This window comes from Kribbella sp. NPDC051137 (genome assembly GCF_040682535.1).
Classification (GTDB): Bacteria; Actinomycetota; Actinomycetes; order Propionibacteriales; family Kribbellaceae; genus Kribbella; species Kribbella karoonensis.
This window is the reverse complement of the sequence record NZ_JBFBBI010000002.1, coordinates 112,684-228,026: the sequence shown is the minus strand read 5'-3', so window position 1 is coordinate 228,026 and position 115,343 is coordinate 112,684. Positions and strand designations below refer to the sequence as shown.

The 115,343-nt window shown below is 68.9% G+C and carries 89 protein-coding genes (2 of these 89 only partly in view); 26 read left to right on the top strand and 63 right to left on the bottom strand.

Features of this window, described 5'->3' with window-relative positions; genetic code table 11:
• From AB0M51_RS08450 to AB0M51_RS08440, 3 genes are all read left to right on the top strand, one after another.
• Positions 1-683, top strand: the 3' portion of a protein-coding gene (locus tag AB0M51_RS08450) for an MFS transporter (protein ID WP_344188419.1). It extends 571 nt beyond the left edge of the window; the window shows 683 of its 1,254 coding nt (coding positions 572-1,254); its start codon lies beyond the left edge, outside the window; its stop codon occupies positions 681-683.
• A 5-nt stretch (positions 684-688) separates the two neighbouring features.
• The gene (locus tag AB0M51_RS08445; protein WP_344188420.1) at positions 689-1,033 is read left to right on the top strand and encodes a DUF488 family protein; all 345 of its coding nucleotides are present in this window, start codon (positions 689-691) and stop codon (positions 1,031-1,033) included.
• Between the two features lie 89 nt (positions 1,034-1,122).
• A complete protein-coding gene (locus AB0M51_RS08440; RefSeq protein WP_344188421.1) occupies positions 1,123-2,691 on the top strand; it encodes a Na+/H+ antiporter in 1,569 nt (522 codons plus the stop codon).
• Here AB0M51_RS08440 and AB0M51_RS08435 read toward each other — a convergent pair.
• The 6 genes from AB0M51_RS08435 to AB0M51_RS08410 are packed head-to-tail and all read right to left on the bottom strand — an operon-like array spanning position 2,688 to position 8,956.
• Positions 2,688-3,491: a family 1 encapsulin nanocompartment shell protein gene (locus AB0M51_RS08435; RefSeq protein ID WP_344188422.1), complete on the bottom strand. Its 804-nt coding sequence runs from the start codon at positions 3,489-3,491 to the stop codon at positions 2,688-2,690. The genes AB0M51_RS08440 and AB0M51_RS08435 overlap by 4 nt on opposite strands.
• A complete protein-coding gene (locus tag AB0M51_RS08430) occupies positions 3,488-4,450 on the bottom strand; it encodes a Dyp-type peroxidase (protein ID WP_344188423.1) in 963 nt (320 codons plus the stop codon). The genes AB0M51_RS08435 and AB0M51_RS08430 overlap by 4 nt, the downstream gene beginning before the upstream one ends.
• Positions 4,451-4,454: 4 nt before the next feature.
• Entirely contained in the window at positions 4,455-5,276 is an 822-nt protein-coding gene (locus AB0M51_RS08425; protein WP_344188424.1) for an aldo/keto reductase, read from the bottom strand.
• Between the two features lie 21 nt (positions 5,277-5,297).
• The gene (locus AB0M51_RS08420; protein WP_344188426.1) at positions 5,298-6,593 is read right to left on the bottom strand and encodes a glycoside hydrolase family 32 protein; all 1,296 of its coding nucleotides are present in this window, start codon (positions 6,591-6,593) and stop codon (positions 5,298-5,300) included.
• Positions 6,594-6,604: 11 nt separating this feature from the next.
• A complete protein-coding gene (locus AB0M51_RS08415) occupies positions 6,605-8,629 on the bottom strand; it encodes a protein meaA (RefSeq protein WP_344188427.1) in 2,025 nt (674 codons plus the stop codon).
• Between the two features lie 18 nt (positions 8,630-8,647).
• Complete coding sequence (locus AB0M51_RS08410) at positions 8,648-8,956, bottom strand: STAS domain-containing protein (RefSeq protein ID WP_344188428.1); 309 nt, start codon at positions 8,954-8,956, stop codon at positions 8,648-8,650.
• A 133-nt stretch (positions 8,957-9,089) separates the two neighbouring features.
• On the opposite strand from AB0M51_RS08410, the gene AB0M51_RS08405 reads away from it, so the two are divergent.
• Positions 9,090-9,416 carry a hypothetical protein gene (locus AB0M51_RS08405; protein WP_344188429.1) on the top strand — a complete coding sequence of 109 codons (327 nt, stop codon included), beginning with the start codon at positions 9,090-9,092 and terminating at the stop codon, positions 9,414-9,416.
• Positions 9,417-9,464: 48 nt separating this feature from the next.
• Positions 9,465-11,117 carry a signal peptide peptidase SppA gene (gene sppA, locus AB0M51_RS08400; protein ID WP_344188430.1) on the top strand — a complete coding sequence of 551 codons (1,653 nt, stop codon included), beginning with the start codon at positions 9,465-9,467 and terminating at the stop codon, positions 11,115-11,117.
• Positions 11,118-11,267: 150 nt separating this feature from the next.
• On the opposite strand, the gene AB0M51_RS08395 is transcribed toward sppA, so the two are convergent.
• The gene (locus AB0M51_RS08395) at positions 11,268-12,236 is read right to left on the bottom strand and encodes a DUF5937 family protein (protein WP_344188431.1); all 969 of its coding nucleotides are present in this window, start codon (positions 12,234-12,236) and stop codon (positions 11,268-11,270) included.
• 56 nt (positions 12,237-12,292) lie between these two features.
• Between AB0M51_RS08395 and AB0M51_RS08390 the strand changes: the two genes are divergently transcribed.
• Positions 12,293-13,537, top strand: coding sequence for an MFS transporter (locus AB0M51_RS08390; protein WP_363748647.1), 1,245 nt, complete (start codon positions 12,293-12,295; stop codon positions 13,535-13,537).
• Here AB0M51_RS08390 and AB0M51_RS08385 read toward each other — a convergent pair.
• Positions 13,534-14,115 (bottom strand): cob(I)yrinic acid a,c-diamide adenosyltransferase, encoded by a 582-nt coding sequence (locus AB0M51_RS08385; protein ID WP_344188434.1) that lies wholly within the window; start codon positions 14,113-14,115, stop codon positions 13,534-13,536. The two genes, AB0M51_RS08390 and AB0M51_RS08385, sit on opposite strands and share 4 nt — an antisense overlap.
• Positions 14,116-14,164: 49 nt before the next feature.
• Between AB0M51_RS08385 and murA the strand changes: the two genes are divergently transcribed.
• The gene (murA, locus tag AB0M51_RS08380; RefSeq protein ID WP_344188435.1) at positions 14,165-15,451 is read left to right on the top strand and encodes a UDP-N-acetylglucosamine 1-carboxyvinyltransferase; all 1,287 of its coding nucleotides are present in this window, start codon (positions 14,165-14,167) and stop codon (positions 15,449-15,451) included.
• Between the two features lie 93 nt (positions 15,452-15,544).
• Entirely contained in the window at positions 15,545-16,753 is a 1,209-nt protein-coding gene (gene fabV / locus AB0M51_RS08375) for an enoyl-[acyl-carrier-protein] reductase FabV (RefSeq protein ID WP_344188436.1), read from the top strand.
• Here the strand turns inward: fabV and AB0M51_RS08370 are convergent.
• Positions 16,740-19,241 carry a DUF3516 domain-containing protein gene (locus AB0M51_RS08370; protein WP_344188437.1) on the bottom strand — a complete coding sequence of 834 codons (2,502 nt, stop codon included), beginning with the start codon at positions 19,239-19,241 and terminating at the stop codon, positions 16,740-16,742. The genes fabV and AB0M51_RS08370 overlap by 14 nt on opposite strands.
• Positions 19,242-19,243: 2 nt before the next feature.
• The gene (locus AB0M51_RS08365) at positions 19,244-20,065 is read right to left on the bottom strand and encodes an ATP-grasp domain-containing protein (RefSeq protein WP_344188438.1); all 822 of its coding nucleotides are present in this window, start codon (positions 20,063-20,065) and stop codon (positions 19,244-19,246) included.
• A 201-nt stretch (positions 20,066-20,266) separates the two neighbouring features.
• Between AB0M51_RS08365 and AB0M51_RS08360 the strand changes: the two genes are divergently transcribed.
• Entirely contained in the window at positions 20,267-21,493 is a 1,227-nt protein-coding gene (locus tag AB0M51_RS08360; protein WP_344188439.1) for an SGNH/GDSL hydrolase family protein, read from the top strand.
• Positions 21,494-21,650: 157 nt separating this feature from the next.
• Here AB0M51_RS08360 and AB0M51_RS08355 read toward each other — a convergent pair whose 3' ends face one another.
• The 14 genes from AB0M51_RS08355 to AB0M51_RS08290 form a co-directional block, all read right to left on the bottom strand.
• Complete coding sequence (locus AB0M51_RS08355; protein WP_344188440.1) at positions 21,651-23,258, bottom strand: hypothetical protein; 1,608 nt, start codon at positions 23,256-23,258, stop codon at positions 21,651-21,653.
• A complete protein-coding gene (locus tag AB0M51_RS08350; RefSeq protein WP_344188441.1) occupies positions 23,255-24,154 on the bottom strand; it encodes a carbohydrate ABC transporter permease in 900 nt (299 codons plus the stop codon). The genes AB0M51_RS08355 and AB0M51_RS08350 overlap by 4 nt, the downstream gene beginning before the upstream one ends.
• Positions 24,151-25,167, bottom strand: coding sequence for an ABC transporter permease subunit (locus AB0M51_RS08345; RefSeq protein ID WP_344188442.1), 1,017 nt, complete (start codon positions 25,165-25,167; stop codon positions 24,151-24,153). The genes AB0M51_RS08350 and AB0M51_RS08345 overlap by 4 nt, the downstream gene beginning before the upstream one ends.
• A gap of 120 nt (positions 25,168-25,287) precedes the next feature.
• Positions 25,288-26,226, bottom strand: a complete 939-nt coding sequence (locus AB0M51_RS08340) for an MBL fold metallo-hydrolase (RefSeq protein ID WP_344188444.1) — start codon at positions 26,224-26,226, stop codon at positions 25,288-25,290.
• 5 nt (positions 26,227-26,231) lie between these two features.
• The gene (locus tag AB0M51_RS08335; protein ID WP_344188445.1) at positions 26,232-27,002 is read right to left on the bottom strand and encodes an enoyl-CoA hydratase/isomerase family protein; all 771 of its coding nucleotides are present in this window, start codon (positions 27,000-27,002) and stop codon (positions 26,232-26,234) included.
• A complete protein-coding gene (locus tag AB0M51_RS08330) occupies positions 26,999-28,186 on the bottom strand; it encodes a CoA transferase (RefSeq protein ID WP_344188446.1) in 1,188 nt (395 codons plus the stop codon). The genes AB0M51_RS08335 and AB0M51_RS08330 overlap by 4 nt, the downstream gene beginning before the upstream one ends.
• Positions 28,183-28,932, bottom strand: a complete 750-nt coding sequence (locus AB0M51_RS08325) for an SDR family oxidoreductase (RefSeq protein ID WP_344188447.1) — start codon at positions 28,930-28,932, stop codon at positions 28,183-28,185. The genes AB0M51_RS08330 and AB0M51_RS08325 overlap by 4 nt, the downstream gene beginning before the upstream one ends.
• A 6-nt stretch (positions 28,933-28,938) precedes the next feature.
• Positions 28,939-30,780, bottom strand: coding sequence for a right-handed parallel beta-helix repeat-containing protein (locus AB0M51_RS08320; RefSeq protein ID WP_344188448.1), 1,842 nt, complete (start codon positions 30,778-30,780; stop codon positions 28,939-28,941).
• Between the two features lie 5 nt (positions 30,781-30,785).
• Positions 30,786-32,648 carry a right-handed parallel beta-helix repeat-containing protein gene (locus tag AB0M51_RS08315; protein WP_344188449.1) on the bottom strand — a complete coding sequence of 621 codons (1,863 nt, stop codon included), beginning with the start codon at positions 32,646-32,648 and terminating at the stop codon, positions 30,786-30,788.
• A 22-nt stretch (positions 32,649-32,670) separates the two neighbouring features.
• On the bottom strand, positions 32,671-33,459 hold the full coding sequence (locus AB0M51_RS08310) for a hypothetical protein (RefSeq protein WP_344188450.1): 789 nt from the start codon (positions 33,457-33,459) through the stop codon (positions 32,671-32,673).
• A gap of 8 nt (positions 33,460-33,467) precedes the next feature.
• Complete coding sequence (locus AB0M51_RS08305) at positions 33,468-35,381, bottom strand: hypothetical protein (RefSeq protein ID WP_344188451.1); 1,914 nt, start codon at positions 35,379-35,381, stop codon at positions 33,468-33,470.
• Complete coding sequence (locus AB0M51_RS08300; protein ID WP_344188452.1) at positions 35,378-36,232, bottom strand: carbohydrate ABC transporter permease; 855 nt, start codon at positions 36,230-36,232, stop codon at positions 35,378-35,380. Before AB0M51_RS08300 ends, AB0M51_RS08305 begins: the two co-directional genes overlap by 4 nt.
• A gap of 20 nt (positions 36,233-36,252) precedes the next feature.
• Positions 36,253-37,122 carry a sugar ABC transporter permease gene (locus AB0M51_RS08295; RefSeq protein ID WP_344188453.1) on the bottom strand — a complete coding sequence of 290 codons (870 nt, stop codon included), beginning with the start codon at positions 37,120-37,122 and terminating at the stop codon, positions 36,253-36,255.
• Entirely contained in the window at positions 37,119-38,402 is a 1,284-nt protein-coding gene (locus tag AB0M51_RS08290) for an extracellular solute-binding protein (RefSeq protein WP_344188454.1), read from the bottom strand. Before AB0M51_RS08290 ends, AB0M51_RS08295 begins: the two co-directional genes overlap by 4 nt.
• A 175-nt stretch (positions 38,403-38,577) precedes the next feature.
• On the opposite strand from AB0M51_RS08290, the gene AB0M51_RS08285 reads away from it, so the two are divergent.
• The 5 genes from AB0M51_RS08285 to AB0M51_RS08265 are packed head-to-tail and all read left to right on the top strand — an operon-like array spanning position 38,578 to position 46,126.
• The gene (locus AB0M51_RS08285; RefSeq protein ID WP_344188455.1) at positions 38,578-39,687 is read left to right on the top strand and encodes an FCD domain-containing protein; all 1,110 of its coding nucleotides are present in this window, start codon (positions 38,578-38,580) and stop codon (positions 39,685-39,687) included.
• Entirely contained in the window at positions 39,680-40,492 is an 813-nt protein-coding gene (locus tag AB0M51_RS08280; RefSeq protein ID WP_344188456.1) for an amidohydrolase family protein, read from the top strand. The genes AB0M51_RS08285 and AB0M51_RS08280 overlap by 8 nt, the downstream gene beginning before the upstream one ends.
• The gene (locus AB0M51_RS08275) at positions 40,489-42,918 is read left to right on the top strand and encodes a glycoside hydrolase family 95 protein (RefSeq protein ID WP_344188457.1); all 2,430 of its coding nucleotides are present in this window, start codon (positions 40,489-40,491) and stop codon (positions 42,916-42,918) included. Before AB0M51_RS08280 ends, AB0M51_RS08275 begins: the two co-directional genes overlap by 4 nt.
• On the top strand, positions 42,915-45,647 hold the full coding sequence (locus AB0M51_RS08270; protein WP_344188459.1) for a hypothetical protein: 2,733 nt from the start codon (positions 42,915-42,917) through the stop codon (positions 45,645-45,647). Before AB0M51_RS08275 ends, AB0M51_RS08270 begins: the two co-directional genes overlap by 4 nt.
• A 2-nt stretch (positions 45,648-45,649) precedes the next feature.
• Positions 45,650-46,126: an HIT family protein gene (locus AB0M51_RS08265; protein ID WP_344188460.1), complete on the top strand. Its 477-nt coding sequence runs from the start codon at positions 45,650-45,652 to the stop codon at positions 46,124-46,126.
• Here AB0M51_RS08265 and AB0M51_RS08260 read toward each other — a convergent pair.
• From AB0M51_RS08260 to AB0M51_RS08235, 6 genes are all read right to left on the bottom strand, one after another.
• The gene (locus AB0M51_RS08260; RefSeq protein ID WP_363748636.1) at positions 46,092-46,982 is read right to left on the bottom strand and encodes an aminoglycoside adenylyltransferase domain-containing protein; all 891 of its coding nucleotides are present in this window, start codon (positions 46,980-46,982) and stop codon (positions 46,092-46,094) included. The genes AB0M51_RS08265 and AB0M51_RS08260 overlap by 35 nt on opposite strands.
• Before the next feature lie 947 nt (positions 46,983-47,929).
• Complete coding sequence (locus tag AB0M51_RS08255; RefSeq protein ID WP_363748634.1) at positions 47,930-50,059, bottom strand: DUF222 domain-containing protein; 2,130 nt, start codon at positions 50,057-50,059, stop codon at positions 47,930-47,932.
• A 64-nt stretch (positions 50,060-50,123) separates the two neighbouring features.
• Complete coding sequence (locus tag AB0M51_RS08250) at positions 50,124-53,018, bottom strand: glycoside hydrolase family 2 TIM barrel-domain containing protein (RefSeq protein WP_363748632.1); 2,895 nt, start codon at positions 53,016-53,018, stop codon at positions 50,124-50,126.
• Positions 53,015-55,003 carry a beta-galactosidase gene (locus AB0M51_RS08245; protein ID WP_363748630.1) on the bottom strand — a complete coding sequence of 663 codons (1,989 nt, stop codon included), beginning with the start codon at positions 55,001-55,003 and terminating at the stop codon, positions 53,015-53,017. The genes AB0M51_RS08250 and AB0M51_RS08245 overlap by 4 nt, the downstream gene beginning before the upstream one ends.
• Before the next feature lie 54 nt (positions 55,004-55,057).
• A complete protein-coding gene (locus tag AB0M51_RS08240; protein WP_344201730.1) occupies positions 55,058-56,062 on the bottom strand; it encodes a LacI family DNA-binding transcriptional regulator in 1,005 nt (334 codons plus the stop codon).
• A gap of 9 nt (positions 56,063-56,071) precedes the next feature.
• Entirely contained in the window at positions 56,072-57,463 is a 1,392-nt protein-coding gene (locus tag AB0M51_RS08235; RefSeq protein ID WP_363748628.1) for a glycoside hydrolase family 28 protein, read from the bottom strand.
• Between the two features lie 147 nt (positions 57,464-57,610).
• Here AB0M51_RS08235 and AB0M51_RS08230 point away from each other — a divergent pair, with 147 nt between their 5' ends.
• The 3 genes from AB0M51_RS08230 to AB0M51_RS08220 are packed head-to-tail and all read left to right on the top strand — an operon-like array spanning position 57,611 to position 61,796.
• Positions 57,611-59,023: a glycoside hydrolase family 28 protein gene (locus tag AB0M51_RS08230; protein WP_363748626.1), complete on the top strand. Its 1,413-nt coding sequence runs from the start codon at positions 57,611-57,613 to the stop codon at positions 59,021-59,023.
• An 11-nt stretch (positions 59,024-59,034) separates the two neighbouring features.
• Entirely contained in the window at positions 59,035-60,504 is a 1,470-nt protein-coding gene (locus AB0M51_RS08225; RefSeq protein WP_344201741.1) for a glycoside hydrolase family 28 protein, read from the top strand.
• Positions 60,501-61,796, top strand: a complete 1,296-nt coding sequence (locus AB0M51_RS08220; RefSeq protein WP_363748624.1) for a glycoside hydrolase family 28 protein — start codon at positions 60,501-60,503, stop codon at positions 61,794-61,796. Before AB0M51_RS08225 ends, AB0M51_RS08220 begins: the two co-directional genes overlap by 4 nt.
• On the opposite strand, the gene AB0M51_RS08215 is transcribed toward AB0M51_RS08220, so the two are convergent.
• Together AB0M51_RS08215 and AB0M51_RS08210 are read right to left on the bottom strand one after the other, a co-directional pair.
• Positions 61,793-63,037 carry a hypothetical protein gene (locus tag AB0M51_RS08215; protein ID WP_344201745.1) on the bottom strand — a complete coding sequence of 415 codons (1,245 nt, stop codon included), beginning with the start codon at positions 63,035-63,037 and terminating at the stop codon, positions 61,793-61,795. The genes AB0M51_RS08220 and AB0M51_RS08215 overlap by 4 nt on opposite strands.
• Positions 63,038-63,043: 6 nt before the next feature.
• Complete coding sequence (locus AB0M51_RS08210) at positions 63,044-65,473, bottom strand: pectinesterase family protein (protein WP_344201747.1); 2,430 nt, start codon at positions 65,471-65,473, stop codon at positions 63,044-63,046.
• Between the two features lie 182 nt (positions 65,474-65,655).
• On the opposite strand from AB0M51_RS08210, the gene AB0M51_RS08205 reads away from it, so the two are divergent.
• On the top strand, positions 65,656-66,660 hold the full coding sequence (locus AB0M51_RS08205) for a LacI family DNA-binding transcriptional regulator (RefSeq protein ID WP_363748621.1): 1,005 nt from the start codon (positions 65,656-65,658) through the stop codon (positions 66,658-66,660).
• A gap of 16 nt (positions 66,661-66,676) precedes the next feature.
• Here the strand turns inward: AB0M51_RS08205 and AB0M51_RS08200 are convergent, their stop codons facing one another.
• Positions 66,677-69,400, bottom strand: coding sequence for a glycoside hydrolase family 78 protein (locus AB0M51_RS08200; RefSeq protein ID WP_344201753.1), 2,724 nt, complete (start codon positions 69,398-69,400; stop codon positions 66,677-66,679).
• Entirely contained in the window at positions 69,397-71,109 is a 1,713-nt protein-coding gene (locus AB0M51_RS08195) for a hypothetical protein (RefSeq protein ID WP_344201755.1), read from the bottom strand. Before AB0M51_RS08195 ends, AB0M51_RS08200 begins: the two co-directional genes overlap by 4 nt.
• 124 nt (positions 71,110-71,233) lie before the next feature.
• Between AB0M51_RS08195 and AB0M51_RS08190 the strand changes: the two genes are divergently transcribed.
• Positions 71,234-72,526, top strand: coding sequence for a RuBisCO large subunit C-terminal-like domain-containing protein (locus tag AB0M51_RS08190; protein WP_344201758.1), 1,293 nt, complete (start codon positions 71,234-71,236; stop codon positions 72,524-72,526).
• A complete protein-coding gene (locus tag AB0M51_RS08185; protein WP_344201761.1) occupies positions 72,519-73,829 on the top strand; it encodes a four-carbon acid sugar kinase family protein in 1,311 nt (436 codons plus the stop codon). The genes AB0M51_RS08190 and AB0M51_RS08185 overlap by 8 nt, the downstream gene beginning before the upstream one ends.
• On the opposite strand, the gene AB0M51_RS08180 is transcribed toward AB0M51_RS08185, so the two are convergent.
• The 12 genes from AB0M51_RS08180 to AB0M51_RS08125 are packed head-to-tail and all read right to left on the bottom strand — an operon-like array spanning position 73,801 to position 90,706.
• A complete protein-coding gene (locus AB0M51_RS08180) occupies positions 73,801-74,910 on the bottom strand; it encodes a glycoside hydrolase family 28 protein (protein WP_344201763.1) in 1,110 nt (369 codons plus the stop codon). The genes AB0M51_RS08185 and AB0M51_RS08180 overlap by 29 nt on opposite strands.
• Positions 74,895-76,958 carry a hypothetical protein gene (locus AB0M51_RS08175; protein WP_344201766.1) on the bottom strand — a complete coding sequence of 688 codons (2,064 nt, stop codon included), beginning with the start codon at positions 76,956-76,958 and terminating at the stop codon, positions 74,895-74,897. The genes AB0M51_RS08180 and AB0M51_RS08175 overlap by 16 nt, the downstream gene beginning before the upstream one ends.
• Positions 76,958-78,091, bottom strand: a complete 1,134-nt coding sequence (locus tag AB0M51_RS08170) for a DUF5605 domain-containing protein (protein ID WP_344201770.1) — start codon at positions 78,089-78,091, stop codon at positions 76,958-76,960. The genes AB0M51_RS08175 and AB0M51_RS08170 overlap by 1 nt, the downstream gene beginning before the upstream one ends.
• Positions 78,088-79,485 carry a DUF5060 domain-containing protein gene (locus AB0M51_RS08165; protein ID WP_344201772.1) on the bottom strand — a complete coding sequence of 466 codons (1,398 nt, stop codon included), beginning with the start codon at positions 79,483-79,485 and terminating at the stop codon, positions 78,088-78,090. The genes AB0M51_RS08170 and AB0M51_RS08165 overlap by 4 nt, the downstream gene beginning before the upstream one ends.
• Positions 79,482-80,570 (bottom strand): sialidase family protein, encoded by a 1,089-nt coding sequence (locus tag AB0M51_RS08160; RefSeq protein ID WP_344201775.1) that lies wholly within the window; start codon positions 80,568-80,570, stop codon positions 79,482-79,484. Before AB0M51_RS08160 ends, AB0M51_RS08165 begins: the two co-directional genes overlap by 4 nt.
• Positions 80,570-82,147 (bottom strand): extracellular solute-binding protein, encoded by a 1,578-nt coding sequence (locus AB0M51_RS08155; protein ID WP_344201778.1) that lies wholly within the window; start codon positions 82,145-82,147, stop codon positions 80,570-80,572. Before AB0M51_RS08155 ends, AB0M51_RS08160 begins: the two co-directional genes overlap by 1 nt.
• Before the next feature lie 13 nt (positions 82,148-82,160).
• The gene (locus AB0M51_RS08150; protein ID WP_344201781.1) at positions 82,161-83,177 is read right to left on the bottom strand and encodes an oligopeptide/dipeptide ABC transporter ATP-binding protein; all 1,017 of its coding nucleotides are present in this window, start codon (positions 83,175-83,177) and stop codon (positions 82,161-82,163) included.
• Positions 83,174-84,181, bottom strand: coding sequence for an ABC transporter ATP-binding protein (locus AB0M51_RS08145; RefSeq protein ID WP_363748616.1), 1,008 nt, complete (start codon positions 84,179-84,181; stop codon positions 83,174-83,176). Before AB0M51_RS08145 ends, AB0M51_RS08150 begins: the two co-directional genes overlap by 4 nt.
• 10 nt (positions 84,182-84,191) lie before the next feature.
• On the bottom strand, positions 84,192-85,316 hold the full coding sequence (locus AB0M51_RS08140; protein WP_344201787.1) for an ABC transporter permease: 1,125 nt from the start codon (positions 85,314-85,316) through the stop codon (positions 84,192-84,194).
• Between the two features lie 2 nt (positions 85,317-85,318).
• Positions 85,319-86,317, bottom strand: coding sequence for an ABC transporter permease (locus AB0M51_RS08135; protein ID WP_344201790.1), 999 nt, complete (start codon positions 86,315-86,317; stop codon positions 85,319-85,321).
• Between the two features lie 3 nt (positions 86,318-86,320).
• Entirely contained in the window at positions 86,321-88,291 is a 1,971-nt protein-coding gene (locus tag AB0M51_RS08130; RefSeq protein ID WP_344201793.1) for an ABC transporter substrate-binding protein, read from the bottom strand.
• 30 nt (positions 88,292-88,321) lie between these two features.
• Positions 88,322-90,706 (bottom strand): Ig-like domain-containing protein, encoded by a 2,385-nt coding sequence (locus AB0M51_RS08125; protein WP_344201796.1) that lies wholly within the window; start codon positions 90,704-90,706, stop codon positions 88,322-88,324.
• A 208-nt stretch (positions 90,707-90,914) separates the two neighbouring features.
• Between AB0M51_RS08125 and AB0M51_RS08120 the strand changes: the two genes are divergently transcribed.
• Entirely contained in the window at positions 90,915-92,672 is a 1,758-nt protein-coding gene (locus tag AB0M51_RS08120) for a beta-L-arabinofuranosidase domain-containing protein (RefSeq protein ID WP_344201799.1), read from the top strand.
• On the opposite strand, the gene AB0M51_RS08115 is transcribed toward AB0M51_RS08120, so the two are convergent.
• The 3 genes from AB0M51_RS08115 to AB0M51_RS08105 form a co-directional block, all read right to left on the bottom strand.
• On the bottom strand, positions 92,656-94,698 hold the full coding sequence (locus AB0M51_RS08115; protein WP_344201801.1) for a DUF6351 family protein: 2,043 nt from the start codon (positions 94,696-94,698) through the stop codon (positions 92,656-92,658). The two genes, AB0M51_RS08120 and AB0M51_RS08115, sit on opposite strands and share 17 nt — an antisense overlap.
• A 162-nt stretch (positions 94,699-94,860) precedes the next feature.
• Entirely contained in the window at positions 94,861-96,402 is a 1,542-nt protein-coding gene (locus AB0M51_RS08110) for an FAD-dependent oxidoreductase (protein WP_344201804.1), read from the bottom strand.
• A gap of 3 nt (positions 96,403-96,405) precedes the next feature.
• The gene (locus AB0M51_RS08105; RefSeq protein ID WP_344201807.1) at positions 96,406-97,431 is read right to left on the bottom strand and encodes a LacI family DNA-binding transcriptional regulator; all 1,026 of its coding nucleotides are present in this window, start codon (positions 97,429-97,431) and stop codon (positions 96,406-96,408) included.
• Between the two features lie 412 nt (positions 97,432-97,843).
• Between AB0M51_RS08105 and AB0M51_RS08100 the strand changes: the two genes are divergently transcribed.
• Complete coding sequence (locus tag AB0M51_RS08100) at positions 97,844-98,821, top strand: alpha/beta hydrolase family protein (RefSeq protein ID WP_344201810.1); 978 nt, start codon at positions 97,844-97,846, stop codon at positions 98,819-98,821.
• Here the strand turns inward: AB0M51_RS08100 and AB0M51_RS08095 are convergent.
• The 13 genes from AB0M51_RS08095 to AB0M51_RS08035 form a co-directional block, all read right to left on the bottom strand.
• A complete protein-coding gene (locus AB0M51_RS08095) occupies positions 98,812-99,243 on the bottom strand; it encodes a DUF2550 domain-containing protein (RefSeq protein ID WP_344201813.1) in 432 nt (143 codons plus the stop codon). The two genes, AB0M51_RS08100 and AB0M51_RS08095, sit on opposite strands and share 10 nt — an antisense overlap.
• A gap of 101 nt (positions 99,244-99,344) precedes the next feature.
• Entirely contained in the window at positions 99,345-99,749 is a 405-nt protein-coding gene (locus AB0M51_RS08090) for a F0F1 ATP synthase subunit epsilon (protein ID WP_344201816.1), read from the bottom strand.
• A 1-nt stretch (position 99,750) separates the two neighbouring features.
• The gene (atpD, locus tag AB0M51_RS08085) at positions 99,751-101,205 is read right to left on the bottom strand and encodes a F0F1 ATP synthase subunit beta (protein ID WP_344201819.1); all 1,455 of its coding nucleotides are present in this window, start codon (positions 101,203-101,205) and stop codon (positions 99,751-99,753) included.
• A 5-nt stretch (positions 101,206-101,210) separates the two neighbouring features.
• Positions 101,211-102,122: a F0F1 ATP synthase subunit gamma gene (locus AB0M51_RS08080; RefSeq protein ID WP_344201821.1), complete on the bottom strand. Its 912-nt coding sequence runs from the start codon at positions 102,120-102,122 to the stop codon at positions 101,211-101,213.
• Between the two features lie 6 nt (positions 102,123-102,128).
• The gene (gene atpA / locus AB0M51_RS08075) at positions 102,129-103,766 is read right to left on the bottom strand and encodes a F0F1 ATP synthase subunit alpha (protein WP_344201823.1); all 1,638 of its coding nucleotides are present in this window, start codon (positions 103,764-103,766) and stop codon (positions 102,129-102,131) included.
• Positions 103,767-103,856: 90 nt separating this feature from the next.
• Entirely contained in the window at positions 103,857-104,654 is a 798-nt protein-coding gene (locus tag AB0M51_RS08070) for a F0F1 ATP synthase subunit delta (protein ID WP_344201825.1), read from the bottom strand.
• The gene (locus tag AB0M51_RS08065; RefSeq protein WP_344201828.1) at positions 104,654-105,214 is read right to left on the bottom strand and encodes a F0F1 ATP synthase subunit B; all 561 of its coding nucleotides are present in this window, start codon (positions 105,212-105,214) and stop codon (positions 104,654-104,656) included. The genes AB0M51_RS08070 and AB0M51_RS08065 overlap by 1 nt, the downstream gene beginning before the upstream one ends.
• Before the next feature lie 32 nt (positions 105,215-105,246).
• A complete protein-coding gene (gene atpE / locus AB0M51_RS08060; RefSeq protein ID WP_344201830.1) occupies positions 105,247-105,474 on the bottom strand; it encodes an ATP synthase F0 subunit C in 228 nt (75 codons plus the stop codon).
• A 76-nt stretch (positions 105,475-105,550) separates the two neighbouring features.
• A complete protein-coding gene (gene atpB / locus AB0M51_RS08055; protein WP_344201832.1) occupies positions 105,551-106,333 on the bottom strand; it encodes a F0F1 ATP synthase subunit A in 783 nt (260 codons plus the stop codon).
• 130 nt (positions 106,334-106,463) lie between these two features.
• Positions 106,464-106,676, bottom strand: a complete 213-nt coding sequence (locus AB0M51_RS08050; protein ID WP_344201835.1) for a hypothetical protein — start codon at positions 106,674-106,676, stop codon at positions 106,464-106,466.
• Between the two features lie 90 nt (positions 106,677-106,766).
• Positions 106,767-107,231, bottom strand: coding sequence for a hypothetical protein (locus AB0M51_RS08045; RefSeq protein ID WP_344201838.1), 465 nt, complete (start codon positions 107,229-107,231; stop codon positions 106,767-106,769).
• A gap of 204 nt (positions 107,232-107,435) precedes the next feature.
• A complete protein-coding gene (locus tag AB0M51_RS08040) occupies positions 107,436-108,554 on the bottom strand; it encodes an MraY family glycosyltransferase (RefSeq protein ID WP_344201840.1) in 1,119 nt (372 codons plus the stop codon).
• Complete coding sequence (locus AB0M51_RS08035) at positions 108,554-109,465, bottom strand: L-threonylcarbamoyladenylate synthase (protein WP_344201843.1); 912 nt, start codon at positions 109,463-109,465, stop codon at positions 108,554-108,556. The genes AB0M51_RS08040 and AB0M51_RS08035 overlap by 1 nt, the downstream gene beginning before the upstream one ends.
• Positions 109,466-109,584: 119 nt before the next feature.
• Between AB0M51_RS08035 and AB0M51_RS08030 the strand changes: the two genes are divergently transcribed.
• From AB0M51_RS08030 to AB0M51_RS08015, 4 genes are all read left to right on the top strand, one after another.
• Complete coding sequence (locus AB0M51_RS08030; protein ID WP_344201846.1) at positions 109,585-110,610, top strand: adenosine deaminase; 1,026 nt, start codon at positions 109,585-109,587, stop codon at positions 110,608-110,610.
• Positions 110,611-110,627: 17 nt separating this feature from the next.
• The gene (locus AB0M51_RS08025) at positions 110,628-113,420 is read left to right on the top strand and encodes a BTAD domain-containing putative transcriptional regulator (RefSeq protein ID WP_344201849.1); all 2,793 of its coding nucleotides are present in this window, start codon (positions 110,628-110,630) and stop codon (positions 113,418-113,420) included.
• A 169-nt stretch (positions 113,421-113,589) separates the two neighbouring features.
• Entirely contained in the window at positions 113,590-114,357 is a 768-nt protein-coding gene (locus AB0M51_RS08020; protein ID WP_344201851.1) for a hypothetical protein, read from the top strand.
• The gene (locus tag AB0M51_RS08015; protein ID WP_363748604.1) at positions 114,354-115,244 is read left to right on the top strand and encodes an endonuclease/exonuclease/phosphatase family protein; all 891 of its coding nucleotides are present in this window, start codon (positions 114,354-114,356) and stop codon (positions 115,242-115,244) included. The genes AB0M51_RS08020 and AB0M51_RS08015 overlap by 4 nt, the downstream gene beginning before the upstream one ends.
• A 33-nt stretch (positions 115,245-115,277) precedes the next feature.
• Here the strand turns inward: AB0M51_RS08015 and prmC are convergent, their stop codons facing one another.
• On the bottom strand, positions 115,278-115,343 hold the 3' portion of the coding sequence (prmC, locus tag AB0M51_RS08010) for a peptide chain release factor N(5)-glutamine methyltransferase (protein WP_344201856.1). The gene runs 789 nt beyond the window's last position; the window shows 66 of its 855 coding nt (coding positions 790-855); its start codon lies off the right edge, out of view; it ends in the stop codon at positions 115,278-115,280.

Genomic DNA, 115,343 nt, shown 5'->3' with positions numbered 1-115,343 from the left:
GCGTCTCGCTGGTCGCGTTGTTGCCGTTGCGCGCGTTCGGCCAGGTGGTCGGCGGACACACCGAGTCCGCGGTCCGGATGGTCACCAGCGGGCTCCGCGAGATCGCCCGGAACCGGCTGGCGTCGACGGTCCTGCTGGTCACATTGGCCGCGAACACGATGCTCTGGCCGGTGGCGCAGTCGTTCATGCCGGTGTTCGCGCAGGAGTCCCTCGGGCTGGACGCGGCCGGCCTCGGCTGGCTGCTCACCTGCGCCGGCGTCGGCGGCCTGGCCGGGTCGCTGGTGATCGCCTGGCTGGGCGACTTCCGGTTCAAGGGCGGCCTGTTCGTGGTCGGTACGGCGCTGTGGGGCGCGCTGTGGGCGCTGTTCGCGCTCTCGCACAACGTGATGGTGTCGTTCGTACTGATGACCGCGATCGGGGTGATGAGCGCGGCCTTCGGCGTACTGCAGACGACGCTGCTCCTGATGACCACACCCGAGCCACTGCACGGGCGCGCTCTCGGCGTCCAGGAGCTGGCCATCGGCATCATGCCCGTCGCCTCGCTGGCGCTGGGCGCGTTCGCCGAGCACTACGGCGTCAACGTCACCACGTTCGTCAGTGCCGTGCTCCTGGTCACCGCCCTGGCCGGCCTCGCTCTCTGGACCCCGTCCCTCCTCCGCTACAGCGGCAAGCAACTACCGTGACAGGTATGACGGTGCAGGTACGGCGGATCTACGACGAGGCCGAGGCAAGCGACGGCGTACGGGTGCTGGTGGACCGCCTGTGGCCCCGTGGCGTCAGCAAGGCACGCGCCAAGCTGGACGAGTGGTGCAAGGACGTAGCGCCGTCCAACGAACTGCGCGAGTGGTACGGGCACGATCCCGAGCGGTACGACGAGTTCGCACGGCGGTACGAGGCCGAACTGAAGGCCCCGGAGCGAGCTGCGGCGTATGCCCAACTGAAGGAGCTCTCAAAGGGCACTCTGACGCTGCTGACGGCCACCAAGGAAGTGGAGATCAGCCAAGCCGCCGTGCTGGCCGGGTTACTCGACTAACTTCGCTGTGCGCACGGACAAACCGGGACGTGAGGGCGGGACCGCAGGGATAGGTTGCCGGTAACGTCGGCGCGTCCCCGGGAGGTCCCGTGGCCGAACAGGTGTGGTTCGTACTCGCGATGGCCGCGGTCGTGGTGCTCGCCCGCGGCGCCGGCTCCCGGTTCCGCGTACCGCCGTCGATCCTGCTGACGCTGATCGGCCTGGTGTACGCCGTACTGCCCGGGCCGAAACTCACGCTGGACCCGCACGTGGTGCTGCTGCTGGTGCTGCCTCCGCTGCTCTACAGTACGGCGCGGCGGTCGAGTCTCCCGGCGATCCGGGCGAACCTGCGCCCGATCGTCAGCCTCTCGGTGCTGCTCGTCCTCCTGACGGCGTTCGTGGTCGGCGCGCTCGTCAGCCTCGTCGTACCAGGCATGCCGCTGGCGGTCGGGCTGGTCCTCGGTGCGGCGGTCGCGCCGCCGGACCCGGTCGCGGCACTGTCGATCGGCCGTCGGGCGGGGTTGCCGCCGCGGTTGATCGTGCTGATCGAGGGCGAGGGTCTGCTGAACGACGCGACGGCGCTCACTACGTATCAACTGGCGCTGGCGGCCGCGGTCGGCACCGGGTTCTCGTGGGCAGCCGCGTCCGGACGGTTCGTGCTGGCGATCGCCGGCGGGCTCGCGGTCGGCGGGCTGGTCGCGTGGACGATCCGGAGAGCGCGGCCGTGGTTGCGCGACCCGTTGATCGCCAACGCGGTGTCGCTTGCCGCGCCGTTCGTCGCGTACCTGCTCGCCGAGGAGATCCACTCCTCCGGCGTCCTGGCAGTTGTGATCGCGGGCCTGATGATCGGGTACGACGCCGGCCGCGACGAGACGGGCGCGTCCCGGCTACAGACGGTGGCGGTGTGGGAGCTGGTCGAGTTCCTGCTGGAGGGGTTCATCTTCCTGCTGATCGGCCAGCAGCTGCCAGGCATGCTCAACAATCAGGTCATAGCAGCCGCTGCAGTAACGGTCGGAGCGGTATTACTGGTCCGACCGTTGTGGCTGGTGCTCACGCAGCTCGTACCGGTCGGTCTGCACGCACGACTCGGCATCACGCCGTCCGAACCACTGCACTCGCGTGAGGTCGTCGCCATGAGCTGGGCGGGGAGCCGCGGTGTCATCACCCTGGCCGCGCTCGTCGCCGTACCCCTGCATGCATTCCCGCAGCGTGACCTGCTGGTCTTCTGTGGGTACGTCGTCGTCCTGGTGACGCTGGTGGGCCAAGGCCTGACGTTTGCCCCACTGCTCCGGTGGCTGAAGCTAGGCGTCAACGCCACGGAGGTGGAGCAGCTGAACAACGAGGCCCGCCTGGCCAGTGTCGAGGCAGGCCTGGACACGGTGGACCGGCTCCTGGAAGCGAAGCGCATCGGCACCGAGCTGGCCGCCGTACTGCGAGCCAACCTGGCCGCCCGGGCCGACCGGTACGAGGCCCGCAGCGCTGCACTGCTCCAGTCGGGCGACGGCGACATCACTTGGCCGCAGGACTACCGTGCCGCGGTCGAGGCGCGTCGGGCGATCGTCAACGCCCAGCGCGCCGAGCTTGTCCGGTGGCGTGACGCAGGCCGGCTACCGGACGCCAGCCTGCGCAAGCTCCGCCGCGAACTGGACCACGAGGAACGGACCCTGCTGGATCTCTAGGGACGCAGTACGACGCTTGACTCTGCCGTGAGGGCCAGGAACGTCAGGGACTCCTGCAGGTAGAGCTGGACGCTGTCGGTGTCGTGGGACAGGTAGCCGATGGACAGGTCCTGCCCGAGGTGCAACTCGTAGTCGCCGCCTCGCGTGGAGACCAGCAGCGCGCCCTCGAGCGCGGGAGCCCAGATGATCTCGCCGTCCCCGATCAGCCGGGACAGGTGATCCCGGATCGGGTAACCGTGGTCGGTCGTCTCTGCGACAGCCGTATAGGCGTCGGCGGACAGCAGCAGGCTGTACGGGCCGGCCACACCGGCCAACCGCAGCGCACGCAACGCCTGCGCCACGGTGTCCGGGAGATCCTTCGCCTCACCGGGCAGCGCCAGTACGTCGTTCGAGGTGCTCGGGGCGAGTCCGACGATCCCGGCGGCGTCGGAGCCGTGGAAGACCAGGTGGTCCTCGGCGTACGCGATCTGCTTCGCGGCGTCCTTGACCGGCTGCCAGTCCGAGTCCTTGGCGCCGCGTTCCACGTCGTCCACGGCCTGGCGGGTCACGGTGAACGGGACGCGCAACTCGATGATCGGCTGCGACAGTCTACGGAGTGCTTGAACCCCGGAACCGGGCGCTTCGACCAGTTCGGTGTGGCCGGTGCCGACCGAGGACAGCCCGGGACCGGCGGGGCCGACCAGGTCGACCACGCGGCGCCCGGCGATGTCCCGGGTGAAGGTCCGGCGGGCCTCCTCCTCGATCTCACCCCAGGCGGCGTCCGAGACCGGGGCCAGCTCGCGGTGCAGGTTGTTCGTCATCTGGAACTCCTTTTCAGGCTGCCGATGCCCAGCGAACCGTCGGTGCCGGCGGACGTGGGATTGTCGAGGAAGTCCGCGGTCGGGACGAAGAACAGGCTGCCGGTGACCGCGGTCGAGAAGTCCAGGATCCGGTCGTGGTTCCCGGGCGGTTCACCGACGAACATCCGGTGCAGCATCCGCTCGATCACCGCCGGCGTCCCGGCGTACCCGATGAAGTACGTGCCGAACTCGCCCGAGCCCGGCGACCCGAACGCCATGTTCTCCCGGACGATCTGGCGTTCGGTGCCGTCCCGGTCGACGATCGTGGTCACCGCGACGTGCGAGTTCACGGGCTGGTCGGTCAGCTCGATGTCGCTGAGCTTCGAGCGGCCGACCACCCGCTCCTGCTCGGCGACCGGCAACGCCTGCCAGGCGTCGAGGTCGTGCAGGTACTTCTGGACGACCACGTAGCTGCCCCCGGCGTACGCCGGATCCGCGTCGCCGATGGCGAGCGCCGCTGCGGCCTTGTCACCGGCCGGGTTCTCGGTACCGTCGACGAAGCCGAGCAGGTCACGCTCGTCGAAGTACTTGAACCCCTGGACCTCGTCCAGCACCCGTACATGCCCCGCGAGTCGCCGCATCAGCTGGCGCTCCAGCTCGAAGCACAGGTCCAGGCGCCGGCCGCGGAGGTGGAAGAGCAGGTCGCCGTGCGTCGCCGGAGCCGTGTGCCGCGCGCCGGACAACCCGCGAAAAGGGTGCAGGTCCCGCGGTGCCCGGGTCCGGTAGAGCCGGGGCCACAGCGACGCGCCGATGCCGACGACGCAGCTCAGCTGGTCACCGGGGGCGCGGAAACCGACCGCACGGGTGAGGCCGGCGACATCCGCCAGCAGGTCCCGCACGGCCGCCTCGGATCCGGGACGTACGTCGGCGACCAGGAAGATCGCCGCCTTCGCGGGCTCCCGCAGTACGTCCTGAATCATTGGTTCAGGACCACCACTTGCCGCTGTGCGACAGCGCGTCGGAGGTACGGCCGGTGGTGTCAAGGCCGTCCAGGGCGGCCATCGCCTCGTCGTCGAGCTCGAAGTCGAAGATGCCCGCGTTCTCGACGATCCGGTCCTGGTGGATGGACTTCGGGATCACCGACAGGCCCTTCTGGATCGCCCACCGGATCAGCACCTGCGCCGGAGTGTGACCGGTGGCCGCGGCGAGCCGGGCGACGACCGGGTCGTCCAGGTGCCGGCCGGTGCCGAGCGGGCTGTACGCCTGGACGACGACGTTCGCCGCCTCACACGCGTCGACGAGCCCCGCGCGGTACTCGAACGGGCTGAACTGGACCTGGTTCGCGACCGGCTGGATGCGGGCCACCTTGCCCAGCTCGGCCAGCTCGGCGGCGCTGAAGTTCGAGATGCCGATGCCCTTGGTGAGGCCGGCGTCGACCGCGGCCTCCATCGCCGGCCACGCCCACGTCGGCCCGCCCTGTGGCCAGTGGATCAGGTACAGGTCGAGGTAGTCGGTGCCGAGCCGCTCCAGGCTCTTCTCCGCCTCGACCCGCGCGTCCTTCCCGCCCGGGTAGAACTTGGTGGTCAGGAAGATCTCCTCGCGCGGTACGCCGCTCTCCCGGATCGCCTTCCCGACGCTGGCCTCGTTGCGGTACGCCTGCGCGGTGTCGATCAGCCGGTAGCCGGCCTCCAGCGCCCACCGCACGGCACGCTCGCACTCGAGCCCGTCGTTCACCTGCCAGACCCCGAGCCCGAACACCGGGAGCTCGGTTCCGTTGGACAGCCTGCGTGTGCTGGTCAAGGTCATGTACTCCTTCTACCAGCCGGATCAGCGATCCGGCCACATCGACGCGAGACTGTGCAGGGTCGCCGCGACCTGGACCGGCGCGGTCGCGGTCAGTACCAGCCCGCTGCCGGCCGGCAGGTAGCAGCGCGAGATCGACACCTCACCGTCGTTCGCGAACACCTCGACGGAGGTCCGGTCGATCAGCACGCGGACGGTCCGCAGCCTGCCCGAGACCTCCTGGGACGCCACGGTGGTGCCGGTCAGCTCCGTCGTCGTACCGGAGACGTCCACGGTCAGGGTCGCCCCGGACGGGATCTCGACGTCGAGGTGCAGGTCAGCCTCGACCGGCCCGTCGGCAAGAACCCGGTCGGCGCCCGGCTTCACGATGCCGGACCAGTGCGTGCTGCCGGCGTACAACGTGGTCAGCTCGCGGACCGGGGTCCGGAACAGGCGCGGCTTCCCGTCGACCGTGCGCAGGGTCAGCTCGCACGGGATCGTGACCTGCTGGTTGAACGGCATCCCGGGATAGCGGCCGTCCCGCATCCACGCGGCCTGGATCCGGCGGCCGTCGCCGGTCTCGGTGTTGTTCCAGGTCTGGGTGGCGTAGAAGTTCGGTCCGGCGTCCGACAGCAACTGCCCGGACTCCTCGGTGTACGCCGTACCGTCGAACGTGCCGACGGAGTACTTCCCGTCACCGCGCACCAGCACCCACTTCGGGTCTCCGTCGTCGAGCGGGAGCTCGAAGAAGTCCGGGCACTCGAAGCTGTCCGGTACGACGTTGCCCGTGCGGGTCCAGTGCAGCAGGTCAGGCGACGTGAGCAGGTGGTACTGCTGGTCGCCGTACAGCAGCATCACCCAGTGGTCGTCGTACCGGAACACCTTCGGGTCGCGCTCGGGCATCCTCATGATCGGGTTGCCCTCGTAGTGCTGCCAGGTGCGGCCCTTGTCGAGGCTGAACGACAGGCACTGGCTCAGGTTGTCGTTGCGCGACCAGAACGCGACCATTGCCGGTCTGTCCGGGTCCGGCGACAGGCCGGAGGTGTTCCCGTAGTCGATCACCACCGAGCCGGACTGCACCCCGGTGTTGAGCGCTTCCTCCCAGAACGCGGGCGGTAGCTCGGTCCAGTGCACGAGGTCGTCGCTGACCGCGTGGATCCAGCACCTGTTCCACCGTTGGGCGAACAGGTGGTACTCACCCTCGTAGTACACGAGCCCGTTGAGGTCGTTGAGCCAGCCTTCCTGGCGTTTCCCGGGCTCCAGGATTTCCGGTCCGAACTGCCGTGCGGTGAAGTGCTGCCGCGGTCGCCACGTCTCGCCGTACAACGGCTGGTCGGTCACAGCCGTCAATGCTAGAGCTTGTTGGCCTGCCTGATCACGTCGACCACGTCGGCCATCATCCCGGTCAGGTCGTAGTCCTTCGGTGTGTAGATCGCGGCGACGCCGGCCTTGCGGAGCGCGGCGGCGTCGGCCTCGGGCACGATCCCGCCCACGACGACCGGGACGTCCTCGAGACCGGCCTCGTGGAGACCCTCGACGACCTGCGGTACGAGTTCCATGTGCGAGCCGGACAGGATCGACAGGCCGACGCAGTGCACGTCCTCGGCGACCGCGGCGGCGACGATCTGCTCCGGCGTCAGGCGGATGCCCTGGTAGATCACCTCGAACCCGACGTCCCGGGCGCGGACCGCGACCTGCTCGGCGCCGTTCGAGTGCCCGTCGAGGCCGGGCTTGCCGACCAGGAGGCGCAGCCGGCCGCCGAGGTCGGCCGACGTCGCCGCGACCTTCTCCCGGACCGCGGCGATCTCCGCACCGCCCCCGGACACCCCGACCGACCCGGAGACCCCGGTCGGCGCGCGGTACTCGCCGTACATCTCCCGCAGGACGCCGGCCCACTCGCCGGTCGTCACGCCGGCGCGCGCGCACTCGAGCGTGACCGGCATCAGGTTGTCCGTCGACTTCGCCGCCGCACGCAGCTTGGTCAGCGCGGCCTCGACGGCTGACGTGTCGCGGTCGGCGCGCCATGTCCGCAGCGACTCCAGCGCCGCGGACTCGGCGGCCGGATCGACGGTCTGGATCGCGGTGTCCAGGTCGGCGGTCAGCGGCGACGGCTCGGTGTTCTCGAACTTGTTCACGCCGACGACGACCTGCTCACCGGACTCGATCCGCTGCCGGCGTTCGGCGTGCGACGCGACCAGCGCCTGCTTCAGGTAGCCGCTCTCGACCGCGGCGACCGCGCCACCCATCGCCTGCACCCGGTCGATCTCCTCCTGCGCACCGGCGACCAGCTCGTCGACCTTCGCCTCGATCACGTGCGAGCCGTCGAAGATGTCGTCGTACTCGAGCAGGTCGGACTCGTACGCCAGTACTTGCTGCATCCGCAACGACCACTGCTGGTCCCACGGGCGCGGCAGCCCGAGCGCCTCGTTCCAGGCCGGCAACTGCACGGCCCGGGCGCGGGCGTTCTTGGACAGCGTCACGCCGAGCATCTCGAGGACGATCCGCTGCACGTTGTTCTCCGGCTGCGCCTCGGTCAGGCCGAGCGAGTTCACCTGTACGCCGTACCGCAGCCGCCGGGCCTTCGGGTCGGTGACGCCGTACCGGTTCAGCGTCAGCTCGTCCCACAGCCGGACGAACGCGCGCATCTTGCACGTCTCCTCGACGAACCGCACACCCGCGTTCACGAAGAACGAGATCCGCTGTACGACGTCCCCGAACCGCTCCGGTGGCACCTGCCCGCCGTCGCGGACCCGGTCCAGCACGGCGATCGCGGTCGACAGCGCGAACGCCAGCTCCTGGACGGGCGTGGCGCCGGCCTCCTGCAGGTGGTAGCTGCAGATGTTGATCGGGTTCCACTTCGGCATGTTCGCGACCGTGTAGGCGATCACGTCGGTGGTCAGCCGCAGCGAGGCGTCCGGCGGGAAGGCGTACGTGCCGCGGGACAGGTACTCCTTGACGATGTCGTTCTGCGTCGTACCGGTCAGCTCGTCCGGCAGCGCACCCTGTTCCTGTGCGGCGACCTGGTACAGCGCGAGCAGCCACATCGCGGTCGCGTTGATCGTCATCGACGTGTTCATCTGCGCCAGCGGGATCTGGTCGAACAACGCCCGGACGTCACCGAGGTGCGCGACCGGTACGCCGACCTTCCCGACCTCGCCCTTCGCCAGCGCGTGGTCCGCGTCGTACCCGGTCTGCGTCGGCAGGTCGAAGGCCACCGACAGCCCGGTCTGCCCCTTCGCGAGGTTCCGCCGGAACAGCGCGTTGGACTCGGCCGCGGAGGAGTGGCCCGCGTACGTCCGCATCACCCAGGGTCGATCCATGTACCCGAGAGTAGGACTGTGTTCCCTTGTGAGTCGCCCCCTCGTGACTGGCGTCACGAGGGGGCTACATCACAGTCAGGCGCTCATCGGTAAAGGAGTGCGTTCCACGTTCAGGACCCGGTGCAGGCGGGTGACGGCGAGGATTCTGATCACCGACGGCATCGGGTGCCAGAGGACCAGTTGGCGGCCGAGGATCTGGGTACGGCGGTGGGTGGCGACCAGCAGGCCGAGGCCGGTCGCGTCGACCGCATCGACCTCCTCGAGGTCGACGATCACGTCGCCGGTGGAGGTGTCGATCAGATGGTTGAGGGTTTGACGGACGTCACCTACGGATCGGACGTCCAGGATTCCGGTCAGATGCACCACGTTGTCAGGCTCGAGCATGTGCGTGCCCTCCGCTCTTCCGGCGGCCCCCGAGTTCCATCGGCCGCGTGACAGCGCTTGTGTTCGTAAAGACTCCCCGAAGACACAGAAGGTTGCCAACCCCTCACGATCTTTTGATTCGCGAGACAATGTGATGGTGTTCGCCGAGGATTACTTCCTGTTCCCGGTGGTGGCCGTCGCCCTGGCCGGCGTGATGGTGCTGCTGTGCCGCTGGGCGTTCTCGAAGGCGAAAGGCGGGTCGCTGGTCCGGCGGGTCGACCAGACGCCCGCGGACCCGGACACGTTCGGCCTGCTCACCGCCATCCGCACGGTCCCGTCGTACAACGAGGCCCGGATCCTGGTCGCCCGCCTGAAGACCTTCGGCATCAAGGCGACCGCGGCCCGCACCACCGACGGCTGGACCGTCTACGTCTGGCCCCACGACGAACCCGCCGCCCGCGGCCTCCTCGACGCCTCCTGATCATCCGATAACCGGACGGCACGCGCCGGTCCGGCTAGGGTCGGGGGTATGGGGACTTTGCTTGAGCTGGACCTGACCCGCGGTGTGCTCGAGACGCCGCCTGCTTCGCCGGTGACCGCGTTTCGGATGCGGCATCTGCCGACGCTGCGTGAGTTGGTTGCGGCGTTGCGGAAGGGTGCCCGCGACGACGGGGTCGTCGGGGTGATCGCGCACCTCGGCGGCCACCGGCTGTCGCTCGCGCAGGTGCAGGAGCTGCGCGAGGCGGTGGCCGACTTCCGTACGTCGGGGAAGCCGGCCGTCGCGTGGACCGAGTCGTTCGGCGAGTCCGGCCAGGGCACCGTCCCGTACTACCTGGCCACGGCGTTCGACGAGATCTGGCTGCAGCCGTCCGGCGACCTGGCGATCACCGGTGTCTCGGTGCGGGCGGTCTTCATCCGCAGCGCCCTGGACAAGGCGGGTGTGATCCCCCAGTTCGGCAAGCGGCGCGAGTACAAGACGGCCGCGGACACGTTCACCGAGCGCGAGATGACCGGCCCGGCCCGGGAGATGGCGTCGCGGCTGGCTGAGTCGGCGTACGAGCAGATCGTCGAGGGCATCGCCGTACGGCGCAGGCTGGACACGACACGGGTGCGGGAGCTCGTCGACAGCGCGCCCCTGCATGGACAGGCCGGCCTGGACGCCGGGCTGGTCGATCGACTCGGCTACCGGTCGGACGTGTACGACGAGCTCGAGAAGCAACTGCAGTACGACGACAGGCTGCTGGCGGAGAGGTACATCCGCCGTGGCCCGCGGACGCTGGACGAAGTACGCAAGACCCTCCCCTGGCCGCAGAAGCCATTGGTGGCGGTAGTACGCGTAACGGGAGGCATCTCCGTCGGCCGCAACTCCAACAGCCCCATGGGCGGCCCTGGTTCCGGCTCAGACACCATAGGCGCCGCACTGCGCGCCGTTGCGGCCAACGAACACGTGAAGGCAGTAGTGCTGCGCGTCGACAGCCCAGGCGGCTCGTACGTCGCCTCTGACGCCATCCGCAACGAGGTACTGAGGCTGCGCTCCACCGGACGCCCTGTGATCGCGTCGATGGGCAGTGTCGCCGCATCCGGCGGGTACTTCGTGGCGATGCCGGCTGACGTCATCGTGGCGCAGCCGGGCACCATCACCGGGTCTATCGGCGTACTGACCGGCAAGGGCGTCGTACGGGACGCCCTAGGCCGTATCGGGATCTCACAGCAGGCCGTGTCCGAAGGCGCGAACGCCCAGATGTACTCGGCGCAGGAAGAGTTCACCGATGAACAGTGGGCGCGGCTGGAGGAAACACTCGACCGCATCTACAAGGACTTCGTCGGAAAGGCTGCCCAGGACCGGGGGCTCCCGGAGGAGCGGCTGGAGTCGCTGGCCCGCGGTCGGGTCTGGACCGGTGCGGACGCCCACAGCCACAAGCTCGTCGACGAACTGGGCGGTTTCCAGCACGCCCTGACGCTGGCGTGCAACCGGGCCGGTCTGGACCGCGACGAGATCGCCGTGACCGCCGTACCGCACCGCAACCTGCTGAGTCAGCTGAAGGCGCCCACGACGACCGATGATCTGGCTGTCACGGCAGCACCGCTGACACTCGATGGTCTGACCACCGGCCTCTACAGCGCGCTGGGCCTCCCGCCGGCGGGCGTACTGCGGATGCCGTTCAACTGGGAGATCGGCTAGGGCGTGTCTGACAATTCCGCGCCGTAGCGAGGAGGTGCTCGGTGCGGTAGCTCGGCGCGCGGGGGCGAAGGTCTCGATGCGGAGCATCGTGGCCTTTGCCCCCGCGCGGCGAGATGCCGTGCCGAGTGCCCCGCAGTAGGCGGGGAATTGTCAGACACGCCCTGAGCCACGGACGAGGCTGTCGCCGAGGTCCGAGCGGTGGTAGAGGACCGAGCGTCCGTGCCGGGCGGACGCGAGCAGACCGGCCGCGCGGAGTGCCCGTAGGTGCTGGTTGACCGCGGTCGGTGTGACCCCCAGACGCCGCGCGAGATCGGTCGACGACGCGGGCGTCTCGAGCAGTCCCATCAACCCCGCACGCCCCCGGCCGATGAGCCCGGCGAGGGCATCCGCCGACGGGCTGGTCTCGGTCTCCCAGAGCGTCGCCAGCCCACGCGCCGGGTACATGATCTGCGGCGGCTCCGCTGCCGAGATCGGCGCCGTCGCGCGCCGGCTGAACAGCGACGGGGCGAGCGTCAGCCCGCGTCCGGCGGTCGAGGTGCGGTAGGCCAGGTTGGCACGCAGCCGCACCGAGACAACCGCACCGTCGAGGCGGACGTGCGGGTCGAGGTCGGCGAACATCGCCGCGAGCCCGGCCTGCGCCATCACCCGGCCGCGGTGCACCACATCGGCCTCGAGGACGCTCCGCATCCGCGGCCAGTACGGCGCGAAGCAGGCTTCCCAGTAAGCGCGCAACGCCGCCAGCACCCGGTCGAGCACTTTCTCCGGCCGGCCACGCAGTACGGGCGGCAGCTCGGCCGGGTGCACGGCTACCAAGTCGGCGCGGACGACGGCGGCAGGAGTGCCGGTGAGCGCCGCGAACTCGGCGTCGATCCTGCCGAGCGGGGTGTACGGGCGCGGAGTGAGGAAGTCCGGGGACCACAAGGCCTCGTTCGTCAGGGCTCGCAGCAGGTCCAGCGGAAGCTCGGCCCGGGCGGCCTCGGTGGCTCGTAGCCACGGCAGCTGCAGCGGGAACCGGCCCGGATCCCGCAGGGTCCGCAGCGACAGCACCAGCTCGTTCAGCGGCGAGATCGCGAAGCGAACCTCGCCGAGGTCGTTCTCGGCAAGCTCGTACTCGATCATGAAGCAATACGCTACATCAGTAGTGCCGCCCGCACGCCGGATGCGACAACTGCCAGGTGCCCGAACTGCTTCGTGATCCCGTCGAACGTGCGCTCGCCGCCGCCATCGCCGCGCTCTCGCTGTCCCGGGGGATGTTCTTCGCGGTCAGCGCGCTGTACTTCACCCGCGGAGTCGGCCTGTCCCCCGCCGCCGTCGGCATCGGCCTGACGGCGGCAGGTGCGGTCGGCGTGCTGGCGTCGTACGCCGGCGGCCGCCTGAGCGACCGGTACGGCGCCGACCGGCTGCAACAGTGGGCTCTCGCGGCGAACGGTCTCGCACTGCTGGGCTATGCCTTGGCTCGCGACATGGTCAGCTTCGTCCTGGTTGCCGCCTGCGTCTCGGCCTCCCGCGGCCTGCAAAGCACCGCCCAGATGACGTTGCTCGCCCGGTGGTACGTCGGTCCCGAACGGGTCACAGTCCGCGCCCGGCTGCGCGTGGTGATGAACGTCGGCATCGGCGTCGGCACCCTGCTCGCGGGACTGGCCCTGGTCGCCGACACGGCAACGGCGTACCGGCTGACCGTCGTACTCGTCGGCACCATCACGCTGCTCGCCACCGTCCCGCTCGTGGGTCTGCGCCGGCGAGTGCCGGAACTGGCTGGCCGGATGGACGCTTCCGCCGGCACCGAGGCACGTCGCGGACCATCGCCGCTCCGGGATCGGACGTACGTCGTCACGACGATCCTCAACGCCCTACTGGCGATCCATTTCGCGCTGACGACGGTAGGGATCCCGCTGTGGGTCGCCGACCACACGAACGCGCCGACCGTCGTCGTGTCGGCGCTCCTCGTCGTCAACACCGGATACGTCGCGCTCTTCCAGGTCCGCGCGTCCCGAGGTACCCAGGACCTTCGCACCGCCGGACGTTCCGTACACCGAGCCGGCCTGCTGCTGTTCCTGGCCTGCCTACTGCTCGCCCTTGCCGGACATCTCGGCGCCGCCGCGGCTACCGCCGTACTGTTGCTCGCCGCGCTCGCTTCCTCGGCCGCCGAGACGCGGGGCGAGGCCGGGAGCTGGGGGATGGCGTTCGAGCTGGCCGATCCCGCGCGGGCCGGTGCGTACCAGGGACTCAGCCAGACCGGCGTCGCGCTGTCGCTGATGCTCGGCCCGGCGGTGGTCACGACGACCGCCGTCGACCACGGGACGCCGGGCTGGATCCTGCTCGGTGCCCTGTTCACCGCCGCCGGCGTAGCGAGCGCGGCGGTCGTGAACCGCGCCGCCGCCCGCCGCGGACAGTCGTCCGAGGCGGTCACCGCAAGTTAGTCGCGTTCGCCGCCGGGCACCCAGAGGACGTCGCCGCCGGAGGAGAGGTTGGCGACGCGGCCGAGGATGAAGAGCAGGTCGGACAGGCGGTTCAGGTAGGTGATCGCGAGCAGGTTGACCGACGGCCCGTGCGCCTCAACAGCGACCCAGCCGGCCCGCTCGGCACGACGTACGACCGTACGGGCGACGTTCAGGTACGCCGCGCCCTCGGTGCCGCCGGGCAGGATGAACGAGCGGAGCTTGGTCAAACGATTGTTGTACTCGTCGCACCACCCTTCGAGGCGGTCGACGTACTCCTGGGTGATCCGCAACGGCGGGTACTCCGGATCCGGCGTGATCGGGTTGCACAGGTCCGCGCCGACGTCGAACAGGTCGTTCTGGATCCGGGTCAGCAGCACCACGATCGCGCTGTTCAGGTGACCGGCGGCGATCGCCACCCCGATCGCCGAGTTCGCCTCGTCGACCTCGCCGTACGCCGCCAGCCGCGGATCGGTCTTCGAGGTCGTGGAGTTGTCGCCGAGGCGGGTCTCGCCGGCGTCACCGGTACGGGTGTAGATCCGCGTCAAGTTCACAGCCATGCCAGGACTCTACGCAAACCCCTGGACTCTCAAACGCTACAGTCGACCGGTGGAACGGTTTCGGATCGCGGGTGAGGCACGGCTCGACGGCGCTGTCGAGGTGGCCGGAGCGAAGAACAGTGTGCTCAAGCTGATGGCGGCGGCGTTGCTCGCCGAAGGTACGACGACGCTGCGGCAGGTGCCGGGCATCCTGGACGTCACGTTCATGGCCCAGCTGCTGGACACGCTCGGCTGCTCGGTGAAGGTGGACGCGGACGCCGGGATCGCGACGATCGCGGTGCCGGGCACCGTCGGGCACCAGTGCGACTACGAGCTGGTCCGCAAGCTGCGGGCCTCGATCTCGGTGCTCGGACCGCTGCTGGGCCGCTGCGGGCAGGCGGAGGTGGCGCTGCCGGGCGGCGACAACATCGGCTCCCGCGGGCTGAACATGCACGTCGCCGGGCTGGAGTCGATGGGCGCGAAGGTGCACATCGAGCACGGGTTCGTGATCGCCGAGGCGCCGCAGGGGCTGCACGGCGCCGAGGTGTGGCTGGACTTCCCGAGCGTCGGGGCGACCGAGACGATCATGATGGCGGCGGTGCTCGCGAAGGGCACCACGATCATCGAGAACGCCGCCCGCGAGCCGGAGATCCAGGACATCGCCGCGATGCTGGTCGAGATGGGCGCGCAGATCGACGGCGCCGGCTCACCGCGGATCGAGATCACCGGCGTCGACGGCCTGCTGAACCCGGTCGACCACGTGGTGGTCCCGGACCGGATCGTGTCCGGCAGCTGGGCGTTCGCGGCCGCGATCACCAAGGGCGACGTGACCGTGACCAACGGCCATGCGGAGCACCTCGAACTGCCGCTCGACAAGCTGCACAGGGCGGGCGCCGAGATCACCGTGCTGAACCCGGGCTTCCGGGTCCGGATGCACGACCGTCCGAAGCCGGTGGACGTGGTCACGCTGCCGTATCCCGGGTTCGCGACCGACCTGCAGGCGTTCGTGATCGCGCTGAACGCCCTGAGTGACGGTGCCGCGATGGTGACCGAGAACCTGTTCGAGGGCCGGTTCACGTTCGCGCAGGAGCTCACCCGGCTGGGCGCGCAGATCCAGACCGACGGGCACCACGCGGTGGTCCGCGGCGTGCCGCGGCTGTCCGGTGCGCCGGTGGTCGCCTCCGACATCCGGGCCGGCGCCGCGCTGGTGCTGGCCGGGCTGGCCGCCGAGGGCGAGACACTGGTCTCGGCCGCCCACCACGTGCATCGCGGCTACACCGACTTCGCCGGCAACCTCCGCCGCCTCGGCGCCGACGTCGTCGTCGAACCTGACGATGCGGAGATGTACTGGGGCTGAACCCTCCACTGCCGGCTTGTTTCACCGCTGACGGGTTGCAGCACGCCAGCCGTCACACAACCCGGCCGCGGGTCACGGGTTAGGGTCTTCCGCATGAGTGCGCGTGTGGTGAAGCCGGTCGGGCGGGGTTTTCTGTTCCTGGACTCGCATCCGGCGGGGTGTGCCCGGGTGGTGCGGGACATGGCGGCCGAGGTCGCTGGGCCCACAGGTGGCGAGCCGGCGGAGCGGCGTACGGCGCTGGTGATCGGGTCGAGCTCGGGGTACGGGCTCGCGACCACGATCGCGGGGCTCGCCCGCTACGGGATCGACGGGGTCGGCGTCTGCTTCGAGAAGGCGGCCACCGCCCGTCGTACGGCGACCGCCGGGTGGTACCGGACCGCGGAGACCGCCGCGCTGGCCGCGGAGCTCGGCCGCTCGTGGAGCTTCGTCAACGCGGACGCCTTCGCCGACACCACCAAGGACGAGGTGCTCGACCTGGTCGCGGCGAAGCTCGGCAGGATCGACCACCTGATTTACAGCGTCGCCGCGCCGCGCCGTACCGACCCTCGCACCGGCGAGACGTACCAGTCGGTGCTGAAGGCGATCGGCTCCCCGCACAGCACGAAGAGCCTGGCCTTCGAGGACGGCGAGCCGGTGCTGCAGGAGGCCGTCCCGATCGAGGTCGCGAACGACGACGAGATCGCCCAGACCGTGAAGGTGATGGGCGGCGAGGACTGGACCCGCTGGGTCGCCGCGCTGCAGGAACGCGACCTGCTCAACTCCGGGTTCAACACCGTCGCACTCACCTACATCGGCTCGGAGCTCACCGGCCCGCTCTACCGCCAGGGTTCGATCGGCGCCGCGAAGGCCGACCTCGAGCAGACCGCGCTGAAGCTGGCGGCCGACGGCGTGACCGCGATGACCTCGGTGAACGGCGCCGCCGTGACCCAGGCGTCGTCGGCGATCCCGGGGATCGGACTGTACGTCAGCCTGCTGCACAACGTTCTCGGCGCTGCGGATGTCGCGCCGGACTGGCAGACCCCGATCGAGCAGTCGGCCGCACTCTGGGGCCAGCTCACCGGCGCTGTCCCGCTGGACCTCGACGAGGCCGGCCGCATCCGCCTCGACCGGTGGGAGCTCGCCCACGAGGTGCAGGAAGCCGTCCGTGCCAGCTGGCAGTCCGCGACCAGGGACAATCTCACCAAGCTCGCGGACACCGACTGGTTCTTCGCCGAGGTCCGCCGGCTGTACGGGTTCGACGTACAGGACGTGGACTACGACGCGGAGACCGAGGTCGACGTCGCGTGGCCTACAGGGGTTTGAACGAGACCATCTCCAGGACCAGCTCGGCCGCCTCGTCGGACGCGGCCAGGTCGACGGACGCGGTGATCCGCCAGTCGTGGTTGCCTTCCGGGTCGTCGATGATCTGCTGGACCTCCCAGTAGCCCGGGTGTTCCTCGACCAGGAACAGCGCGGGACCGCGGGCTTCCGGGCCGGTGCCGACGACCTCGTGTTCGGCGTAGTACGCCGTACCGGCCTCGGCCCAGCGGCCCGCGTCCCAGCCGGCTTCGCCGTCGAGTTGACCCAGCTCGGCCCAGCGGTGCAGGGCGAGCAGCTCGACGCGGCGGAACATCGCGTTCCGGACGAGTACCCGGAAGGCCCTGGTATTCAAGGTGATCCGGCGCGGCCCGGCCGGCACGACCTCGACCTGCGTCTCGTCGGCGGGGTTGGTCAGTTCCTCCCACTCGTCGAGCAGGCTGGAGTCGGTCTGCCGGACGACCTCGCCGAGCCACTCGATCAGGTCGGCCAGGTCCTCGTCGACCTTGTCCGGCGGGACGGTCTGCCGCAACGCCTTGTACGCGTCGCTCAGATACCGCAGTACGACGCCCTCCGAGCGCGCCAGCCCGTAGTACCCGATGAACTCGCCGAACGTCATCGCCCGCTCGAACATGTCCCGGACGACGGCCTTCGGTGACAGCCCGGTGTCCGCGATCCACGGATGCGTCTGCCGGTACATCTCGAACGTTGCCTCGAGCAACTCCTGGAGCGGCTTCGGCCAGCTGACGTCCTCGAGCAGCTCCATCCGTTCGTCGTACTCGATGCCCTGGGCCTTCATCGCGTTCACGGCCTCGCCCTTGGCGTGGTGCTCCTGCGCCCAGAGCACCGCGCGCGGGTCCTCCAGCGTCGCCTCGATGATCGAGACCACGTCGAGCGCGTACGACGGATCCGCCGGGTCGAGCAGGTCGAGGGCGGCCAGCGCGAACGTGGACAGCGGCTGGTTGAGGCTGAAGTCCTTCTGCAGGTCGACGGTCAGCCGGAGGATACGGCCGTTCTCGTCGGGCTCGTCGAGGCGTTCGACGACACCCGCGGTGACCAGCGTGCGGTAGATCTGGATCGCGCGCCGGATCAGCCGGACCTGCGACCGGGAGTCCTCGTGGTTGTCGCGGAGCAGCTGCCGCATGCTCTCGAACGCGTTGCCGTCGCGGGCGATCACGTTCAGCAGCATCGCGTGGCTGACCCGCATCCGGGACTGCAGCACCTCCGGTTCGGCCGCGACCAGCCGGTCGAACGTGTCCTCGCCCCAGGTCACGAACCCTTCCGGCGGCTTCTTCCGCTGCACCTTGCGCTGCTTCTTCGGGTCGTCGCCGGCCTTCGCGAGGGCCTTCACGTTCTCGACGACGTGGTCCGGGGCCTGGACGACGACGGTGCCGGACGTGTCGTACCCGGCCCGCCCGGCGCGGCCCGCGATCTGGTGGAACTCGCGCGCCTTGAGGATCCGCTGGCGGCGTCCGTCGTACTTGCTGAGCGCTGTGAGTACGACGGTCCGGATCGGGACGTTGATGCCGACGCCGAGGGTGTCGGTGCCGCAGATCACCTTGAGCAGACCGGCCTGCGCGAGCTGCTCGACGAGCCGCCGGTACTTCGGGAGCATGCCGGCGTGGTGGACCCCGATGCCGTGCTTCACGAGCCGCTGCAGGGTCCGGCCGAAGCCCTTGCTGAACCGGAAGTTGCCGATCAGCTCATTGAGCTTCTCCTTCTCCTCCTTCGTGGAGACGTTGATGCTCATCAGGGCCTGCGCGCGTTCGAGGGCGGCCGCCTGGGTGAAGTGCACGACGTACACCGGGGCCTGGTGTGTGGTGAGCAGCTCTTCGAGGGTCTCGTGCAGCGCGGTCGTGACGTACTTGTAGATCAGCGGGACCGGGCGTTCGCCGGACGCGACGATCGCGGTCGGGCGGCCGGTGCGCCGGGACAGGTCGATCTTGAAACGCTCGACGTCGCCGAGGGTCGCGGACATCAGGACGAACTGCGCCTTCGGCAGCTCCAGCAGCGGGACCTGCCACGCCCAGCCGCGGTCCGGCTCCGAGTAGAAGTGGAACTCGTCCATCACGACCTGGCCGATGTCCGCCTCGGCGCCTTCGCGGAGCGCGATGTTCGCGAGCACCTCGGCCGTACAGCAGATGATCGGGGCCGACGCGTTGACGGCGGCGTCACCGGTCAGCATGCCGACCTTGTCCGCGCCGAAGATGTCGCACAACGCGAAGAACTTCTCCGAGACCAGGGCCTTGATCGGCGCGGTGTAGAAGGTCCGCTGCCCGTTCGCGAGCGCGGCGAAGTGCGCGCCGGTGGCAACCAGGCTCTTCCCGGACCCGGTCGGCGTCGACAGGATCACGTTCGACCCGGTCATGACCTCGATCAACGCCTCTTCCTGAGCCGGGTACAACGAGATCCCCTGCTCCCCCACCCACCCCTGAAAGGCGTCGAACAGGTCGTCAGGCTCGGTGGTCCCCGGAAGTTTCTCAGTAAGCGTCATCACTACCTATTGTCCCTGAACAGACAATCCACCAACGCCGCCGGGTCCCACGTCCCCGGCCAGTCGCTCACCTGTCCGTCCCCGACCTCCACCACCCGCAGAACCCCGTCCGCTCGCCACACCACATCCACCGTCACGAACGGCAGGTCCAGGGCCAGCTCGGGGAAGCTCGACCCTTCGGGCAGGTCGTTCGGCGTGTCCGGGTGTGGCGTGACGAGCACACACCGCCCGTCGACCCACCAGGTCCGCGCCTCGGCGCCGACGAAGTCCTCGAACCGCCGCAGCACGTACCCGCCGGTGAAGGAGTCCTCCCGCAGCTCGCGGAATCTCCGCGCCACCCGCTCGACGCCTTCCCGATCAGCCAGCTCCGGAATGTAGGCCGCCTCGTCCCAGTAGTGCTTCATCGACTTGACGTAGTCCCGCAGTACTGCGGGACCCGTCCCCAGCCGCTCCGCGGCAGTCACCAGTTGCGGTACGTCGTCCCCGTCGGTCCACGTCGACGCGGGCGTGAGCTCGCGGACCACGTCGTACCAGCCGGGCAACTCGTGCGCGGCGCGGTAGGCGGCGGGCGACGTCCGAAGAAGCACGTCGCGCGCGGCGAGCGCCTGCGCGAACCCGTCGTACTCCGCCGCCGACATCATCCAGCCGCGGTACACCGCGTCCTCCGCCGGCGGTACACCGGCGACCGCCCGCTCCGGATCGCCGATCGCGTCGTGGTCGATCCGGGCGACCGGGATGCCGCGGTCCCGGGCCGCCGTGGCCTGACCGGCGAAGTGCGGGTCGACGCGCCGTGGGTTCAACGGGTCGGACGGTACGAGCAACATGCCGTCGATGGTCGCAGAATCTGCAGCTCGACACGGCGTATATCCCTGGACCCCGCTCCTCGCGCCGGGCGACCCGCGGCAGTGGCCTGATACGTCCTGTCGAGCGGGAGACGCACCGTTCGGCTCGCGGACGCGACCGTTCGGCGACAGAATCTTTGCAAACGATTGCATGCGTAAGTATTCGGAGGTGACTTGATGCGCATGACGATGACATGGCGCCGGATGGGCGCGAGTTTGCTGGTGACAGCGATGGGTGCGGCGGGTCTGGTGAGCGCCGCGACCACGGACGATCCGGGCGATCAGGGCGCGGCCGACGTGCTGGTGACCACGTGGGGCGCGGCCGACGACATCGCCGGCGGGACGCTGACCGACATGACCGTGCGGAACGTGCTGCGGACCAGCGTCGGCGGGAACGATCTGCGGATCCGGATCTCGAACGCGAACGGGGACCAGCCGCTGGTGACCGACTCGGCGTACGTCGGCCGGCAGGCGACCGGAGCGAGCGTGGTGCCCGGGTCGAGCCGGCGGTTGACGTTCGGAGGCAGTACGACGGTGACGATCCCGCCGGGCGCGATGGCGATCAGCGACCCGCTCCCCGGGACGGTGCCCGCGCTGACGAGTCTGACGGTCAGCCTGCACGTGGTCGGGACGACAGGCGTGATCACCGCACACAACCGGGCGATGCAGCACAGCTACAAGTCGACCTCGGGCGACCACGCCGCCGACGAGACGAGTACGGCGTACCAGACCGAATCCGCGGCCTGGTACTTCGTGAACGCCGCGATCGTCGACGCCCCGGAGCAGGTCCAGACCGTGGCCACGCTCGGCGACTCGATCACGTCGTCGGTCGGTACGACGATCGACACAAACCGGCGCTGGCCGGACATCCTGGCCGACCGGTACGCGGAACTGCCGGAACCGCGCCGGCTGGCGATCTCCAACGAGGGCATCTCGGGCAACCGCGTCCTCGGCGGTGTCGCGAAGGCAGGCAGCGCCGGGGCGAGTGCGCTGGCGCGACTCGACAAGGACGTGCTGACCAAGCCCGGCGTACGGACCGTGCTGCTGCTGGAGGGCATCAACGATATCTACGCCGGCGCCACCACCGACCAACTGATCGCGGGCTACCGCCAGCTGATCGCCCGGGTGCACGCGTCCGGGCGGTGCATCGTCGGTGGGACCCTCACGCCGATGGGCAGCTCGTTCGTCTACAGCCCGGAGAAGGAGGCGGTCCGCCAGGCCGTCAACACGTTCATCCGCACCAGCGGCGAGTTCGACGGCGTAGCCGACTTCGACGCGGCCACCCGAGACCCGGCCGACCCGAGCCGCCTGGCCCCGGCGTACGACGGCGGCGACGGCCTCCACCCCAACGACGCCGGAAACGCCGCTATGGGTAATGCTCCCAACCTGGATTCTCTTCGGTGCATGTAACAGCACGCCCGCCCGTCGCCCTGGCGGGCGACGGGCGGGCGGATGGAAGAGGCGCCGAGACGGGTGACCGGGTTGCCGGGTGGTCTGGTGGTGGCTTCCGCTCGTCCTCCGCGCTGCTGCTGCCGGCGCACTACCTGAAGGCTCTCCCCGGTTCAGCTCACTTCTCGCCCCTGATCGCCAGTGCCTGTTCGAGTTCGTTGCGGATGGCGTCGGCGCCGGACTTGCGGTAGTCGGCGACCGCTTTGTCCCAGGAGCTGAGGTCGGCTCGGCCCAGTTGGATGTCCTTGGTGAGCGAGTCCATCCGGGTGTCGAGAATCTTGCCCTTGGTCGACTGGGTGGGTGAGTACAGACCGTACGTCGGTGACGTGATCGCCGTCGGAAGCACCGCCTTGAAGTGTGCGTACGCCGTGTCGACCGCCTCGGGATGCCCGGGGAAGTACGTGGGATACGGACCGTCCGCAAGGTACTGGATCGGGAACTCCCCGAGACAGACCTCGCTCCCGCCGTCCTTCGTCAGCACCGGGTCCGTCCCGTCCAACGTGTAGTGCCGCCCAGGAAGACCGAATTTCCGGAACAGGTACTCCTCGGTCCCGAACGGCGCGGCGAACCAGTTCAGCACCCGCAGCAACGTCTTGATCCGCGCCGGCGACCCCGGCCGGATCGCGGCGATCGAGTTGTTCGGCGACCCGAGCAACACCCGGCCCACCTTCCCGTCCGCGGCCCGCGGTACCGGGATCGAGATGCTGAACGACTGGTCGGTGGCCCGCCGGTAGAAGCTCTGGATCGACGAGTACGTGTCCTGCGTCATCACCGCCGACCCCTGTGTGAACCACACCTTCTGGTTCGCCTTCGCGACCCCGTCCGGGTGGATCACACCGTCCTTCACCATCTGCCGGGTGATCGCCAGCATCTCCTTGTGCTCCGGCAGTTCCCGGCTGTGCACGAGCTTCCCGTCCCGCACCTCCCATCCGTTGGGCAGGCCAAGCATCGCGCTGAGCGCCGCGGTCGGCGGTACCGCGAACCCCCACCGGTTCTTCCGCCCGTCGGTGACCGCCTTCGCCACCTTCTGCAGTTCGTCGGGCGTCGGCGACCCGAGCTCGACGCCGAGCTTGTCGAGTAGGTCCTGCCGGGCGAGCAGCGTGTTCGACGACATGATCCCGCGCTGGATCGGTACGGCGCGGATGCCGCCGGAGAACACGCAGCCGCGCCAGGACGCCTGCGGCGCGTTCGCCAGGAACGGGTACTCGAGGATCGCGTCCCCGGACAGGTACTCGGTCAGGTCCTGGGCCCGCGCCTCCAGGAACTGCGGCAGGTACGCGAACCCGCCGTCCACGTTGAACAGGTCGCCCAACGTGTCACCGGCCACCGACGTGGCGAACTTGTTCGGGTAGTCGGCGGCCGCCGTGATGTTCAGCTCGAGCGGTGCCCCGAGCCGCCGGTTCAGCTCCTGCCAGTACGGGTTCCGGTCCGCGGTCGGCGGAATCGGGTTCGACGTCAACGTCGTACCGGACACGGTGTGCCCGTCGCCGGGTACGCCGCTGGTGACCTTCGCCGGATGCTCCGGGAACCGGTAGAAGCAGTCCGGCATCAGCGGATGGCTGCGCGGCAGGTCCGGCTTCGGCCCGTCGAACCGCTTGTACGTCGGCAGCTCGACCGGTTTGTTCAGCGCCGCGATGTCGGTAGACCGGGTCACCGTGGAGCACCCGGTCAGGGCGCCGGCGGCGGCGATCGATCCGGCCAGGAACGTCCTTCGACGCAGAGTCATCCCTTCACCGCCCCGGTCATCATGCCCTTGGCGAAGTGCCGTTGCAGGAACGGGTACACGATCAGGATCGGCACCAGCGACACCACCAGGATCGCCATCTGGATCGACTCCTGCGGCGGCAACTGGTCGGCCGCCGCGCCGCCGAGGTCCCCGCTGCTCAGCTCGGTGTTGTTGATGACGTACGTACGCAGTACCAGCTGCAGCGGCCATTTCGCGGTGTCGTTGATGTAGAGCATCGCGTTGAAGAACGCGTTCCAGTACCCGACCGCGTAGAACAGCCCGACGACCGCGAGAACGGCCTTGGACAGCGGCAGCACGATCGACCAGAAGATCCGGAAGTCACCGGCCCCGTCGACGCGGGCGGAGTCGAGGACCGAGTCCGGGATGCCCATGAAGAACGAGCGCAGCACGATCACGTTGAAGCCGCTGATCGCGGTCGGCAGGATCAGCGCGAGCAGCGAGTCGAGCAGCCCGAACTCCTTCACCACCAGGTAGTTCGGGATCAGCCCGGGGCTGAACAACAGGCTGAACAGCACGATCATCAGGATCGGCCGCTGCCCGAACGAGCCGCGCCGGCTGAGCGCGTACGCCAGCATCGTCGACCCGGCGAGGCTGACCAGCGTGCCGCCGACCGCGATCAGTACGCTGACCCCGAGGGCCCGTTGGACGACGCCGCCGTTGAAGATCGCCTTGTACGCGTCCCAGTTGAGCCCGTCCGGCCAGAGCACGAAGCCGCCGGAGTTCGTGACGTGCTGCTGGCTGGCGATGCTTGTCGAGATCACCCCGAGGAACGGGATGACGACGACCGCGCAGCAGACCACCAGCACGACGCCCTTGAGCACCCGCGACGACATCGCCGGGCCGTCGTCGATTCCCCTCTGCTCCAGAACACTCATTTCTGATACACCCCCGCCTCACCGAAGATGTGCGCGATCTTGTTGGCGCCGATCACCAGGACGACGGCAACGAGTCCCTTGACCAGCCCGACAGCGGCCGATACGCCCCACTGCCCGGCCAGTACGCCGTTGTTGTAGACGTACGTGTCGAGTACTTCGCTCGCCGGCCGGCCGACCAGGTTCTGCTGCAGGATGATCTGCTCGAACCCGACGGTCAGCGAGTCGCCGAGCCGCAGGATCAGCAGCAGGATGATCAGGCTGCGGATCCCGGGCACGGTGACGTGCCACAGTTGCCGCCAGCGGGACGCGCCGTCGACCCGCGCGGCCTCGTACAGCCCGGGATCGATCTGGGTCAGCGCGGCCAGGAACAGGATCGTCCCCCAGCCGGTGTCCTTCCAGATCACCTGGCTGGTGAGCAGCGCGATGAAGCCGTCCGGGTTGCCGAGGAAGTCGATCGTGCCCATGCCGTGCGAGCGCAGGAAGTTGTTGATCAGGCCGCTGCCGCCGAGGATCTGCTGGAAGATCGCGATCACGATCACCCAGGACAGGAAGTGCGGCAGGTACAGCACCGACTGGACGACGCGCTTGATCCGCTCGGACAGCAGGCTGTTCAGCAGCAGCGCCAGCGCGATCGGCGCCGGGAACACGAAGATCACCTGGACCAGCGTGATCAGCAGTGTGTTCTTGAGGGCGTTCAGGAACTCGGCGTCGCCGTTGAAGATCACCGCGAAGTTGTCCAGCCCGACCCAGGCGCTGCGGCCGAGCGGGACGAACGGCAGGTACTCCTGGAACGCGATCAGGTTCCCGAGCAACGGCAGGTAGTGGAACGCCAGCAGCAGCACGAGCCCGGGCAGTGCCATCAGCAGCAGGACCTTGTCCCGTTTGGCACGCGCCCACCACGACAACGGCTTGGCGGCGGCAGATGTACTGTCCGTGACGATGCCCGGCGGTCCGGAGCCGGTCGGCGGCACAGCTGTGGTCAGTCGGCTGGGGCTTCGGTCTGTTTGAGCCACGCGGCACTCCCAGGGTCGTCTCCCCCCACGGTCGGAGAACGCTTTCCCTACCCCCGTGTCCGACTGTCTCCGGTGTTGGGGAGTCGCGCAGCTCTTGTCGGAGTGTCTGCCGGAATCCGGTCAGCCGCGCCGGTGCCAGCGGGTTTCGGCGGTGCCCGTCCGGGCCAGGTGCTCGAGGTGCGCGCGGGCCATCCGGACGGTCTGCAGGTTGATCCCGCCGTACGTTCCGAGCTCGGTACCGATGGCATCGGCGAGATCACGGACAGTCAGCGAGCCCCGGCTCCGGAGCAGCCGGGCGGTCAGCGTGTCGACGGTGCTCACCCACTCCAGGCTCTCCTCGATCAGCTTCCGCCCGGCGGTCCCGTCGATCGCGTCTCCGTGCGACGGGACCAGTACGTCGAAGTCCAGCTCCAGCAGCCGGGCCAGCCCGGCCGAGTACCGTGTGACGTCGGTGTAGAGCGGCGCCAGCCACAGGTCGCTGTCCAGGTACGGCCGCCCGCGCCCCTGCACGTCGTCGAACGTGAACAGCGTCCGCGACGTCTCGTCCAGTACGGCGATGTGCCCCGGGCTGTGGCCGCTGGTCGTGATCACCTGCAGCGGGCGCTCGCCCGGCAGCCGGTCCCCGTCGCGCAGCAGTACGTCGATGCGCACCCGCTCGTCGAGCATCCCGAACAACTCCGCCCGCTCGTCCTCGGACAGGTCCATCGCGTCCGGGTCCGAACCCCACAGCTCGGTCACCAGCCGCTCGTTGTCCTCCAGCCAGCCGGCCTCCAGCGCCGGCGCGGCGAACCGGGCGCCGCTGTGCTTCTTCAGTACGGCGTTGCCGCCCATGTGGTCAGGATGCGCGTGGCTGTTGACCACCAGCGTCAGATCCGACAGGCCGAGGCCGAGCGCGGCCAGCTCGGGCGCGGTCGACGACTCGGGCGTCGACGCGATGCCGGCGTCCAGCAGAACCAGCTCGGAGCCGGCGTCGATCACGTGCAGCCAGAGCGGCAGCCCGCACACGTGCGGGTAGTCGGTCGCCAACCGGTGGATCCCGGGCGCGATCTCGGTAGCCATCGTGCTCACCGTCCCTCGAAGTTGCCGGTACGCCGTTCCGCGAACGCCGCGCGTCCTTCCGCGGCGTCCTGGGTGCCCAGGGCAACCGCCTGGAGTTCGCGTTCGTACTGGATCGCTGCCTCCAGGCCCATCGACCAGGCCGCGCGCAGGTTGGCCTTGGCGGCGGCCGCGGCGATCGGCGGGCGGGAAGCGATCCGCTGTGCCAGCTCGGTTGCGGCCGGCAACAGTTCGGCAGGCTCGACGAGCTTGCTGACCAGGCCGATCCGGAGCGCCTCGACGGCGTCGATCGGGTCGCCGGTGAGCAGCAGGGTCGCGGCGTCGGTGGCCGGTACCGAGGCGGCGAGGAGGGCGGTCACTCCGCCGCCGCCGATCCAGCCGAGCTTGATCTCCGCCGCCGCGAAGCTCGCCGTCGTCGCGGCCAGCCGGATGTCGCAGGACAGCGCGAGCTCGAGGCCGCCGCCGTACGCGTAGCCGTTGACCGCGGCGATCACCGGCGTCCGGAGCGAGCGCAGCGCGTCGCAGTAGTCGCGGCGGTTCCGGAAGTGCCACGGGCCGTCGTACCGGTCGAGCTCGCCGACGTCGCTGCCGACCGAGAACGCCCGCTCGCCCGCGCCGGTCACCACGACCGCGCGGATCGACGGGTCGTCGTCGATCCGTGGGATGAGCTCGAGCAGCTCGGCGCTCATCGACCGGGTCGCGGCGTTCAGCTTCTCCGGCCGGTCCAGCGTCAGTACGCCGACGTACCCGTCCTGCTCGAAGCGGATCCGCCCCGTCATGAGGCCACCACGTACCCCTGCTCCAGAAGCGTCTGCTGTTTCGCCGGAGACAGCCCCAGCTCCTCCAACAGCTCGACCGTGTGCTCGCCTACCAGCGGCGCGGGCCGCAGTACGTCGGCCGGTGTCCGGCTGAACCGGTACGGGAACCCGGGGGTCGTCACAGTTCCCTCAGTCGGGTGTTCGTACGTCACGAAGGACTCGTTGTGGAGGACTTGCGGGTCTGTGCGCAGGTCGTCGTACGACAGCACCGGCCCGCACCACACGCCGCGTTCCCGCAGCTTCAGCATCCAGTGCTCCGTCGACTCGCGCCGTAGCGCCGCCGACACCGCCGCGGCGATCTCGTCCCGTCGCGCGAACCCGTCCCGTTCCGCGTCCAGCCCGGCCAGCTGCGGCGCGTCCAGCACCTCCGCCAGTACAGGCAGGTTCGCGAACGCCAGCGAGATGTAGCCGTCGGCGGTGGTGAAGATCCCGTACGGCGCCCGGATGTAGCTGTGCGCGTGGACCTCCTCCGACCGTGTCTGCGGTACGCCGCCGACGGTGTGCACCGACAGCTCCTGCATCTGCAGGGCGATCACGGCGTCCAGCATGTTCACCTCGACAAGCTGTCCTTCGCCTGTCCGCTCCCGGTGCAAAAGAGCAGCCAGGACTCCTTCGAACGCGCTGTACGCCGTTACCGCGTCGGCTAGGAAGTACGGCGCGGCGACGGGCGGCTCATCCGGGCGGCCGGCACTGAACAGCGCACCGCTCATCGCCTGCACCAGGAGGTCCTGCCCGGGCCACTCGGCGTACGGACCGGTCTCGCCGTACCCGGAGATCGATACGTAAACCAGGGAGGGCTTGAGGGCGCGCAGGGTGGCGTAATCGACGCCCAGTCGTGCAGCCACGCCAGGGCGGTAGTTCTGCAGGAACACGTCCGACGTCCGCACCAGCTCGTACAGGAGTTCGCGGCCCTCGTCGGACTTGAGGTCCACGGCCAGGCTGCGCTTGTTGCGGTTCAGCGAGAGGAAGGAAGCGTTGACCTCGTTGCCGGCGGCACCGCCCGCAGACGTGTGCCGCTGCCATTCGCCGGTCGTCGGCTCGACCTTGACCACGTCCGCGCCGAGGTCACCGAGCCGCATCGCGGCCAGCGGCCCGGCCATCGCCACCGAGAGGTCGAGGACCCGGTAACCGCCAAGGATGTTCATTGCGCCGTCCAGCCCGCGTCGACCGGCAGCACCGCGCCGGTGATGAACGACGCGTCGTCACTGGCGAGGAACGCGATCGCGGCGGCCACCTCGGACGGCTGCCCGATCCGGCCGAGTGCGTGGTGCCGGTCGACCATCGCCTGCATCGCGCCTGGGTCGTCCTCGCCGCCGACCTTGCCGTTGCGGATCAACGGAGTGTCGATCAGGCCGGGGGCCACACAGTTCGCGCGGACCCCGTCGCGGCCGTGGTCGAGCGCCATCGCCCGGGTCAGGTTCTCCACGCCCGCCTTCGCGGCGCAGTACGCCGATCTGTTGCGCTCTCCCACGGTCCCGATAGCCGACGAGATCGTGACGATCGCCCCACCGCCCTGTGCGACAAACCGCGGCAGGACGGCGCGACAGGAGTTGTAGACGCCGGTCAGATCAACATCCAGAATCGTCCGCCATTCTTCGGGCGAAGTGTTCGGCACGGTGTCGCAGACATCCACACCAGCAGCACTCACCAGCACGTCGACCCGCTCCAAACCGTCGACCACCTCCAACGTGCGCTCGAGATCAGTCACATCGAGCTCGAACGCCCGCGCGGTGTTCAGTTCGTCGGCGAGCTGCTGCGCGGCTGTGCCGTTGCGGTCGCAGATGATGACCTGGGCGCCTTCGGCCGCCAGGCGGCGGGCCGAGGCCGCGCCGATCCCGGAGGCTGCTCCGGTGATCAGCGCGACCTTGCCTGCAAACCTTTCTGTATCCATGAACTCTCAGGGCTTCTCGTAGGGGAACGATGGCAGTACGCCGATCTGGTCGTACTGCAGCTTGGAGTCGTCGAACCCGGCCTCCCAGCTCACGTTCGCGAACGTGTCGCAGGGACCGGCCGACGGCCCGTGGTACGGATCGCTCTCGGTGTTCGTCACCTTGATGTCCGAGAACGCGAACCCGCAGCCGCCGAAGTCCATGTGCACGCCGTACGGCTTGGCGTCCGGCATCGACGGGTCGGCGTTCGCGTCGTCGATGATCATCTGCGACACCGAAGCGTCCGGCGTGTACGGCGGCTGGTTCCGCACCCCGTACGCGTAGAACGGACCGGTGTCGCCGCTGTCCTGCGCGAGATGCGACAGCCGCACGTACTTCACGGTGTTGCCGCCGGTGTAGTTGTCCGCGTTCGGGATCTCCGGCCGGGACTCGATGCTGATGCCGTACCGCGCGCCGTGTTCGACGACGGTGTGACTGACCAGGTTGCGGCCGCTGTCCATGATCTCGACGCCGGCCGAGTCGCCCGGTACCAGTTCACCGATGTGATGGATGTAGTTGTTGGTGAACGTGTTGTCGTGCGCCAGGTCCCCCTCGCCGGGGTACCCGCCCTCGACCTTGATGCCGTCGTTGCCGATGTGTTCGAGCAGGCTGTCCGACACGGTTGCCTTCTCGTTCGCGAACAGCAACTCGATCCCGGTGAAGCCGGTCTGCTGCAGATGCAGCCTGGTCAGCGTCACGCCCCGGGTGTTGGTGAGGGTGATCGCACCCCACTGGTTCCGCGGCATCTCGATCTGCGTGTCGTACTTCGGGTACTTGTGCTTCTGCCCCGAGTCGCCGGTCCCGTTCCAGCCGTACCGGTACCACTGCATGAAGTCGGTGTGCTGGATCGTGAAGCCGTCGAGCGTCAGGTTCTCCACCCGCCGGTTCACGGACGCGCCGGCGATCGAGAACACCTCGGTCTGCGTCGGCCGGAACACCTTGACGCCGTCCATGGTGCCGCCGGACGGCTTGTAGTACAGGGTCTTCGCCGGGTAGTCCAGGTAGTACTCACCGGCCTGGTCGAGCAGGCTCAGCGAGTTCTGCACGTAGTACCGGGAGCCGCCGCCGGAGTTGATGAAGCCGTACCGCGCCGGGTAGACCAGCGTGGTCCGCTTCTTGGTGAAGTTGATGTCGAGCATCGGGATCGTGTCGGTGAACCAGGACCACGAGCCGCCCGACCAGACCGTCACCTGCGCCGGCCAGTCGGTGCCGAGCCGCAGGTCCCAGGACGGGTCGATGTCGCCGGTGTTGAAGCCGAGCTGGTCGTGCACCGCCTCCTTGGTCGAGTCGAACAGGATCGACTTCAGGTACGGCGCCCACTTGTCGTCGGACTCCTTGTTCGGGTAGCGCGCCGTCGTGGCGCGCTTGCCCTCGGCGTACAGGCTGTAGAACGGCTGGCTGATGTCCACCGGCGCCTTGAAGATGCCGTCCTTGTACGGCGTCCAGCCCGTCACCTCCTGCCCCGCCTCGAAGACGGCCTTGCCCGGCCCGTCCACGCTGCGGTAGGTCACGTCGGAGTCGCGGTCGTCGAAGGTGATCGTCTTGTCGACCTGGTAGGTGCCGGCCTTCAGGTTCACCACCGGCGTACAGCCCGCATGCCCTCGCATCCGCAAGGTGTCCCGGGCGTGCTCGACCGTCTTCCAGGGCTTCGACTCGGTACCGGGCGCACCGTCGTTACCGTTCGGCGCGACCCAGAACGTGCTGCACGCGTTCTCCCCGGCCGAGGCGGCGGCTCGCGCCGCCACCCCGCCTCCGAGGAGAAGAGCCGGCAGGGCCAGGCCTGCCAGTACACCTGCCGCGAACCGTGGCATCACGATCACCGGCCCGCCACGTCGTACGGGAAGCTCGGCAGGACGCCGATCTTGTCGTACTCCATCTTCGAGGTGTCGAAGCCGGTTTCCCAGTCGACGTTGCTGACCGTGTTGCACTTGTACGACTGGTACTTCTGGTCGGTCACCTTGCCGACCTGGACGTTGCTGATCGCGAACCCGCAGCCGCCGGCGTCCATGTGCACACCGCGCGTACCGCCCGCGTCAGGCATCGACGGGTCCGGGATCACGTCGCCGATCACCATCTGGTCGACGGTGTTCTGGATCGGGTGCGGCTCCTGGTTGTCGACGCCGTACGTGTAGAAGGCGCCCATGTCGCCGCTGTCCAGGCCCATCTGCTCGAGCTTGATGTACTTGAACGTGTTGCCGCCCTCGTACTGGTCCGGGTCCTGCACCTCGGGCCGCGACTCCAGGCTGATCCCGTAGCGGGCGCTGTGCTTGACCTCGACGTTGGTCACCGTGTTGTGACCGGTGTCCATCAGCTCGATCCCGGCCGCGTCGCCCGGCACCAGCTCGCCGATGTGGTCGATGAACAGGTTCGAGAACGTGTGGTGGTTGGTCAGGTCACCCTCGCCCGGCCAGCCGCCCTCGACCTTGATCCCGTCGTTGCCGATGTTCTCGAGCAGGCTGTCGGTGATCCGGGTGTGGTCGTTGGCGTACAGCATGAACACGCCGGTGTAGCCGGTGTCCGAGATGTGCATCCGGCTCAGGTCGATGTTGCTGGTGTTGGTCAGCGTGATCGCGCCGAACTGGTCACGGGGCAGCTCGATCTGCCGGTCGTACTCGGGGTACTTGTGCTCGACGCCCGAGTCGCCCGGGGCGTTCCAGCCGACCCGGTACCAGCTGACGAAGTCGGAGTACTGCACACCGAGGCCGTCGAACGTGACGTCGTGCAGCCGGTCCTGCGGCGACTTGCCCGCCAGGTTCAGCACGGTCTTCACGGTCGGCCGCATCACCTTGACGCCGTCCATGGTGCCGTTCATCGGCTTGTAGTAGACCTCGCCGCCCTTGAAGTCGACGTAGTACTCACCCGGCTGGTCCAGGAAGCTCAGCGAGTTCTGGAAGTAGTACCGCGAGCCGCCGCGGCTGTTCACCATCGCGAAGCGGGTGAAGTACTTCAGCGTGGTCTGGGTCTTCTTGAAGTTGGTGTCGAGCAGCGGAATGGTGTCGGTGAACCACGACCACGAGCCGCCGGACCAGATCGTCACCGAGGCCTGGCTCATGTCCCAGGTCGGGTCCCAGTCACCCGGCTTGCCCCACAGCCAGTTGTGGACGTCCATCTTGTCCTCTTCGTAGAGGATCGACGTCATGTACGGCGCCCACGTGTCAGGCGTGGCGCGGTTCGGATAGCGGGCGTTGGTGGCGCGCTTGCCGTCCTCGAACAGCGTGTAGAACGGCTTGGTCTTGTCGAAGCTCGTCTTGTAGATGCCGTCCTTGTACGGCGTCCACCCGGTGAGCTCCTCGGCGCCTTCGAGGTTCGCCTTGCCGGGGCCGTCCACACTGCGGTAGATGACCCGGTGGCCGTTCTTCCCGGAGTCCTGCTGGTCGAAGTCGATGCTGGAGGTGACCGGGTACTCGCCGGCCTTCAGGTTGACCGTGATGTCGCAGTTCATCCGGTCGTTGAGGTGCTTGTTCCGGATCTCGTCGCGAGCCCGGGTGACCGTCTTCCACGCTTCGTTCTCGGTGGTGCCCTTGGCGTTGTCGTCACCGTTCGGCGAAACCCAGAAGGTCTGGCAGTCGACGGCGCCCGCGGGCTGGGCGTTGAGTTGGACGGCCGCTACCGTCACCAGGGCAGCAGCGACCACCCCGGCGACGGCGCTGAACGCCGTACGCCTGGTTCTCTTGGACATGTGGGCGGGGTCCTCTCAGAGGTCAGTGGTTCCCGTTCTCGGATCGCCAGCGCTCGTACTCGAGACGGGTCTTCTCGTTCAGGGGGTAGTAGTCACGCAGCGGGGCGCCCTCGTCGATGCGGCGCCGGCTGAACTTCTCCCACTCGTCGTGCTCGGCGGCCGCCTGGACGACGGCCTCCGCGCGCCGGTGGGGTACGACGACCGCACCGTCGTCGTCGGCGAGTACCAGGTCCCCGGGCAGCGTCAGTACGCCGCCCACCGCGACCGGGACGTTGTACGCCCACGGGAACAGTTCGGACTGGGACGCGTAGTGCGGGGTGGCTCCGGTCGACCAGATCGGTACGTCGAGCTGCGACACCCGGGGGACGTCGCGGATCCGGCCGTCGACGACGATGCCGGCGCCGCCGCGGAGCTTGAAGTAGCGGACCAGCATGTCCCCGAAGCAGCCGGTGGTGTGGCTGCCGTAGGCCTGGACCACCAGGACGTCGCCGGGCTGGACCTCGTCGAGCACGGCCCACAGCGCCGTACTGCGCTCGATGTACTCCTGGGTCTGCCCGTCGGCGATGTCCTCACGTTGCGGCATGAACTGCAGGGTCAGCGCGCGGCCGACCACCTTCCTGCCGGGGAACATGCTGGTCGGACCGTCGACGAAGGTCCGGCGGATGCCCTGGTTGTGCAACCGGGCGCAGGCGGTGGCCGACCCGATCTCGGACAGCCGCGACACCAGGTCCGGGTCCGATGGCGGCGGGTTCTCGCCGCGCACCGGCAGGTCCCAGACCGGCGCCACCGGGGCTTGTTCCGTGCTGCTCATATGTCTCCTCAGTCAAGCGCCAGATGGCTGGCGCGATAGTTGTTCCTGGTCAGCCGCAACTCGAGCCGGATCGTCCGGCCGGGCGGCATCGTCACTTCGAGTCTGTTGCTGTCGACAACCACCGTGCGAGTCCCGGGCGTCGTCGGCTTCGAGGTGTACGCCGGCGACGGACCTGGGTACTCCCCCGTCGCCGTGGACACCGTTGCCTCGTCGATCCGGTCGGTGCCGAAGCTGCCGGCCTGTACGACGACCCGCCGCGTCTGCGTTGCCGACAGGTTCACCAACTGCAGACCTGTCCGATCGGGTTCGACCGTGTCGACCAGTGCGGCGACGTCAGGAGGTAGGCCGGGGCGCCCGCGGTCCGCGTCGAGGTACAGGACACGCATGGGGAGCAGGCCGCCGTTGTAGAGCAGTTGCGGCGTACCGGTGGTCAGCTGGAGCAGGGCCTCGGTGGCTACCGGGTTGTGCCGTTGCCAGTGGTGGATGTTCATGTCGGCCGGGTCGACGGTGTCGACAGCCATAAGGTCCATCCGGCGCTGCACCTGCGACAGGGCCACGCCCAGCATCGCTTCTGGATAGCCAGGGTTGTCGCCAGCCAGGTATGCGAGCCAAGGAGCCTCGTGGCCGGCGTCTTCCTTGTTGCGGAAGTCCCGGACGGTGCGCCAGTCGTACCCACTGCGCTCCCGCAGTTTGGTGAGCCGGTCGCGGTCTCCTGACTCAAAAGCGGCCTGCCACAACCACATGGGCAGCCCAAGCTGCGGAGGCTGGTAGTCGAACCACCCGTCGTCGCCGTGCCGGTTCGGAATCAGCAGGGTCGGGTTGGCACAGTCCTCACCGAGCTCTGCCTCCCAGCGGTCGCGGATGCTCATCTCGGTCTCGTCGACGGCGCCGCTGACTCCCCGCTCGTACAGGTGGTCCAGGAGTTCCCGGGCGAAGTCCAGCCGCTTCGGGTCGCCCGTGAGCACGACGCCGTTCAGCGCGGCGATGCAGGCGGCCGAGCCGACGCTGTAGACACCGTGCGGCCAGTTCCAGCCGTAAGTACCGCCGTACCAGCGTCCGTCGTGCAGCTCACCGACGATGCCGTTCGGGCCGACGTTGTCGGGCAGCAGGCCGCCGTTCGCCTTGGCCCGCTCCTCCCACGCCTCGAGGTACTCCAGCGTCCAGGCGGAGAAGCGGTCGCTGTGGTCGTACAGCCAGGCGTTCGCGGTCAGCGTCGTAGCGGCCAGGTTGACTGCGGTGTCACCAGCACCGAGTCGGCGGATCATCTCCGCACCCATCCGCTCCGCGTTCGCCGGGTCCTTCAGGTCGTCCCAGCTGCCGATCCCCGGTACGCCGGACAGCGGCAGGCCGAACAGCGACATCTTCGGCTGGTTCGCGCCGTACACGTGCCACTCGTCGTTGATCCCCCACCGCGGACCACCGGCGCCGTTGTGCGGGGCACGGATCGTCCGGGTCGCCGGGTCGTAGTTGGACGAGCCCGGGAGATACAGCTCGGCGAACCGGTAGGCGCGCTCGCGGAACACCTCGTCGGTCGGGTCGGCCGCGCACAGCGAGTAGAAGAAGATCATCGACTCGCCGATGTGGAACCAGTCGTACCCGCGCTCGAACTCGTCGACCAGGAACCCCAGGTCGGTCAGCTGCCGGGTGACACCTTCCCAGTGCCACTTCGACACGTCGATCAGGTCGTCCGCGCCGCCCAGCTGGTAGAGCACCGGCCAGTTGACGAACGCCTCGTAGAAGTCGTCGGCACCGTCCCGGCTCTGCATCGGGCCGGCGTACCGCAGGCCGCCGTCCGGCAGGCAGTAGCGCTCCCGGAACAGCCACCAGCCCTCGTCCATCACGTCGAACAGGCGGCGTTGCATGATCGCCCAGGCCGGCGGGATGCCGACGGGCGTCTCGGCGATGATCGGTTCGGTTGTCATCCCTTGGTCGCTCCCGCGGTCAGGCCGCTGATCACGTGCCGCTGCAGCAGCACGAAGACCACCAGCAACGGAGCCACTGCGAGCAGCAGCGTCGGGAACACCACCGTGTAGTCGGTGGAGTACTGGCTCACCGCGGCGTACACGCCGGTCGTCACGGTGTACAGCCCGCTGCCCGGGCCGAGGATGATCTGCGGGTTCACGAAGTCGTTCCAGACCGAGAACGTGTTCAGGATGACCATCGTCACCACGGCCGGCTTCATCAGCGGGAACACGATCGACCAGAACACCCGGTGCTTGCCGGCCCCGTCGACCGCGGCCGCCTCGTCCAGGCTGGCCGGGACCGTCATGATGTAGCCGGCGTACAGGAAGATCGAGAACGGCAGCGTCAGGGTGGTCTCGAACAGCACGAACCCGGGGATCGTCCCCATCAGCCCGAGGAACTTCAGCGTGTAGACGACCGGGATCACCAGCACCTGGCTGGGGATGAACGTCCCGGCCACGAACAGCAGCAGGAGCATCCGGTACCGGCGTTCGCTGCGGCGGGCGATCACGTACGAGACCGGGCCTGCCAGCGCCACGGACAGCACGTTGACCGACACCACGAACAGGATCGTCACGGCGTACCCCTTGACGATGTTGAAGTCAGGGTTGGTCGCGGCCTTCTTCAGGTACTGCGTGGTCAGCTGGTCCGGCGACAGCGAGAACGGGTGCGCCAGGATGTCCTGCTGCGACTTGAACGCGCTCACCACCAGCAGGTACATCGGCACCAGCATCAGCACGCTGATCACGACCAGGAACGCGATCCGCCCCCAGCCCTTGGTCCTCAGCGGTTTCAGCTGCAACGTAGCCACCCTGGGCATCCTCAATGCGCTCATGCGCTAGCCCCTTGGTCCGCGCGTGCCCGCAGCCGCGCCACCGTCAGCGCGAGCCCGGCGGTGATCACCATCAGTACGACGCTCTGGGCCGAGCCGAAGCCGAGCGCGTTGTTGTGGAACGAGTCCCACAGGATCAGGTAGGCCGCTGTCTGGGTTGACCCGGCCGGTCCGCCACCTGTCAGCGACACCACCAGGTCGTACGTCTTCAGCAGCGTCACCAGCGACAGCACCAGGTTCACCGTGACGACCGGTGCCAGCGCGGGGAGTGTGACGTTGAGGAACGTCTGCCGCTTGCTCGCACCGTCGATCCGCGCCGCCTCGAGCAGGTCCTTCGACACCGTCTGCAGCCCGGCCAGGTAGAGCACGACGTTCACCCCGAACCCGGCCCACACCAGCACGGCGATCAGACTGGCCAGGGCCCACTTCGGATCCGACAGGAACGGCAGTACGGCGGAACCCTTGGAAGTGAGCCAGCCGTTGACGACCCCCGACGTACCGAGGACTGCGCTCCACAGGAACCCGACGACCAGTGCGCTCAGCACATGCGGGTAGAACAGGACGATCCGGAAGAACGCGTTCAGCCGGGACGCACCGTTCACCAGCAAGGCGAAACCGAGGCCTAGCGCGCTCAGCAGGACAGTGCCGACCGCAGCGATCAGCAGCGTCACCCAGCCGGCTCTGATCGCTTCCGCGCTGTGGGTCAGGTTCACGTAGTTCTTCAGGCCGATGAACGCCGGGTTGGCGCTGTAGCCGTCCCAGTCGGTCAGGCTCAGATAGATCGAGAGACCGACCGGGACCACCAGCATGACGACGAACAGCACCAGCGCCGGCCCGACCATACTGAGGGTGGTCAGACGGGCTCTCACGACTTCGAACCCAACCAGCTGTCCATGCGGGTCGCGACGTCCTTGGCACTCTTCCCCGTGTAGAGGCTCTGGACGGCCTTGTTCCACTCGCCGTTGAAACCCGACGGCAGCGTGTTGGCGCCGTACCCCTCGCCCTGCGCGACGCCCTTCGGAGCCTGGTCGAGGATGTCCTGCACCTGCTTGCCGAGCGGCGACAGCTTCTCGGTGTAGCCCTTGCGGAAGTTGCCGTCCTGCGACAGCTGGCTCTGCACCGCGGTCTTGTCGGTGACCAGGAACTGCACCAGCTTCACCGCCAGGTCACGCTGCTTGGTCGACTTCAGCACCATGTACGGCGCGGCCATCGTGACGCCCTGCGGTCCGGGCGACGGCTGCCCCTTCTCGACCGGCGCCGCGAACACCCCGAGGTCGAACTTCGGCTTCGCGTCATCCGCCGTACGGACCAACCAGCTGCCCATGATGTACATGCCGGCCTTGCCGGAGAAGAAGTTGGTCTGCGCGCCGACGTCCTTCAGGCCGAGCGCGTTCTTGTCGATGTACCCGCTCTTGATCCAGGACTGGTAGCGCTCCAGCAGCGGCAGCAGCGTGTCGCCGAGCTTCACCTGCTTCGAGTTGACCTGCTGGAACCAGTCCGGGTACTTCGTGGCGATCGATGGGTCGGCCAGCTGCAGCAACTGCAGACCGGTCACGTAGTCGCCCGCGGTCTGCAGCGGCAGGTAACCGGCGGCCTTGAGCTTGCCCATGTCGGCGGTCAGCTCGTCCAGGTCCTTCGGCGGAGCGCTGATGCCGGCCTTGGCGAACGCGTCCTTGTTGTAGAACACCAGCGACTGCGCCTGCTGCCCGACACCGACGGTGTACACCTTGCCGTCCAGCTTGGCCTGGTCCACCAGCGGGGTGTCCTTGGTCCACGCCTCGTTGGTCAGGTCCAGCATCTGCGGCGCCAGGACTTTGTCCGCCATCAGCGTCTCGACGACGTCCGGGGCATTGCCTGCCGCGAGCAACTGCGGCAGCGTGTCCTTGACTCCCGAGCCGCTCGGAGCCTCGATCTTGACGTCGACACCCGGGTTCGCGTCCTCGAACGGCTTGACCAGGCCCTCCCAGTAACTCTTGGTGAGGTTGGGCGTGATGTTGACCAGCATGCGTACTTCGCCGGTGCTGCCACCAGCAGCACCCTTGTTGTCGCTGAAGCCACCACCACAGCCGGCCGCACTCACCAGGAGCAGCGCAGCGGATGTCAGCAGGCCGAACTGGCGCCCTGCCTTGAGGCGTACCGAACGAGCCATTTCCAGATCCTCTCGGAGCATCCCGGCTCGGGGGCGGCCGGGCGTCGTTATCGAGTGACGATGCAGAGCGCGACGGTCAAGTGTCAACGTTTACGCAGCAAAGTGGACGTTATGAGTCAGAAGTCCGTGCCATATAGGGTTGGCAGAACCCTGTGGCGGGGGTCACGATGCAGCCATGCCCGATGCCGGAAGACCGAAGTCGCCGCTGACCCTGTCGGTGGCCGAGCGGACCGCGCTCAGCCAGCTCGCAGCCGCCCCGCGGACCAGTGCCGCGATGCGCCTGCGGGCGCGGATCGTGCTGGCCAGCGCGGAGGGCCGCTCGAACAAGGCCGTCGCGGACCTGCTCGAGGTCACGCCCGGGACGGTCGGCAAGTGGCGCCGGCGGTTCCTCCGGATGGGCATGGCCGGCCTCGACGACGGGATGCGCAGCGGCCGGCCGCGGATGGTGGACCGGGTCCAGCTGGGTGCCGTGGCCACCGGATCGATGGCCGATTCCGGACAGCGCGCCTCGACCCGCGAGCTGGCGGCGGCGTACGGCGTCTCGCAGTCGACGGTCGCCCGCCGGCGCCGGGAGGAGGTGCAGCACTTCCGGTCCGGGATCGTGGTCGGCTCCGGTCCGGCCGCGCCGCCGTTCTCCAGCGATCCGGAACTGCTGTCCGACCGGGTGTACGAGGCGATCCGTAGCTGGATACTGTCCGGCGAGCTGGCGCCCGGGATGCGGGTGGTCGAGTCCGAGATCGCGCGCGTGCTGGGCACCAGCCAGACCCCGGCCCGGGAGGCGGTACGGCGGCTCGCCCACGAGGGACTGGTCACGTACCGGCCGCGGCTGGGGAACTTCGTCACCGAGATCTCGCAGGTCGAGGCGCGTGAGGCACGCGAGGTCCGCGTGCTGCTCGAGTCCGCGGCGGCGCGCCGGGCGACCGGGCACGTGCCGCCGGAGGAACTGGACCTGCTGCGGATCGAGGTCCAGCGAATGAGCGAGGCCGCCGACCACCACGACATCGGCGGATTCCGGGAGGCGGACCTGCGCTTCCACCGCCAGGTGCTGGCGACCAGCGGGAACTCGATGCTGCTCCGCGTCTGGCGCACGTTGGAGCCAGCCCTGTGGAGCCTGCAGGTGGTCTCGAACGCGATGTACGCCGGCGACTGGGGCCTGATGGCCCGCCGCCACGTCGACCTGATCGAAGTCCTCGCCGGCACTGACCCCGAAGACTCCGCCCGCCTTTTCGCCGCCCACGCCCGCGGCGAAAGCTCCATCACCAGACCAGCCGCCCACCATGACTAGCCCGCCAGGCACTGCGGTTGCGCTCCTCGACGCGCACGTGCATGTTTGGGAGCTGCGGCGCCGGGCGCTGCCCTGGCTTCGTGCAGGGCATCCGCTCAGGCGCGACTTCACCCTGTCCGATCTCGCCGGCGCAGCCGGCGGGGAGACGCCGGACGTGGTGCTGGTGCAGGCTGATGCCGATCCTCGTGAGGTTGAGGATTTGCTTGCTCTGGCTCGGCAGAACCCTGCTGTGGTTGGGGTTGTCGGGTGGTTCGACCTGCTCGACTTTCCCGATCGGTTGCCGGACGACCCGCGGCTGGTGGGGGTACGTAGTCCGCCCGCCGACCAGACCGATCCCCTTGTTCTGACCGACCCCGCGCACGTGCGGGGTGTGCGAGCCGCCGCCGATGCCGGTCTCGCCGTCGACCTCCTACTCCGCCCTTCCGCCCTGATCGGTGCCGCCCGGCTCGCGTCCGACGTACCGGAGGCGCGCCTGGTGCTCGACCACCTCGGCAACCCGACGTCCGCCACTCCGGAGTGGCACGCCGGAATGCAGGCGCTCGCCGAGCACCCCAACGTGACGATCAAACTCTCCGGCACCGCCCATCTCGCGACCGACGACCTGCGCGCACTGGTCGACGTCGCCCTCGAACTCTTCGGCAGCGAACGGCTGATGTTCGGCTCGGACTGGCCCGTGTGCACGCTGGCCGGCCCGCGCGCCGACGTACTCCGACGTACCACCGCTCTGCTGCCCTCCACCACGCACAACGACGTGCTCCGTGGTACCGCCCAGCGCATCTACCGCTCCAGGGAGACCGCCCCATGACCGAATACACCCGACGCCAGGTCCTTCGCACCACTGGCGCCGCCGCCGGCGCGGCCATCGTCGCCGGTTCGCTCATCGAAACCGGAACCGCCGTCGCCGCCGGACCGCCCGGCAGCGACGCCAACCCGCTCAAGCTCTGGTACACCTCCCCCGCCACCGAATGGCTCCAGGCGCTTGCCATCGGCAACGGCCGGCTGGGCGCGATGGTGTACGGCGGGACCGCCACCGAGCAGCTGCAGCTGAACGAGGACTCGATCTGGGCCGGTGGCCCGCACGACTACGCCGACCCGGGCGGCAAGGAGGTCCTCCCGGAGATCCGCCGGCTGATCGCCGAGGAGCAGTACCTCGACGCGCAGAACCTCGCCGACGCCCACTTCATGGGCCGCCCGAGCGAGGAGATGCAGTACCAGCCGGTCGGCTACCTGAACCTCGCCTTTCCCGGTATCGACGCCGCCGCCGTCTCGGCGTACCGGCGGGAGCTCGACCTGACCACCGCGATCACCTCGGTCAGCTACGAGCACGCCGGGGTGCGGTACACCCGTGAGGTGTTCGTCAGCCACCCGGCACAGGTCCTGGTGATGCGACTGACCGCGAGCGAACGCGCCGCCCTGACGTTCGACGCGACGTACAGCACCGAGCAGGCCGCCACGCCGGCGGCGTACGACGACCGGACGCTGGCGCTCAACGGGATCAGCGGCGACGCGGAGGGGCTGACCGGCTCGGTCAAGTTCACCGCGCTGCTCCGCGCCTTCGCCGAGGGCGGCAGCACGAAGGTTGCCGATGGCAAGCTGTCGGTCGCCGGCGCGGACGCCGTGACGCTGCTGTTCTCGGTCGGCACCAGCTACCGCAACTGGAAGGACGTCAGCGCGGACCAGGTCGCCCGCGCGGTCGCCCCGCTGAACGCGATCGGCAGTCCGGCGTACGGGGCCCTCCGCCACGAGCACGTGGACGACTACCAGCGGCTGTTCGGCCGCCTGGACATCGACCTCGGTACGTCGGACTCGATCGCGCTGCCGACCGACCAGCGGATCACGGCGTTCCGCAACGGCGGCGACCCGCAGCTGGCGGCGCTGTACTACCAGTTCGGCCGCTACCTGCTGATCTCCAGCTCCCGGACACCGGGACAGCCCGCGAACCTGCAGGGCATCTGGAGCTACAAGATGCTGCCGGAGTGGCAGTCGAAGTTCACGATCAACATCAACACCGAGATGAACTACTGGCCGGCCGGTCCCGCCAACCTGGCCGAGTGCTGGGACCCGCTGTTCCAGATGATCGGCGAGCTCGCCGAGTCAGGCGCCCGGACCGCGGCTGCCATGTACGACGCCCCCGGCTGGGTGGCGCACCACAACACCGACGGCTGGCGCGGCAGTGCGGTGGTCGACTTCGCGTTCTACGGGCTGTGGCCGACCGGTGGTGCGTGGCTGTCGCTGCTGTTCTGGGAGCGGTTCGAGTACACCGGCGACCTGGCGATGCTGCGCAAGTACTACCCGGTGCTGCGCGGCTCGGTGGAGTACTTCCTCGACCAGCTGCAGACCGATGCCAAGACGGGGTGGCTGGTGACCAGCCCGTCGCTGTCCCCCGAGGTGAAGCACCACGACTACGACGGTGACAGCGTGAGCGTCTGCGCCGGGCCGACGATGGACATGGAGATCCTGCGCGACCTGTTCAAGGTGTTCGGGCAGGCGGCCGCGCTGCTGGGCGAGGACTCCGCGATGGCAGCCGCCGCGGCGGAGGCGTCCTCGAAGCTGGCGCCGCTTCAGATCGGGTACCTCGGTCAGCTGCAGGAGTGGCTGATCGACTGGGAGGACGCCGCGCTGGAGACCAGCCGGCACGTCTCACCCCTCTGGGCGGTGTTCCCGAGCGACCAGATCACTCCGCGCCGTACGCCGGAGTTCGCCGACGCGGCCCGCAAGTTCCTGGAGCTCCGCGGTCCGGCTGTCACGGCCGGCTGGTCGCTGGCCTGGAAGCTGAACATCCGGGCGCGGCTGCTCGAGGCGGACAACGCGTACAAGCACCTCACCCAGCTGATCGGTCCAGGTCGTACGGCGCCGAACATGTTCGACCTGCACCCGCCGTTCCAGATCGACGGCAACTTCGGCGGTGTCTCCGGGCTGACCGAGATGATCATGCAGAGCCACTCCGGTGAGGTCGCGCTGCTGCCCTGCCTGCCGTCCGAGTTCCCGACGGGCAAGGTTCGCGGGCTGCGGGCGCGGGGCGGGTTCGACCTGGAGTTCTCCTGGTCCGAGGGGAAGTTGTCGAAGGCCACGATCCGCTCGCTGCTGGGGAACCGGTTGCGGCTCCGGACCGGGGTACGCGTCGATGTGAAGTCGTCCGTCGGACCGGTGGCGTTCGCGCGGCCCGAGGACGGTGTGGTCGAGTTCCGTACCACTACTGGCGTCGACTACTGGGTCGAGGTGCGCGCATGAGGGTCGCTTTCCCGTTGCTGGTGGTCGCACTGCTCGCTGCCGCCGGTCTCCCGGCGGCCGGTGCTCCGGCAGAGCAGCAGACGACCGCCTGGCACGACGGCGCACTCCAGGCCGACACGGCTGGGCTGGTATCCCGCTCCGACATCGTCCAGGAAGGACCCGCGTGGCGTCCGTACCAGGCGATGCCGCTGGGCAACGGCGTACTGGGTGCGGCTGTGTGGGCCGAGAAGGGCTACAGCGCTCAGCTGAACCGGGTCGACACGTTCCCGGACCTCAAGTCCGCCGGGCGGCTCGTCGTACCCGGGCTGGATTCCTTGATGCGTGCTGACGACTACAGCGGCCGGCTGGCTTTGTACGACGGTCAGCTCGTGCAGCGCGGTGGTGGGATGACCGCGCGCTCGTATGTGCGTGCCGACGCGGACCAGTTCGTCCTGGACGTCACAGGTGCGGATCCGTCCAAGACGCAGACGGCCGACCTGAAGCTGTGGGCCGGCCGTACGCCGGCGGTCAGCGCGGTCGGTGGGATCGCCGCGCTGGCGGAGACGTTCCACGACGCCGCATCCGGCAGTGTTACCGGCGCGGTTGCCGCCCTGACGGCGCACGCACAGGGTGTCACGGCGTCCGTGGTGGATCCGCTCACGGTACGGCTGACGTTCCGGCCGAACGCGGACGGCAGCTACCGCCTCGTCGTCGGCGTACCGTCGTACCGCGGTGGAGAGCTGCGGACCGCGGCCAGTAAGGCCGTGATGGAGACGCCGAGCCGGCACCTCGACTGGTGGCACTCGTTCTGGGCGAAGGCCGCGCCGATGCGGATCACCTCGTCCGACGGCACCGGCGAGTACGTCGAGAACATGCGGACGCTGCAGCTGTACACGATGGCCGCGTCCATGCGGGGCGACGTACCCAGCACGCACGGTGCCGTCGTACGGATGTTCTCGTCGGCGGAGGACCAGGCGGACTGGGCCCAGGACTCGTACTGGCACTTCAACCTGCGCGAAATGGTTGCCGCCAACCGCGGCGCGGGCATTGCCGAGTTCAACGCGCCGTACTTCAAGTTCTATCTGGACCGCGCCGAACTGATGCGCGAATGGACGCGAACACACTGGACCGGCGGTGAAGGGCTCTGCCTGCCGGAGTTCATGCGGTACGACGGGACCGGGGACGGCTGCGACAACAAGCAGGAGCCCAGCTGGACGCGGCGCATCCTGACGAGCGGGCCGGAACTGGTGAACAACATCTGGCAGCAGTACCGGTACACCGGCGACGAGGCGTTGCTGAACCGGAGCTACCCGCTGATGCGGGACGTGGCGCGGTTCTACCTGTCTGCGCTGACGCCTGGCGCCGACGGCTACCTGCACCTGGAGCACGTGAACGCGCTGGAGGTGCAATGGGACACCACAGACCCAGTGCCGGACCTGGCAGCCATGCGGGTCATCTTTCCCATGGTTGCCAAGCTGGCGACGTCGCACGGCGACACCGCCCTGGCTGCACAGCTCCGGGAGGCGGTTGGCAAGCTGCCACCGTTCCGGACCGTTGAGCGCAACGGTGAGGAGGTGCTGGCGTGGTCCGGTACCGACGAGGCCGCGCACAACACCCAGAACCCGGAGATGGAAGCGCTCTGGCCGTGGGGCGTGTTCGACGCGTCGTCCTCGCTGATGCAGGCGACGTTCCGGCAGCGGGTGTACCCGCAAGACAAGGACTGGGGCATGGACAGCACCTGGGCTGCCCGACTCGGGCTGTCCGACGAGGTGAAACGCCTGCTGCTGAAGGGGATCGCGGACTTCCAGATCTACCCGAACGGCTTCACCGTGCACCGCACCGGGCAGGAGGCGCCCCGCAACCACAGCTTCTACAACGAGTGGGGCGGCGTGCTCAGCACCGGCCTGCAGGAGGCGCTGGTGCAGTCGTACGACGGCGTCGTCAAGGTCGCGCCCGCGTGGCCGCACGACTGGGACGTGTCCGGGTCGGTGCAGATCGAGGGCGGACACCGGGTCAGCACCGAGGTCAAGGGCGGCGTACCCACCGTCGTCGGCATCCAGGCCGGCAGCCACGACACGTTGAAGCTGCAGAACCCGTGGCCGGGCCAATCAATCCGTGTGACCGACTCCCTCGGCCACACGCTGGCCACCACCGCAGCCTCCACGGTGACCTTCACGGTCTCCCCCAACACCTCCTACACGGTCGAACGAACCGCAGTCCCGCTGTCGTCCTTCACCTACGCCCCACTGACCGGCCAGCCGGCCACAACCGTCAAGACAGTAGGGAACCGCGTCCTGGGGATCACCCGCAGCGAACCGCCGCTGAAGAGCGACCTGGTGTCGGTCCAGGCCCCGGAGAAGCTCGACAACCTGGTGAAGGCCCAGGTCGGCGCCCCGACGTACGTCGACCGCAGCTACACCATCACCGCCCTACCAGCCGAACTGAACGGCCAGGCCCTGATCCAAGGCGCCAACGACGACTCCAAGGCCACCACACCGGCTGACTACCTCAAACTCACCCTGACCCGCCCAGCCACGGTCTACGTGGCCTTCGACCCCCGAGGCGAAAACGTCTGGTGGCCTACCTGGCTCTCCGACTACACCCGCACCACGGAAACCGTCTCGACCACCGACCAAAACCTGATCCTCTTCAAACGCGACGTCCCCGCGGGCCAACTCTCGCTGGGCCCCAACTCAGGCGTAGTCGGCAAGGGCAACTCCACCTACGTCACGTTCGTGGTACCACGCTAGACATGTTCAACCACGCCCCTGACGGCTACGACTGCCCGTTCTGTCGACTCGCCGCAGGCGGTGAAGACGAGCTCACGGCGCAGCACGACATCGTGCTGCGCCGTGAGCGCACACTCGCCTTCGTAGCCTCCCGCTGGTGGCCGAACAACCAAGGCCACGTCCTGGTCGTCCCCACCACCCACCACGAGAACCTGTACGACCTACCACCAGCCGCCGGCCACGCCGTACACGACGTGGTCCGCGAGGTAGCCATCGCGATGCGCAGCACCTACAACTGCCAAGGCATCTCCACCCGCCAACACAACGAACCAGCCGGCTACCAAGACGCCTGGCACTACCACGTCCACGTCTTCCCGCGATACCCCGACGACAACCTCTACAACACCCGCCACCTCCGCGAACCCGCAACCGCCACCCAACGCGAACCGTATGTGCAGCGCCTACTCAGCTACTTCGCTCAGCAACAGGCTTCCCAGTAGTGGTCTCCACGACGTGCGCGAGGAAGTCTCGAACGTCAGCGAGGAGCTCCGCCAGGTTGTCATACGCTGAAACGCCTCCGCCTCCGCGCAGACGCAGGCCCTCGTGAAGGACTCGGTGCCAACGGGCATCGTAGGAGGTGAGTGCCCAGCGCCCGGCCCGGGACTTGGCGGTCAGCTCACCAGTGGCGAGGAGATGGTGGAGGCGGGTGGAGGCAAGGATGCAGTGGCTCAGAAGGGCGTCACGATCACGGTCGTCCCCCGGCAGATCCGCGACGGTCGCCCGTGCCAGCCCCTCCGCATTGCGACGCCAATAGGTGTCGAGGTTCCCTACGGTGTACTCACGGAGCGCCTGCTCGTCGGTCCACACGTTCAGCGTGGGCAACTCTGGGCCGCGGACCGTGATCCCGGCCCGCGCCAGCTCGTGCCAGGCGACCATCCACGGCGGCGAGCTGTGCACCACCAGCTCCCCGGTGAAGATCATCTCCGGCACCGCCGGCACCGTCCGCGGGTCGCGTTCGAGGTCCTCGGCCAACACATACGGTCCGTCGAACCTGATCGAGGACAACTCGGCCAGCTCGGCATGCAGGCGCCTTAACGTCTCCACCTCCACCACATTCGGGCGCCACGCAACCGTCGCCAGGAAGTCGACATCCGACTCCTTCGGCTCCCATTCCCCGAAGGCCAGCCCACCACGCAGATACAGCCCGGTCAGAAACCCCTCGGGCAACTCCCGCCGAACCAGCGACAGGAACTGATCGCACACCTCCCGCACAGGCGCCGGCAACGCCACAACACGTCCGTTCGCAGTAGCCACAACTCCTCCGACGCCGCCCGCCCACGTCTTGTTCGCCCCCACCCCACCCGAACCGACCCGACCCACCCCAACCACAGCCCTCAGCCCACAACAGCGCCTTCCCCACCACCACGCCAACCGCCCAGCCAACCGACAGCCTCACATCCCACCCCCCGCACCCCAGTCCCACACCGCCCCACGCCAAAACACCACCGCAGCCAAGCCCAGGCCAAGCCACCGCCGCCTCCACACCACGCCCACACCACCACGTCACCGCCGTAGACCCACACCAAGCCACCGCCGGCTCCACACCACACCCACACCACACCCACACCACACCCGCACCACGCCCGCACCACGTCACCGCCGTAGGCCCACACCAGGCCCACACCGCATCCACACCGGGTCACCGCCGTACACCAGGCCCACACCAGGCCCACACCAGGCCCACACCATGCTCACACCGCGTCTACGCCGGGCCTACGCCGCATCCCCGCCAGGGTCCCCGCCGTACGCCGGGCCCACGCCAGGCCCACACCACGTCTGCCCCCGGCCCACACCGCATCCCCGCCGGGGCCACCGCCGTAAGCCAGGTCCACACCAGGCCCACGCAGGTCCACGCAGGTCCACGCCGGGCCTTCACGGCGTCCGGGCTGGTCATCGCCGTACGCCGGTTCCACACCAGGCCCGCACCACATCCACGCCGGGCCCACACCACATCCCCCGCCGGGTCCGCCGTACGCCGGGCCCACCCCGATCCCACACCGGCGGGTCCACGCCGAATCCACACCGGCGGGTCCACGCCGAATCCACACCGGCGGGTCCACGCCGAATCCACACCGGCGGCTCCGCGCCGAGCCTACGCCGGCCGGTCCACGCCAACCCACGCCGGTCACCGTCGTACGCCGGGTCCCCGTCGGGGCGCTCGGCCGCCGTTGGCTGCGACGCCGCTCGACCGTCGGCGCACGACTGATCCGCGTCTCACCGGCGCCGGCGAGGTGATCCGATCGTCAGATCGTCGCGAAGGACGGCGGCCCGGTGTCGACGTCGGTTGTCGTACGGGCGTCCCACACGGCGAACCGGGCCGCCTCCGCGAGGGTCAGCTCGTCGGACCTCCACCGGCTCGGCCGTGTCGGGGCGACCGAGGGTGCTGGTCGGACGGGCTCGTTCCGCGCTCCAGCAGTCCCGGTCAGCTGCCCGACGCGCGGATCGGCGCCCGGCTCGGCGGGTGACGTGGTGGCCGGTGAGGTGGTGGCGGGTTCGCCTTCGTGCGAACCACCGAGATCCATAGATCCTGCGTCCGCTGGTTCAGGTGCTCTGGTTGGTTGGGCCCTGCGTTGCACGGCCAGTGGATCGGGACGTGTGTCGGCCTGGGCTGAAGGCTCGGGTGGTTGGGACGTGGATGCTTGGCGGGGGTCGGCTGGGGGTGGTGGATCGGCCCAGGTGGGGCGGGCTACGTGTACGGCGTCGTTGGTGATCGTGATGTGCCAGTGGCCGTTGTGGACCTCGGTGTGGTGACGGCGGCACGCGAGGACCAGATTTGACAGGGCGGTCGGGCCTCCGTCGATCCATGCCACCAGATGATGGGCGTCGCACATCACCGGCGGGGCTGCACACACGACGCAGCCGCGGTCGCGGGCGTTCAAGGCACGGCGAATCCCGCGGGTAACCAGGCGTTCGCTGCGGCCCACGTCCAGTGGCTCGGATCTGGAGCCGAGAACCACCGGGATCACGTTCGCATCGCAGGCCAGGCGGCGGATCGTGGCCGCTGACAAACCGTTGCTGTAGACGGTCTGCCCGATCGCGTCGGCCGTGGCCGCTTTCAGATCCTGCAGATCGATCGTCACGGTGATATTCGCCTTCGCTCCGAACCCAGGCACCACGTCCGCGGAGTCACGCATCCGACGAGCCGCACCACCACTGACCGCACCGTCCGTCGCCGCTCTAGCAGCTGTCGCGGTGTCAGCGGTCGTGCTGTCACCTGTCGCGGTGGGAGCTGTTGTGGCACCAACTGTCGTGGAGTCGGCCGTCGGACCGCCAGCTGTCGTGGCGTTACCTGTCACGGCGTTACCTGACACGGGATCAGCCGTCACACCGCCAACTGTCGTGCCAGTACCTGTCGCGGTGTCGGCTGTCTTCCCGTCACCGGTCGTGGTCGCGGTGCACCCGGTCGCGGTGGACCCGGTCGCGGTGGACGTGGACGCGGTGGACCCGGTGGACCCGGTCGCGGTGGACCCGGTCGCGGTGGACCAGGTCGCGGTGGACCCGGTCGCGGTGGACCCGGTCGCGGTGGACCCGGTCGCGGTGGACCCGGTCGCGGTGGACCCGGTCGCGGTGGACCCGGTCGCGGTGGGCGGGGTCGGGGTGGGCGGGGTCGGGGTGGGCGGGGTGGGGGTGGGCGGGGTGGGGGTTGGGGGGGTGGGGCGGGGGATGGTGGGTGAGGGGGTGCCGGCGTCGAGGGCGGTGGTGGCCAGGGTTAGGGCGGTGGTCAGGGCGTCGGCTTGGCGCTTTTCGCGGGGGCGGGGGTCCTGGGTGCCGTCTACGGCTTTGTGGGGGCGGGCGCCGGTGGTGATGAGGGTGCGGAACAGTTCGGCGTTCTCGTTGGCCAGGTAGCCCTTGAACTTCACTCCGCGGTCTACCGAGCAGAGGGTGAGGGACTCGCGGGCGGCGGCCTTCTGTTCTTCGGGTTCGGGGCCGTCGGTGTCGAGGATGTCGCGGGCCCGGATGGCCGCCTTGCGTAGGTGGATGGGCGGCAGGTGGGTCAGGGCGGCCAGTCGCTGCTCGGCGAACTCCAGGTCATCCACAGGCACCGTGGTTGGTGTCTTCTCGAGTTCGAGGACGATGGCTTCGGCTTGGGCGGGACGCAGATTGCCTTCGTCGAGCTGCGTGGATACGGCCTCGTATTTCGGCAGTGCGCGGGCCAGCTGGACGTCGCGGCGCGCGCGGTGATGGTCGAGGCGGTAGCGGTACTCGATGAACTGGACCGTGTCGCGAGCTCCGACCCGCTCGGCGTACCCGATGTTGTCCAGGGCCGCGAGCAGACGCAGCCGCTCGGTCCCCAGGCGGGCGTGGGCGGCGGCGTTCTCGTCGAGGGCGTGCACGAGCTCCTGCTCGCTCATCACCTCGGGCGCCTTGTCCATGCAAAGACTCTAGCCACGCCCTCCGACAGTTTTCAAAGCCGAATCCCCTGCAAAACAAGGGATTTCAGTTATCCACAGATTTGCCTCCGATGGGTGTGAAGGTCAATGAAAAGGTGTAGGGGGCGATCTCCAGTGGGTCGCGGGTGGGCGGGCCGCAGGAGGCGGAGCCCAGGCCGGACTGGGCCAGGTCGAGGTTCAGGTAGATGTGGTCGCGGGGGGTGAGGTCCGAGCGGTGGCGGGCGGCTTCCAGGTCCTCGGTGGTCCAGCGGCGGGCGGTCAGTTGGAAGTGTGGGGCGCCCGTGACGCGTAGGCCGTTGCCCTCGGCATCGGTCAGTTCGGCCCAGCGGACGTCTGTGCGGGCGCCGTTCTCTTGCGGCACGACGTAGGGGGTCTGTAGCTCGTCCACGGTGTGTTGGAAGCGTCCTACGCGGGCGGCGCAGTGGCTGTCGGCGTAGGCCTCGCCTGGGCCGCCGCCGTACCAAAGCACGTTCTCCAACCCCGACGGCACCTGCAGTCGCACGCCGAGGCGTGGCCAGCTGGTGCAGCGTGGGGTGACGGCGGTGCCGGACCACTCGCCTTCCGGTTGTACGTCGACCGTGAGCTGGAGGTTGTCGTCGTACGCGGTCCAGCGGTACGTCGTGCGTACGCCGACGCCGAGGCCCTCCGGGGCAACCCGGGTGCGTACGACGAGACCGTTGTCTGTCACGTCCACCCCGTCGACCCGGTGGAGGAGCCGGTCGAGGCCGGCGGCGCGCCACTCCTGGGTGACGCCGTTCCGGCCGCCCTGGCCGTTGTCGTTGTCGGTCGGCGCCCGCCAGAGGTCGAGTTGCGGGCCGTCGACCTGCTGTCCGTAGAGGTGAGTCAAACGGCCGGTATTACGGTCGAATTCACCGCCACCGAGCCGCAGTACGTCACCGCTCTGCACCACAGGAAGACCAGAACTGGCAGGCGCAAGCTCAGGCTGCTCGAGCACGAACTGCGACCAGGCAACCTCATGTCCAGCGTTGGCCCAAGCGGTGTCCTTCGCCAGCACCGCCCGCACAGTCAGCACCCGTTCTACGTCAGACGGAGATGACGGGCGAGCAGTTTGTGGTGGTAGGACGGTGAGGGGTGGAGGTTCTAGCTGTGTGGAGGTGCCAGGGAGGATGTTGGGGACGTCCAAGTGGCCGGAAGCTACCTCGATGCCGTCGGACGTGACTGACCAGAGGAACTCCAGGTCGTCGGTGCCGGCGAATGTCCGGTGGTTCTCGATCGTGAGCAGCCCCGTGATCCGAACGGACTCCAGGACCTTCTTGTACTCCGCCAATCCGGGAGACGGGGTGCGATCCGGGAAGAGCAAGCCGTCGATGCAGAAGTTGGTGCCGTGGAGGCGTTCGCCGAAGTCGCCGCCGTAGACATGGTCCGTTGCGGCGGGCAACAGCAGGCCGTGGTCGATCCACTCCCACACGAAACCGCCCTGCAGCCGCGGGTAGCGCTCCAGCACCCGCTGGTAGTCGGCCAGCCCGCCAGGACCATTGCCCATCGCATGTGCATACTCAGCCAGGATGAACGGCAACGCCCGCCGCCGAGCCTCCAAGGAGGAGTCCTCGGTCGTCACGTCCTCAGTACGTGTGCCGATTGCCTCCAGATCCTCCAGCGGCGGATACATCAAGCTGTAGAAGTCCGAGAACTCGTACGTCCGGTCCCGCTCGTAGAACACTGCCCGCGACGGATCCCGCTCCCGCGTCCACGACGCCAGTACGCCGAAGTTCTGCCCGCGGTCGCTCTCGTTGGCCAGCGACCAGATGACCACGCTTGGGTGGTTCTTGTCGCGTTCGACCATCCGCCGCATCCGGTCCAGCATCATCGGCGCCCAGTCCGGGTCGTCGGCGGGGTTGCCGCGCCAGTCGGTGTAGATGAACCCGTGTGTCTCGATGTCGCACTCGTCGATCACCCACAGCCCGAGCTCGTCGCAAAGGTCAAGGAACGCCGGGTGCGGCGGGTAGTGCGCGGTCCTGACGGCGTTGATGTTGTGCTGCTTCATCAGTACGAGGTCCTGCCGCATCGCCTCGACCGAGAGCGCCCGTCCGCGGCGTTCGTCGTGTTCGTGCCGGTTGACGCCACGGAAGAACAGCGGCCGGCCGTTCGCCGTGAACACCCCGTGCACCATCGCCACGGTCCGGAACCCGATCCGCAGCTCGACCGTCTCCCCCGGCACCTCGACAGTCGCGTCGTACAACCGCGGCACCTCGGCCGACCACGGCTCGACGGCCGTGATCTCCACCGGTACGCCGGGCTCCGTCACGATCCCCAACTCCGGAACCCGGATCACCGCGCCCGGCACCGTCTCGACAGTCAAGGAACCGCCCCCGGTGCCATGGTCGTACGACGCGTGCACGAAAACGTCGTCGATCAACGGCCGCGCGAGCAGCGTGACGTCCCGGAAGATCCCCGGCAACCACCACATGTCCTGGTCCTCGAGGTACGACCCCGACGACCACTGGTGCACCCGGACCGCCAGCACGTTCCGCCCGGGCCGAAGTAGTGCGCCGACGTCGAACTCGCTCGGCAGCCGGCTCCCCTTCGCCGTACCGGCCTCGACGCCGTTCACCCACACCTTGAACGCCGAGTCCACGCCCTCGAACCGCAGGACAGCGCCGTCAACAGGCCAGTCCTCGGGAAGAGAGAACCAGCGCACATGGTCACCCGTCGGGTTCGCGTCCGGGGCGTACGGCGGGTCGATCGGGAACGGGAACGCCGTATTCGTGTACCGCGGCCGGTCATGCCCCTGCAGCACCCAGTGTCCCGGGACCTCGATCGAACCCCAGTCTCCACCGACCGCGGGGACATCTTCCGGAGCTCGGTCCCAGAGCTTGAAGTCCCACCGCCCGTTCAGGCTGATCCGCGGCCGCGACGACCGCAACCACGCCCGCGGTTCACGGGCTCCGGTACTCGGCGTCAGATCCTCGAAGTACCTCATCGCCCCTCCTTGAGCACCCGGACGTCCCACGGCCCCAACTCGACCCGCCCCAGGACCGCGGGCTCGACCGTCACCGCCGTACCTGACCAGTTGTGCACGAACCAGATCCGCTCGCCGGCCGCGTTCACCGCGGACATCGCGGTCACGGACGGCGCCCACAACCGCGACTCCCCGAACAGCCCGGCCGCCAGCGAGGCGTCCGGCACCGTCCCGACGTACGTGATCCGCCCGCGACCGCAGCGTTTCGTGGTGACGATCGGCCGGCGCTCACCGCCCGGATGCCGGTACGTCGCCAGTACGTCGGCATCGTCGACCAGCAACGTCTCGGCCCATCGTGTGGCATGCCCGGCCAACCCCTCCACCGCGAACGCGTCATCGAGGTTCTCGAACTCCTGGTACGACAGGCCGGCGGCCTTCCGCAACGGCCCGGGCGCAACCCCCGCCCGCGGCCGCGCGAACTCGTCCGCGTACCCGGTCCGCGGCCCCACGATCAGATGGCCGCCGTCCTGTGCATACGTAACCAACCGTTCCAGCACCGGGTCCGACGCAGCATAGAGGCCCGCGGCAACAACCACCGGCGCCGTCAACGCGGCCTCGAGCCGCTCGACCGGGACCACTCCGGGCCGCAGCCCGGCGTCCACGATCCCGCCGTAGAACGCCTCGACGATCGTCCGGTACGACGCCTTGTCAGGGTGACCACCCGTCGCCAACGGCGGCTGGAACTGCATCGCCCAATCGCTGTCCGACGACCACAGCACCGCGACGTCGACGTCCGGCGTCAGCCCGGCCACCGACGACCCGGCGGCCGCCAACTCGGCCCCGATCGCCGCGACCTCACGATAGATCCGTCCCGGCTCCAGTCCGTGCCCGAGAATCCCGCCCCAGAACGTCTCCGCCCCGTGATGGATCGAGTGCCAGTGCCAGTACTCGACCATCCGGGCGCCCCGCGACACGAAGGCCCAGGCAAGCTGCCGGAGCTGACCGGCGTACGGCGGCTTGTTCTGATGCGAGCCACCGATCGACGTCGCGTTCGTCTCGGTCACCAGGAACGGCTCGCCGCGCGACCCGTATCCGCGGTCCGCCGCCAGGAACACATCCGCGACCGACCGCCCGATCCACCCGGGCGCCAACCGCGACGGCAGCGAAGGTCGCGCGAGTCCGTCCTGGACATCCACATAAATGTTGCTCGCCGCAACGTCCAGCGACGCGGTCAGCGGTACGTCGGCCACTGCGGGCCGGTCGTACGCCAGGCAGGTCGTGACGAACTGCCCCTCCCGCCGCAACGACCGCACCAGCTCCGCCTGCCACCCGATGAACTCGGTCGTGCGCCAAGCCTGGAACCGGCGCCAGGCCAGGTCGTACGACGGCGTGCTGTTCCCGTCCGGCCGCCACAGCTCCGACCAGTCGCTCAAGCGGTGCGACCAGTACGTCAGCCCCCACGCCTCGTTCAGCGTCTCGACATCGCCGTACTCGCGCCGCAGCCCGGCCACGAACTCCTCGAAGGCGGCGGCGTTGTGCGCCAGCAGCACCCCCGGCTCGTTGTCCACCTGGTACCCGATCACCGCCGGGTGGTCCCGGTACCGCTCGACGATCCTCCGGACCACCCGCTCCGCGTGGAACCGGAAGGCCGGCTGCCCGTGGTCGATCTCCTGCCGGATCCCCCACGGCACCGGTACACCGGTACGCCGCTCGGCCGCGATCTCCGGGTGCGCCCGTTGCAGCCATGGCGGTACGGCGTACGTCGGCGTCCCGAGGATCACCCCGATCCCGCGCTCGGCCGCGCCGTCCAGCACCGGGCGGATCCATTCCAGGTCGAAGACCCCGTCCCGCGGCTCCCAGGTCGACCAGACCGATTCGCCGACCCGGATCACGGTGATGCCGGCGGCAACCATCAGGTCCAGGTCGACGGCGGTCCGGTCACCGACCGAGCGCGGCAGGTACTCCGGGTAGTAGGCCGTCCCAAGCACGACATGTGGCGGCAGCATGCACCAACCGTAACCGACCGGCACGGTCGCGTGCAATCGTTTGCATACAGGAAATCAGCCCCGGATGCGGACTCTCCTCCGGGCTTGGCCGGTGCTGGCCCGGACAACGAGCTCCGGCGTCAGCAGATCCGGCGGCGGCCAGTCCGCGCCGCCGAGCCGCTTGCTCAGCTGCTCCCAGGCCAGCTCGCCCAGCTTCGCCCGCTCGTTGCGCAGCGATGTCAACGGCGGCCGCGAGTACGACGCGATCGGGATGTCGTCGTACGACGCGACCGACAGCTCGGCCGGCACCTCGACGCCGTTGTCGTACAGCCAGCTCAGCAACCCGATCCCGACCAGGTCGTTGAACGTGATGACCGCGGTCGCGCGGCTGTGCAGCACCGTCGGACCGGCGTCGTACCCGTGGTTCCCCGACCAGCCGCCGTCGATCTCGTCCAGGGTCACGTCCAGCGACCGCGCCGTACGCCGCAACGTCCGGCGGCGCTCGCCGTCGGACCAGGACGTCGCCGGGCCGCCGACGTACAGCACGCGGCGGTGGCCGAGGCCGGTGAGGTGCTCCAGCAGCAGGCGGGACGCGGCGCGGTAGTCGATCGCGACCACGCCGGCGTTCTTGACGTTGCGGTTGATCGAGACCACCGGGACCGGTTGCGCGATCGCCTTCTCCAGGCCCTGGCGGGTGAGCCGCGAGCTGAACAGCACCAGCGCTCCGGAGTAGTCGACCAGCTCGTCCACGAGCCGCAGCTCCTCGGCCGGGTCCTCGCCGCTCTCACCGATCAGCAGCCGGTAACCGCCGGACCGTGCGGCGCCGGTCAGGCCCTTGAGGACCTCGGAGAAGAACGGGTTCGTCAGGTCGGGCACCGTCACGCCGACCGTCAGCGGGCGGCCGAGTTTGAACTCCTGCGCCCGCTTGTCGGCGCGGTACCCGAGCTGGCCGGCCACCGCGCGGACGTGCGCGACCACCTCGGGTGAGATCAGGTCGGACCCGTTCAGCGCCCGCGACACCGTGGAGACCGAGGTGCCGGCCTCACGCGCGACGTCGATCAACCGAACCCGTTCCGCCACTTCGTACCCCTAAGAACCGCTGATCAAGACATTTCGGATCGTCACGTCGTCGGCGTACTGTACGACAGCCTCCGCCGCGACCTGGTCGAACCGGCTGTTGCTGACCACCACCGACCGGATGTGCTGCGTCTCCGCACCCACGATCCGGTACGCCCGCTCGGCCCGCGCCACCCGGACCTGGTCGAAACGGATGTCCCGCACGTCGGGGTACAGCGACTGGTCGCCACCTCCCTGGTAGCTGAACGTGATCTCCAGAGGACGATACATCCAGGCCCGCGAATCCACGTCGCGGACATCGACATTGTGCACATAGCCACCGCGGGTGGACGTGGACTTCACGCAGAGCAGCCATTGCAGGTACGCCTCCTCCGCGGCCGGGTCGGCCGGCGCGGACAGCCGGCGGACGAACACGTCCTCGACACCGCCGCTCATCTCGCTACCCACAGCGACGGCGGCACCACCGCTGAAGAACGTGCAGTCCTCGACGATGACGCCGCGCGACGGCAGCCCCAGCCGGCGGCCGTCGGCGTCCCGGCCGGACTTGATCGCGATGCAGTCGTCGTGGGTCCGGAAGGTGCAGTCGCGGATCAGTACGTCGGTGCAGGACTCCGGGTCACAGCCGTCGCCGTTCGGGCCGAGGTTGTCGACGGTGACGCCCTGGACGGTGACGTTGCGGCACTCCAGCGGGTGGATCGTCCACATCGGGGAGTCCTTGATGGTCACCCCCTCGATCAGCACGTTCGTACAGCGGAACGGCTGGACGAAGCTCGGGCGGAGGTAGTGGCCCGCACCGAAGACGCGCTGCTCGACGGGGACCTGCTCGTCGTTCATCCGTTCGAGTTCGGCCCAGTCGGCGCGCTGGTTCGGCAGGCCGGAGTGCCAGCCGTACTGACCGCTGCCGATCAGGTACCACCAGTGCTCGTTGTCGCCGGCACCGTCGAGGACACCGTTCCCGGTGATGCCGATGTCGGTCTGTCCCTCGGCGCGGATCAGCGGCGAGTAGTTATAGACCTCCACGCTCTGCCACCGCGTGCGGACCACCGGGAGGTACGCCGCTGGATCCGTGCTGAACCGCAACGTCGCACCTTCCTCGAGGTGCAGGTCGACGTAACTCAGCAGGTCGATCGCCCCGGTGTGCCAGACACCCGCCGGTACGACGACGTGCCCGCCGCCGGCCTGGTGGCACGCGGCGACGGCAGCCGCGATCCCGGCCGTCGCGTCGTCGGGCGTCGCGCCGTACTGCGTGATCGGGAACCAGGCGTCCCGGAACCGCGGCGGCCGGATCCGGGACCTGACCAGGCCCTCGACGCTCGGGGCCGCGGCGGCAGCCGGCAGGCCGATGCCTGCGGCAACAACTCCGCCGAGACCGGTCACGAGCAACTGACGACGGGTGGGACGCATGGCGGACACCTTCCACGGGGAGGAGTTCAGGTAAAGCTTTGCCCGTAAGTATCCAAGAGATTTCGGGACGGTCAAGACCAACCGTTGACACACCATCTCCTTCCGGGCACGATCGGTTGCAATCGTTTGCATGCTAGGAGGTCGCGGATGTCCGCCCCACTTCGTCGCCGTACCGTCCTGCTCGCCGGTGGCGCTCTCGCCGCCGGCGGATCCCTGCTCGGCGGCGGTACCGCCCCGGCCGCCGCCGGCCTCGCCCCGGAGGCGGCGGTCGACGCCGAGGTCGCCCGCATCCTGGACCGGATCAGACCGCCACGGTTCCCGGACCGCTGGTACGACGTGACGAGGTTCGGCGCGGTCGGCGACGACACCACCGACTGCACCGCCGCGATCCGGGCGGCGATCGAGGCCTGCCACGGCGCCGGCGGCGGGCACGTCGTCGTACCGGCGGGTGACTACCGCACCGGCGCCGTCCACCTGCTCAGCGGCGTCGACCTGCACCTTGAGCAGGGCGCGCGGCTCGCGTTCAGCCAGGACCCGGCGGCGTACCTCCCGGTCGTGGCGACGCGGTACGAGGGGACGGAGTGCTACAACTACTCGGCCTTCGTGTACGCGTACGGCCAGCGGGACGTCGCGATCACCGGGCAGGGCATGCTCGACGGTCGCGCCGACGCCACGCACTGGTGGGACTGGACCGGCGGGCCGCCACCCAACGAAGGCCCGGACAAGACGCTGCTGATCCAGATGGCCGCGGCCGGTGTCCCGGTCGAGGACCGGGTGTTCGGCGCCGGCCACTACCTGCGACCGAACCTGCTGCAACTGAACCGCTGCGAGAACGTCCTGCTCGACGGCATCACGGTCAAGGACTCGCCGATGTGGAACATCCACCCGGTGCTGTGCCGGAACGTGACGATCCGCGGCGTCACCGTCGACAGCCCGAACGGCCCGAACAACGACGGTATCGACCCGGAGTCCTGCACCGACGTACTGATCGAGGACTGCACGATCTCCACCGGTGACGACTGCGTCGCGTTCAAGTCCGGCAAGGACGCGGACGGCCGGCGGGTGAACGTGCCGGCCCGGTACGCCGTCGTCCGGAACTGCGTGATGGCCGACGGCAACGGCGGCGTCACGGCCGGCAGCGAGACCAGCGGCGGCGTGATGGACATCTTCGTCCGCGACTGCACAATGAGCAGCCCGCACCTCGAGCGGGCGATCCGGATCAAGAGCAACCCTGACCGCGGCGGCACGATCGCCAACATCGACGTACGCCGGGTGTCGGTCGGGCAGGCCGCCGACTCGGTGGTCGAGATCGTGCTGAACTACGCGAACGTGACCACCGGCGCGTACCCGCCGGACGTGCACGACATCACGATCAGCCGGCTCACCGTGGCGTCCGCACCCCGCGCCCTGAACCTCCTCGGCCTCGCCGACGACCCCCTGCGCGCCATCCACCTGCACCAGTGCCGCTTCGACGCGATCACCGAGCCGAACGTGATCACGAACGTCGAAGACCTGCAGCTGGACCAGGTGTGGATCAACGGCGCCCGCGTAGACAACTGAAGGAGCTGTCAATGGACGACCTGACCCGAAAGAACTTCCTGCGCCTCGGAGCAGCCGCGGCCGCGGCGGGCGCCGCCGCAAGCCTCGGCGCCGGCCCGGCCGCCGCCTCGCCGAGCGGTGCGGGAGGTGCAGGTACAGCTGGCATGAGCGGAACAGGCGCAGGTGGTGCGGGCGGCGTGGACCCGGGACCGGGATGGGGGCAGGTCGGCGACATTCTTGCCAATACCGTTCCCCCGCAGTTCCGCCCCCGCGACTTCTCCGTCACGACCTTCGGTGCGGTCCCCGACGGCAGCACCCTGGCAACGGAGGCGATCGCGAAGGCGATCGACGCCTGTCACGCCGCCGGCGGCGGCCGCGTCGTCGTACCGGCGGGCACCTTCCTCACCGGGGCGATCCACCTCAGGTCCGGCGTGAACCTGCACGTCTCGACCGGCGCCACGCTGCTGTTCAGCACCGACCCGGCGCAGTACCTCCCGGTCGTCCTGACCCGCTTCGAGGGCCAGGAGTGCATGAACTACTCCCCGCTGATCTACGCCCGCGACTGCGAGAACATCGCGGTCACCGGCGGCGGCACCCTCGACGGCGGCGCCACCTGGGACAACTGGTGGTCGTGGACGGGACAGGCCGGCGCCGACGCCAAGGCGCTGCAGCAGATGACCGAGGACGGCGTACCGGTGGAGGACCGCGTCTTCGGCGACGGTCACCACCTCCGGGCCGCCTTCATCGAGACCCAGTCCTGCCGGAACGTGCTGATCGAGGGTGTGACGATCGTCCGCTCGCCGTTCTGGGAGATCCACCCGGTGCTGTCCCGCAACATCACGATCCGCGGCGTGCACATCGACAGCCGCGGCCCGAACAACGACGGCATCGACCCGGAGAGCTCGCAGTACGTGCACATCCAGAACTGCACGCTGGACTGCGGCGACGACTGCATCGCGATCAAGTCCGGCAAGGGCGCCGACGGCCTGCGGATCAACGTACCGTCGGAGAACATCCTGATCGAGGACTGCACGCTGAACATCCGGTACGGCGCGATCACGATCGGCAGCGAGATGACCGGCGGCGTTCGGAACGTCTTCGTCCGGAACTGCACGATCGGCAGCCCGAACCTGTACTTCGGCCTGTACATCAAGACCAACTCGGTGCGCGGCGGCTTCGCCGAGAACATCTACCTGCGCGACCTGGAGATCTCGAACCTGACCAAGGAAGTGGTCTCCTGCAACTTCTACCGCAGCGAGGGCGACACCGGTCCGCTCACGCCGTACGTCCGGAACGTCGAACTCCGGAACGTGAACGTCGGCCACGCCCGGAACGCGTTCTCGATCTTCGGCTACCCGCGCTCCCCGATCCAGGACTTCCGGCTGATCGACTGCACCTACACCAGCATCGACGCCGCGAGCTCGATCCAGGACACCGAGCTGACGTTCCAGAACTTCACCGTCAACGGTCAGCTGATCACCGATCCGAAGCAGCTCCTGTGACGGTCGAGCCAACCGCTGACAGGCCCGGCTGGCCGGACGTCGACCGCATCCTGGCCGACGTCCGGCCGCCGGCCTTTCCGGCCGCCGACTTCCCGATCACGGCGTACGGCGCCACCGAGGCCGACGCCGGCCCCGGCATCGCGGCCGCCGTCGAGGCCTGCCACGCTTCCGGCGGCGGGCGGGTCGTCGTACCTCCTGGCCGCTGGCACACCACCGGGATCCGCCTCCGGTCGTACGTCGAACTGCACGTCAGCGCGGGCGCCACGCTGGTCTTCAGCAGCGATCCGGCCGACTACCTCCCGCTGGTCGTGACGCGCTACGAAGGCCTCGAGGTCCTCAACCACGCCCCGATGATCTACGCGAGCGGCTGCACGGACATCGCGATCACCGGCACCGGCACGCTCGATGGCCAAGGCTCGTGGGACACCTGGTGGCAGTGGTTCCACGAGTGCGACGAGGAGTTCAAAGTCTTGCGGGAGCAGAGCTTCTTCGGCGTGCCGCTCGAGGAACGCATCGTCGGGACCCGCCTACGCTCCAGCTTCGTGCAGCCGTACAACTGCAGCAACGTGCTGATCGAGGGCGTCACCGTGGTCCGCTCGCCGTTCTGGCAGGTCCACCCGGTGCTGTGCACCAACGTGACGATCCGCGACGTCGTCCTCGACTCACAGGGCCCGAACAACGACGGCATCGACCTCGAGTCCTGCCGCTCGGTCGTTGTCCAGAACTGTGTGATCGACGCCGGCGACGACTGCATCGCGCTCAAGTCCGGGCGTGAGGCCGACGGGCTGCGGGTCGGCGTACCGACCGAGGACGTGCTGATCGAGGACTGCGAGCTGCGCGTCAAGTACGGCGCGATCACGCTCGGCTCCGACCTCACCGGCGGGATCCGCAACGTGTACGTGCGGAACTGCCGGATCGACGGGCCGTACTTCGCCCTGTACATCAAGACCAACGCGGTCCGCGGCGGCTTCGTGGAGAACGTGTACCTGCGGGACCTCACGGTCGCCGCGGTCACCAAGGAAGTTGTCCAGTGCAACTTCTACCGCGGGGAGGGCGACACCGGCCCGCTCACGCCGTACGTCCGGAACGTCGAGCTCCGCGGCCTCAAGGTCGAGCGGGCGCGGAACGCGTTGCTGCTCCGCGGCTACCGGCATTCCCGGATCGAGGACTTCCGCCTGGTCGACTGCGACTTCACCGTCGACCGGCCCAGCACCGTGCAACACACGGCACTGAGCTTCGACAACGTCACGGTCAACGGCCGCCCGGTGAAAGACGTCCACCAGATCCGTTAAGGCAGGTGGGCGCAGTGGACGTCGAGGTCCCAGAGGATCACTGACAGGGCGTACGGGCTGATCGCGTGCATCTGGTGGGTCGCGTCCTCCAGCAGTTCCCAGTAGCCGTTCGACTCGTTGCTCACGGCATCGGTGCCGATGACGGCGATCCGCTGCCGGACGGCCGCCTCGTACGAGCGGTGGCCGACGCCGTTGAAGCAGCAGTCGTCGAACCGGTTCAGGATCTGCATCTGCCGGCGGTTCGGGCCGATGGACGCGAGCGCGTAGAAGTCCGGGAAGTCGGCCAGCCCGTACAACCCGGGCTGCTTGTCGAGCCGCTGCTCCCAGTCACCGCGAGTCGGGCTCGGCTTCGGCGAACCAGGCCGGACGAAGAACGGCAGCGAGCCGGCCGTCGGGTACGAGCGGGTGATCCGCGTGTCCAGTGCCGGGTACACGGTCGTCGCCCAGCCACCGCCGGACAGCCCGATCATCTGCACGGAGGACGGCTGGTACGTCGCCTGCACGTAGTTCATCGCGACCGACAGCGGTGTGAGGAACAGCGACAGCGGCGAGTACGTGGCCGATTCCCACAACGGCAGGTCGTTGTGCGACGGCTGCAGCTGCTTGGTCGGGTCGGCCGGATCCTGCAGGGTTTTCGGGTTCCAGTGGTAGAACGGCATCGCGAACAGCAGCACGGTGTACCCGCGGTCGAGCAGCGCCTGGGTCACCGGCTGCATCGTCTCCGGCCCCTCACCGTGCCCGTTGTGGTAGAACGCCACCCGGCGGTGCGTGGACTGCTCCGGCTCGAGCAGCCACACAGTGGACACGTAGCCGAACTCCATCGGTACGTCGAGCTTGTCGTACCGCCGTACGCCGGTGAACGCGGGCAGCACCGACGGCGCGCCGACGCCACGTGTCACGGTGGGCAGCGCGGTCGGGAGGACGCCGGTGTCCTTCCACACCTGTGCAACCAACTGTGGACGGAGCGCGTCCGCGTCGGCCGCGGTGTGGACCTTCATCAGGTCCTCGACGTCCACGCCGACCACCACCTCCGGCAAGGTCTTGTAGATCGCGGCGTGCGCGTCGGCGATCGCCTGGTTCACCGGGGCGACCGGCCGCGGTGCCGGGTGCGGTTCAACTCCTCCCGCGGGCACGTCGGTCGCAGACGCGGTCAGCGGAATGCCGGCGGCGCCGGCGGTCACGGCCCCGGCGGTCGCGGCCAGGGCACCTCCGAGAACGGCCCGGCGGTTGACGTTCTTCATCTTGGATCACCTTTCGAGGCGGGGAACGACCGGGTGCCAGCCGGCGAACACGAACGACGGGTCGCGCAGTTGCGCGGCCTCCTCGTCGCTGAGCTGCCGGGAACACGCCAGTCGCGCGGTGGTGTCGAGCGGCCGGCCGGACAGGTCGGTGCTGTGGTACTCCCAGAACCGGATCTGCCCGGCGGCCGCACAGTCGTTGGGGCTGGTGATCTGCCAGCCGGTCTTCTTCACGTGGCTGTCCATCGCCGAGTCGATGAACACCGCCTGACTGGTCGGGAACCGGCTGAGCTCGGCGCGGGCCAGGTACACGCTGTCGTCGGCCAGCCCCGGCGCCCGGGTCAGCCGGACCCGGACGAAGATGTTGCCGGGCCCGTCGTCGATGTTGCGGACCTGGTTGTAGTACCCCTCGTGCAGCGCCTTCAGCTCGGAGTCCTGCATGAACACGCCACCGGTCCCCCAGACGAAGTCCACGTCACCCTCGATGTAGCTGTTCGTCACGAACGCCTTGCCCTGCAACCGCAGGCTGTCCTGGTACCCGAGGACGCGGACCCGGGCGAGCACGATCCGCTCCCCGTTCCCGAACAACGCCTCGGCCTGCGATCCGCGGTACGGCGTGAGGTTCTGCACGGTCACGTCGGACATCGTGAAGTCGTCGGCGAACACCGCCATCGCGGCCCGCCAGCAGTTGAACCGGTCGGACTGCGGGATGACCCGGCGCTGACAGTACGACTGCTCCTGCGGGACGCTGCCCATCGCGGAGTCGCCGTTCAGCAGGTTGTTGTTCGGGTACCCGATGACGGTCTTGCCGGCACCGGCACCACGGATCGTCAGCCCGGGCTTGGTCGGCGGCACCCAGACGAGCTCCCGGTACAGCCCGGGCGCGACGTCGACGGTCGCCTTGTGCCCCTCACCGACGAAGTCGATCGCGGCCTGCACCGTGCAGAAGTCCTCGCCACGGCCGACGGTCAGGTGGCTGTCGTCCTTCGGATCCTGCTGGGTGCGGAACTGCCAGTTGCTGATGCCGGGGTTCCCTACGACGAACCCTGGATCCACGGTCACGTAGTACACCTGACCTGGCGCAAGCCGTTGGTGCGGGTAGACGGTCACCGTCCGCCCGTCGACGACCACTGCCTGGTACATCCACGTGTGCACCTGGTCGAAGTCGGTCCGTGCCCCGCCGACCGTCCGCTGGAACGACGCGAGGTCCGTCAGGCTGATGGTGTCGACAACCTCACCGTTCGCCTTGTGGATCTGCACCTTGCCGCTCACGCCGAGCCGCACCGGTCCCTGGAAGCTCATGCTCAACGCAGTGTCCGAACACGTGGCGTCCTCAGGCCCCTGTGGTGACACCTTCACCGCACCCGCGGCGCCGGTCGCCCACCCGGTGAGGCCCTTGAGCACGGCCGTCAGCTTGGTCGCCGCGACCTGATGCCCCTGCACGTTCGGATGCGTACTCCCGTTGAAGTCGCCCGCCCCGAGCCACCCGGTCGTGTCGACGTACACGATCCGCCCGTCCTTCATGGCGGCGACCGCCGCCTTGATGTCGTCCGCATGCGTCCCGTTGAACGGGCGCAGGGCAACGATCAGCGCTTTGGGATCGGCCGCCCGGATCTTCTGCAGATAGGCGACGTACGCCGGTGTGAACTCGGCGCTGTCGTACGCCGCGTCGTTCGTGCCGAAGTTGACGACGACCGCGCCCGGGTCGAACCCGGTCGCGGGGAAGCCGGCCAGGTTCCAGCCGAACGACTCGGCCGCCGTACCGACATTGCCGTGCCCCGGCTGGAGGATGCCCTGCTTGCCGAAGCCGACCTGGTTGGTCTCGGCACCGAACGCCTCGCCGACCAGGTGCGGGTACGCCTTGGTGCCGTCCGCGCAGTCGGAGCCGAGCTCCGGGCAGAGCGCCATCACGCCCTGGGTGATCGAGTCACCGTAGAACTCGATGCGATGCTCGGCGGTGGTCGGCAGCGGGATCAACTTCGCGCCCGGGGCGAGCTCGATCTTCTTCAGCACGATGCCGGTCTGCAGCGGCACGTTCCAGCGGTTCTCGTACTCGTCGACGTCCTTGACCAGGATCTCCGCCGTGTGCGCGACGTTCGGGTCGAGGTCGTCGGCGAACACCTTGTGATCGGCGTCGACCTTCTGCAGGACGGGCGCCTGGCCGTCGATCGCGACGTACAGCTGGGCCGGGACGGTGATCGACGAGGTGTCGAACAGGGCTCCGAGCTGCGAGCCGGTGAACCGCAGCCGGACCGAGGACCCGGAGTTCACGGTGATCGCGGTGTCGTCGTCGCGGCCCCAATGGCCGGCGAGTTCGATCCGCGGGTCGAACGGTCCGTAGGTCGCCGGGTTCGCGGCGGCGGCCGGACCGGCGGACACCGACAGCAGACCGGCTCCGACGAGTACGACCAGACAGAGGCTGATCAGACGATTTCGCACGGCGTCTCCCAGGGCGCAGACCACCGCGCAGAAAGCCCGGGGCGGTGGGCGGGGTAATCCTTTTCCTCGTTACAGTCGCAGCGCTCCGCGGTCGCGTCAAGGGTTCGTCCCCGGAAATCGGGAAAAGGTTTACATCGCCTGAAGAGCAGCGATCTGCGCCGTCGTCGTGATCCAATGGGCGGGTGAGAGAGCCGACTGCAGCCCGGGCCACGATTCACGACGTGGCACGGCTGGCCGAGGTGTCGACGGCGACCGTGTCGCGGGTGCTGAGCGGCGGCAAACCCGTGTCGCCGGAGGTCACCGAGCGGGTCCGCGCGGCCGCGAACGACGTCGGCTACCGGCCGAACCCGGCCGCCCAGACGCTGCTGCGCGGAAGCAGCCGCACGGTCGGCGTCGTCGTACCGGACCTCGGCAATCCCTACTTCGCGGAGATCCTGAAGGGTCTCGCGGCCGAGGCGGCCGCCGAAAAGCACCACACGCTGGTGGCCGGCACCGAGGAGGACCCGGAGCAGGAGTACCGGTCCGCGATCGAGCTCGCCCGCTGGGTCGACGGGCTGCTGCTGTGCGCGCCCCGGATGAGCACGCCCCGGCTCCGCGAGGTCGCCGAGGCGGCCCGCCGGCTGGTGCTGATCAACCGGGTACTGCGTCATCACGCGGTCCGCTCGGTGGTCGTCGACTACCACCTCGGCGTCCGCGCACTGTGCGAGCATCTCGCGGCGCTCGGGCACAAGCGGATCGCGTACCTGCAGGGGCCGACGGCCGCATGGTCGGACCAGCAACGCCAGCGCGGGTTCCGCTCACCGGAGGCGTCGGGCCTGACGATCATCCGGGTACCGTGCGGGTCGACGCTCGCCGACGGGCGGGAGGCGGTCGAGGAGGCGCTGACGTACAAGCCGACCGCGATCATCTGCTTCAACGACCACGTCGCCGTCGGCGTCCTCAGCCGCCTCCGCGAACTCGGCCTGTCGGTCCCGCACGACCTGTCGGTCGCCGGCATCGACAACGCCCCGATGAGCGCCCACACCGACCCCGGCCTGACGACGTACGCCGTCTCCACGGTAGAGGTAGGCCGCCAAGCCTGGTCCCGCTTCGCCCCTAAGCCCTCCACCGCCACCACCCACATCCGTGGCGAACTCATCACCCGAGCCTCCACCGCACCCCCACCCCACAAATCCCCCCGCGGCTGATACCGAGTCGTTGGGTTCAGGCGGGGGTGGTGAAGTGGTAGGTGCCGGGCTGGGCTCGGCACACGGCGGTGGTCGCGGTCGGAGTGAGGACGGTGAGGCCTTCGGCGGTTGCCAGTGGGTGGCCGCCCTCCTGCACCGACTCCGGGTCTGTCGTGGGGATGTGGATGGTGGCGGTGGCACCCGGCGGGATGGTGACGTCGAGGGTGAGCGTGCCGTCGGCCAGCTCCCAGCGGGTGGAGATGCGGCCGGTGGGGGTGTCGTACGACGCCTTCGCCCAGGTCAGGCGGCCGCCGGGATGGGGATGGATGACCAGGTCGCGGAAGCCGATGGACTCCGGTGACTGGCTGATGCCGGCGACGTCGGCGTACAACCATTCGCCGACCGAGCCGAGCGAGTAGTGGTTGAACGAGTTCATCGCGACCGGGCCGAACCCGTTCTCCTCGGTCCAGCCGTCCCAGCGTTCCCAGACGGTCGTCGCGCCGTGCTTGATCGAGTACCCCCACGACGGGTACCGGTCGTCGTGCAGCAGGTCGTAGGCCAGGTCGGCGTACCCGTACTTCGTCAGGATCGGGCACAACAGCGCCACACCGGCGAACCCGGTGGTCAGTGATCGCTCGCGCCGTTCGAGATCCGCGACGAGGTGCTTCACCGCCGCCTGCTCGGCCTGCTCGTCCAGCAACCCGAACGCCAACGGCAGCAGGTACCCGGTCTGCGTGTCACCGCGAAGCTTGCCCTCGGCGTCCACGAACTCGGCGACAAAAGCCGCCCTGATCTTCTCCCACAACTCGCCGTACGCCGCGGCCTCGTCGGCCAGCCCGAGCACCCGGGCCGCTGCCGCCGTGAACTCGACGCTCCGCGCGAAGTACGCCGTCGCGAGCAGGTCCCGGTCCGTCACGACCCCGACCTGCAACCAGTCGCCGTAGTGCCCGCTGGTCCGATGCCGCCAGATCAGGTCCGGGTTGGCCCGGTGCACGTAGTCGACCCAGCGCCGCATCACCGGCCACGCGGTCCGCAGGACCCGCTCGTCGCCGTAGATCCGGTACAGCGTCCACGGCACGATCGTCGCCGCGTCCGCCCAGGCGGGCGTCCCGTGCCGGCCGGTGATCACGTGCGGGATGACGTCCGGGATCGCACCCTCGTCGGTCTGCGCGACCGCGAGATCCACGAACCAGTTCTCGAAGAACGTCAGTACGTCGGCCTGGTACGCCGCGGTCGGCAGGAAGATCTGCGCGTCCGCCGTCCAGCCGAGTCGCTCGTCGCGCTGCGGGCAGTCGGTCGGCACGCTGACGAAGTTGCCCCGCTGACCCCAGCGGATGTTGCTCAGCAGCTGGTTGACGCCTTCGTCCGAGCACTCGAACCGCCCCGCCACCGGGGTGTCCGAATGCAGCACGCGGCCGACGACGTCCGCGACGGTCAACTCGCCCCGATAGCCGTCGATCTCGACGTAGCGGAAGCCGTGCACGGTGAAGATCGGCTCGAAGAACTCCTCGCCGGCGCCCGCGCTGACGAAGTAGTCGGTCGCGTCGGCGGTCCGCAGGTTCGCGGTGTACAGCGAGCCGTCGGCCTGCAGCATCTCGCCGTGCCGCAACCGGATCCGGTCCCCGGCCTCCGCGCCGCGCACCCGCAACCGCACGCGGCCCGCCAGGTTCTGCCCGAGATCGACGATGTAGCGGGCCTCGTCGACCTTCGAGACGCTGACAGCCGGCACGTCTTCGGTGACCCGCACCGGATCGGTGGTCGCGGCGATCAGCGTCGACACGTCACCGCCGAGGTCACCCGCCGGCACCCAGTCGCCGGCGTCGTACCCCGGGCTCGACCAGTCGCCGAGCTCGAGGCGGGCGTCGTACGACTCCCCCATCAGCAGATCGGCGAACCGGATCGGCCCGACGTGCTCGACCCAGCGCCCGTCCGTCGCCACCACGGTCCGCGAACCGTCCGGGTGGTCGACGACGAGCTGCGCCAGGAGCTGCGGCTTCTTGCCGTAGTGGTGCGCGTGACTGCGCGTGTCCCACCCGACGTACCCGGACCACCAGCCCTCACCGAGCACGGCACCGATGACGTTCTCGCCCTCGTGCAACAGGTCGGTCACGTCGTACGTCTGATAGGCGACCCGCTCCCGGTAGTCGGTCCATCCGGGCGTCAGCTCGTCCTCACCGACCCGCTCGCCGTTGGCGCTGAACTGGTACAGCCCGTGCGCGGTCGCGTAGATGCGTGCCCGGCTGACAGATCGGGTCAGCTCGAACGAGCGCCGGTAGTGCCTCGGCGGCGCGATCGTGGCCTGGCGCACCGTTCGCGGCTCCTGGCGGTCGACCGGCGGCTCGAAGTACGGGTCGGTCTCGTAGTCGTGCTCGATCCAGTGCGCCTCCCACTCGTCGTCGTGGAAGAGCCCGGTCGCGAACGTCGCCTCGGCACTGGTCACCTGCCCCGCCGGGTCCCGCACCGACAGCTGCCAGACATAGTCGGTCTGCGAGGTCAACGGCGCGCCGCCGTGGTCGACGTACGTCTCCCACTCGGACCGCCACCCGCTGTCCCAGACCTGTCCGCCGTCGCGCAGCACCCGCACCCGGAACGCGTCTTGCCTGTCGCCGCGGGCCGGTGACGCCAGCCGCCAGCTCAGCCGCGGCCGCGCCGTACCGATGCCGAGCGGCTCGACCCGGTGTTCGCAGCGCAGGTCGTACGCCGTGAGCCCGGTCAGCTCGGCCGGATCCGGTGCCTCGGACAGCACCCAGTCAGTTGTCACCAGGACCACTCCGTCTCGGGTCGGTGGAGCTCGTACTCCCGGACGCCGCCGGCGTGCTCCGGGCGGTCGCCGTACATCGGCCGGGACGTCCCCGGCGGGTCGATCGCGATCACGTCGTCACCGTGCCAGGTGGTGCGGAACTCGTTGCCCGCCGCAACCTCCGTGGTGGTCTGCCGCACCATCGGGAACGTCACGACGATCCGCTCCCCCGGCTGCGCCTTCGGGATCGACAGGTACCCGTCGGGCGCCCAGATCCGCTCCGCGCCGGTCCGTTCCTCGGCACCGCGCGCCAGCCGCAGCCGCGCGTACCCGGCCCAGTCCGGGATCCGCACCCGCAGCTCCTCCAGCGGCTCGTTGACGTGCAGCTCGACCTTGCCTTCCACCGGAAGATGACTGATCACGTCCACCGCATGGTGGCCCCGCGTCAGCAACAGGTTCACCCGCGTCAGCCGGCTGTCACCGCTGACGATGCTGTTCCATGCCCAGAACAACCCGCGCACACCGGAGCCGACGCAGCACGCCTGGACGTCGTTCGTGTGCCCGCGGCCCAGTGGTACGTCGGAGACGTAGTCGTTCGGCGCGCCGTACCCGCAGAACGCCCCGAGGACTCGCTCGCCGACGTTCACGTAGGTGCGCCAGCCGGGCTCGTCCTGGGAGCGGTCCGGCGCGGACTCGACCCAGCTCACGTCCTGCAGCTGCGACGCGGCGAGGTGGTTCCGGACGAAGCGCTCGACGACCGGCCAGTACTGCGTGTGTCCGTTTCCGGCCAGCGTCGCACCGAGACCGATCAGGTCCACGAGGGAACAGGTCTCGTGCTCGTACTGCTGGTCCGCCAGGTCGCCGGGCGTCCACCCGAACCGGGTCGCCTCCCCCAGGACCCAGTCGTAGCTACGGCGGACGAACTCGGTCAGCCCGTGATCGCCGGTGTGCCTGGCCAACCGTGCCAGGCCTTCCAGCGTGCCGACCCGGGTATGGAAGTGACCGCTGCGGTACGCCCGCGCCGGATTGAAACTGCCGTCGGCGTTGAAGACACCGCTCTTCTCGACGATCAGCCGGGCGAACCACTCGCACAGCTCGAGCGCGTCGGTGTTGCCGGTCGCCTGGTGGTAACGCAGCAACGGCATGATCAGCCGGCCCGAGAACGACGCGGGGTCGGGTGCGAGGTGCAGGTCGATCGCGTTCGACGACGGCCAGCCGTCCTTCGTGTACTCCGACGCCGGGTAGAACCAGACGTCGCGTTCCTTGATCGCGATCCGCTTCAGCGCCGCGACCTGACGGTCGGCGGCGTTGCGCGCCTGTGGGTCGTCGGTGGCGATCACCGCGGTCGTCATCGCGAGCAGCGTGGCGCGCTGGTCGATGAGGTTCGCGTTCGGCAGCCAGTGGCCCTTGGGGTGGGTCTCGCGGTACGTCAGACCGTCGTCGGCCAGGAACGTGAACAGCCGCTGGCGATACCGGTCGGCGATCGCGTCCCAGCGCGGCTCCCAGTCCTTGCCGCCGGTCATCTGCCGGGTCAGCAGGATCGCGTCGGTGAGCCGGCCGTGGCTGGAGCCGTAGTCCCAGTCCCCGTGGTCCATCCGGGCCGGGCGGGCCAGCAGGTTCGCGCTGAAGAACGGGATGCCGTCCCGGTCGTCGTCGGCCAGGCCGGTGACCGCGTTCATCGCCAGCGCGGCCCGGTCCTCGAGCAGCAGGGTCGCGGGAATCGTCACCATAGGAAAACCTTTGCCTTCACCGGGTCCGATGTCAACCGGCTATCCACAGGCTGGCCGATCCGCCTTGTTTTCTTGACGATCGGTGGCGGAGACTGGGCGCATTCCCTCGCCGAAGGAGCGCCCGATGCCAGCAGCCGAAGAGGTCGTCGCGACCTACCTGATCGAGACCTACCTGCCACTCGACCAGGCCGCCGAGGCGATCGCCGGCGAGCAGTCGACAGGGACGTTCGTGAAGGTCGCGCGTGAGACGTCCGAGCTCCGCGAGCGGTTCGCGGCGCGGGTGCTGTCCGTCGCCGAGATCGCGCCGACCGGCAACGCGGACCTCCCCGGCGCGACCGGGACCGGGCGAAAACGCAGCGCCGAGGTCCGGATCGCCTTCGGTCTGGACAACTTCGGGCCGTCCCTGCCCAACCTGCTCGCCGCCGTCGCGGGCAACCTGTTCGAGCTCCGGCAACTGGCCGGCATCCGGTTGCTCGACCTCGACCTCCCACCCGCGTTCACCGAGCGCTACCCCGGTCCGCAGTACGGCGTCCGCGGGACGCGGAAGCTGCTCGACCGGCCGGAGGGCGTACTGCTCGGCACGATCGTGAAGCCGAGTATCGGCCTGCCGCCGGAGGAGTTGCGTTTGCTCGTCCGTGAGCTCGCCGAGGCGGGGATCGACTTCATCAAGGACGACGAGCTGATGGGCAACCCGCCGCACTCACCGCTCGCTGAGCGGGTCGCCGTCGTCACCGAGGAGCTCGACAAGGTCGCGGCCCGGACCGGACGGCGGCCGATGTACGCGTTCAACATCACCGACGATCTGGACCGGATGGCGTCGAATCACGATCTCGTGCGGGCGGCCGGCGGGACCTGCGTGATGGCGTGTGTGAACCTGATCGGCTTCACCGGACTCGCGTGGTTGCGGGAGCGCTGCGCGTTGCCGATCCACGGGCACCGCGCGATGACCGGGGTGTACACGCGCGCGCCACAGCTCGGGATCGACTACGTGGCCTGGTCGAAGCTGGCGCGGCTCGCGGGTGCGGATCACCTGCACACGAACGGTCTGTCGAACAAGTTCTACGAGACCGACGAGGAGGTCCTGCGCTCGATCAACGCGGTACGGACGCCGATGCTCGGCGGCTACGAGACGCTGCCGGTGCTCTCCTCCGGGCAAACTCCCGGCCTGGCGCCGGAGACGTACCGCCGTACCGACACCACCGACCTCCTCGTCCTGGCAGGTGGCGGCATCCACGGCCACCCGGGCGGGTCGGCTGCCGGAGTGGCCGCCATGCGAGCCGCCTGGTGCGCCGCAACCTCCGGGCAAGACCTGCACGCTGCCGCTCGTGATGTCCCCGCACTGCAACAGGCTCTGGACACCTTCGGTGGTCCGAGGCCCGCAGCCCGGGACGACGCGGCGGGAGGCGCGCGTGGTTGAGGTTGCGTTCTACGGGGACGACTTCACGGGGTCGACCGACGCGATGGTGCAGTTCGCGCGGGTCGGATTGCGGACCGTGTTGCTCGTGAAGTTGCCGCCGGCATCAGAGCTGGCGGAGTTGGCGGCCCGGCACGACGTGATCGGTGTGGCGGGGATCGCCCGCGCGTTGCCGCCGGACGAACAGGAGGCGGAGGTGCGGCCGGTGCTGCAGGCGCTCCACGACCTCGGCCCACGCCTGATCCAGTACAAGGTCTGCTCGACCGCGGACTCCTCCCCCACCCGAGGCAGCATCGGCCGAGCCCTGGAGATCGGCCGCGACATCTGCGCCCCCACTACCCCCACCCCCATCCTGATAGCCCAGCCCGAGCTGGGCCGCTACACCGTCTTCAGCCACCACTTCGCCACCGAATCCGGCACCACCCACCGCCTCGACCGCCAACCCACCATGTCCACCCACCCCAGCACCCCCATCCACGAATCCGACCTCCGCCTCCACCTCTCCGCCCAAACCACCCTGACCATCACCGCCGAACACCTTCACGAACCGCCCACCCGGGTAGCTCCCCCTCCCACCCCGCAGCCGACCACCGCCCCACATGCAGCAGCCACCCCAACCCCAGGCGCGGAGCCCACCCGCGCCCCGGACGTGGAGTCCGGCCGGGTCGCGGGCGCGGGGTCTGCCTCTCCTCCTGATGCCGTGGTTCTCGATGCTTTGGTGGAGCGGGATCTGCGGGAGCATGGTCCGCGGATTCTGCGGTCTCGGTTTGCGGTCGGGTCCGGCGGGTTGTCCCGGGCGGTGGCGCTTGCGCTTCGGCCGGACGGAGTCGGGGGCGAGGGGGTTGTGCGTGGCGAAGGGCAAGTGTTGGTGGTAGCCGGGAGTCAGTCGCGGCGTACGGCGGAGCAGATCGAGGACGTGCGGGCGCACGGGTGGACGGTGCTACCGCTGGCGGATGGTGTTGCGCAGCAGGCGGTTGCGGCGTTCGGCGCAGGTGTGGACGGAGTCGTCGTCCATACGAACGAGCTCACCCCCGAGGAGCTCCCGCAACTGCCGCATGCACTGGCCGAGGTCGTGCGCACCGTCTCAGCCGAGACCGCGGTACGCCGACTCGTCGTCGCCGGCGGCGACACCTCCGGGCAGGTGCTACGGGCTCTCGACGTCACGGCCCTGGAGTTCGCCGCGTCGCTCGCGCCCGGCGTCCACCTCTGCCGCACCACCTCGCCGTACGTCGACGAAGTTCTGCTGAAGCCGGGCCAGCTCGGTCCGGTCGGCTTGTTCAGCGCGTTGGGTCGGAGGTCAGGGTGAAACCTTCGACGGGGGCCTCGGGGGTGTCGAGGATCTCTACCGTGCGGGGGGTGGTGTGAGTTGTCAGGTTGGTGATGGTGATGTTGCGTACGGCGGGAGGGTGGGCGCCGGGTGGGTCCGGTTCGGCGTGGCGGGTGGTGATGAGGACGGCGGAGGTGGTGAGGGCGGTCGCGGTGACGTTCGTGGCGGTGAGGTTCTCGATCAGGCCGCCGCGGTCGGAGTTGGTCTTGATCCGGATCGCGTGATCGGTGCCGGTGATCTGCAGGTCCCAGGCATGGACGTCGTGGACGCCGCCGGAGACCTCGCTGCCGATCGTCAGTGCGCCGTGTCCGGCGGTGAACCGGCAGGACTCGATCAGGATGTTGCGGGACGGCCGTGCCACCCGGCGGCCGTCGGTGTCGCGGCCGGATTTGATCGCGATGCAGTCGTCGCCGGTCGTGAACGAGCAGCCGGTGATCACCACGTCCTCGCACGAGTCGGGGTTGCAGCCGTCGTTGTTCGGACCGAGCGAATCGACCGTGACGCCACGCACCAGGACATCCGTGCAGAACACCGGATGCACGACCCACATCGGCGCGTTGACGATCCGCACGTCCTCGATGCGGACCCGCCGGCACTCGTACGGCTGCACGAAACTCGGCCGGAAGCCGTGCCCCGGCGCGAAGACCCGTTCCTCGACGGGTACGCCGTCCTCGACCAGCTGTACGAGCCGTTCCCAGTCGGTCCGCGGGCGGGTGCTGCTCCACCAGTTGCCGGTGCTCGCGCCGCCGTCGAGCGTCCCGGTGCCGGTGATCGCGACGTCGGTCTCGCCGTACGCGTAGATCAGCGGCGAGTGGCTGAAGCACTCGATGCCCTGCCAGCGCGTGCGGACGATCGGATATGTCGTGGCGTCCGTGTGAAAGCGCAGGGTGGCGCCGGCCGACACGTGTAGCTCGACGTTGCTGCGCAACCTGATCGGTCCGGTCAGAAACACACCAGGCGGCACGACGACCCGCCCGCCGGCCTCGATCGTCTGCGCGATGGCACCCGAGCAGTCGGTTCCGGCGACGGCTCCGTAGTCGGTGATCAGTCGATCGCGCATGAGCTCTGGATGCGGAGTGCGTTGGCGAGCGGTACGGCGATCACCCAACTCGGGTTCCAGGTGTTCGTGTGGCCTCGGCGCTGCCAGTGCGTCTGGAAGACCGCTTCGCCCTGTTCGCCGGGGAGCGGGAAATTCCAGTCACCAGGGTTCGCCGCGATGCCCTGGGTCATGGCGTGGAGCGTGGTCCGCGCGGCGGCGACGTACTCGGGCCGATCGACGGCCTGGCCGAAAGCGAGCAGCTCGTACGTCGGGAAGAAGACGTCGAGGTGGTGATTCTGCACGCTGACCGACGGCCACCCGATCAGGTTGAAGCCGGACCTGTGCAGCGGAGCGTCCGCGTCCTGTTCCGGGGACCACACGTACACCCAGGTCAGGAGCCAGTCGGCGGCCACCTCGCACCAGCCGGCGTAGCGCGGGTCGCCGGTGCGGCGGAAGAGTTCGTAGGCGGCCATGAAGTAGTACATGCCGGCCTCTTTGTCCTCGCAGGCGGCGTCCAGCGTCGAGCGTGCGAACGGTCGGTCGAAGGTCCGCGCGTGCTGGTCGTGGTAGCGGGACAGCCAGGTGGTTGCGTCGGACAACAGTCCGGAGTGGCCGAGTACTTCGGACGCCTTGAGTGCGGCGAGTACGCACGGGATCCCGGCGGAGGACACGGTCGTCGCGGCCGGCGTACCGTCGAGCCGCCAGCCGACCGGGAAAGTGCCGTCCGGCAGCTGGGCACCGCGCAGGAAGACCATTGCTTGTTCGAGGGCGTCCAGCCACGACGGCGGCACCGGTTCGTCGTACCGGCGGAAGAGCGCGACGACATCCGCCAGGTCGCTGATCGTCTCGCCGTACGCGCGGCTCGAGATCATCGGGCGGCTCCCGGTGCGGAAACTCGTCCAGCGGCGGGTGTCGACCTGGTACGCGTTGTGCCGCAGCCCGGGTGTCGGCGTACCGCTGCCGGTGAGGTAGAACTCGACGGCCGAGCGGCAACGGTCGATCCGCAGCCGGTCCCGAGATGTGAAGCCGAGCTGCGCGTCGCACCAGGCCAGCTTGAGCGCCTGCCCGGTCCATCCGTACATGAAGTGCGTCGGCTTGACCGGCCCGTTGCCCGGGATGTCGCTGAACTTGGTGTATCCGGCAACAGCGCCCGCCTGGTACCACCTGTTGTCCAGGGCAACCGTCTTCAACGCGATCGACTCGGCCACGGTCAGCCCGCTCGCGCCCGGCGAGGAGAACAGCTCACGCCCGGTGCGGACCAACTGCCGGAACGCGTGCCCGCGCACCTCCAACGGACCCCAGTCGAGGACCAACCGCTGCGTGAAGACCTCGCCCGGCCGGAGCGTGAGGTAACCGTCGTCGGTGGCCTCCGTCTCCGCCTTGCTGACGTAGCGCACGTCCTGCTTGCCGTCGAACATCAGTACGCCGCTGAGCGCCGCGATCACCGGCCCGTCCTGCCGGATGACGCCGAGCGAACCGTAGCGGACCTGCCCGTCGGCCGAACGGCGTGCTTGTGGGCGGGACAACACCGACAGCCATCGGCGATCGCGTCCGGCCCGCCACTCCAGGTTGATCCCCGGGATCGGCAGCCGGTCCTCCTCGGCGACGAACCCGCCACCGGGCGTGTGCCCGATTCGCGGTACGGCGCGCAACGGGTCGGCGGACGGGTTGTCGTTGTAGATCAGGCCGGGAATCGTCAGCCGGCTGTCCTGCACGCGACCGAGGTCCAGCAACAGCCCGACGGCGAGGTCCGCGATCCGGCGCTGACCGGTGTTGCGCCAGCGCACCTCCAGATTCAACCGGTCCGACGTGTCGAACGAGAGTCGCAGTTCGACGGCGAGCGGCCCGGTACGGAAGCCGGCCCGATGCTCACCGGCACGGCGCGAGCTCCACCAGCCGTCGGGCTGCGGCGCCTCCAGCTGCCACGGGCGGCCGGCCGAATACGTCAGCAGACCGGCCAGCGGGCGCTCCAGGTACGTCGTCCCGTCCGCCAGTCCGAGCTGCAGTACGACGCCGTCGGGCGTGCGCCGCAGTTCGGCCTGCCGCGATCCGGAGGTGAGCGCGGGCATCAGGACGCCCGGCGGATCTGGATCGCCTGGTACTGCGTACCGGGCAGCCGGACCGTCAACGTGTCCGTGACGTCCTCGCGAGTCCGGCGGACGGAGTGGTTCCAGACGTCCAGTACGTCGACGTCGTACGCGCCGGCAGGAAGCGTGAACGTACGATCCGGGAACTGGTGCTCCCCGAGGTACTGCAGGTAATACTCGCCAGGCACCGCCAGCGTCGGCGCATCCCGGTAGTCGTCGATCGGCTCGACGCCGTCGGGCAGCTCGTCCAGGACCTCGCGCAGCAACCGCAACCGTTGCGCCACGACCCCGGTCGGCCGGCTACCACCCGCGGACCAGGGCGCGTCGACGTACGACTCGCCGTGGGTCACGTAGGCGCCGCGGACCGTTCCTTCCCAGATGCGGGTGAGCAGCTCCTCCGGGCGGAGGCTCGTGTCGGGGGTGGTGCCGTTGCCTTCGTGGCCGCAGGCGTCCACGAAGACGGGCTTGGCGAAGTTGCGGCGGAGCGCGGACACACCGCGCAGGTTCTCCAGCCGCACGCTGAGGTGCGTGAGCCACGGCGGCCCGGGGTCGGTTGCCTCATGCATCGAGATCAGGTGCCGGCCGGAGTCCAGCTCGGCGATCAGTTCGGCCAGCCGCCGGGAGTTGCCGGAGGGCTCGAGGCACCAGGTGATGTTGCGGAAGGCCCCTAGACGGTTGACCGTGTCCCGCACGACAGGCTCGTCGGCAGGCAGCAGGACGTCCGCGACGATGTCCGCGTCCAGCAGGTCGCGGACCTGTTCCTCGAGGGCGGACGACGCCCGCAGACGTACCCTGTTGAACGGAGAAGCCGCCAGCGCGGGGCGGGCGGCGGCCCACTGGTCCGGCGAGCCGAACCACTCGGTGGTGAGCGGGTGGTACGGCGTACCGTCCGCCCAACGCACGGTCGTACCCGCCCTCCGCACGGGGCCACGGGACGTCGCCGGGGTGCAGGCGAACGAGCCGCCCGCGTACGTCCACTCCCCCTCCAGATCCGGGCTGAAGCGCAGCTGCCCGCCGAAGGGTTCTGCGTAAGCGGTGGCTCCGGACGAGTGCCGGAAGACCGTCGGTTCGGAGAGTGCGAGTTCGAGCACGTCCCAGCGTGCTACTGACGTCATCGGGTGCCTCTCAGCGCGAGGTACGGGGTGGCGGGCAGCGGGATGCGGCTCGGGCCGGAGTAGTCGGCCAACGGGGTGATCGTCATCGCGCGGGTGTCGATCAGGTCGAAGTGGAACGGCGAGCCGTCCGGCAGGTCGAGGTCCACCGCCGACGGCTGACGGTCGCCGAGGTAGTGCAGCACGCACCGGGCGCGGTCGACGTCACCGTCCGACTGCCGCGGCAGGCCCGCGAACACCCCGCGCAGGAAGTCGATCCGCTCCGGGCTCTCGCCGTACAGCCGGCCGCCGACCGAGATCCAGGCCCGGGTCTCGCGGTCGACGAACGACTCGCCGTGCCCGACGTACCCGCCGAGCGCCATCCCCTGCCAGAACCGGTGCACCATCTCGTCCGCCGTCAGGTTGCCCCAGCGGCGCCCGGCGTTGCCCTCGTACCCGATCTCGTCGATCACCACCGGCTTCGGGCAGTCCCGCCAGGTCGCGGTCTCGGCGCCGTCCCAGTGCTGCACGCTCTGGTGGGTGATCCACGGCTTGGCGAAGTCGTACGGCGTGAAGACCTCGTACATCTTGGTGCCGTTGTGGATCGACCGCAGCCGCTGGTACGGGTCGTACCGCTGGACCAGCTGCAGCGAGCGGTCCCAGTCCGCGACGGTCTTCTCGTGGTTGAAGTCGTACTCGTTCGACAGCGACCACCACACGTTCCGGTACGCCGCCAACCGGGCGACGACGTACCGCAGGTACGCCGCGTCCTGCGCCGGCGTCATCCGGTCGAAACCCCAGACGCCCTTGTCGTACGGGTGGAACAGGATCAGGTCCGCCTGGATGCCGAGCGCGAGCAGGTCCGCGACCCGGCTCTCGAAGTGCCGGAAGAACACCGGGTCGTAGCGGTCGACGTCCACGGAGCCGGGCGTCGAGCCGGCGAACGGCACCCGCTCCGGGCGCATGCCGTCGGTCGGCAGCAGGCACATCCGGACCTTGTCGAAAGGTGCCTCGCGCAACGATTCCAGCGTGAGCTCCTGGAGCTCCTTGGTCTCGTACGTCCAGTGGTAGCAGGTGGTGCCGATGCAGTCGTAGCGGCTGCCGTCGGCGTAGCAGAAGTGGTGCCTGCCGAGCACCTCGACCGGACCGTGGTTGTCCGGACCGGGCGGCGTGCAGGTGAAGGTGCCGCGGTGGTCGTCGAGCTCCACCGCCGAGCTGGACGTGATGTACGACCACTCGCCTTCACGGTCCGGGGAGAACCGCGCGCGGTAGATCCCGTCACCGTCGTAGAAGCCGTCGACGGTCACCATCCGGTTCCGGAACTGGTAGGTGACCTGGAACTCCACCTCCGCGAAGGGATTGCCTTCGGCAGGTCCGGTCAGGGTGAGCTCGTGCAGGCCCCACTTCTCGATAGTCATGGCAATCGGTCTCCCGCCTGGATCCACTCGGGCGCCAGGATCACGTGCTTGATGGTCTTCCGCAGGTACGAGTACGCCACGTGCAGCTGCCCGTCGCGGGTCTGCAGCAGCGTCGGGTACGAGTAGCCGAACTCGTTGTCGCGGTACTCGGCGTCCTGCACCTGCAGGTTCCGCCAGTACGGCCAGGTCGCGCCGTCGTCCTCGGACAACGCCAGCGTGAGCGGGGTGCGCAGGGTCTTCCGGCGGACGCCGCCCTTGCCGTCGTCGACCCAGCGGAACTGGTCGCGCTCCGCGGACGAGTCGTTGAACACCATGACCAGGCGGCCGTCGATCAGCCGGAGCACCTGGATCGCGGAGTTGTTGTTCGGCAGCGAGGTCTTCTCGGGGGCGGTCCAGGTGCGGCCGTTGTCCTTCGACACCGACCGGTGGATGCGGTCGGCGGCACGGCTCCGGAAGTACCCGACGAGTTCGCCTGGCGACAGCTCCACCACACTCATCTGCACCTGCCCGACCGCGTCCGGCACCTCCACGGTCGACCAGTTCTCCCCGCGGTCCGTGCTCAGCTTCAGCACGGTCCGCTCGGCGGTCTTGTCGCAGTCGTACGCCGGCAACAGCCAGTCCCCGTTGCTCAGCACGACGATCGGGTTCCGGATGAAGCTGCCCAGCTGGTCGAACATCACCTCGCTCCGGCCCCAGGTCACCCCACCATCGGACGAAACCCGCCGGATCACCCGCGAGGTCGACTGGTCGTGCGGCTCGTTCGACGTATGCAACAACCAGACCTCCCCACCCGCAGCCGCCTCCTCCCCCGCCGGAGGCGGCGGGACGAAGAGGACCGGGTTCTGTTCGGAGCGTTGCGGGTCGGAGGACAGCTGGACCGGCTCCAACCAGGTGTCCGAGCCCGCCGGAAGGCGGGAGAGGACGATGTTCGTGTCCGGCTCGCCCTCGCCCGGTCCGTTGAACCAGGCGGCCAGCAGGTCGCCGGCGGCGGTCTCCACCAACGTGACGGCGTGGCTGTCGCCGGGATGGATCGTGGGCAGGAGGGCCGCACCCTCACGGATGCGGCCGTCGAACCTGGGGTCCATCACCATGTGAGCCCGCGGGCGACCTGCGCCTTGATGTAGTCCGGGATGTCCTGCTGCTCGGCGACCTGCAGCGAGGACGCGACGTCCATGCCGTCCTTGAGCACGTGCTGCCGGAACACCTTGTACAGCGGGATGTCCCAGTACTCGGTGTTCTTGTAGTTCTTGATCACCGCGTTGTCGCCCCAGTACACGGCCGAGGTGTCGATGGCCGCCAGCTCCGGGATCGCCTTGCCGAACGCGTTCACCACGGCGTCGGTCTTCAGCACCGCCTTCATGCCGTACGACGAGATCCGGGACTGCATCTCCTCCGACACCAGGTACTTGACCACGTCCCACGCCTGGTCCTGGTGCTGGGACTGCGGCGGGATGAACGCCGCCCGGGTGTCCGGCTGGTAGATCGTCTTCGACCCGCGGGACAGCACCGGCATCGAGGTGACGCCGATCTGCACGCTCTTCGCCCACTCGGCGTACTGCGCGGCGTCGTCCTCTTCGATGTAGTACGAGCTGAGGGCGTACGCGTTCAGCTTCGACAGGCTGTTCACCGCCATCGCGAGGTGGCCCGGGAAGCTCATGTCGCCCTTGAAGAAGTCGTCCACGGTGGTGAAGTTGTTCCGCGGGATCATCAGGAAGCGGTACAGGTTGTCCGCGACCGACTTCCACTCCGGGCTCGTCAGGTTGACCTTGACGTCCTCCGGCGCCGGCTGCTCGCTGTCCCCGGGGACGAACGGGTACAACCCGAGCTGGTTCATCGCCAGGTAGTTGTCCGGGTGCTGCATGTAGCCCTTGTAGTGGTCGAGCCCGTCCTGCACGGTCAGCTTCTCGGCCAGCTTGAAGACGTCGTCGTACGTCGAACCCAGCGTCGGGTACTTGACCTTGAACTTGTCGAAGATCCGCTTGTTGTAGAACAGCAGGCTCTCGTCGATCCACAGCGGGACGCCGTACAGGCCGCCGTCGGAGCGGGACTTGATCTGCTCCACCGAGCCGAGGTTCAGCGTGCTCAGGTCGATCCCGGCCGTCTGGACGGCGGCCGTGAGGTCCTGGGTCCAGCCGAGCGGCTCGAGGTCCCGGTCGATCCGCAGCCGCGGGTCCTCCAGGATCAGGTCCGGCACCCGGCCGGCCTTGGCCAGGTCCTCGTACCGGACCGGGTAGTCCCAGGTCGCGTACTTGAGCTTGATGTTCGGGAACTTCGCCCGGATCGCGTCGCCGAACACGGCGTCGAAGTAGCGGTGCGCCTCCCGGCCCGAGTCGTTGCCGCCGAGCTCGAACGGCTTGAAGTTCGCGGCGAACACGAACAGTTCGTCGTCGTCGACCGAGAACGGCACGTTGTACTTGTTCGGGATGTCGACGGTCCCGGTCGCGGAGTTCGTACCCATCCGCGGCGTCGCGGTGGTCGAGCTCGTGGTGGTCGCGGCAGCCGTTCCGGCCGGGAGCATCCCGCCGAAGGCGGCCGCCAGCCCGCCGAGCAGCGCGCCGTTGCGCACGAACCCGCGACGGGACAGGCCGGACGGTGCCGGCGACTGGGCCGGCGACTGTGCAGGCGTCTCGGACGAGTCGGAGACGTTGTGACTTTCAGACATGGACGGACCTCTCTTACGGGGCGGTGGTGGCCGTCAGGACACCCTTCAGATCCAGCTGCTCGGCGAGGTGGCACGCGACTCTGCGGCCAGGTTTTCCGCCGATCTCGCGCAACTGCGGCACTTCGGTCGCACACCGGTCCTCGGCGTACCCGCACCGCGGATGGAACGGGCAGCCGGCCGGCACCTTCGAGGGATCCGCGATCTCGCCGCGCAGCTTGATCCGCTCACGCTTTCCGCGCGACGCGGGGTCGGGATCCGGTACGGCGCTCAGCAGCGCCTCGGTGTACGGGTGCAGGGGCTTGGTGTAGAGCTCTTCGGTCGACGCGCTCTCGACGAGCTTGCCGACGTACATCACCGCGACGTCGTCGGCGACGTGCTCGACGATGCCGAGGTCGTGGGAGACGAACAGGTAGGTGAGCCCGGACTCCTCCTGCAGGTCGCGCAGCAGGTTCAGGATCTGGGCGCGGACCGACACGTCGAGCGCGCTGACCGCCTCGTCCGCGACCACGAGTCGCGGCTCGGTCGCGAGCGCCCGGGCGATCACCACGCGCTGCCGCTCGCCGCCGCTGAACGCGTGCGGGTAGCGGTGCGCGTACTCGGCCCGGAGCCCGACCCGGCGCAGCAGTGCGGCGACCCTGTCGTCGATCTCGTCCCGGGAGCCGGCGCCCTGGACCTTCAGCGGCTCGGCGATGATGTCGCGCAGCGTCTTGCGCGGATCCAGCGAGGAGTGCGGGTCCTGGAAGATCAGCCGGACCTGCGCCCGGTACGGCTTCAACTGCTGCTCGCTCAGCGACGCCAGGTCGACGCCGTCGAACATGATGCTGCCGGACGTCGGCTCGTACGCCCGCACGATGCAGCGGCCGAGCGTGGTCTTGCCGCAGCCGGACTCGCCGACCAGCCCGAGCGTGCGCCCGGGATCGATCGCCAGGTCGACACCGTCGACCGCCTTCACATACCCGCGGTTCCGGCCGAGAAACCCGCCGCTCAGCGGAAAGTGCATCGTCAGGTTCCGGGTCTCCAGCAGGCTCATGATTGCTCCTCGCCGTACAGCAGGCATGCCACGTCGATCTCGTCGCTGCGCACCCGGGCCGGCACGGTCGTGTCGCACTTGCCGGCCATGAACGCGTCGCACCGCGGGTGGAACCGGCAGCCCGACGGTCGTTCGTACGGCGGCGGCACCGTCCCGCGGACGGCGACCAGCCGGTCCTGCTGACTCTGTCCCAGCCTGGGGACCGAACGCACAAGCGCTTGCGTATAAGGATGTTTCGGCTTCCTGAGCACGGCGGACGCCGGGCCCTGCTCGACGACCTCGCCGAGGTACATCACCGCGACCTCGTCGGCGACCTGCGCCGCGACGCCGAGGTCGTGCGTGATCAGCATGATCGCCATGCCGAGCTCCTGCTGCAGGTCCTGCAGCAGGTCCAGGATCTGCGCCTGGGTGGTGACGTCCAGCGCGGTGGTCGGCTCGTCCGCGATCAGCAGCCGCGGCCGGCAGGACAGCGCCATCGCGATCATCGCGCGCTGCCGCATGCCGCCGCTGAGCTCGAACGGGTACGAGTCCACCCGGCGCTTCGGGTCCGGGATCCCGACCCGGTCGAGCATCTCGATCGCGCGTTCCCGGGCGGCCTGCTTGCCGACGTTCTCGTGCAGCCGGACCGCCTCGACGATCTGGTCGCCGATCGTGTGCACCAGGCTCAACGACGCCATCGGCTCCTGGAACACCATCGCGATGTCGGCCCACCGCACCTGGCGCAGCCGCTTGTCCTTCGCGGCCAGCAGGTCGAGCGGCTCGGCGCCCGAGGCGCCGGCGTCATCGTCGTACAGCAGGATCTCGCCGCCCACGATCCGGGCCGGCTTCTCCACCAGCCGCAGGATCGAGCGGGCGGTGACGCTCTTGCCGCAGCCTGACTCACCGACCACGGCCAGGGTGCGACCACGCGGCACGGTCAGGCTGACGCCGTCGACGGCCTTCACCACTCCGTCGCCGAGCTCGAAGTGGGTCCTCAACGAGCGCACTTCCAGCAAAGGTTGCATGAGAAGGCTCCTACTTGTAGGGATCGGCGGCGTCGCGGAGACCGTCGCCGACGAAGTTCATCGCGAGTACGACGACCACGACCGCGAGGCCCGGGGTGAGCAACCACGGGGCGGTGGCGACCGCGCGGACGTTCTGCGCGCCCTCGAGCAGCACACCCCAGCTGACCGCGGGTGGCTGCAGGCCGAGGCCGAGGAACGACAGGCTGGTCTCGCCGAGGATCATCCGCGGCACCGCCATCGACACCGACGCGATGATGTGGCTGGCGAACGACGGCACCATGTGGCCGAAGATGATCCCGGTCCGGCCGACCCCGTCCAGCCGGGCGGCCATCACGAAGTCCTCCTCGCGCAGGCTCAGGAACCGCCCGCGGACGTCCCGGGCCAGGCCGGTCCAGCCGATCAGCGACAGGATCACGGTGATCGCGAAGTACCTGGTCAGCGGTCCCCAGCCGCCGGGCAGCGCGGCTGACAGCGCCATCCACAGCGGCAGTGTCGGGATCGACATGATGAACTCGATGACCCGCTGGATCAGGTTGTCGACGGTTCCGCCCAGGTAGCCGGAGATACCGCCGATCAGCATCCCGAGCAGGAAGCTCGCGAACACCCCGACCAGGCCGATCGACAGCGACACCCGGGCACCGTGGATCAGCCGGGACAGCAGGTCCCGGCCGGACTGGTCGGCGCCGACCAGGAAGAACGGCTCGCCGGCCGTGACCGGGCCGATCAGGTGGATGTCGGACCTGATCGGACCGAGCAGCGAGTACTCGTCGCCGTGCACGAACAGCCCGACCTTCACGATCTTCGACTTGTCGACGGTGAAGGTCTGCTCGAACGTCTCCTTGTTCCGCGTCGACGAATACCCGTACACGAACATGCCGTGCTCCGCGGAGACGTGCACCCGTTGCGGCGGGGCGTACGGCAGCGCGGTGTGCGCGGTGTCGGGGTTCGAGGGCGCGAAGAAGCCGGCGAAGATCGCGATGAAGTAGATCGGGATCAGTACGATCAGGCCGATCAGCGCCAGCTTGTGCCGGCGGAACTGCCGCCACATCAGCCGCCACTGCGGCAGCGCGCCGTGATCCCTGAGGCTCTTCACCACCTCTTGTGCGACAGGCAGCGCCTCGGTCTGCTGGGCCATATCTATCCCTTCGAGAACCGGGTGCGGATCCGCGGATCCCACCAGGCCAGTGCGAGGTCGCTGAGCATCGTGCCGATCACCGTCAGCGTGCTGAGGATCAGTACGAAGCTGCCGACCAGGTACATGTCCTGACTCTTCACCGCGCCGAGCAGCAGCGGGCCGCTGGTCGGCAGGCTCATCACGACCGAGACGATCGTCTCGCCGCTGATCAGCCCGGGCAGCAGCCAGCCGACCGTGCTGAAGAACGGGCTGAGCGACATCCGGACCGGGTACTTGAGCAGCAGCTTCCACTCCGGCAGGCCCTTCGCCCGCGCGGTCGCGACGTACGGCTTGTGCAGTTCGTCGAGGAGGTTCGCGCGGGTGATCCGGATCAGGCCCGCGGTGCCGGCCACGCCGACGACCACGATCGGGACCCACAGGTGCGAGAGCAGGTCGAGCAGCTTGCCCAGGTTCCAGGCGGCGTCGGCGTACTGCGGTGAGAACAGCCCGCCGACGCTCTGCCCGAAGTACCGGAACCCGACGTACATCATCACCAGCGCGAGCATGAACTCCGGGACGGCCATCCCGATGAAGCCGAGGAAGGACGCCACGTAGTCACCGGTGGAGTACTGCCGCAGGGCGCTGTAGATGCCTATCGGGAACGCGATCGCCCAGACGAACAGCAGGCTGGCGATCGACAGCACCATCGACAGCAGTACCCGGCTGCCGATCAGGCTCGCCACCGACTGGTTCCAGGCGAACGACTGGCCGAGGTCGCCGTGCAGGACGACGCCCCCGATCCAGGTCAGGTACTGAACCATGAACGGCTTGTCGAGCCCGTAGTGCCGCTTCAGCTCGGCGATCTGCGAATCCGGGATGTCCTGGCCGCGGGCCTCCGCGTTCGCGATCACCGTGCTGGTGTAGTCGCCCGGCGGGAGCTTGATGACCACGAAGGTGACGAACGAGATCGCCGCCAGCGTGATGAACATCCAGACGACCCGCCGGGCCACGAATCGCAGCATCGGCTACTGTCCCATCGAGAACTGCTCGGGGTGGACGATGCCCGGGGCAACCGACTCGCTCATCGTCGACGGCACGTTGTGGAAGTCGTTCTTCACCACACCGTAGGTGTTCGGGACCGAGCTGACGCCGATGTAGTAGAACTGGTCGGCCGCGATCTGCAGGATCTGCTTGCCCAGCTCGAGCGTCTTGTCCGGGTCCGGCTCCTGGCGCGCCTGGGTGAACAGCTTCATCTGCTTCTGCACCTCGGCGGGCGGGGTGATGCCCTTCTTGCCGTCCGACTGGTACCACTGCGCCCAGCCGATCCCGTACCGTGCGGAGCCGTCGTTGGTCGGCACCCAGTAGTGGTCGCCGCCGGTACCGGTCGGCAGCACGAAGGTGCCGCAGGTCCAGGTGCCGGCGTCGTGGTCGTTGCCCTTGACCCGTTCCTTGTAGAGGTCCTCGCTGACCGCCTGGGTGCGCAGCTCGACCCCGACCGCGGCCCACCGCTTCTTCACGAACTCGATCGCCTCGACGTGGTCCGGGAACGACTCGCTGACCAGGACCGTGACCGACACCGGCTTGCCGTCCGCACCGAGCCGCTTGCCGTCCGCGGACTTCTTCGTCAGGCCGGCGGCGTCCAGGTGCTGGTTCGCCTTGGTCGCGTCGAACTCCAGGAACTGCGTGGCCAGCTGCTCGTTGTAGTACGGCGAGTCCTTCGGCGGCGCGCCCTGCCAGGGCTCACCCTGGCCGGCGTACACCGCGTCGATGACCTCCTTGCGGTTGATCGCGTGCGACAGGCCGGCCCGGAACTCCTTGTTCGCGAACAGCGCCCGCTTCACCGGGTCCTTGTGCGTCATGTTCAGGCCGATGACCATCGTGTTGGTCAGCTGGGTCGGCACCTCGAAGATCTTGTAGCCGCCCTTCTGCCGGTTCTGCGCGACGACCGGCTTGTTCTGCGGCGTACCGAAGTTCCGGTACTGCATGCCGAACTCGCCGTTCATCACCTTCAGCAGCTCGACCTGCGCGTCCTGGACGACCTCGACGCGGCAGTTGTCGATGTACGGCAGCTGGCGGCCGGCGTCGTCGACCTTCCAGTAGTACGGGTTCCGGGTCAGCGTGACCGCGGAGCTCTTGCCGAGCGGCGTCTCGACCTTCCAGGCCGCGAGCGTCGGCTGGTCCGGATTCGTCCACGGGTTCTGCTTCTGGGTGAACAGGTCGGTCCAGCTGCCGACGCCGGCCTTCTTCGCCAGCGCGTTCGCGTTCTTGTTGTACTTCAGGTGGAACTGCTGGAAGTAGTGCTTCGGCAGCAGCATCCCGTACGCACCTTCACGCTCGAAGATCGCGTCGGCGATCTGGACGAGCAGCGACGGCTGGGGTGAGGTGTAGGTCATCTTGACCGTGCGCTCGTCGACCTTCTCGACCTTCGCCAGCTTGCCGGTGTCCGGCGAGGTGAACGCGTCGTACAGGCCGTCCGGGTGCAGGCCCTCGTCGCACTGCACCTCGAGGATCGTGAACAGCAGGTCGTCCGCCGTGCACGGCTTGCCGTCCGACCACTTCAGGCCCTCGCGCAACGTGAACGTGTACACCTTGCTCTCGGCGTCGACCGTGTACTCGCAGGTGTTCGCCTCGATCTCGTCGTACCCCGGCTTGCCGACCTTGTCCGGCTTCCAGCGCAGCAGCGGCTCGTAGCGCATCGCGTACCACAGCCACTGGGTGTCCTCCTGGGTCAGCATCGCCGACCGCCAGGTGCCGCCGTACTGCGCCTTGCCCTCGAGCGGCTTGATCACCGGAGGGTTCTTCGGCAGCCGGTCCGCCAGCGCGGGCAGGGATCCCTTGTCCACCAGGGCTTTCAGCATCGGCGACTCCTTCTCGCCGGCCGTCGCCGCCTGCGCGCCGGACCCGGCGGGCTTGGTGTCGAAGAAACCGCAACCGGGGACGGTCGCGACCGCGAGCAGTCCGAGTCCGCCCTGCAGCAGGCGGCGCCGGTTGATCATGCTTTCAGTGCCTTTGGGCATCTCAATACCTCACTGCTGCTCGAGCGTGATGTTGCTGAACTGCGCGGTCCCGTAGTCCACGAGCGCGTTGTCGATCCGGCCGCCGTCGACGGCGAAACCGATGTAGAAGGAGCTGCTCGGCATCACGATCTTCTCGTAGCCGAAGCGGTCCCACTTGACCTGGTCGGTGGAGATGAAGGCCTCGAACTCGACGTCCCGGAACTGCGGGCGTTCGCGCCGGAGCAACCGCAGCCAGTAGACCTTCGTGTGGTCCAGGTACGACCCGTCCCACGGCCACGGGCCGACGCTCGGCACCGACCCGTCGGTCTGGATCCGGATCGCCTGGGCCTTCATGCCGCCGTCGTCGGTGGCGGTCGGCGCCGCGCTCGCGTTGTCGTTCACGGTGCCGTACCCGCCGGCCACGCCGTACCCGATGCCGCCGTACATGAACGGGGCGGCCGGGTCGAGGCTGTCGCGGATCATCAGGCCCGCGGTCAGGCCGTTGGCGACCTTGCTGATCTTGTCCAGCCGCGCGGTGATCTGCGAGACCGCGCCGTCGCCGCCGACCCGGAGCTTCTGGTAGACGTAGTGGAAGTTGCTGTTCCGCCCGTAGATCCGGCCCGACCCCTTGATGGTCAGTACGCCGTTCTCCAGGTTGCCCGAGCCCGGCACGGGCGGCTTGCCCACCGCGGCCGAGGTCCAGGCGCCGGTACCGGTCTGCCGGTTGACGTGCGTCTGGACCGCGGTCGACTGGGTCGCCGTGCCGTTCTTGTCGGTGGCCCGCGCGGTCAGCCAGTAGGAGCCGTCGGCAACGTTCTTCCACTGGACCTGGTACGGCGCGCTGGTCGCCGTGCCGATCAGCTGGTCGCCGACGAAGAACTCGACCTTGGCGATCTCGCCGCCCTTGGCGGCCGCGGCGTTCGCCTTGATCGTGACGGTCGGCGCGGTCCGGCCGGCAACGGTCTGGTCGTCGGCGGGGCTGGTGATCGCCACGGTCGGGTTGCCGACCGGGTTCGGGACCAGCGAGTTCAGGTAGTTCTCGAGGTATGTGTACCCGTTCGGGGCGATCTTCTGCGCGTCGGACGGGTCGTTGGGGTCCAGGCCGTTCGCCTTCTCCCACCAGTCCGGAATGCCGTCGTGGTCGGAGTCCACCGGCGCCTCGGTCTGGACGAGCTCGGGGTAGCCACCGACGTCCTTCTGCGAGTTGATCAGCCGTCCGGTGCCGTTGCGGACCTCCGCGATCACCCGGGCGTCGGCCGCGTCCCGCTTCGGCAGGATCGCGCCGGCGTTCGCGAGCACCGCGTCGTACGCCTTGTTGGCCGTCTGCAGGTCGCCGCGGCCCGGGATCGGCTGCGGCTGGGTCAGCTCGACGATGCCGCCGATCGGGTACCGGATGCCCTTGCGGTTGTTGGTGGTGACCTCGGGGTGGCCCTCGACCTGGTTGCCGGCCACGTACCACTGGCCGCCGCGGTTCGCGCTCAGCACCACCGGCGCGACCTCGGGCTGCGTGGTCGGGCCGGGCTTGTAGAAGTTGTTCATGATGTTGATGCCGTTGGCCCACTCGCCGCCGTACAGCGAGGTGTACCCGTGGTCGTAGACCACGTTGTTGTAGTGGTCGACCTCGAGCCTGATGCCCTCGGTGTAGCCGAAGCGCGGGTTGCGGCCGCCCTCGTGGGCGAGCAGGTTGTGGTGGTACGTGTTCCGCTCGCCGCCCCAGATCCCGCCGTACCCGTGCCGGTTCTTCGGGTGCGCGGACAGCGCCAGGCCCTCGGAGATGATGCACCACTGGACGGTGACGTCGAAGTTGCCGTACGGCGACAGGCACTCGTCGACGGCCCAGCTGAACGAGCAGTGGTCGATGATCAGGTTGCGGATCTGCGGGCTGACCGATCCCGGGACGTTGGTGTTGAACGAGTCGTCGGCGATCTCGTTCTCGTCGCCGAGCCGGAAGCGCAGGTAGCGGATCACGATGTCGTGCGCGCTGCCCTTGATGTTCGTACTGTGTCCCGCCACGCAGATCCCGCCACCAGGCGCGGTCTGTCCGGCGATCGTCAGGTTGTTGCCGGCGATCAGCAGCCCGGTCTCCAGCTGGATCGTGCCGGAGACCCGGAAGACGATCGTCCGGTCGGAGCCGGAGACCGCGTCACGCAGCGAGCCGGGTCCGGAATCGGCCAGCGTGGTCACCTCGTACACGGAGCCGCCGCGGCCGCCCTTCGACCACTTGCCGGCGCCCTCGGCACCGGGGAAGGCCGGCAGCTGGTCGTCGTTCGCGGTCGCGGTGGCCGCCGCGCTGCCGGTCTGCGCGCTCGCAGTCGGGGTGATCCCGAGCGAGGCGACGCCGATCGCGGCCGCGGTGGTACCGACGAATCCGCGCCGGGACCAGCCGGGTGGGACGGAAGAAGGTGTTTCGGTCATCGTCCATGCCTCATCTCAGGGGGCGCTGTCTGAATATCTAGTCAAGTCCGAATGGAACGACGGCCCTCATGGTCACGGAGGTTAAGAGCCGATGTCAAGGGCGTAACGCGGATAAATTGCAAACGATTGCAGATGACGAAATCCGCGCTCGCAATCGTTTGCACTGAACTCTTGCCTCGACGTCCGCGGCGGTGGTTACCTTGCCTCCATGCCCTTGCGCCCACTCCCCCTCGGCAGCCTGAAGATCAGCGGCGGGTTCTGGCAGGAGCGCCAGCGCACCAACCGCGAGGCGACGATTCCGGCCGCCGCACAGCGACTCGAGGACGTCGGCACGCTGGAGAACTTCCGCCGTACCAGCGGTTCGTTCGAGGGCAAGCTGTTCGCCGACACGGACGTGTACAAGTGGCTCGAAGCGGTCGCCTGGGAGCAGCTGCGCTCGCCGTCGGCCGAACTCGCCTCGTGGCAGGCTTCGGCGAGTGCCTTGGTCGCGTCCGCGCAGGAAGCCGACGGTTACCTGAACAACCACACGCGTCTGGCCCTCGGCGGACGTCGGTACGGTGACCTGGAGAAGGGTCACGAGCTGTACTGCGCGGGGCACTTGTTCCAGGCGGCTGTCGCCCAGGTGCGGGCCACCGGTGACCGCACGCTGCTCGACGTCGCGTGCCGGTTCGCCGATCACCTGTGCAAGACGTTCGGTCCGGGGCGGCTGGAAGGCGTCGACGGGCATCCGCTGATCGAGATGGCGCTGGTCGAGTTGTACCGCGAGACCGGGACCGCGGCGTACCTCGAGCTCGCCGCGTACTTCGTCGAGGCGCGCGGGCACGGCACGCTCACGGTGCCGGGGCACCACGGGCCGGCGTACTTCCAGGACCATCTGCCGGTGCGGGACGTCCGCACGATCGCCGGCCACGCCGTACGGGCGCTGTATCTCGCCTGCGGGGCGACCGATGTCGCGGTCGAGACCGGTGACGACGAACTGCTGGACGCGTTGCAGGCGACCTGGTCGACGATGGTGGAGAGCCAGACGTATCTGACGGGCGGCGTGGGTTCGCGGTGGTACGGCGAGGCGTTCGGCGATCCGTTCGAGCTGCCGCCGGACGCGGCGTACTGCGAGACGTGTGCGGCGATCGCGAGTGTGCAGTGGAGCTGGCGGCTGCTGCTCGCGACCGGGGACAGCAAGTACGCCGACCTGATCGAGCGGACGCTCTACAACGCGGTCATCTCAGGCGTCGCGCTGACCGGCGACAAGTTCTTCTACGTGAACACGTTGAAGGTGCGGCACGGTGCTTTCGCCGATGACCAGCGGTCGGCGGTCGGCGGCCGGCAGGCGTGGTTCGGGACCGCGTGCTGTCCGCCGAACGTGATGCGCACGCTGTCGTCGCTGGATCAGCTGGTCGCGACGTGCGACGACGACGGGGTTCAGCTTCAGCTGTACGCGCCGGCGTCGGTGCGGGTGGGTGAGATCGGCTTCGAGGTGGAGACCGAATATCCGTGGCACGGGACGATCCGGGTGCGGATCACCGCCACGCCTGACACGCCCTGGACGCTGGGCCTGCGGATTCCTTCCTGGGCGGAGACGCATCGGCTGACGGTCAACGGGCACGAAGGGCCGCTGCGGCGGGTGTGGTCGGTCGGCGACGAGGTCGTGCTGGAGCTGCCGGTGGCGGCTCGGCGTACGACGCCGGACGAGCGGATCGACTCGGTGCGCGGCTGCGTCGCGATCGAACGCGGCCCGTTGGTGTACTGCTTCGAGCAGCAGGACGCGCCGGTGGTGCTCGATTCGACGGCTGTCGTCGGTGGCGCCTTGGCCGAGCGGGACGAGCCCGGGTTGCTCGGCGGCGTGACGACCGTCGAGGTGCCCTCGCGGGACGGCACGTTGACCGCGATTCCGTACTACGCCTGGGCGAACCGCGAGGTCGGCCCGATGACCGTGTGGATCCGGGAGGGGCTCAGCGCGGGAAGCTGAGCCAGGTCCCGTCCGGTGGCTGCTGGTCGACGCCCGGCTTCGACCAGTCGCACACACCGTCCGGGAAGATCTCCTGCAGCTGGTTCCACTGGACGTCGGTGAACTTCGGGTACTCCGACCGCACCGGCGGAACCAGCTGGCACTTGATCACATCCGCCGCCACCCCGGATCCGGCGACCTCGCGCGGGAACGACGCCGACGGGAACAGCCGCTCGCACCGCGACGCCGGGTCCCGGTCCAGCGGCTGCGCGATGAACCCGTGCGGACCGCGGCACCCTTCGACCAGCCCGGACGGCCGGGCAGCGACGATCTTGTCGATCCGCGGCCGCGAGGTCCCGTCCGCGGTCAGCTGGGTCAGCCAATGATCCATCTCCTTGACCGCGTGCCGCAGCAGCGGGCTCGCGGTCGAGAACAGCCCGTACTTCGCGTCCTCGAGCAGGCTCACCTGGTTCGCGGCGGTCCCGTTCGCTTTCTCGAGCCGGGCGCGCAGCGAGAACGTGTGGTACCGCAGGTGGAGGTCGCCCGACGGCTGGTTGTCGGCGTACGCGCGGTAGTCGATGATCGGCACGTCCCGCAGCCCGCCGCCGCCGTTGGTCAGCCGTCCGGTCCGGTACGCCGCCCGTACCGCCTCCGGGTCCGCCTCGGTGCGGGCCGGGACCAGGTTCGCGTCCGCGTCGAAGCCGCCGATCCGCCGGTTCAGGTCGAGGAACTGCGCGGGCGTGATCACCCCGGACTTCAGCACCTTCAGCCCGTACTGGATGCCGACGTTGTCCAGCGGCCGGCGTGCGAACCCGGTCAGCGGGTCCTTGCCGTAGACGGTGATCGCATGGTCGTACACGTCGCAGCGCACGCCGCGCGGGTTCCGCGCCGGGTCGTACCGCAGGCCGACCGGGACGCTGCCGCAGTTCCGTCGCGGGTCGATCCGGCGGGCGCTGAGCGCCGTACTCGCCAACGTCTTGTAGTTCCGGAAGCCGGCCACCTGCCGTTGCTGGTCCTGGGTCCAGGCGAGGCCCGACCGGGCGAAGTACGCCGTCAGCAGCCACGCGTCGGTGATGTACGGGATCGTCCCGAAGCCGACGTCCGGGAACGAGCAGCCGACGACGATCCCGTCGAAGATGCCCGGGTAGTTGTCGGTGATCTGATGGGCCTGGTACGAACCGCCCGAGCACCCGAACCCGATCGTGAACTCGGGCCGGCCGTAGTGCTCGACGAACTGCTCCTTCGTCGTCATCGCGGCCTCGGCCGCGGTCAGGTCGTTGCAGTTCTGCGCGAAGACGTTCAGCGAGGACGACAGCAACGCGTACCCCTGCCCGAGCAGGTAGGCGTCGGTCACGGTGCCCGTGGTGCGGCCGGACCGGTACCACCCGCCGGCGCAGCCCCCGCCGAGGGTGAAGATCGCCCGCCCGTTCCAGCCCTTCGACCGCCGGGTCGGCGTCGGCGCGGCCTCGTCCAGCGGGTCGTGCAGCATCGCGGTCCGGACGATCGCCCGGTCCGCGCTCGACGTCTCCATCCGGACGATGAACGGATCGCCGGCGTCGGTGTCGGCGAGGTCCGCCGGGTACCTGGTCGCGCCGGCCGGCCACTTCGCGTACTTCCCGGAGGTCGTCCGGTAGAAGTAGTCGACCCGCGGCGCGATCGTGCAGTCGTCGTCCAGCGGCGGTCCGAGCGTGCCACCGATCACTGGGATCGTTGCGTTCGCGGTCTCGCAGACGTACGGCTGCTCGCGCGGCCCGGCGAACACGGGACCTTGCCGCGGCGAGTCGCGCACCTCCAGCGTCGTACGCCGGCCGCCCGCCTCGGCCCGTAGGACGTTCTTCCCGAGCCGGATCCCGCTCACCAGGCCGGTCAGGCCGGTGTCGTCGGCGCTGAACACCGGCGACACGTCCTTGCCGTTCAGAGTCACCCGTACGTCGTCCGCGTCCGCCTCGGACACGTCCACGTGGACGAGGGCATCACCGCCGGTCACCATGTCCGGACGGCTGGACAGGATCTGCAGCTCGATCGGACGCGAGGTGACGGCCGGCACCAGCGGGAAGACCAGCGCACCGGCGAGCAGCGCGGCGACGATCCGGCCTGGTCGGGATGTCAGCGGTCCTCCTCAGCGGGTCGGTCAGGCGCAACTGGTCAATTGTCCCGGACGGACCGGCCACCGTGACCAGCGGTCTGGTGCCGCTGCCGAGCCGGCCCTTCAGTCGCGATGGGTGCGGATGTCTTCCGGCCACGCCAACGGGATCTTCAGGGTGTCCGCCAGCAGCCGCTGGAAGTCGGCCAGGTGGATGGGGTCGTTGCGGACCTTCCGTGGTGACAGACCGTTCGTCAGGCAGAACGCCGTCAGGGCACCGACGGCCTCGCCGATGCTCCATTCGACCGGGTGCAGGCGGTAGCAGCCGTTGGTGATGTGCGTCGTCCCGATGTTCTTGTTCGCCGGCAGCAGGTTGTCGACCCGGACCGGGATCAGCGCGCCGAGCGGGATCTGGAACGGGTAGGCCTCGATGTCGACGTACGTCCGCCCCGCCGTACTCGGATGCAGGTCGATCCGGTACCGCCCGAGCCCGACAGTGTCCGCGAAGACCTCGCTACCGGCGCCCTCCGGCCGGGCTTCGACGCCGACGTGCTGCTCCAGCACGGTGAACTCGGCCCGGATCCGGCGCGCTTCCCGGATGTACGGCGCCTTCGCGAGGCCGTCCGCCGTACCGGTCACGTCCGGGCGCAGACGCAGGCCGGGATACCCGCCCTCGGTCTGCATCCAGTACAGGAACGACAGCGAGAGGTCCCGGCTCGCGGCCAACGCCTCCGAAGAATCCGGAAGCAGCGGCTTCTCCCAGTAGTCCAGCTGCGGCCAGTTCACCACCGTGACGTCCGGGATCGCCTTGTCGACAAAGTTGCTACTGGCAAGGATCTGCCGGTACCGCCAGAGCGAGAACGGCGCACGCTGCTCCAGGTTCGCCTCGAACAGCTTCCACTCCCGCTGCTCCAGCGTCACCGGTACGACGTCGGTCCAGGACAGCTGCGGTCCCGGCCAGAACGGCGCGACGGTGTCCCGCCAGTGCTCGTACCCGGCCGGACGGTCGATCGTGTGGTCCTCCCCCGGCCGGTGCTCCAGCGCGAAACACCACGAGAACGCCTGCTGGTCCAGGGGGTTCGCGACCTCCGGCGCGTGCAGTTCGCCGGTCTCGTCACGGCCCTCGGCCCCGATCACGTGCTCGACACCGGCCAGCTCGAGCAGATCACCGAGCTCGGTCGCGTCCACGACGTACGACGCCGACACCGTCAGCTCCCGGCCCGCGCCCCGGAACGTGACCGCCTCGACCTCGTCGCCGTTCGTGGCGGCCGCGATCGGCTCGTGCTCCATCAGCACGATCAACCGGCCGGACGCCCGCCACGGCGCCAGCATCTCCTCGATCACGGCGACCGCCACGCGGGGCTCGTGGCAGAAGCGGCTCACGACGCCGAGGCCCGGGTCGAGCAGCGGATCCGCCGCGACCTCGGGCGTCAGCGGGTAGTTTCGGCGGTAGTAGTCGCGGATCCGGCGGCGCAGCTCGGCGTACCCGGTGGCGGCGTACTGCTCGATCCACGGGTGCTCGTCCGGCGGGACCAGCTGGCTCGTCAGCTGCCCACCCAGCCAGTCCGTCGGCTCGGTCAGGACGACACGACGGCCGAGACGTACCGCGGTCAACGCCGCAGCGACGCCGCCCAGCCCGCCACCGACCACCAGGACATCTGTTCGCACCCGTCACTCCTTCGTTCGACGCGGCTCGGCGACGGTTTCGCCGGCCACCAGATCGCAGGCCACCAACTGACTGACCGGTTCCGCCGCCGGATCCTCGACCCGCGCCACCAGCGCGTCGATCGCGATCCGGCCGATCTCCTTGCGCGGGACCACCAGGCAGTCCCAGCGCTGCCCGGGCTCGTCGTCCGAACCCTCCAGCACCGCCACCGACAGGTCCTCCGGGATGCGCAGACCGCGGGCGGCCAACCCGGTCCGCAACTCCTCCGCCAACCGGATGCCCTCGGCAACCACTGCTGTCTCCGGACCGGCCGCCAGCTCGTCCAGCCACTCCTCCGACAGCCCCGGTTCACCGCGGAAACCCGGTGACCGGTCCTGCAGCCCGAGCCGTTCGACCGCGGCGCGGTACCCTGCACGGCGGTCGACGTACGCTTCCTGCTCGATACCCTCACGCAGGTAGGCGAAGTGCCGGTGACCGCGGTCGGCGAGCGACGTCACCAGCCGATCGGTGGCGGCCACGTAGTCCGGGACGATGCACGGGATGTCCGCGCCGGCCACCTCACGGCGGCCGATGTGCACGAACAGGTACCCGTCATGCCACAACCGCGCCAGCTCCTCACGGTCGGTCGCGGCACCGAGAAGCACGGCCCCATCGGCGAGGTTCAGCCGGTTCGTCCCGTCGCGGTAGATCCGCCGCCGGCCGTCACTGGCCCCCGTCGACGTGAACAGGACCAAGTCGTACCCGACCTCTTCGGCCCGCTCCTCGATCCCCAGCAGGAACTCGAAGTAGAAGTCCTCGCGGGCGTGCGGGAAGACCGCCTCGAACGTATGAACACCCAGCAGGCGGTTGCGCTTGTTCCGCAGGTTCCGCGCGGCGGCGTTCGGGACGTACCCGAGCTCCTTCACCGCTGCTCGGACCCGCTCCTGTGTCTCCTCGGGGATCCGATCGACGTCCCCGCTCACCACCCGGGAAACCGCGGACTGAGAGACACCCGCGAGCCGGGCGACGTCGGACTGTCGTGGTGCCTTCACTTCTCCTCCCACAGCCAGCTCATACGTATGCGCAGAACCTACGGACCCCCCTGTGCCTTGTCAACAACCGAGCCCCAGCACCACCGACCCCCGCCCCGCAACCGCGAGTTCGCACCACGTCATACCCGCGCCCCCGCGGCACCTCCCCGCCCATCCCCAGCACCACCCCAACCCCACCGGCCCAACCCCACCGGCCCAACCCCACCGGCCCAACCCAGGCCCCGCCACCCCCACCGGACCACACCAGCTCCCACCACCCCCACCACCCCGCCAGGCCGTCGGCGCTCAACCGAATGGGGTTGGAGCTAGGAGAAGGAACTCTTCATGCGGGTGATCCTGGTGGTCGCGGAGTACCGACCGATTTTGGGGGTAGAACTCCTGCAGCCGCCTTCCCCGCCCAGGAGGTTTGCTCATGCCTAAGATCGCCCGCCTTGCCGCAGCGCTGCTGATCGGGTTCGTCCCGCTCGCACCTGCCCAAGCGGCCCCCAGCCCGACGACCGTCCAAACCGCACCCCGCGGCGCCGAGGTCGTCGGGGTCAAGCAGGTAGCGGACCGCCTGACCGACCTGACCGTTCGCTCCCAGGCGCTCGGCGGCCGCACCGTCAACGTCCGCCTGCTCACGCCGGACGGCTGGAATCCGGCCGACCGGAGTCAGCACTGGCCGACGTTCTGGCTGCTGCACGGATGCTGCGGCGACTACACGTCCTGGTCCGGCACCGACATCGCGAAGATCCCGAGCCTGCGCAACGTCCTCGTCGTGATGCCTGAGGCCGGCTGGAACGGCTGGTACAGCGACTGGTGGAACTACGGCGCCGGCGGCGACCCCGCCTGGGAGACCTTCCACACGGTCGAACTGTCGCACCTTCTCGAACACGACTGGGGCGCGAGCTCGGACCGCGTCGTCGCCGGCCTCTCGATGGGCGGCCAGGGAGCACTGCTGTACGCCGCCCGGCACCCAGGCATGTTCCGTGCGGTCGCGGCGTACTCCGGCTCCGCGCATCCGCTGCTCAACGACGAGTCGGTGAACCGGATCATGGGCTTCTTCGCCGGCCAGGGCAACGACCCGCGGCGCGTCTGGGGCGACCCGGTCGCCCAGCGCGGCATCTGGGAGGCGCACGACCCGTATTACCTGGCCCACCGGCTCAAGTCGCTACCGGTCTACCTCTCCTGCGGCGACGGCACCGCCGGCCCGTTCGACCCGGCCGGCAAGACCGATGCGCTGGAGGCCGACTTCAACCGGCAGAACCACGCCCTTGCCGCTCAACTCGAGCAGGTCGGTGCGAAGCACCTGACGACGAACTTCTACGGCCCGGGAACCCACGGCTGGGCCTATTGGCAGCGCGAGCTGCACGCCTCACTGCCGATGCTGCTCGCGGCGCTTCAGAGATAGGTCTGGGTGCTCGGAGGCGCCGATTCCATCCAGGCGAGGACGCCGGTCAGTGCCTCTTCGGTCATCGCGAAGTGGACGGTCCGGTCGGTGAGTTTCGCGTCCACGATGACGTGGCCGGCGTACGTGACCAGGGGCTCGTTGCCCATCGGGCGGCGGGTGGTCACGCCCTCGAGCTGACGGCGGTTCACGGTCAGCTTCGGCCACCAGGCGAGGCTGAAGACCCGGAACCACTGCAGGTCGTCGCCGACGTAGCGGGCCAGGCCGAGGGCCCAGCCGCGGCCGTGGTCCTTCTCGGCGAGCTGCAGGCTGCAATCAAAAGTTCCGCCGTCCCTGGACAACCAGCGACGGCGGAACGCGACGAGCACGATGAACAGCACGGCGGCAAGCAGACAGACCCCGACGACATCGAGGACTGTCCTCATACCTTGCCGACCCCATTTCCGGTGCCTGAATTACCCCGGGCACCCCGGAGAACCGTACTGCCAGTGACGATATTCGATTGTGCCGATTATGGCAGGTCGGCTCAGGACGTCTGTTCGGCGGCCCGGACCCTGGCCTCGGCGAGTCGCACCTCGTCGAGGTCCGCGTCGGTGTCGAGACCGGCGGCGAGCGCCTGCTCGAGGTCCCGGCGGGCCTCTTCGAGGTCGATGTCGTGGCCCATCTCGGCGTTCTCGGCCAGGATCGAGACCCGGTCGTTCGCCACCGAGATGAAGCCGTCCGGTGCGGCCGCGACGAAGTACTCGTCGTCGACGGTCCGCACCTGGACGGTGCCGCCCTGCAGCAGGCCCAGCAGCGGCGCGTGGCCGGGCAGGATTCCGACGTCGCCGTCCGTGGTCCGGGCGATGACGATCTTGGCCTGGCCCTGCCACACGGTCCGCTCGGCCGCGACCAGCGCGACCTCGAGGTGCTTGGCAGAATCGTCGGCCATCTCAGTTTTCCTTCTGCAGCTCGGCCCACCTGCGCTCGACGTCGTCGAGCGAACCGACGTTGAAGAACGCCTGCTCGGCGATGTGGTCGCACTCGCCGTCGACGATCTTCTTGAACGACTCGACGGTGTCCTTCAGCGGAACCGTCGAACCCGGCACGTTGGTGAACTTCTCCGCCATGTACGTGTTCTGCGAGAGGAACTGCTCGATCCGGCGCGCGCGGGCGACGGTGATCTTGTCCTCTTCGGAGAGCTCGTCGACACCCAGGATCGCGATGATGTCCTGCAGCTCCTTGTTCTTCTGCAGGATCTGCTTCACCCGGACGGCCACGTCGTAGTGCTCCTGGCCGATGTACTGCGGGTCGAGGATCCGCGACGTCGAGGTCAGCGGGTCCACGGCCGGGTACAGACCCTTGGCCGCGATGTCCCGGGAGAGCTCGGTGGTCGCGTCCAGGTGCGCGAACGTGGTGGCCGGCGCCGGGTCGGTGTAGTCGTCGGCGGGTACGTAGATCGCCTGCATCGAGGTGATCGAGTGACCCCGGGTCGACGTGATCCGCTCCTGCAGCACGCCCATCTCGTCGGCGAGGTTCGGCTGGTAACCGACGGCGCTCGGCATCCGGCCGAGCAGCGTGGAGACCTCGGAACCGGCCTGGGTGAACCGGAAGATGTTGTCGATGAACAGCAGGACGTCCTGCTCCTTGACGTCGCGGAAGTACTCCGCCATCGTCAGCGCGGACAGCGCGACCCGCAGCCGGGTGCCCGGCGGCTCGTCCATCTGGCCGAACACCAGCGCGGTGTCCTTGAAGACGCCGGCCTCTTCCATCTCGTTGATGAGGTCGTTGCCCTCACGGGTCCGCTCACCGACGCCGGCGAACACCGACGTACCACCGAAGTTGTGGGCGATCCGGTAGATCATCTCCTGGATCAGAACGGTCTTGCCGACGCCCGCACCGCCGAACAGACCGATCTTGCCGCCCTGCACGTACGGCGTGAGCAGGTCGAGCACCTTGATGCCGGTCTCCAGCATCTCGGTCTTGGACTCGAGCTGGTCGAAGGCCGGCGCCTTGCGGTGGATCGGCCAGCGCTCGGTGATCTCGAACTCGGACTCGTCCTGGTTCAGGCACTTGCCGGTCACGGACCACACCCGGCCCTTGGTGACGTCACCGACCGGGACGGAGATCGCCGCGCCGGTGTCGCGCACCTCGGCGCCGCGGACCAGGCCGTCGGTCGGCTTCATCGAGATCGCCCGGACGATGTTGTCGCCGACGTGCAGCGCAACCTCGAGGGTGATCGTCTGGGTGCTGTCGCCGAGGGTGATGTCCACCTCGAGCGCGTTGTAGATGTCGGGCATCGCGTCGGCCGCGAACTCGACGTCGACGACCGGGCCGATCACCCGGGCGACGCGACCGACGCCGAAGGCGCCCGCCTCGTTGTTCTTCTCGGTAACCGTGGCAGTCATCTCTCTCACTCGCTCCCGGCGTTCGCGTCGGCGAGCGCACTCGCGCCACCGACGATCTCGCTGATTTCCTGGGTAATTTGCGCCTGGCGGGCCTGGTTCAGGTCCCGCGTCAGCTTCTCGATCAGGTCCTGCGCGTTGTCCGTCGCGGACTTCATCGCCCGCTGCCGGTTGGCCAGCTCGGAGGCGGCCGCCTGCAGCATGCACCAGTGGATCCGGCTGGCGACGTACTTCGGCAGCAGCCCGTCGAGGACGTCCTCGGCGGAGGGCTCGAACTCGTACAGCGGCAGCACCTCGTCCTGGGCCGGCGCCTCCTCACCCTCGACGACCTCCAGCGGCAGCAGCCGGATGACGTCGGCGCGCTGGGTGAGCATCGACACGAACCGGGTGAAGACGATGTGGATCTCGTCCACGCCGCCCTCCTCGGTCGGGGTCAGGAACGCCTCGATCAGCGCGTCGGCGATCTCCCGGGCCCGGGCGAAGCTCGGGCTGTCGGACTCGCCGCTCCACGACTGGGCGACCTCGCGCTGCCGGAAGGTGTAGTACGCGATGCCCTTGCGGCCGCTGATGTACGGGACGATCTCCTTCTCGTCCGCGCGCAGCAGCTGGTTCAGCCGCTCTCCTTCGCGAATCACGTTCGACGAGTAGGCCCCGGCCTGACCGCGGTCGGAGGTGATCAGCAGCACCGCGGCGCGGCGCGGGTTCTCCTTCTCGGTGGTCAGCGGGTGGTCGACGTTCGAGAACGTCGCCACCGCCGACACGGCACGGGTGAGCTCACGCGCGTACGGACCGGCCGCCGCGGCGCGTTGCTGCGCCTTGACGATCCGGGACGCCGCGATGAGCTCCATCGCGCGGGTGAGCTTCTTGATCGTCGTGACCGAAGCCTTCCGATCGCGTAGCTCCCGCAAGTTGGCTGGCACGGTGGATCAGCCCCGCTTCTGCTTGACGATCTGCTCCTGGTCGACGTCCGACTCGTCCATCGCGTCGACCTCGGCCTCGGTCCCGAGCAGCGTGCCCTCGGAGGTCTGGAAGGTCGGCTTGAAGGACTTCAGTCCGTCGATGACGGCCTGCGCCTCGTCGTCGCCGAACAGCCCGGACTCGCGGATCGCGTCGAGCACCTTGCTCTCCCGGCGCAGGTAGTCCAGGAAGTCCCGCTCGAAGCGCAGTACGTCGAGCACCGGCACGTCGTCGAAGTGCCCGTTGGTACCGGCCCAGATCGAGACGATCTGGTCCTCGACCGGGTACGGCGAGTACTGCGGCTGCCGGAGCAGCTGTACGAGCCGCTGACCGCGGTCCAGCTGCCGGCGCGAGGTGGCGTCCAGGTCGGACGCGAACATCGCGAACGCCTCCATCGCGCGGAACTGGGCAAGGTCGATCTTCAGCGTGCCGGAGACCTTCTTCATGCCCTTGACCTGCGCGGCGCCACCGACCCGGGAGACCGAGATACCGACGTCGATGGCCGGCCGGATGTTCGCGTTGAACAGGTCGGACTGCAGGAAGATCTGCCCGTCGGTGATCGAGATGACGTTGGTCGGGATGAACGCCGAGACGTCGTTCGCCTTGGTCTCGATGACCGGCAGACCGGTCATCGAGCCGGCGCCGAGCTCGTCGGACAGCTTCGCGCAACGCTCGAGCAGCCGGCTGTGCAGGTAGAAGACGTCACCCGGGTACGCCTCGCGGCCCGGCGGGCGGCGCAGCAGCAGCGACATCGCGCGGTACGCCTCGGCCTGCTTGGTCAGGTCGTCGAAGACGATCAGCACGTGCTTGCCCTGGTACATCCAGTGCTGGCCGATCGAGGAACCGGTGTACGGCGCGACGTACTTGAAGCCGGCCGGGTCGGACGCCGGGGAGGCGACGATGGTGGTGTACTCCATCGCGCCGGCCTCTTCGAGCGCGCCGCGGACGGCGGCGATCGTCGAGCCCTTCTGGCCGATAGCGACGTAGATGCAGCGGACCTGCTTCTTCGGGTCGCCGGACTCCCAGTTGGACTTCTGGTTGATGATCGTGTCGATCGCGATCGCGGTCTTGCCGGTCTTGCGGTCGCCGATGATCAGCTCGCGCTGGCCGCGGCCGATCGGGATCATGCCGTCGATGGCCTTGATCCCGGTCTGCAGCGGCTCGCGGACCTCCTGGCGGTCCATCACGCCGGCGGCCTGGATCTCGAGCGCCCGCTGGCCCTCGATGCCCTGGATCTCGCCGAGGCCGTCGATCGGCTTGCCGAGCGGGTCGACCACGCGGCCGAGGTAGCCCTCGCCGACCGGGACGGACAGGATCCGGCCGGTCCGGCGGACCTGCTGGCCCTCTTCGATGCCGTCGTACTCACCGAGGATGACGACACCGATCTCGCGGACGTCGAGGTTCAGCGCGATGCCCTCGGTGCCGTTCTCGAAAACGAGCAGCTCGTTGGTCATCACCGAGGGCAGGCCCTCGACGTGGGCGATACCGTCACCCGCGTCGACGACCGTGCCGACCTCCTCGGCGGCGGTTTCGGCCGGTTGGTACTCGGTGACGAACCGATCCAGGGCGTCCCGGATCTCCTCCGGCCTGATCGTGAGCTCAGCCATTGTGTTTCCTGCTTCCTTGACCCTTGCTGGCCTGTTGTGGCTCTAAAGGCTTTCCCGACCCTTAGCGCCGCTGTATGTCGTTAAGGGGGTTCAGCCCGCGATGCGCCGTTGCGCGTCGTCGAGCCTGGCCGCGATGGTTCCGTCGATCACTTCGTCGCCGATGTCCACCCGGACACCGCCGACCACGTTGGGGTCGACGATGACGTTCAGCTGGATGTCCCGGCCGTACTGCCGTCCGAGCGCCGCCGCGAGCCGGGTGCGCTCCGCCTCGGTCAGGTCGGTGGCCACCCGCACGGTCGCGATGCTGGCGTTCCGCCGGGCCGCCGCGGCGACCTGGTAGGCCCGCATCGACGCCGCGAAGCCGCGGCCCCGGCCGTCAACGGCCCGCTCGGCGAGCCGCACCGTGGTGGCGTCGGCCTTCCCCTGCAGCAGTCCGCGGATCAGCTCCTGGCGGTGCTCGACCGGGATCCCCCGGTCGCCCAGCTTGTCGGCCAGCGCGCGCTCGGCGGCGACCACCCGGTCCAGCCGGAACAGCTCGTCCTCGATCTCGTCCAGCTTCCGCCGGGTGTCGGCGTACGCCACCTCGGCCTCGACGCTGAGCTTGTCCAGGGCGTCACCGAGGTCCCGGCCGCTGACCCAGCGACCGGCCACCGCGGCGGACAGGATCTCCTGCGCCTGGCCGGAGATCTTGCCGCCGAACAGCTGCCCGGCCAGCGACACCTTGGCGTCAGCCGGCCGCGCCGGGTCGGTCAGCGCACGCCGGAGCGCGCCACTGCCGTCCAGCAGCTTGGCGATCGAGAACAGCTCGCCGCCCAGCCCCTCCAACGGGGTCACACCCGCCAGGGCCTCCTCGGCCCGGGCGAGTGACTCGTTCGACGCGCCGCGCATCAGCCGTCCGTTCCGACAGCCTGACGAGCGGACTCCGACTCTTCCAGCTCGGCCAGGAAACGCTCGACGGTCCGGCGCTGCCGGGCCTCGTCCTCGAGCGACTCACCGACGATCCGGCCGGCCAGCGTGGTCGCCATGGTGCCGACCTCCGCCCGCAGCGAGGTCACCGCCTGCGCCCGCTCGGCGTCGATCTGGGCCCGCGCGTGCGTGACGATCCGCTCGGCCTCGGCGTTCGCCTGCTCGCGCATCTCCGCGATGATGACCGCACCCTGCTCGCGGGCGTCCTCGCGGATCTTCGCAGCCTCCTGCCGGGCCTCGGCCAGCTGCGCGTTGTACTTCTCCAAAGCCGCCTTCGCCTCGGCCTGGGCCTGCTTGGCCTCGTTCATCCCGCCTTCGATCGCCGCGGTCCGATCGGCGTACGCCTTCTCGAACTTCGGGACGACCACCTTGGCGAAGGCGATGGCCAGCAGGACCAGGAAGACGAAACCGAAGATGATCTCGGCGGTGTGCGGCAGCAGCGGATTGGGAGCCGCTTCGAGGGGTAGCACCAACGTCGTCATGTCTGAATCCTGTCAGTCAGTGGAAAGGTTGCTCAGCGGAAGACGAACGCGAGCGCGATACCGATGATCGCCAGAACCTCGGTGACGCCGAAGCCGATCCAGGCGATCGACTGCAGCTTGCTCTGGGCCTCCGGCTGGCGCGCGGTGCCGTTGATCACCGCGGCGAAGATCAGACCGACGCCGACGCCCGGGCCGATCGCGGCGAGACCGTATCCGAGGATGGCGATGTTGCCGCTGATTGCGAGAGCGATGCTCGACATTGCGGTGTTTCCTTTCGGGTGCGGATAGGGGCCTATCCGGGATTTCCGTTTACTACGGGTCTAGGGGTACTGCGGATCAGTGTTCTTCGGAGATCGCGCTGCCGATGTACTGCGCGGTCAGCACGACGAAGATGTACGCCTGGATGGCCTGCACGAACACCTCGAGGCCGGCGATCGCGAAGCCCATCAGGAACGTGACGATGCCGACGCCGGCGTAGAACACCTTGCCGGACTCGAACACCAGGTACTCGCCGCCGAGGACGAACACGCCCAGCAGCAGGTGACCGGCGAACATGTTCGCGAACAACCGCAGGCTCAGCGAGATCGGCCGGACCAGGATGTTCGAGATGAACTCGATCGGGATCATCAGCGGCATCAGCCAGGCCGGGACACCGGCCGGCATCGTCTGGTGCTTGAAGTAGCCCCAGGCGCCGTGCTTCCTGATGCCGACGGCGTTGTAGATCACCCAGCTCATCACGGCCGCGACGTACGCCCAGCCGGCGTGGCTGAAGGTCGGGAACTGGATCAGCGGGATCGAGCCGGCCAGGTTGTTCAGCAGCATGAAGAAGAACAGGCCGCACAGGTACGGCACGTACTTCATGTGCTCCTGGCTGCCGATCGCGTCGCGGGCGATCGAGTTGCGCACGAAGTTGTACGCGAGCTCGCCGGTGAACTGCAGCTTGCTCGGCACCACGGCAGCCTTGCGGGACGCACCCCAGAAGAACCAGACGATCACCACGACGGACAACGCGGCCACCAGGACGGGCTTGGTGAACCAGTCCACGCCGGGGATGATCGGCGGGAGATTGAAGCTTTCTGGACCGGGTGGGGTGAACTCGGTCGAAACGCCGGCAATCACCGGGTCTCCTCTCGCGTCGTGCTCAAGTCGGACGCCTTGTAGCAAAGGGCAGGGCGGCTCAGGGCAGTGCAGCTCAGGGGGCGGTCAACAACGTCAGACCCGGCCGGGATCGTAGGGGCCGGACGCTTCGTCAGGACCGCGACCCGTACCGGAAGTGCAACATCAAGATGGTCAGGCCGGCGCCGAGAACGATGCCCACCAGGACCAGGAACTGGGTGCCGAAGAGGCGGTCCAACCCGAACCCGATGCCCCCGTACACCAGGACACCGCCGATCAAGTAGGACAGGACCCGCCAGCCGTCGCCCCCTTCGGGTGATGGCTTCGGATCCTTTTGCTCGCTCATTGGCACCCGAAACGTACCAGTTGGCGACACTTCCGGTCACACCGGCATCAGTAATGTCCACCACAGCAGGCGAAACGTTACCGACGGTGCTCATGCGGTCACCTCGTTGTCGAGGTCGTAGATCGGCACCCGGAGCCGGGACCAGGACCAGATCTCGCCGGCCAGCCAGCCCAGCACGACCACCATGGCGACGATCCCGAGCACGGTCAGATTCACGTGCTTGCCCAGGGAGTCCGAGCTCAGCGCGATCGCCAGCAGGCCACCGAAGACCGCGATCCGGCCGGTGTACGACGCCATCGCGATCGCCAGCTGCATCGTCGGAGTGGAGCGGCGGGACAGGTGCAGGGCGAACAGGCCCGCTCCCGAGAAGACGATCACCATCACCAGTCCCAGCAGGGCTCCCCAGAGACCCGGCAGTCCGGCCGCGACGGTCGAGACGGCGGTCGCGTTCACACCGACGACAAGGGCGGCGACCAAAGCGCCGCGCAGCATTGCCAGCGCCGGGTGCCTGGTTGCTTGTCCGGCGGTTTTCGGGCCGTTGGCCGTAGGAGCCATCTGGTGGTTCCGTCCTGCTGGCGTGCTGGGCTCGCGGCCAGCTCGTCGGGTGGGCGGGGTCAGGGGTGTCGCTGTTCTTTGCTGGTGCTTGTGAAAACTAGCACAAAGTCTGCACGGTCAGCAAAACGAGCCCCCTGCCGCTGTACAGCCTCACCTTATCGGTAGGCCACACCGACCGCTGGTCTGGTCCCTCTCAGCTGACGCTCAGACTTTGGCGAGCGGTTTCCGGCGACGCCCCGGGAGACCCGTCGTGAGCAGGACCGCGACGACCGCGACGGCCAGCACGATCAGGGCCGTCCACCAGTACAGGACGAGGCCCAGGACGACCACGCCGTACGCGATCAGCGCGGTCCACAGGTACATCAGCAGGACGGCGCGGCGGTGCGAGTGGCCGCGTTGCATGAGGCGGTGGTGGAGGTGCTGCTTGTCGGCGGCGAACGGCGAGCGGCCGGCCTTGGTACGGCGGATGTAGGCGAGCGTCAGGTCCAGCGCGGGAATCGCGAGGATGGCAACTGGCAGCACCAACGGCAGCAGCGCGGGCAGCAGGCTGGAGCCGCCGACCTCGTACGGGACCGCGTTCGGGTCCATCTGGCCAGTCAGGCTGATCGTCGACGCGGCCAGCATCAACCCGATGAGCAGGGCGCCGGAGTCGCCCATGAAAACCCTTGCGGGGAAGAAGTTGTGCGGCAGGAAGCCGAGACAGGCGCCGGCCAGCGCGACCGTGATCAGCGTCGAGGTGGTGGCGCGGTCGAGGTTCTCGTGCACGTTCAGCAGGTACGAGTAGATGAAGAACGCGGTGGCGCCGATCGCGGTCACGCCGGCCGCCAGACCGTCCAGGCCGTCGACGAAGTTCACCGCGTTGCAGGACACCAGCAGGATGCCGGCGGTGAGGACCGCGAGTTGCGCCGGCGACGGCGAGATCACCCCGCCGGGCAGCGGCAGCCAGAACAACTGGATGCCTTGGACAACGAGTACGCCGACCGCGAGCACCTCGCCGGCCAGCTTGGTGATCGCGTCCAGCTCGTACAGGTCGTCGACCACGCCGACCGCGCAGATCACCACGCCGCCGACCAGGATGGCGCGGGCGTCGTGCGCGACCTGCAGGCTGTTGCCGAGGAACGGGAGGTTGCTCGCCACCGCGTAGCCGGCGATCAGGCCGCCGAGGATCGACAGGCCGCCGAAATACGGGATCGGCACCTTGTGCACGTCCCGGGCCCGGACCTTGGCGACCGCGCCGTACCGCAGCGCGATCTGCCGGGCGACGCCGGTCAGCAGGAAGGTCGTGGCCATCGCCACGAACAGGACCAGCAGGTACTCGCGCACTAGTCCGCAGGCCTCACATCGGGATCGGGCTTGTTGTTCTCGCCCTTGTTGGACGCTTCGGCCGGCTCTTCAGTTGGCTTGACCTCGTGAGTCGGCTCGGCATCTTCGGCCGGCTTCGGCTCGGCGTCGGCAGGCTTCGGCTCGGCGGCGTCGGCAGGCTTCGGCTCGGCGGCGTCGGCAGGCTTCGGCTCGGCGGCGTCGGTCGGCGTCGGCTCGGCGTCCTCGGTCGGCTTCGGCTCGGGGGCGTCGGTCGGGTCGGGGGCGGGGTCGTCGTCCGAGGTGAGGTCGGGGGCGACGGCGCGGAGCTGGTCGAGGGACAGGGCGCCGACGCGGAGCACGCGGGGGGTCTCGCCGGTGATGTCCACGATCGTCGACGGCTGCCCGCCGCTCACCCGGTCGCCGTCCAGGTACACCGCGACCGACTCGCCCAGCTGCTCCTCGGCCTCGTACACGTCCAGCGCGGCGGGCTTGCCGGAGGTGTTCGCCGCGCTGACCGCGAGCGGCCCGGTGCGGGACAGCAGCTCGCGGGTGTTCTCGTGGTCCGGCACCCGGAGCGCGACCGTGCCCTGGGTCTCCCCCAGGTCCCACATCAGCGAGCTCTGCGCGTGGCAGATCACCGTCAGCGGCCCGGGCCAGAACTCCTCGCAGAGCTTCCGCCCGGCGTCCGGTACGTCGGTGGCGAGCGCGTCCAGCGACTCCACCACCGAGATCAGCACCGGCGGCGGCATGTCCCGGCCGCGGCCCTTGGCGTCCATCAGCCGCTGCACGGCGTCCGCCTTGAAGGCGTCGGCGGCGATGCCGTAGACGGTGTCGGTCGGCATCACGACCAGGTCACCGGCCTCGATGGCGTCCACCGCCGCGCGGTACGCCGGTGCCAGTTCGTCCCCGGTGAAGTCGAAGCGCTCACTCACGGAGTGAATCGTGCCACTCACGCGGGCCCCGCCTCCACCCGGGTCGTTCCCCGTCGTTGCTGACAAACGATTGTCAGCTTCCGCGCCAAACAGCCGATGTTCTTTCTAGGATCCCGGTCATGACCGTGACCCGTGAGTTCCTCGCCGGATTGCCGAAGGCCGAGTTGCATGTCCACCACGTCGGGTCCGCCTCGCCGCGGATCGTCGCCGAGCTCGCCGCCCGGCACCCGAACTCGCCGGTGCCGGCCGACCCGGCGGCGCTGGCCGAGTACTTCAAGTTCAGCGACTTCGCCCACTTCATCGACATCTACCTGTCCGTCGTCGAGCTGATCAAGACGCCCGAGGACGTCCGGCTGCTGACCTACGAGATCGCCCGCGAGATGGCCGGGCAGCAGAACCTGCGGTACGCCGAGCTCACCGTCACGCCGTACACGTCGGTGATCCGCGGTATCCGGGCGGAGGCGTTCTGCGAGGCGATCGAGGACGCCCGGGTGGCGGCCGAGAAGGAGTTCGGCCTGACGCTGCGGTGGATCTTCGACATCTCGGGTGAGGACGGGATCCCGGGCGCCGAGGAGACGTTGCGGATCGCGACGAAGATCCGCCCGGAGGGGCTGGTCGGGTTCGGGCTCGGCGGGCCGGAGATCGGCGTGCCGCGGCCGCAGTTCCAGCCGCACTTCGAGGCGGCGGTCGCGGCCGGGCTGCACAGCGTGCCGCACGCCGGCGAGACGACCGGTCCGCAGACGATCTGGGACGCTCTCCGGGTGCTGAAGGCGGAGCGGATCGGCCACGGTACGTCGACCATGCAGGACCCGGCGCTGGTCGACTACCTGGGCGAGCACCGGATCCCGCTGGAGGTCAGCCCGACGTCCAACATCGCCACCCGCGCGGTCGAGTCGTACGACGTACACCCGCTGCGCGCGATGGTCGACGCCGGCCTGGTGGTGACGATCAACTCCGACGACCCGCCGATGTTCGGCACCGACCTCACCAACGAGTACGCCGTCGCCGCCCGGCTGCTCGACCTGGACGAGGCCGGGGTCGGTGAACTGGCGAAGACCGCGGTCCGCGAGTCGTTCGCCGAAGACTCGGTGAAGACGGCTCTGGTGTCCGAGATCGACGCTTACGTGAGCGCGAACGCGGTGTAGCTGACAAACTGTCGTCCGTGACGGACGACCTGCGGCTCGATCTGCTCGGTCCGTTGCGCGGCTGGACCGGCGACCGCGGGATCGAGCTCGGGCCGTTGCGTCAGCAGGCGTTGCTCGCCGTGATGGCGCTGCGTGCCGGCCAAGTGCTGCCGGCCGACGAGCTGGTCGACCTGGTGTGGAACGACGCTCCACCGGGCAGCGGCGCGCGGATCGTCGCACCGTACGTCTACCGGTTGCGGCAGTTGCTGCCGAAGGACGTGCTGTTGCGTTCACGGGACGGGTACAGCCTGCGGCTCGGTGGTACGGATCTGGCCAGGTTCGAGGAGCTGGTCAGCACGGCACACGCGACCGACGACGTCGACGTACGGGCGGACCGGTTGGCGGAAGCTCTGGCGTTGTTCAGGGGCGACCCGTTGAGCGGCCTGCCCGGGCACTACCTGGGCGTCGAGCGGCACCGGTTGTCGGAGCGGCGGCTGAAGGTACTCGCGGAGCGGATCGACGCGGACCTGGAGCGCGGCCGGTACGCCGACCTGGTGCCCGAGCTGGTCGCACTGGTCGAAGCGGACCGGCTCCGCGAGCAGTTCGCCGGGCAGCTGATGCTCGCGTACTGGCGGAGCGGGCGGAGTTCGGAGGCACTAGCCACCTACACACGGACGCGCGAGACCCTGATCGACCAGCTCGGCGTGGAGCCGGGTCCGGCGCTGCGGGCGATCCACGAACGCGTACTTCGCAACGACGAACCCCTGGCCCGGCCGACGGTCCGTGACGAGTTGCCGTACGACGGTGCCGCGTTCGTCGGGCGGGACGACGTGCTGGACCAGGTGGTCAGTGCACTGCGTACGGCGGGGCCTGTGGTCGTGGCTATCGACGGGATGGCAGGTGTGGGCAAGACGGCGCTTGCTGTGCGGGCAGCACGTCAGCTGGCGGACGTGTACCCGGACGGACGGCTCTTCATCGACCTGCACGGCTATACGCCCGGCCACGAGCCTGTGTCGGCTTTGCATGCGCTGGATCGTCTACTGCGCACCTTGTCCGTGCCGGCTGACCGTATACCTGCCGAGCTCGAGGAACGGGCGGCTCTGTGGCGTTCTGAGCTGTCAGGGCGGCGCATGCTCGTAGTACTCGACAATGCGCCGGACAGTGCCGCGGTGCTGCCGTTGCTGGCCGGTAGTCCGCGGTGTGGCGTGCTGGTGACCAGCCGACGGCAGTTGTCCGGGCTGGACGCGACAGCCCGGTTCGCAGTCGACGTACTGCGGGCAGAGGATGCGCAGGAGCTACTGGCCGAGATCGTCGGGCCGGACCGCGCCAAGGACCCTGCTGCGGCACAGGTCGTCAGCCAATGCGGCTACTTGCCGTTGGCGATCCGGGTCGCCGGGTCGCGGCTGCGGCACCGGCCGAGCTGGACGATCGAGCACCTGAGCAAACGGCTCGACGCCGAGGACAGGCGGCTGGCTGAGCTCAGCACGGACAACGGTGGGGTCTCCCCCGCGTTCGCCTTGTCATACGAACACCTGCCACCGGACCAGCAGCGGCTGTTCCGGCTGCTGGGCGCCATGACCGGCCAGGACATCGACGTGTACGCCGCTGCAGCATTGGCCGACGTGGACACGTTCGAGGCGGAGGACCTGCTGGAGCAACTCGTCGACGCCAACCTGCTGCTACAGCTACACCCTGGACGTTTCCAGTTCCACGACCTGCTGCGGCAGTACGCACGCACGTTGGAGCCGGAGCCGGACGCTGTACGGCGTTTGCTCGACTACTACCTCTACGCGACCGCGGCCGCGAGTACTGCGATCTTCAGCAGCCAACTGCAGCCCCTGCCATCACCGCCTCCGGTGCGGCTGCCCGAGTTCGCGTCGGCGGCGGACGGGCTGGAGTGGATCGACGCCGAGGGCGGAAACGTGCTCGCGACGATCGGGTACGCCGCGTCGAGTGGTACCGCCGAGCACGCGTGGCAGCTGGGCGTGGCGATCGCGCCGTGCTTCTTCCAGCGCGGTCGGGTGGACGAGATGGACGAGGCGCTCGAGCTGGCACTGCGGGCGGCGCCGGACGCTTCGGCGCAGGCGCGCGTCCTGCTGTCGATCGGCAGTCTCGGACGGTACCGGCGGGGCGCGGAGGCCAGTCTGCGGACGTTGCAGGAGGCCCGCGACAGGTTGCCGGCCGACGCGGACCTGACGTTGCGGGCCCGGCTGCTCGCGTCGATCGGGTACAGCCAGGCGAAGCTGCGTCCGGACGACGACGCGATCGCCGTACTGGACGAGGCTTTGACGGTCGCGCGGCAGTCCGGTGACGTCGGGATCATGGCGCGGGTACTGGGGTACCTCGGAGTGACCTACGGGGACCGGCTGGAGTTCGAGGAGGCCCTGGCTGCGTACCAGGAATCCCTGGCGCTCGGGGAGGCGGCCGTACAGGCAGAGGTGCTGAACGGGATCGGTGAGTGCCAGTTGGAGTTGGGGCGCGTGGACGAGGCCCTGGAGGCACTGACGACAGCCCGCGACCTTGGGGTGGAGCGTGGGTCCGACTACAGCCTCATCTACACCTACGCGTTCCTGTGTACGGCGTACGCGCGCCAGGAGCGGTGGGACGAGGCAGTCGAGGTCGGACGGCGGTCGTTGGAGCTGGCTTTGGAGAGTGACTCGGTGCAGTCGCAGCAGAACGCGTACCTGCGGCTGGCGGAAACCCTTCTGGACAAGGGAGAGCTCGCACAGGCACGGCCGCACTTTGCGCGTGCACTGGAGCTGGCGTTGAGCGAGGGGCCCGAGTCGATGGTCCAGCGGGCAGCTGACGGGCTGGAGCGTTCATCGGCGTGACGTGTGGTTGGCTGGAGTGATGCGGAGAGTCTGTGCGGTGGTAGCCGTCGTACTGCTGGCCCTGACGGGCTGCAGCGACAAGCCGGCGCCAGCCACGGCACCTCCACCTACTCACACCCCCACTGCGACTGTGCCGCCTGCACCTGCCGGTCTGCCGCGGGGTGGGCGGGTGCTGTTCCCCAAGTACCAGTTGGTCGCGTACGTCGGTCTGCCGGGCTCTCCCGCGCTGGGGCCGCTGGACAAGGACCTCGACGCGAAAGCCGCCAAGCTGGAGACCCTGGCGCGCGCTTACGCGGCTGGGCGTACGCCACAGCCTGTGCTGGAACTGATCACGGTGGTCGCTCGCGGGTCGCGTGGGAAGGACGGGATGTACCGCGGACGCCTGCCGGACGCGAAGATCGCGCAGTACCTGACCGTTGCGCGGAAGCACAAGATGCTGTTGCTGCTCGACATCCAGCCCGGCCGCGCCAAGATCCTGCCTGAGGTACAGCGGCTGGAGCGGTGGTTGAAGGAGCCGGACGTCGGGCTGGCCTTCGACCCGGAGTGGGCGGTTGGACCGACGCAGGTGCCGGGCAAGGTGTTCGGGCATACGACGGGTGCCGAGTTGGACAGCGTTGCGGCGTACCTGTCGGGGCTGGTGACGGCTCAACGCCTGCCGGAGAAGGTGTTCGTGTTCCATCAGCTGTCGGCGAAGATCGTGAGCGACGAGAGCGCGTTGAAGGCGCATCCGGGAGTGGTGACGATCAAGTCGGTCGACGGGATCGGCGCGCGCAAGGACAAGCTGAAGACCTGGGCGAAGTTGACCGCCCATCTGCCTCCGGCCGTGCATGCCGGGTTCAAGGTGTTCTACACCGAGGACACACGGCACGGGCCGCTGATGACGCCCGCACAGGTGCTGGCACTCAAACCGCGACCGGAGCTGGTGGTCTACGAATGATCTCGATCGCGTTCGCGAACGTCGCCGGCGGGCGGCTGGTCGGGCCGGACGGATACGCCGGTGCGGACCGTACGGCGGACTTCGGGCGGGCGCTCGCCGGGATGCGGGCCGACGTACTGATCGTGACCGAGCTGGACACCCGCGGCGATCAGCTGGAGCGGCTGGGAGCTGCGGCGATGCCTGGGCGGGAGCTGTCGTTCGCGCGGCAGGAGTTCTCGGACTCGCACATCCCGGGGGTCGAGCGGCTGGGCGTGGGGATCGTGTCGGCGTACCCGCTGACCGAGCTGGAACGGATCGACCTGCCGGATCCGCCGATCGACTACCTGCACTGGCGGACGGGCGAGCCGATGGATCCGCACCCGAAGGGGTTCGTGGTCGCGCGGGCCGACCTCGGGCCGTCCGGTGCGGTGGACATCGTGGGTGGGCAGGTGTGCCCGATTCATATGTTCCGGAGTGCGGAGGGGGTCGAGTACTCGTATCGGGAGGGTGTGGGGCATTCGTACGGGATGGAGATGGCCGAGTACCTGAAGGAGGAGTTGGCGGCGCGCGGTGTGCGGCGGGGTGTAGTCGCGGGTGATCTGAACATGCCGAACCCGCGGGAGTTCTTCGGCGAGCGGCTCGGGTTGGTGGACGCGTTCGGGGATCCGCCGCCGGCCACGACACCGGACGGACGCTCGGTCGACCGGTTGTTCTGCACGCGCGACCTGGTCACCCGGGAGGCCGAGGTGGTCCAGGTGCCCGGCGCGGACCACCACCTGGTCGTGTGCCGCCTCGACCGGCGACCACCGGACCCGCCCACGATCGGCCGCATCCGCGAACAGGACCTCGTCAAACCGTCCGCCCGCCCGTTACCCGGCACGTCCCCTCGCGGCTTCACCCGCAGCTGAGCCCGCGGCTTCACCCGCGGCTGAGCCCGCAGCTCAGACGCGGCGGCCGGTGGTGAAGCGGTGGCGGCCGGAGAGGTCGAGTTGGTCGCGAACCTCGGT

Coding starts and splice junctions, on each gene's coding strand:
- AB0M51_RS08445 (WP_344188420.1), top strand. CDS start 689: ATGACGGTGCAGGTACGGCGGATCTACGACGAGGCCGAGGCAAGCGAC.
- AB0M51_RS08435 (WP_344188422.1), bottom strand. CDS start 3,491: ATGACGAACAACCTGCACCGCGAGCTGGCCCCGGTCTCGGACGCCGCC.
- AB0M51_RS08430 (WP_344188423.1), bottom strand. CDS start 4,450: ATGATTCAGGACGTACTGCGGGAGCCCGCGAAGGCGGCGATCTTCCTG.
- AB0M51_RS08425 (WP_344188424.1), bottom strand. CDS start 5,276: ATGACCTTGACCAGCACACGCAGGCTGTCCAACGGAACCGAGCTCCCG.
- AB0M51_RS08410 (WP_344188428.1), bottom strand. CDS start 8,956: ATGCTCGAGCCTGACAACGTGGTGCATCTGACCGGAATCCTGGACGTC.
- AB0M51_RS08405 (WP_344188429.1), top strand. CDS start 9,090: ATGGTGTTCGCCGAGGATTACTTCCTGTTCCCGGTGGTGGCCGTCGCC.
- sppA (WP_344188430.1), top strand. CDS start 9,465: ATGGGGACTTTGCTTGAGCTGGACCTGACCCGCGGTGTGCTCGAGACG.
- AB0M51_RS08395 (WP_344188431.1), bottom strand. CDS start 12,236: ATGATCGAGTACGAGCTTGCCGAGAACGACCTCGGCGAGGTTCGCTTC.
- AB0M51_RS08385 (WP_344188434.1), bottom strand. CDS start 14,115: ATGGCTGTGAACTTGACGCGGATCTACACCCGTACCGGTGACGCCGGC.
- fabV (WP_344188436.1), top strand. CDS start 15,545: ATGAGTGCGCGTGTGGTGAAGCCGGTCGGGCGGGGTTTTCTGTTCCTG.
- AB0M51_RS08370 (WP_344188437.1), bottom strand. CDS start 19,241: ATGACGCTTACTGAGAAACTTCCGGGGACCACCGAGCCTGACGACCTG.
- AB0M51_RS08365 (WP_344188438.1), bottom strand. CDS start 20,065: ATGTTGCTCGTACCGTCCGACCCGTTGAACCCACGGCGCGTCGACCCG.
- AB0M51_RS08360 (WP_344188439.1), top strand. CDS start 20,267: ATGACGATGACATGGCGCCGGATGGGCGCGAGTTTGCTGGTGACAGCG.
- AB0M51_RS08355 (WP_344188440.1), bottom strand. CDS start 23,258: ATGACTCTGCGTCGAAGGACGTTCCTGGCCGGATCGATCGCCGCCGCC.
- AB0M51_RS08350 (WP_344188441.1), bottom strand. CDS start 24,154: ATGAGTGTTCTGGAGCAGAGGGGAATCGACGACGGCCCGGCGATGTCG.
- AB0M51_RS08340 (WP_344188444.1), bottom strand. CDS start 26,226: ATGGCTACCGAGATCGCGCCCGGGATCCACCGGTTGGCGACCGACTAC.
- AB0M51_RS08335 (WP_344188445.1), bottom strand. CDS start 27,002: ATGACGGGGCGGATCCGCTTCGAGCAGGACGGGTACGTCGGCGTACTG.
- AB0M51_RS08330 (WP_344188446.1), bottom strand. CDS start 28,186: ATGAACATCCTTGGCGGTTACCGGGTCCTCGACCTCTCGGTGGCGATG.
- AB0M51_RS08325 (WP_344188447.1), bottom strand. CDS start 28,932: ATGGATACAGAAAGGTTTGCAGGCAAGGTCGCGCTGATCACCGGAGCA.
- AB0M51_RS08320 (WP_344188448.1), bottom strand. CDS start 30,780: ATGCCACGGTTCGCGGCAGGTGTACTGGCAGGCCTGGCCCTGCCGGCT.
- AB0M51_RS08315 (WP_344188449.1), bottom strand. CDS start 32,648: ATGTCCAAGAGAACCAGGCGTACGGCGTTCAGCGCCGTCGCCGGGGTG.
- AB0M51_RS08310 (WP_344188450.1), bottom strand. CDS start 33,459: ATGAGCAGCACGGAACAAGCCCCGGTGGCGCCGGTCTGGGACCTGCCG.
- AB0M51_RS08305 (WP_344188451.1), bottom strand. CDS start 35,381: ATGACAACCGAACCGATCATCGCCGAGACGCCCGTCGGCATCCCGCCG.
- AB0M51_RS08290 (WP_344188454.1), bottom strand. CDS start 38,402: ATGGCTCGTTCGGTACGCCTCAAGGCAGGGCGCCAGTTCGGCCTGCTG.
- AB0M51_RS08285 (WP_344188455.1), top strand. CDS start 38,578: ATGCCCGATGCCGGAAGACCGAAGTCGCCGCTGACCCTGTCGGTGGCC.
- AB0M51_RS08280 (WP_344188456.1), top strand. CDS start 39,680: ATGACTAGCCCGCCAGGCACTGCGGTTGCGCTCCTCGACGCGCACGTG.
- AB0M51_RS08275 (WP_344188457.1), top strand. CDS start 40,489: ATGACCGAATACACCCGACGCCAGGTCCTTCGCACCACTGGCGCCGCC.
- AB0M51_RS08270 (WP_344188459.1), top strand. CDS start 42,915: ATGAGGGTCGCTTTCCCGTTGCTGGTGGTCGCACTGCTCGCTGCCGCC.
- AB0M51_RS08265 (WP_344188460.1), top strand. CDS start 45,650: ATGTTCAACCACGCCCCTGACGGCTACGACTGCCCGTTCTGTCGACTC.
- AB0M51_RS08255 (WP_363748634.1), bottom strand. CDS start 50,059: ATGGACAAGGCGCCCGAGGTGATGAGCGAGCAGGAGCTCGTGCACGCC.
- AB0M51_RS08250 (WP_363748632.1), bottom strand. CDS start 53,018: ATGAGGTACTTCGAGGATCTGACGCCGAGTACCGGAGCCCGTGAACCG.
- AB0M51_RS08245 (WP_363748630.1), bottom strand. CDS start 55,003: ATGCTGCCGCCACATGTCGTGCTTGGGACGGCCTACTACCCGGAGTAC.
- AB0M51_RS08235 (WP_363748628.1), bottom strand. CDS start 57,463: ATGCGTCCCACCCGTCGTCAGTTGCTCGTGACCGGTCTCGGCGGAGTT.
- AB0M51_RS08230 (WP_363748626.1), top strand. CDS start 57,611: ATGTCCGCCCCACTTCGTCGCCGTACCGTCCTGCTCGCCGGTGGCGCT.
- AB0M51_RS08225 (WP_344201741.1), top strand. CDS start 59,035: ATGGACGACCTGACCCGAAAGAACTTCCTGCGCCTCGGAGCAGCCGCG.
- AB0M51_RS08215 (WP_344201745.1), bottom strand. CDS start 63,037: ATGAAGAACGTCAACCGCCGGGCCGTTCTCGGAGGTGCCCTGGCCGCG.
- AB0M51_RS08195 (WP_344201755.1), bottom strand. CDS start 71,109: ATGGTGACGATTCCCGCGACCCTGCTGCTCGAGGACCGGGCCGCGCTG.
- AB0M51_RS08190 (WP_344201758.1), top strand. CDS start 71,234: ATGCCAGCAGCCGAAGAGGTCGTCGCGACCTACCTGATCGAGACCTAC.
- AB0M51_RS08180 (WP_344201763.1), bottom strand. CDS start 74,910: ATGCGCGATCGACTGATCACCGACTACGGAGCCGTCGCCGGAACCGAC.
- AB0M51_RS08175 (WP_344201766.1), bottom strand. CDS start 76,958: ATGCCCGCGCTCACCTCCGGATCGCGGCAGGCCGAACTGCGGCGCACG.
- AB0M51_RS08170 (WP_344201770.1), bottom strand. CDS start 78,091: ATGACGTCAGTAGCACGCTGGGACGTGCTCGAACTCGCACTCTCCGAA.
- AB0M51_RS08165 (WP_344201772.1), bottom strand. CDS start 79,485: ATGACTATCGAGAAGTGGGGCCTGCACGAGCTCACCCTGACCGGACCT.
- AB0M51_RS08160 (WP_344201775.1), bottom strand. CDS start 80,570: ATGGACCCCAGGTTCGACGGCCGCATCCGTGAGGGTGCGGCCCTCCTG.
- AB0M51_RS08155 (WP_344201778.1), bottom strand. CDS start 82,147: ATGTCTGAAAGTCACAACGTCTCCGACTCGTCCGAGACGCCTGCACAG.
- AB0M51_RS08150 (WP_344201781.1), bottom strand. CDS start 83,177: ATGAGCCTGCTGGAGACCCGGAACCTGACGATGCACTTTCCGCTGAGC.
- AB0M51_RS08145 (WP_363748616.1), bottom strand. CDS start 84,181: ATGCAACCTTTGCTGGAAGTGCGCTCGTTGAGGACCCACTTCGAGCTC.
- AB0M51_RS08140 (WP_344201787.1), bottom strand. CDS start 85,316: ATGGCCCAGCAGACCGAGGCGCTGCCTGTCGCACAAGAGGTGGTGAAG.
- AB0M51_RS08135 (WP_344201790.1), bottom strand. CDS start 86,317: ATGCTGCGATTCGTGGCCCGGCGGGTCGTCTGGATGTTCATCACGCTG.
- AB0M51_RS08130 (WP_344201793.1), bottom strand. CDS start 88,291: ATGATCAACCGGCGCCGCCTGCTGCAGGGCGGACTCGGACTGCTCGCG.
- AB0M51_RS08125 (WP_344201796.1), bottom strand. CDS start 90,706: ATGACCGAAACACCTTCTTCCGTCCCACCCGGCTGGTCCCGGCGCGGA.
- AB0M51_RS08120 (WP_344201799.1), top strand. CDS start 90,915: ATGCCCTTGCGCCCACTCCCCCTCGGCAGCCTGAAGATCAGCGGCGGG.
- AB0M51_RS08100 (WP_344201810.1), top strand. CDS start 97,844: ATGCCTAAGATCGCCCGCCTTGCCGCAGCGCTGCTGATCGGGTTCGTC.
- AB0M51_RS08095 (WP_344201813.1), bottom strand. CDS start 99,243: ATGAGGACAGTCCTCGATGTCGTCGGGGTCTGTCTGCTTGCCGCCGTG.
- AB0M51_RS08090 (WP_344201816.1), bottom strand. CDS start 99,749: ATGGCCGACGATTCTGCCAAGCACCTCGAGGTCGCGCTGGTCGCGGCC.
- atpD (WP_344201819.1), bottom strand. CDS start 101,205: ATGACTGCCACGGTTACCGAGAAGAACAACGAGGCGGGCGCCTTCGGC.
- atpA (WP_344201823.1), bottom strand. CDS start 103,766: ATGGCTGAGCTCACGATCAGGCCGGAGGAGATCCGGGACGCCCTGGAT.
- AB0M51_RS08070 (WP_344201825.1), bottom strand. CDS start 104,654: ATGCGCGGCGCGTCGAACGAGTCACTCGCCCGGGCCGAGGAGGCCCTG.
- AB0M51_RS08065 (WP_344201828.1), bottom strand. CDS start 105,214: ATGACGACGTTGGTGCTACCCCTCGAAGCGGCTCCCAATCCGCTGCTG.
- atpE (WP_344201830.1), bottom strand. CDS start 105,474: ATGTCGAGCATCGCTCTCGCAATCAGCGGCAACATCGCCATCCTCGGA.
- AB0M51_RS08050 (WP_344201835.1), bottom strand. CDS start 106,676: ATGAGCGAGCAAAAGGATCCGAAGCCATCACCCGAAGGGGGCGACGGC.
- AB0M51_RS08045 (WP_344201838.1), bottom strand. CDS start 107,231: ATGGCTCCTACGGCCAACGGCCCGAAAACCGCCGGACAAGCAACCAGG.
- AB0M51_RS08030 (WP_344201846.1), top strand. CDS start 109,585: ATGACCGTGACCCGTGAGTTCCTCGCCGGATTGCCGAAGGCCGAGTTG.
- AB0M51_RS08015 (WP_363748604.1), top strand. CDS start 114,354: ATGATCTCGATCGCGTTCGCGAACGTCGCCGGCGGGCGGCTGGTCGGG.